The organism is Acetobacter aceti NBRC 14818, from assembly GCF_000193495.2.
GTDB lineage: Bacteria > Pseudomonadota > Alphaproteobacteria > Acetobacterales > Acetobacteraceae > Acetobacter > Acetobacter aceti.
Genome location: NZ_AP023410.1, coordinates 3,338,716 through 3,454,058 on the forward strand (window position 1 = coordinate 3,338,716; position 115,343 = coordinate 3,454,058).

General features: G+C 57.0%; 102 protein-coding genes and 1 tRNA gene (2 of these 103 only partly in view). 55 read left to right on the forward strand and 48 right to left on the reverse strand.

All coding sequences use genetic code 11. From position 1 onward, the window contains the following. From EMQ_RS15320 to fghA, 12 genes are all read left to right on the forward strand, one after another. Positions 1-1,361 carry the end of a sarcosine oxidase subunit alpha family protein gene (locus tag EMQ_RS15320; protein WP_018307742.1) on the forward strand. It extends 1,660 nt beyond the left edge of the window, so 1,361 of the gene's 3,021 nt are visible here — the last part of the coding sequence; its start codon lies beyond the left edge, outside the window; the stop codon is at positions 1,359-1,361. After that, positions 1,354-1,893 carry a sarcosine oxidase subunit gamma gene (locus EMQ_RS15325; RefSeq protein WP_010668256.1) on the forward strand — a complete coding sequence of 180 codons (540 nt, stop codon included), beginning with the start codon at positions 1,354-1,356 and terminating at the stop codon, positions 1,891-1,893. The genes EMQ_RS15320 and EMQ_RS15325 overlap by 8 nt, the downstream gene beginning before the upstream one ends. 216 nt (positions 1,894-2,109) lie before the next feature. Continuing rightward, the gene (locus EMQ_RS15330; RefSeq protein WP_010668257.1) at positions 2,110-3,480 is read left to right on the forward strand and encodes an L-serine ammonia-lyase; all 1,371 of its coding nucleotides are present in this window, start codon (positions 2,110-2,112) and stop codon (positions 3,478-3,480) included. 203 nt (positions 3,481-3,683) lie between these two features. After that, a complete protein-coding gene (locus EMQ_RS15335) occupies positions 3,684-4,940 on the forward strand; it encodes an aromatic ring-hydroxylating oxygenase subunit alpha (protein ID WP_010668258.1) in 1,257 nt (418 codons plus the stop codon). After that, positions 4,937-6,043 carry a hybrid-cluster NAD(P)-dependent oxidoreductase gene (locus EMQ_RS15340; RefSeq protein WP_010668259.1) on the forward strand — a complete coding sequence of 369 codons (1,107 nt, stop codon included), beginning with the start codon at positions 4,937-4,939 and terminating at the stop codon, positions 6,041-6,043. Before EMQ_RS15335 ends, EMQ_RS15340 begins: the two co-directional genes overlap by 4 nt. 2 nt (positions 6,044-6,045) lie before the next feature. Further along, positions 6,046-7,044 carry a GlxA family transcriptional regulator gene (locus EMQ_RS15345; RefSeq protein WP_010668260.1) on the forward strand — a complete coding sequence of 333 codons (999 nt, stop codon included), beginning with the start codon at positions 6,046-6,048 and terminating at the stop codon, positions 7,042-7,044. Next, positions 7,041-9,092: an FAD-dependent oxidoreductase gene (locus EMQ_RS15350; protein ID WP_018307743.1), complete on the forward strand. Its 2,052-nt coding sequence runs from the start codon at positions 7,041-7,043 to the stop codon at positions 9,090-9,092. The genes EMQ_RS15345 and EMQ_RS15350 overlap by 4 nt, the downstream gene beginning before the upstream one ends. 2 nt (positions 9,093-9,094) lie before the next feature. Further along, entirely contained in the window at positions 9,095-10,990 is a 1,896-nt protein-coding gene (locus EMQ_RS15355; RefSeq protein ID WP_010667030.1) for a DUF3483 domain-containing protein, read from the forward strand. Then, positions 10,987-12,207, forward strand: coding sequence for an electron transfer flavoprotein subunit alpha/FixB family protein (locus EMQ_RS15360; protein ID WP_010667029.1), 1,221 nt, complete (start codon positions 10,987-10,989; stop codon positions 12,205-12,207). The genes EMQ_RS15355 and EMQ_RS15360 overlap by 4 nt, the downstream gene beginning before the upstream one ends. Then, positions 12,204-12,968 carry an adenine nucleotide alpha hydrolase family protein gene (locus EMQ_RS15365; protein WP_010667028.1) on the forward strand — a complete coding sequence of 255 codons (765 nt, stop codon included), beginning with the start codon at positions 12,204-12,206 and terminating at the stop codon, positions 12,966-12,968. The genes EMQ_RS15360 and EMQ_RS15365 overlap by 4 nt, the downstream gene beginning before the upstream one ends. A 36-nt stretch (positions 12,969-13,004) precedes the next feature. After that, positions 13,005-14,117 (forward strand): S-(hydroxymethyl)glutathione dehydrogenase/class III alcohol dehydrogenase, encoded by a 1,113-nt coding sequence (locus EMQ_RS15370; RefSeq protein ID WP_010667027.1) that lies wholly within the window; start codon positions 13,005-13,007, stop codon positions 14,115-14,117. Positions 14,118-14,127: 10 nt separating this feature from the next. Then, positions 14,128-14,979 carry an S-formylglutathione hydrolase gene (gene fghA / locus EMQ_RS15375; RefSeq protein ID WP_010667026.1) on the forward strand — a complete coding sequence of 284 codons (852 nt, stop codon included), beginning with the start codon at positions 14,128-14,130 and terminating at the stop codon, positions 14,977-14,979. A gap of 3 nt (positions 14,980-14,982) precedes the next feature. On the opposite strand, the gene EMQ_RS15380 is transcribed toward fghA, so the two are convergent. Genes EMQ_RS15380 through EMQ_RS15395 form a run of 4 tightly spaced genes read right to left on the reverse strand, consistent with a single transcriptional unit; the run spans position 14,983 to position 19,988 of the window. Further along, on the reverse strand, positions 14,983-15,729 hold the full coding sequence (locus EMQ_RS15380) for a pirin family protein (RefSeq protein ID WP_010667025.1): 747 nt from the start codon (positions 15,727-15,729) through the stop codon (positions 14,983-14,985). Then, a complete protein-coding gene (locus tag EMQ_RS15385) occupies positions 15,726-17,270 on the reverse strand; it encodes an efflux transporter outer membrane subunit (RefSeq protein WP_010667024.1) in 1,545 nt (514 codons plus the stop codon). Before EMQ_RS15385 ends, EMQ_RS15380 begins: the two co-directional genes overlap by 4 nt. Further along, positions 17,257-18,333, reverse strand: a complete 1,077-nt coding sequence (locus EMQ_RS15390) for an HlyD family secretion protein (protein WP_010667023.1) — start codon at positions 18,331-18,333, stop codon at positions 17,257-17,259. Before EMQ_RS15390 ends, EMQ_RS15385 begins: the two co-directional genes overlap by 14 nt. 17 nt (positions 18,334-18,350) lie before the next feature. After that, positions 18,351-19,988 (reverse strand): MFS transporter, encoded by a 1,638-nt coding sequence (locus EMQ_RS15395; protein WP_026199972.1) that lies wholly within the window; start codon positions 19,986-19,988, stop codon positions 18,351-18,353. 118 nt (positions 19,989-20,106) lie between these two features. Between EMQ_RS15395 and EMQ_RS15400 the strand changes: the two genes are divergently transcribed. Then, entirely contained in the window at positions 20,107-21,045 is a 939-nt protein-coding gene (locus EMQ_RS15400) for a LysR family transcriptional regulator (RefSeq protein ID WP_010668413.1), read from the forward strand. Between the two features lie 140 nt (positions 21,046-21,185). Here EMQ_RS15400 and EMQ_RS15405 read toward each other — a convergent pair whose 3' ends face one another. After that, positions 21,186-21,755 (reverse strand): recombinase family protein, encoded by a 570-nt coding sequence (locus EMQ_RS15405; RefSeq protein WP_010669424.1) that lies wholly within the window; start codon positions 21,753-21,755, stop codon positions 21,186-21,188. 215 nt (positions 21,756-21,970) lie between these two features. Between EMQ_RS15405 and EMQ_RS15410 the strand changes: the two genes are divergently transcribed. The 3 genes from EMQ_RS15410 (at position 21,971) to sthA (ending at position 26,973) form a co-directional block, all read left to right on the forward strand. Continuing rightward, positions 21,971-23,887, forward strand: a complete 1,917-nt coding sequence (locus tag EMQ_RS15410; protein ID WP_018307728.1) for a Hint domain-containing protein — start codon at positions 21,971-21,973, stop codon at positions 23,885-23,887. Between the two features lie 255 nt (positions 23,888-24,142). Beyond that, positions 24,143-24,778, forward strand: coding sequence for a helix-turn-helix domain-containing protein (locus EMQ_RS15415; protein ID WP_180952774.1), 636 nt, complete (start codon positions 24,143-24,145; stop codon positions 24,776-24,778). A gap of 710 nt (positions 24,779-25,488) precedes the next feature. After that, entirely contained in the window at positions 25,489-26,973 is a 1,485-nt protein-coding gene (sthA, locus tag EMQ_RS15420) for a Si-specific NAD(P)(+) transhydrogenase (RefSeq protein WP_018307727.1), read from the forward strand. A gap of 147 nt (positions 26,974-27,120) precedes the next feature. Here the strand turns inward: sthA and EMQ_RS15425 are convergent, their stop codons facing one another. The 7 genes from EMQ_RS15425 to betB all read right to left on the reverse strand — a co-directional run bounded on the left by EMQ_RS15425 (position 27,121) and on the right by betB (position 35,623). Further along, positions 27,121-28,209: a GlxA family transcriptional regulator gene (locus EMQ_RS15425; RefSeq protein WP_010668334.1), complete on the reverse strand. Its 1,089-nt coding sequence runs from the start codon at positions 28,207-28,209 to the stop codon at positions 27,121-27,123. 203 nt (positions 28,210-28,412) lie between these two features. Continuing rightward, positions 28,413-28,823 (reverse strand): ketosteroid isomerase-related protein, encoded by a 411-nt coding sequence (locus EMQ_RS15430; RefSeq protein ID WP_010668333.1) that lies wholly within the window; start codon positions 28,821-28,823, stop codon positions 28,413-28,415. 37 nt (positions 28,824-28,860) lie between these two features. Continuing rightward, positions 28,861-30,150, reverse strand: coding sequence for a serine hydroxymethyltransferase (glyA, locus tag EMQ_RS15435; RefSeq protein ID WP_018307726.1), 1,290 nt, complete (start codon positions 30,148-30,150; stop codon positions 28,861-28,863). A gap of 150 nt (positions 30,151-30,300) precedes the next feature. Next, on the reverse strand, positions 30,301-31,182 hold the full coding sequence (locus EMQ_RS15440) for a carbon-nitrogen hydrolase family protein (protein ID WP_010668253.1): 882 nt from the start codon (positions 31,180-31,182) through the stop codon (positions 30,301-30,303). Further along, positions 31,182-31,823, reverse strand: a complete 642-nt coding sequence (locus EMQ_RS15445) for a GNAT family N-acetyltransferase (protein ID WP_010668252.1) — start codon at positions 31,821-31,823, stop codon at positions 31,182-31,184. Before EMQ_RS15445 ends, EMQ_RS15440 begins: the two co-directional genes overlap by 1 nt. A 33-nt stretch (positions 31,824-31,856) precedes the next feature. Further along, complete coding sequence (gene betA, locus EMQ_RS15450; RefSeq protein WP_010668251.1) at positions 31,857-33,515, reverse strand: choline dehydrogenase; 1,659 nt, start codon at positions 33,513-33,515, stop codon at positions 31,857-31,859. An 11-nt stretch (positions 33,516-33,526) separates the two neighbouring features. Further along, positions 33,527-35,623, reverse strand: a complete 2,097-nt coding sequence (gene betB / locus EMQ_RS15455; protein WP_010668250.1) for a betaine-aldehyde dehydrogenase — start codon at positions 35,621-35,623, stop codon at positions 33,527-33,529. Positions 35,624-36,126: 503 nt separating this feature from the next. Here betB and choW point away from each other — a divergent pair. From choW to EMQ_RS15470, 3 genes are all read left to right on the forward strand, one after another. Continuing rightward, positions 36,127-36,972 carry a choline ABC transporter permease subunit gene (gene choW / locus EMQ_RS15460; RefSeq protein ID WP_010669125.1) on the forward strand — a complete coding sequence of 282 codons (846 nt, stop codon included), beginning with the start codon at positions 36,127-36,129 and terminating at the stop codon, positions 36,970-36,972. 13 nt (positions 36,973-36,985) lie between these two features. Then, a complete protein-coding gene (gene choV / locus EMQ_RS15465) occupies positions 36,986-38,224 on the forward strand; it encodes a choline ABC transporter ATP-binding protein (protein WP_010669126.1) in 1,239 nt (412 codons plus the stop codon). 75 nt (positions 38,225-38,299) lie between these two features. Next, entirely contained in the window at positions 38,300-39,325 is a 1,026-nt protein-coding gene (locus EMQ_RS15470; RefSeq protein WP_132012044.1) for a glycine betaine ABC transporter substrate-binding protein, read from the forward strand. 83 nt (positions 39,326-39,408) lie between these two features. On the opposite strand, the gene EMQ_RS15475 is transcribed toward EMQ_RS15470, so the two are convergent. The 4 genes from EMQ_RS15475 to EMQ_RS17435 form a co-directional block, all read right to left on the reverse strand. Beyond that, the gene (locus EMQ_RS15475; protein WP_010666606.1) at positions 39,409-39,915 is read right to left on the reverse strand and encodes a transcriptional repressor; all 507 of its coding nucleotides are present in this window, start codon (positions 39,913-39,915) and stop codon (positions 39,409-39,411) included. Between the two features lie 57 nt (positions 39,916-39,972). Beyond that, entirely contained in the window at positions 39,973-40,740 is a 768-nt protein-coding gene (locus tag EMQ_RS15480; RefSeq protein ID WP_010666607.1) for a TIGR03915 family putative DNA repair protein, read from the reverse strand. Further along, a complete protein-coding gene (locus EMQ_RS15485) occupies positions 40,737-41,969 on the reverse strand; it encodes a putative DNA modification/repair radical SAM protein (protein ID WP_010666608.1) in 1,233 nt (410 codons plus the stop codon). The genes EMQ_RS15480 and EMQ_RS15485 overlap by 4 nt, the downstream gene beginning before the upstream one ends. 162 nt (positions 41,970-42,131) lie before the next feature. Next, positions 42,132-42,377 carry a transposase gene (locus EMQ_RS17435; RefSeq protein WP_373278072.1) on the reverse strand — a complete coding sequence of 82 codons (246 nt, stop codon included), beginning with the start codon at positions 42,375-42,377 and terminating at the stop codon, positions 42,132-42,134. On the opposite strand from EMQ_RS17435, the gene EMQ_RS17280 reads away from it, so the two are divergent. Then, on the forward strand, positions 42,279-42,512 hold the full coding sequence (locus tag EMQ_RS17280; protein ID WP_408740257.1) for a hypothetical protein: 234 nt from the start codon (positions 42,279-42,281) through the stop codon (positions 42,510-42,512). The two genes, EMQ_RS17435 and EMQ_RS17280, sit on opposite strands and share 99 nt — an antisense overlap. Before the next feature lie 274 nt (positions 42,513-42,786). Here the strand turns inward: EMQ_RS17280 and EMQ_RS15495 are convergent, their stop codons facing one another. Next, positions 42,787-44,043 carry a dicarboxylate/amino acid:cation symporter gene (locus EMQ_RS15495; RefSeq protein ID WP_018307723.1) on the reverse strand — a complete coding sequence of 419 codons (1,257 nt, stop codon included), beginning with the start codon at positions 44,041-44,043 and terminating at the stop codon, positions 42,787-42,789. A 240-nt stretch (positions 44,044-44,283) separates the two neighbouring features. Between EMQ_RS15495 and EMQ_RS15500 the strand changes: the two genes are divergently transcribed. The 7 genes from EMQ_RS15500 to EMQ_RS15530 all read left to right on the forward strand — a co-directional run bounded on the left by EMQ_RS15500 (position 44,284) and on the right by EMQ_RS15530 (position 53,053). Next, entirely contained in the window at positions 44,284-45,261 is a 978-nt protein-coding gene (locus EMQ_RS15500; protein ID WP_407919048.1) for a hypothetical protein, read from the forward strand. A 116-nt stretch (positions 45,262-45,377) separates the two neighbouring features. Then, on the forward strand, positions 45,378-46,841 hold the full coding sequence (locus tag EMQ_RS15505) for an amino acid permease (protein ID WP_018307722.1): 1,464 nt from the start codon (positions 45,378-45,380) through the stop codon (positions 46,839-46,841). 261 nt (positions 46,842-47,102) lie between these two features. Next, entirely contained in the window at positions 47,103-47,999 is an 897-nt protein-coding gene (locus EMQ_RS15510) for a fructose bisphosphate aldolase (RefSeq protein WP_018307721.1), read from the forward strand. 169 nt (positions 48,000-48,168) lie between these two features. After that, positions 48,169-49,851, forward strand: a complete 1,683-nt coding sequence (locus tag EMQ_RS15515; RefSeq protein ID WP_010667855.1) for an alpha-keto acid decarboxylase family protein — start codon at positions 48,169-48,171, stop codon at positions 49,849-49,851. Positions 49,852-50,157: 306 nt separating this feature from the next. Next, a complete protein-coding gene (locus tag EMQ_RS15520) occupies positions 50,158-50,901 on the forward strand; it encodes a (Fe-S)-binding protein (protein WP_010667856.1) in 744 nt (247 codons plus the stop codon). A 95-nt stretch (positions 50,902-50,996) separates the two neighbouring features. Further along, positions 50,997-52,436: a lactate utilization protein B gene (locus tag EMQ_RS15525; protein WP_231368035.1), complete on the forward strand. Its 1,440-nt coding sequence runs from the start codon at positions 50,997-50,999 to the stop codon at positions 52,434-52,436. Next, positions 52,436-53,053 carry a LutC/YkgG family protein gene (locus EMQ_RS15530; protein WP_010667858.1) on the forward strand — a complete coding sequence of 206 codons (618 nt, stop codon included), beginning with the start codon at positions 52,436-52,438 and terminating at the stop codon, positions 53,051-53,053. The genes EMQ_RS15525 and EMQ_RS15530 overlap by 1 nt, the downstream gene beginning before the upstream one ends. A 163-nt stretch (positions 53,054-53,216) precedes the next feature. Here EMQ_RS15530 and EMQ_RS15535 read toward each other — a convergent pair whose 3' ends face one another. Then, the gene (locus EMQ_RS15535) at positions 53,217-53,879 is read right to left on the reverse strand and encodes a YceI family protein (RefSeq protein ID WP_232092252.1); all 663 of its coding nucleotides are present in this window, start codon (positions 53,877-53,879) and stop codon (positions 53,217-53,219) included. Then, positions 53,846-54,571 carry a hypothetical protein gene (locus EMQ_RS15540; RefSeq protein WP_018307719.1) on the reverse strand — a complete coding sequence of 242 codons (726 nt, stop codon included), beginning with the start codon at positions 54,569-54,571 and terminating at the stop codon, positions 53,846-53,848. The genes EMQ_RS15535 and EMQ_RS15540 overlap by 34 nt, the downstream gene beginning before the upstream one ends. 132 nt (positions 54,572-54,703) lie before the next feature. Here EMQ_RS15540 and dnaE point away from each other — a divergent pair, with 132 nt between their 5' ends. The 6 genes from dnaE to recO all read left to right on the forward strand — a co-directional run bounded on the left by dnaE (position 54,704) and on the right by recO (position 62,712). Beyond that, positions 54,704-58,123: a DNA polymerase III subunit alpha gene (dnaE, locus tag EMQ_RS15545; RefSeq protein WP_010668093.1), complete on the forward strand. Its 3,420-nt coding sequence runs from the start codon at positions 54,704-54,706 to the stop codon at positions 58,121-58,123. An 80-nt stretch (positions 58,124-58,203) separates the two neighbouring features. Beyond that, positions 58,204-58,485 carry a hypothetical protein gene (locus tag EMQ_RS15550; RefSeq protein WP_010668094.1) on the forward strand — a complete coding sequence of 94 codons (282 nt, stop codon included), beginning with the start codon at positions 58,204-58,206 and terminating at the stop codon, positions 58,483-58,485. A gap of 208 nt (positions 58,486-58,693) precedes the next feature. Then, the gene (locus tag EMQ_RS15555) at positions 58,694-59,839 is read left to right on the forward strand and encodes an aromatic ring-hydroxylating oxygenase subunit alpha (protein WP_018307718.1); all 1,146 of its coding nucleotides are present in this window, start codon (positions 58,694-58,696) and stop codon (positions 59,837-59,839) included. Positions 59,840-60,110: 271 nt separating this feature from the next. Then, positions 60,111-60,911 (forward strand): 30S ribosomal protein S2, encoded by an 801-nt coding sequence (gene rpsB / locus EMQ_RS15560; RefSeq protein WP_010669057.1) that lies wholly within the window; start codon positions 60,111-60,113, stop codon positions 60,909-60,911. A 106-nt stretch (positions 60,912-61,017) separates the two neighbouring features. Next, positions 61,018-61,923 (forward strand): translation elongation factor Ts, encoded by a 906-nt coding sequence (gene tsf, locus EMQ_RS15565; RefSeq protein WP_018307717.1) that lies wholly within the window; start codon positions 61,018-61,020, stop codon positions 61,921-61,923. Positions 61,924-61,941: 18 nt separating this feature from the next. Beyond that, positions 61,942-62,712 (forward strand): DNA repair protein RecO, encoded by a 771-nt coding sequence (gene recO / locus EMQ_RS15570; RefSeq protein WP_018307716.1) that lies wholly within the window; start codon positions 61,942-61,944, stop codon positions 62,710-62,712. 167 nt (positions 62,713-62,879) lie between these two features. Here the strand turns inward: recO and EMQ_RS15575 are convergent, their stop codons facing one another. Both EMQ_RS15575 and EMQ_RS15580 read right to left on the reverse strand, forming a co-directional pair. Beyond that, positions 62,880-63,647, reverse strand: coding sequence for a 2-keto-4-pentenoate hydratase (locus tag EMQ_RS15575; RefSeq protein WP_010665693.1), 768 nt, complete (start codon positions 63,645-63,647; stop codon positions 62,880-62,882). 184 nt (positions 63,648-63,831) lie between these two features. After that, on the reverse strand, positions 63,832-64,284 hold the full coding sequence (locus EMQ_RS15580) for a hypothetical protein (protein ID WP_010665692.1): 453 nt from the start codon (positions 64,282-64,284) through the stop codon (positions 63,832-63,834). Between the two features lie 45 nt (positions 64,285-64,329). Here EMQ_RS15580 and parC point away from each other — a divergent pair, with 45 nt between their 5' ends. The 7 genes from parC (at position 64,330) to EMQ_RS15615 (ending at position 73,411) form a co-directional block, all read left to right on the forward strand. Then, positions 64,330-66,549 (forward strand): DNA topoisomerase IV subunit A, encoded by a 2,220-nt coding sequence (parC, locus tag EMQ_RS15585; protein WP_010665691.1) that lies wholly within the window; start codon positions 64,330-64,332, stop codon positions 66,547-66,549. Positions 66,550-66,637: 88 nt separating this feature from the next. Next, positions 66,638-68,413 (forward strand): hypothetical protein, encoded by a 1,776-nt coding sequence (locus EMQ_RS15590; RefSeq protein WP_010665690.1) that lies wholly within the window; start codon positions 66,638-66,640, stop codon positions 68,411-68,413. Further along, positions 68,410-69,444 (forward strand): hypothetical protein, encoded by a 1,035-nt coding sequence (locus EMQ_RS15595; RefSeq protein WP_010665689.1) that lies wholly within the window; start codon positions 68,410-68,412, stop codon positions 69,442-69,444. The genes EMQ_RS15590 and EMQ_RS15595 overlap by 4 nt, the downstream gene beginning before the upstream one ends. After that, the gene (locus EMQ_RS15600) at positions 69,441-70,055 is read left to right on the forward strand and encodes a hypothetical protein (RefSeq protein WP_010665688.1); all 615 of its coding nucleotides are present in this window, start codon (positions 69,441-69,443) and stop codon (positions 70,053-70,055) included. The genes EMQ_RS15595 and EMQ_RS15600 overlap by 4 nt, the downstream gene beginning before the upstream one ends. Further along, entirely contained in the window at positions 70,055-71,239 is a 1,185-nt protein-coding gene (locus EMQ_RS15605; protein ID WP_010665687.1) for a hypothetical protein, read from the forward strand. Before EMQ_RS15600 ends, EMQ_RS15605 begins: the two co-directional genes overlap by 1 nt. Further along, positions 71,236-72,867 carry an NADH-quinone oxidoreductase subunit D-related protein gene (locus EMQ_RS15610; protein ID WP_010665686.1) on the forward strand — a complete coding sequence of 544 codons (1,632 nt, stop codon included), beginning with the start codon at positions 71,236-71,238 and terminating at the stop codon, positions 72,865-72,867. Before EMQ_RS15605 ends, EMQ_RS15610 begins: the two co-directional genes overlap by 4 nt. 55 nt (positions 72,868-72,922) lie before the next feature. After that, complete coding sequence (locus EMQ_RS15615) at positions 72,923-73,411, forward strand: NADH-quinone oxidoreductase subunit B family protein (protein ID WP_010665685.1); 489 nt, start codon at positions 72,923-72,925, stop codon at positions 73,409-73,411. Positions 73,412-73,464: 53 nt separating this feature from the next. On the opposite strand, the gene EMQ_RS15620 is transcribed toward EMQ_RS15615, so the two are convergent. Both EMQ_RS15620 and EMQ_RS15625 read right to left on the reverse strand, forming a co-directional pair. Next, on the reverse strand, positions 73,465-74,355 hold the full coding sequence (locus tag EMQ_RS15620; protein WP_010665684.1) for a CDP-alcohol phosphatidyltransferase family protein: 891 nt from the start codon (positions 74,353-74,355) through the stop codon (positions 73,465-73,467). Between the two features lie 47 nt (positions 74,356-74,402). Continuing rightward, positions 74,403-75,098: a phosphatidylserine decarboxylase gene (locus EMQ_RS15625; protein WP_010665683.1), complete on the reverse strand. Its 696-nt coding sequence runs from the start codon at positions 75,096-75,098 to the stop codon at positions 74,403-74,405. Between the two features lie 172 nt (positions 75,099-75,270). On the opposite strand from EMQ_RS15625, the gene EMQ_RS15630 reads away from it, so the two are divergent. Then, complete coding sequence (locus EMQ_RS15630) at positions 75,271-75,975, forward strand: lysophospholipid acyltransferase family protein (RefSeq protein ID WP_010665681.1); 705 nt, start codon at positions 75,271-75,273, stop codon at positions 75,973-75,975. A 419-nt stretch (positions 75,976-76,394) separates the two neighbouring features. Further along, positions 76,395-77,462 (forward strand): DUF2125 domain-containing protein, encoded by a 1,068-nt coding sequence (locus EMQ_RS15635; protein ID WP_010665679.1) that lies wholly within the window; start codon positions 76,395-76,397, stop codon positions 77,460-77,462. 20 nt (positions 77,463-77,482) lie between these two features. On the opposite strand, the gene EMQ_RS15640 is transcribed toward EMQ_RS15635, so the two are convergent. After that, positions 77,483-78,601, reverse strand: a complete 1,119-nt coding sequence (locus EMQ_RS15640) for a lipase (protein WP_010665678.1) — start codon at positions 78,599-78,601, stop codon at positions 77,483-77,485. Positions 78,602-79,071: 470 nt separating this feature from the next. Beyond that, on the reverse strand, positions 79,072-79,797 hold the full coding sequence (gloB, locus tag EMQ_RS15645) for a hydroxyacylglutathione hydrolase (protein ID WP_010669194.1): 726 nt from the start codon (positions 79,795-79,797) through the stop codon (positions 79,072-79,074). Between gloB and EMQ_RS15650 the strand changes: the two genes are divergently transcribed. Next, entirely contained in the window at positions 79,796-80,563 is a 768-nt protein-coding gene (locus EMQ_RS15650) for a methyltransferase domain-containing protein (protein WP_010669193.1), read from the forward strand. The genes gloB and EMQ_RS15650 overlap by 2 nt on opposite strands. Beyond that, positions 80,560-81,072 (forward strand): hypothetical protein, encoded by a 513-nt coding sequence (locus EMQ_RS15655; RefSeq protein WP_018307715.1) that lies wholly within the window; start codon positions 80,560-80,562, stop codon positions 81,070-81,072. Before EMQ_RS15650 ends, EMQ_RS15655 begins: the two co-directional genes overlap by 4 nt. 28 nt (positions 81,073-81,100) lie before the next feature. Here EMQ_RS15655 and EMQ_RS15660 read toward each other — a convergent pair whose 3' ends face one another. The 3 genes from EMQ_RS15660 to EMQ_RS15670 are packed head-to-tail and all read right to left on the reverse strand — an operon-like array spanning position 81,101 to position 83,329. After that, positions 81,101-81,721 (reverse strand): YdcF family protein, encoded by a 621-nt coding sequence (locus EMQ_RS15660; protein WP_010667537.1) that lies wholly within the window; start codon positions 81,719-81,721, stop codon positions 81,101-81,103. Further along, positions 81,700-82,662 (reverse strand): cell division protein FtsX, encoded by a 963-nt coding sequence (locus tag EMQ_RS15665; protein ID WP_010667536.1) that lies wholly within the window; start codon positions 82,660-82,662, stop codon positions 81,700-81,702. Before EMQ_RS15665 ends, EMQ_RS15660 begins: the two co-directional genes overlap by 22 nt. After that, positions 82,655-83,329: a cell division ATP-binding protein FtsE gene (locus EMQ_RS15670; RefSeq protein WP_010667535.1), complete on the reverse strand. Its 675-nt coding sequence runs from the start codon at positions 83,327-83,329 to the stop codon at positions 82,655-82,657. The genes EMQ_RS15665 and EMQ_RS15670 overlap by 8 nt, the downstream gene beginning before the upstream one ends. 177 nt (positions 83,330-83,506) lie before the next feature. Between EMQ_RS15670 and EMQ_RS15675 the strand changes: the two genes are divergently transcribed. After that, positions 83,507-85,456 (forward strand): zinc ribbon domain-containing protein, encoded by a 1,950-nt coding sequence (locus EMQ_RS15675; protein WP_231367899.1) that lies wholly within the window; start codon positions 83,507-83,509, stop codon positions 85,454-85,456. A gap of 103 nt (positions 85,457-85,559) precedes the next feature. On the opposite strand, the gene EMQ_RS15680 is transcribed toward EMQ_RS15675, so the two are convergent. From EMQ_RS15680 to rplM, 5 genes are all read right to left on the reverse strand, one after another. Further along, positions 85,560-85,967, reverse strand: a complete 408-nt coding sequence (locus EMQ_RS15680) for a hypothetical protein (protein ID WP_010667533.1) — start codon at positions 85,965-85,967, stop codon at positions 85,560-85,562. Between the two features lie 156 nt (positions 85,968-86,123). Beyond that, positions 86,124-86,387, reverse strand: a complete 264-nt coding sequence (locus tag EMQ_RS15685) for a hypothetical protein (RefSeq protein ID WP_010667532.1) — start codon at positions 86,385-86,387, stop codon at positions 86,124-86,126. 101 nt (positions 86,388-86,488) lie between these two features. Beyond that, a complete protein-coding gene (locus EMQ_RS15690; RefSeq protein ID WP_010667531.1) occupies positions 86,489-87,685 on the reverse strand; it encodes a BaiN/RdsA family NAD(P)/FAD-dependent oxidoreductase in 1,197 nt (398 codons plus the stop codon). 93 nt (positions 87,686-87,778) lie between these two features. Then, positions 87,779-88,270, reverse strand: coding sequence for a 30S ribosomal protein S9 (rpsI, locus tag EMQ_RS15695; protein ID WP_010667530.1), 492 nt, complete (start codon positions 88,268-88,270; stop codon positions 87,779-87,781). 5 nt (positions 88,271-88,275) lie between these two features. Continuing rightward, a complete protein-coding gene (rplM, locus tag EMQ_RS15700) occupies positions 88,276-88,755 on the reverse strand; it encodes a 50S ribosomal protein L13 (RefSeq protein WP_010667529.1) in 480 nt (159 codons plus the stop codon). Between the two features lie 270 nt (positions 88,756-89,025). Here rplM and EMQ_RS17470 point away from each other — a divergent pair, with 270 nt between their 5' ends. Together EMQ_RS17470 and EMQ_RS15710 are read left to right on the forward strand one after the other, a co-directional pair. After that, positions 89,026-90,558 carry a hypothetical protein gene (locus EMQ_RS17470; protein ID WP_010667528.1) on the forward strand — a complete coding sequence of 511 codons (1,533 nt, stop codon included), beginning with the start codon at positions 89,026-89,028 and terminating at the stop codon, positions 90,556-90,558. 317 nt (positions 90,559-90,875) lie between these two features. Beyond that, the gene (locus tag EMQ_RS15710; RefSeq protein ID WP_269208679.1) at positions 90,876-92,060 is read left to right on the forward strand and encodes an AI-2E family transporter; all 1,185 of its coding nucleotides are present in this window, start codon (positions 90,876-90,878) and stop codon (positions 92,058-92,060) included. Positions 92,061-92,218: 158 nt separating this feature from the next. Here EMQ_RS15710 and panC read toward each other — a convergent pair whose 3' ends face one another. From panC to EMQ_RS15730, 4 genes are all read right to left on the reverse strand, one after another. Next, positions 92,219-93,058: a pantoate--beta-alanine ligase gene (gene panC, locus EMQ_RS15715; protein WP_010666369.1), complete on the reverse strand. Its 840-nt coding sequence runs from the start codon at positions 93,056-93,058 to the stop codon at positions 92,219-92,221. 1 nt (position 93,059) lies between these two features. Further along, complete coding sequence (gene panB / locus EMQ_RS15720) at positions 93,060-93,905, reverse strand: 3-methyl-2-oxobutanoate hydroxymethyltransferase (protein ID WP_010666370.1); 846 nt, start codon at positions 93,903-93,905, stop codon at positions 93,060-93,062. 264 nt (positions 93,906-94,169) lie between these two features. After that, on the reverse strand, positions 94,170-94,679 hold the full coding sequence (locus tag EMQ_RS15725) for a hypothetical protein (protein ID WP_018307714.1): 510 nt from the start codon (positions 94,677-94,679) through the stop codon (positions 94,170-94,172). A gap of 336 nt (positions 94,680-95,015) precedes the next feature. After that, complete coding sequence (locus EMQ_RS15730; protein ID WP_010668861.1) at positions 95,016-95,732, reverse strand: YoaK family protein; 717 nt, start codon at positions 95,730-95,732, stop codon at positions 95,016-95,018. A 428-nt stretch (positions 95,733-96,160) separates the two neighbouring features. Here EMQ_RS15730 and EMQ_RS15735 point away from each other — a divergent pair, with 428 nt between their 5' ends. Beyond that, entirely contained in the window at positions 96,161-96,376 is a 216-nt protein-coding gene (locus EMQ_RS15735; RefSeq protein ID WP_132012046.1) for a hypothetical protein, read from the forward strand. 108 nt (positions 96,377-96,484) lie between these two features. Here EMQ_RS15735 and EMQ_RS15740 read toward each other — a convergent pair. The 4 genes from EMQ_RS15740 to EMQ_RS15755 form a co-directional block, all read right to left on the reverse strand. Continuing rightward, positions 96,485-96,559: transfer RNA gene (locus EMQ_RS15740), tRNA-Thr, on the reverse strand. A 36-nt stretch (positions 96,560-96,595) separates the two neighbouring features. Then, positions 96,596-97,723: an anhydro-N-acetylmuramic acid kinase gene (locus tag EMQ_RS15745; RefSeq protein ID WP_010668862.1), complete on the reverse strand. Its 1,128-nt coding sequence runs from the start codon at positions 97,721-97,723 to the stop codon at positions 96,596-96,598. Positions 97,724-97,755: 32 nt separating this feature from the next. After that, positions 97,756-98,568: an ABC transporter ATP-binding protein gene (locus tag EMQ_RS15750; protein WP_018307713.1), complete on the reverse strand. Its 813-nt coding sequence runs from the start codon at positions 98,566-98,568 to the stop codon at positions 97,756-97,758. Next, positions 98,565-99,350 carry an MlaE family ABC transporter permease gene (locus tag EMQ_RS15755; protein WP_010667359.1) on the reverse strand — a complete coding sequence of 262 codons (786 nt, stop codon included), beginning with the start codon at positions 99,348-99,350 and terminating at the stop codon, positions 98,565-98,567. The genes EMQ_RS15750 and EMQ_RS15755 overlap by 4 nt, the downstream gene beginning before the upstream one ends. 284 nt (positions 99,351-99,634) lie before the next feature. Between EMQ_RS15755 and EMQ_RS15760 the strand changes: the two genes are divergently transcribed. From EMQ_RS15760 to arfB, 5 genes are all read left to right on the forward strand, one after another. Beyond that, positions 99,635-100,948 (forward strand): UDP-glucose dehydrogenase family protein, encoded by a 1,314-nt coding sequence (locus tag EMQ_RS15760; protein ID WP_010667358.1) that lies wholly within the window; start codon positions 99,635-99,637, stop codon positions 100,946-100,948. Between the two features lie 137 nt (positions 100,949-101,085). Further along, positions 101,086-101,259, forward strand: coding sequence for a hypothetical protein (locus EMQ_RS15765; protein ID WP_155877608.1), 174 nt, complete (start codon positions 101,086-101,088; stop codon positions 101,257-101,259). A gap of 699 nt (positions 101,260-101,958) precedes the next feature. Next, the gene (locus EMQ_RS15770) at positions 101,959-103,038 is read left to right on the forward strand and encodes a glycosyltransferase family protein (protein ID WP_018307712.1); all 1,080 of its coding nucleotides are present in this window, start codon (positions 101,959-101,961) and stop codon (positions 103,036-103,038) included. A gap of 117 nt (positions 103,039-103,155) precedes the next feature. Beyond that, complete coding sequence (locus tag EMQ_RS15775) at positions 103,156-103,542, forward strand: hypothetical protein (RefSeq protein ID WP_010665666.1); 387 nt, start codon at positions 103,156-103,158, stop codon at positions 103,540-103,542. Positions 103,543-103,608: 66 nt separating this feature from the next. Next, the gene (gene arfB, locus EMQ_RS15780; RefSeq protein ID WP_010665665.1) at positions 103,609-104,031 is read left to right on the forward strand and encodes an alternative ribosome rescue aminoacyl-tRNA hydrolase ArfB; all 423 of its coding nucleotides are present in this window, start codon (positions 103,609-103,611) and stop codon (positions 104,029-104,031) included. Between the two features lie 28 nt (positions 104,032-104,059). On the opposite strand, the gene EMQ_RS15785 is transcribed toward arfB, so the two are convergent. Beyond that, entirely contained in the window at positions 104,060-105,562 is a 1,503-nt protein-coding gene (locus EMQ_RS15785; RefSeq protein ID WP_010665664.1) for a purine-cytosine permease family protein, read from the reverse strand. A gap of 127 nt (positions 105,563-105,689) precedes the next feature. On the opposite strand from EMQ_RS15785, the gene EMQ_RS15790 reads away from it, so the two are divergent. Next, positions 105,690-106,610 (forward strand): LysR family transcriptional regulator, encoded by a 921-nt coding sequence (locus EMQ_RS15790; protein WP_010665663.1) that lies wholly within the window; start codon positions 105,690-105,692, stop codon positions 106,608-106,610. A gap of 20 nt (positions 106,611-106,630) precedes the next feature. Here EMQ_RS15790 and EMQ_RS15795 read toward each other — a convergent pair whose 3' ends face one another. Beyond that, on the reverse strand, positions 106,631-108,682 hold the full coding sequence (locus EMQ_RS15795) for a TonB-dependent receptor plug domain-containing protein (protein ID WP_018307711.1): 2,052 nt from the start codon (positions 108,680-108,682) through the stop codon (positions 106,631-106,633). A gap of 173 nt (positions 108,683-108,855) precedes the next feature. Here EMQ_RS15795 and EMQ_RS15800 point away from each other — a divergent pair, with 173 nt between their 5' ends. After that, positions 108,856-109,173 (forward strand): hypothetical protein, encoded by a 318-nt coding sequence (locus EMQ_RS15800; protein WP_010667586.1) that lies wholly within the window; start codon positions 108,856-108,858, stop codon positions 109,171-109,173. Between the two features lie 30 nt (positions 109,174-109,203). Here the strand turns inward: EMQ_RS15800 and EMQ_RS15805 are convergent, their stop codons facing one another. From EMQ_RS15805 to EMQ_RS15825, 5 genes are all read right to left on the reverse strand, one after another. After that, entirely contained in the window at positions 109,204-109,950 is a 747-nt protein-coding gene (locus EMQ_RS15805) for a 2OG-Fe dioxygenase family protein (RefSeq protein ID WP_010667587.1), read from the reverse strand. Then, the gene (locus tag EMQ_RS15810) at positions 109,937-112,552 is read right to left on the reverse strand and encodes a mechanosensitive ion channel family protein (RefSeq protein ID WP_010667588.1); all 2,616 of its coding nucleotides are present in this window, start codon (positions 112,550-112,552) and stop codon (positions 109,937-109,939) included. Before EMQ_RS15810 ends, EMQ_RS15805 begins: the two co-directional genes overlap by 14 nt. A gap of 91 nt (positions 112,553-112,643) precedes the next feature. After that, positions 112,644-113,252 carry an RDD family protein gene (locus EMQ_RS15815; protein ID WP_010667589.1) on the reverse strand — a complete coding sequence of 203 codons (609 nt, stop codon included), beginning with the start codon at positions 113,250-113,252 and terminating at the stop codon, positions 112,644-112,646. 3 nt (positions 113,253-113,255) lie between these two features. After that, on the reverse strand, positions 113,256-114,491 hold the full coding sequence (gene argJ / locus EMQ_RS15820) for a bifunctional glutamate N-acetyltransferase/amino-acid acetyltransferase ArgJ (protein WP_010667590.1): 1,236 nt from the start codon (positions 114,489-114,491) through the stop codon (positions 113,256-113,258). A gap of 157 nt (positions 114,492-114,648) precedes the next feature. Continuing rightward, positions 114,649-115,343, reverse strand: partial view of a peptidylprolyl isomerase gene (locus EMQ_RS15825; RefSeq protein ID WP_010667591.1) — the 3' portion only. The gene runs 280 nt beyond the window's last position; the window shows 695 of its 975 coding nt (coding positions 281-975); the start codon falls outside the window, past its right edge; its stop codon occupies positions 114,649-114,651.

Sequence of the window (115,343 nt, forward strand, 5' to 3'; positions counted from 1 at the left end):
AGCGCTACACGACCACCGGCATGGCCACCGATCAGGGCAAGACCTCGAACCTGAATGCGCTCGGCATTGCGTCCAGCGCGCTGGGTCGTCCGAAGCAGCAGATCGGTCTCACCACGTTCCGTGCGCCTTACACGCCGGTGACGTTCGGCGCGTTCAGCGGTCATGAGCGGGGTAACCTGTTCGATCCGGATCGCCGCACACCGATCGACCCCTGGGCGCGCAGCAAGGGCGCGGTCTTCGAAGATGTCAGCCTGTGGCGTCGCGCCCGCTACTTCCCGCAGCCGGGTGAAGACATGGACGCCGCCGTGGCCCGTGAGTGCCTCGCTGTCCGCAAGAGCGTTGGCATCTTCGACGCCACCACGCTGGGCAAGATCGAGGTCGTCGGACCTGACGCCGCCGAGTTCATGAACCGGATGTATGTCAACGGCTGGACCAAGCTGGGTGTCGGCAAATGCCGTTACGGCCTGATGTGTCGCGAAAACGGCTTCGTTTATGATGACGGTGTTGTCGGTCGCATCGCGAAAGATCGTTTCCACGTCACCACCACGACAGGTGGCGCGGCAGGCGTTCTGACCATGATGGAGGACTACCTCCAGACCGAATGGCAGGATCTCGATGTCTGGCTGACTTCCACCTCGGAAGAGTGGGCGGTCATCGCGGTGCAGGGTCCGAAGGCACGCGAGGTTCTGGCGCCTTTGGTGGACGGGCTGGACATTTCGCACGCCACCATGCCGCATATGAGCGTCGTGGAAGGCACTATCGGTGGAATCCCGATGCGCCTGTTCCGGGTCAGCTTCTCCGGCGAGCTTGGCTTCGAAGTGAACGTGCCGCCGAGCCGTGCACTCGAAGTGTGGGAGCGTATCTGGGAGGCGGGCAAGCCTTACGACATGACGCCTTATGGCACGGAGACGATGCACGTCCTGCGTGCCGAGAAAGGCTACATCATCGTCGGGCAGGAAACCGATGGCACGGCGACGCCGGATGATGCGGGCTGTGGCTGGGCGGTCAGCAAGTTGAAGAAGGACTTCGTGGGTAAACGCTCACTGGCTCTCCCAGCGATGCAGGACCCGGACCGCTACCAACTTGTCGGCCTCTACACGCAAGCGCCGCAGGAAGTGCTGGAAGAAGGGGCGCAGCTTGTCGCCAGCCCGAACGAGGTCATTCCGATGGACAAAATTGGCCATGTCACCTCGTCCTACCACAGTGCGACGCTGGGCCGGTCCATCGCTCTCGCCATGGTGTCCGGTGGGCGCGCCCGCATGGGACAGACCCTCTACGTGCCGATGGAAGACAAGGTGATCCCGGTCACCGTCACCAGTCCGGTGTTCTATGACGCGGAAGGAGCCCGCCTCAATGTCTGACGTCTCTGTTTCCAACTCACTGGCTATCTCCCGCGCCGGGTTCACGGCCACGCCTCTCAAGGGAGGGCGTCGCTTCGCCCTTCAGGGTCGCAAGGACACGCTGGAAGGTGTGGCATGGGCCTTCGGTCTGTCCTGGGCTCCGGCCATGCTGGAAAGTGTGATCGTTGGTGACTGCACGCTGCTGCGTCTCGCGCCGCAGGAACTGTTCATCATCACAGGTGAGGCAGGGCTGCCTGAAGCCGTCACCACCTATCTCGGCACTGTGCCGAACAGTCTGGTGGAAGTTTCGGAGCGCCAGATCGGCTGGACACTGGAAGGTGAAAAGCTGCGTGACACGCTGGCGGCATTGAGTCCGCTGGACATGCGGGAGCGGTCCTTTCCGGTCGGGATGGTCACACGCACGCTGTTCGGCAAGGCTGACGGCATGGTCTGGCGCACGGGAGAAAACACGTTCCATCTGGAAGTGTGGCGTTCTTTTGGGCCCTATATGTCGTCCATGATGGATGCGGCGGCGCTCGACGCGGCCTGGTGAGGCGCTACCTTTAAGCGCTTTTCCGGTGCTTTCGGAAAAGCGCTTAATAATACGATATCTTTTGGTCTGAATGAGTGATCCGAAGCGCGTTTCGTCCCATGGGAAACGGGTTTCGGGTTCGCGTTTTATCGAAGCGGTTCTTTGCAAGGATGGTCCGCACGGCACTTTCGGCGTGAGTCCAGAGCGGCTGCGTAAAGGCATATCGGAAAGTTCGCCATGATCAGTGTTTTTGAAATCTTCAAGATCGGCATTGGTCCTTCTTCCTCCCATACGGTCGGTCCGATGAAAGCCGCCGCGGAGTTTGTCACCGAACTGGCGGCGCTTGCGGATGACGCGGTCCATCCCCTGCATGTCCGGGTCACGCTCTATGGTTCGCTGGCATGGACGGGAGTGGGCCACGCCACGGATCGCGCCGTCATTCTCGGCCTGGGTGGACTGCATCCTGATAGGGTTGACCCGGATGAGGCCGAGGCCGTTCTTGCACGTGTGCGTGAGACGCATGAGCTAGGTCCGCGTGGCTGCATTTTCACGTTCGATGCCGACAAGGACATCATCTTTGATAAGGAGACGATTCCGCCCGTCCATCCGAACACGCTTCAGTTTCTCGCCACGGATGGAAATGGAAAAGCTGTTCTGATCCGTCGTTACTGCTCGATCGGTGGCGGCTTTGTCGTGCCAGAAGACAGGAACGCGGAGGCCGTGCCGCAGAACGTCAATGTGCCATTCGATTTTCGCAGCGGCGCACAGCTTCTTGCCTGTGCGCGGCGTAGTGGCCTCAGTATTCCCGAGATCGTGCTGGCCAATGAGAGCGCCCTGCGTCCGGTGGAAGAGGTGCTGGCCTATGTGGATCGCATCATCGACGTGATGATGGCGTGCGTTGATCGGGGGATGAGAACGGAAGGCGTGTTGCCCGGTCGCCTCGGCGTGAAGCGGCGTGCACCCGCCATCCGCGACCGGCTGGAGGCGGATCGGTTTCGCAACGTCCGCACGGCTCACGAGATCATGGACTGGGTCAGTCTGTTCGCGATTGCTGTGAACGAGGAGAATGCAGCGGGGGGGCGCATCGTCACCGCGCCGACCAATGGCGCTGCGGGCGTTGTTCCTGCCGTGCTCCGGTATTATCGTGATTACAGCGCAGGCGCATCCCGCGCCGGTGAACGTGATTTTCTGCTGACAGCCGTTGCCATCGGTGGGCTGTTCAAGCGCAATGCGTCCATTTCTGGTGCGGAAGTAGGGTGTCAGGGAGAGGTCGGCGTCGCCTGTTCCATGGCGGCGGCTGGTCTGTCCGCGGCCTTGGGGGCAGGGGCAGCGCAGGTCGAGAACGCGGCGGAAATCGGGATGGAGCATCATCTCGGCATGACATGCGATCCGGTGGGTGGTCTGGTGCAGATCCCCTGCATCGAACGCAACGCGTTTGGGGCAATCAAGGCGATCAACGCGGCCTCTCTGGCCATGCGGGGCGATGGCTCCCATCACGTCTCTCTCGATGACGTGATCAAGACAATGTACGAGACCGGCAAGGATATGAGCAGTCGCTACAAGGAGACTTCTCTGGGTGGGCTGGCTGTCCGTTTCCCTGAGTGCTGATATATTTCAATTATCCTTTTGATATAAAAGTATAAAGTTTGGCTCTAATTCGCAACGAAAAGCCCATTAATTTTTTGGATTGGACAGTCGGGCATCAAAGTCGTTACGGTGTAAAAATATGTCGTAATTAGGAAATTAAAACTTTCTGAAAGTCGCATACTGAATGCGTCGAACCAGAGTCGGGTCGGGAAGGAAACACCCTCATGTCCGGTCAAACAGAAGAAATGCTCAAAACGCTCCTTGCCCGCCGCAAGCCGGGTTTCGCCCTTGAGGCACCGTTCTACACGGATGAGGGCATCTTCGATGAGGACATGAAGCACATCTTCGGTCAGCACTGGATTTATGTCGGTGTCGAACCGGATGTTGCCGAACCCGGCGATGCGATGGTCGTCAATATCGGGAAATCTTCCGTCATCATCACCCGTGACGATGATGATGCGATCCGGGCGTTCCATAATGTCTGCCGTCACCGTGGCGCCCGGATGATTCCCGAAGGCAAGACGATGATCGGCAACATCGTCTGTCCCTATCATTCATGGACCTATGGAATTGATGGCGCGCTGAAATTCGCCGAGCATATGGGGGAAGATTTTGACCCCAAATGTCGTGGTCTCAAGAAAGTGGCGGTGCGTTCGGTTGCGGGACTGATCTTTATCTGTCTGGCCGAAAATCCGCCGGAAGATATCGAGGACATGGCCCGTGTCATGGAACCGTATCTTGCGCCGCATGATCTGAAAAATACACGGGTGGCCTTTGAGTCCGATCTCATCGAGAAGGGAAACTGGAAGCTCACGCTGGAAAATAACCGCGAGTGCTATCACTGCGGCCCGAACCATCCTGAGCTGACCATTCCGCTTTTTGCCTATGGCTTCGGCTATGCGCCCGGAACGCTGGATGAGGAAAGCCAGCGTGACGCGCAGCGTTATGCGGAACTGGCCACCACATGCCATGCGCGCTGGGAAGAAGAGGGGCTTCCCTCCCGTGAGGTTGAGCATCTTGATGACAGAATCACGGGTTTCCGGACCGAACGGCTGCCGATCGACCGCTCTGGTGAAAGCCAGACGATGGACACCAAAGCTGCCTGCCGCGTTCCGTTGGGAGATCTGAAAGACAAGGCGATTGGTGGTTTGTCCTTCTGGACACAGCCCAACTCATGGCATCATTTTATGGGCGATCACATTGTCACCTTCGCCGTGTTCCCACTGGATGCTGGCACGACGTTGGTCCGCACAAAGTGGCTCGTGCACAAGGATGCGGTCGAGGGTGTCGATTATGATCTGCAACGTCTGACAGAAGTCTGGCGGGCCACGAACCAGCAGGATGCGGATCTGGTCGAGATTTCCCAACAGGGCGCGACCGATCCCGCATTTGAGGCCGGACCATACTCTCCTTACACGGAAGGTCTGGTTGAGAAATTCGCTGCCTGGTACATCGGTCGCATGAAGGCGGCTCTGGCATGACGGTGAACGGCGTGCTTGCAGAACTGAACGATCTGGCTTCCGCTCCTCTGTGGGACGCTGAGCGGGATGAGGTGCTTGTCTGCCGTCAGGTCATCGACGAAACACACGATGTGAAGACATTCGTGTTTTCCGCTCCACAGGCGCGCCGTTTTTGCTATCGGCCTGGCCAGTTCATGACATTTTCCCTTCCATGTGGACCATCGGGAGAGGAGATCAACCGAAGCTATACGCTATCTTCCGCACCCACCCGCCCGGATCGTGTGTCGATTACTGTGAAGCGGGTGGCGAAAGGGCCGGTTTCGAACTGGCTGCACGACACTCTGCAACCGGGGATGGAAGTAAAGGTTACGGGACCGGCTGGAGAGTTTACGTGCTCGGATAGTTCATCGAAAAAGTTTCTCTTTCTGTCAGGGGGAAGCGGCATCACACCGATGATGTCCATGTCCCGTACGCTGATGGATCTTGGGGGGGAGGCGGATGTGGTGTTTCTCCACAGCGCCCGTAGTCCTGACGATCTGATTTTTGCGCGAGAACTGGCGCTGATGGAGCAGCGCTGGCCCGATTTCCGTGCTTCCACGATCTGTGAGAGCGATACGCCCTCCGGTCGCTGGCAGGGATTGCGCGGACGGCTTGTCGCCTCAATGTTGCCTCTGGTCGCTCCTGATTTTCTGGAGCGCGAGGTCTATGTCTGTGGCCCGGAGCCTTATATGGCCGCAGTCCGCACGCTGCTTGCCGACAGTGGTTTCGACATGACCCGTCATCATGAGGAAAGTTTCGATTTCGCTACACTCATGCAAGGGGAACTTGAAGAAGCCTTCGCCGCACCGGAGCCGGGTGAGACGACTTACAAGGTCAACTTCACAAAAAGCCGTCGTGAGATCGAATGTGGCACGGACACCAACATTCTTTCCGCCGCCCGTGCCGAGGGAATGCGCGTTCCGGCATCCTGCGGAAAGGGACTGTGTGGAACCTGCAAGTGCAAGCTCGTATCAGGGACTGTGGAAATGAAGCACGAAGGAGGTATCCGCCAGCGTGAAGTCGATATGGGCATGATCCTGATCTGCTGTTCAAAGCCCACCAGCGACGTGGTGATCGAACGCTGACGATGTCTGCTTCGCCCGATCTCAGCAGCTTCCGGCGCTTTGGTTTCCTGACACTGTCAGGCTATTCGATGATCGCCGTGAGTAACGCCATCGAAGCGCTGCGGATGGCCAACAGGCTGGCGAGTGAGGAGGCCTATATCTGGTCGGTGTTGTCACTGGATGGGGGAGCCGCCTTATCCAGTAATGGTCTTTCACTTGCACCCACACATTCTGTCAGAACAGCGCCTCGCTTTGACGTTGTCTTTGTCTGCGGTGGCGTCGATGTGCGTGCAGCGACCGGGGCCGCATTGCTGACATGGCTGCGGCAGCAGGCTCGCCAGGGTGTCGTGCTCGGAGCGTTGTGCACTGGCACTTTCGCACTTGCGGAAGCGGGTCTCCTTCGGGGCTATCGCTGCGCCATACACTGGGAAAACCTGCCTTCAATCCGCGAGGAGTTTCCCGAAATTGACATCACGGACGACTTCTTCGTCATCGATCGCAATCGTCTGACCTGCACGGGAGGTCTCGCGCCGCTCGACATGATGCTGAAGATCATTGCCTCCCGTTACGGCACGTCGCGTGTCAATGAAATCTCCACGCAGTTTCTTCTGGAACGTGATCGTCCGGGAGACGAACGGCAGCCGGTGCCCGTTCCGCCGGGAACGCCGGAAGCGATGGCACGCGCTCTGAGCCTGATCGAGCGGGAGAGCGACCGGCCGTTACGGATCGAGGAAATCGCTGGAGCCGCTCATCTTTCCGTAAGGCAATTGGAGCGGATCTTTCGCCGACATGCAGGCGTCACACCGGCAGCCTATCTCGTCGGAGTGCGTCTGGAACGCGCCCGCCGTCTGCTTCGTCAGACCACGATGTCGGTCACCGATATCGGAACGGCCTGCGGCTTTGTTTCCAGCTCACATTTCAGTTCAGCCTATCGCAGCCGTTTCGGCTGTCCGCCCCGTGATGAACGGCGGCGGAAAGAAGGTTCTCCCAGACAGACTTCAACCATGGATGTGTCCGCATGAGCTCCAATATCGAAGCCCTGTTCAAGCCTCTGCGGATCAGAAACATGGTGATCCGCAATCGTGTCATGAGCACGAGCCATGCGCCGGGCTATGGCAAGGACGGCAAGCCGCAGGAACGGTATCAGCTCTATCACGCCGAGAAGGCCAAGGGCGGCATCGGTCTGACCATGTTCGGCGGCTCGTCCTCGGTCGATCATGATAGCCCGGCAACACCGTGGAATCAGGTTTCCGTTGTTGATGACAGCGTGATTCCCTATTTCCAGCAGTTCGCGGATCGTGTGCATGGCCACGGTGCGAAACTGATGATCCAGATCACCCACATGGGACGGCGCACGCGCTGGGATACTGATGCGTGGCTACCGGTCATCGGTCCGTCGCCACGTCGTGAACCGGCCTCCCGTTCCATGCCAAAGGAAATGGAGATCGAGGATATCCGTCGTGTGGTCAGGGCTTTTGCTGATGCGGCGGTGCGCTGCAAGAAAGGTGGCCTGGACGGGCTGGAAATTTCCGGTGCGCATGGTCATCTGCTCGACCAGTTCTGGAGCCCGTCTGCAAATGATCGTGTCGATGAGTATGGCGGCTCGCTTGAAAACCGTATGCGCTTCGGCATTGAGGTTCTGACAGCCATTCGCGAAGCAGTGGGCGAGGATTTTGTTGTTGGCATGCGGATGTCCGGCAACGAAATGCTGCAAAACGGTCTGTCACAGGAAGACTGCCTGACAATCGCCAGCGATTACGCGTCACGCGGACTGGTGGATTTTGTCAACGTCATTGGTGGGCAGGCTCGTGACGAGATGTCGCACGCCGTCAGCCTGCCGAACATGTCTTTTCCCGTCGCGCCGTTTCTGCATCTCGCCAGCGCTATCAAGCGTGAAACCGATGTTCCGGTGTTCCACGCCCAGCGCATCATGGATGTGGCGACCGCCGCGCGCGCCATTGCGGAAGGTCATATCGATATGGTCGCCATGACCCGCGCCCATATTGCGGACCCGCATATCGTGAACAAGCTCGCGGCGGGGCGTGCGGACGATATCCGCCAGTGCGTCGGTGCTGGATACTGCATCGACCGCATCTATGTCGGCGGCGATGCGCTCTGCCTGCAAAACGCCGCGACGGGTCGTGAACAGACCATGCCGCACGACGTTCAGCCGACAACGGGCACGAAGCACAGGGTTGTCATCATCGGTGGTGGTGTGGCCGGGCTGGAAGCCGCCCGTGTCTGTGCGCTGCGTGGTCATAGCGTCGTGCTGTTCGAGCGCGAGAACGAGACCGGCGGACAGGTCAATCTTGCCGCAAAGGCGACATGGCGCGAGGCGCTGACCGGGATCGTACGCTGGCTGGACGGGCAGGTGCGCAAACTGGGTGTCGATGTGCGCACGGGCACGGAAGCCACTGCCGAAATGGTGCGCCTGGAGAAGCCGGATATCGTCATTGTCGCTACCGGCGGGAGTGCTTGGCGCGGTGAGTTTGAAGGCGCTGACCTCATTCACACCACGGCGGATGTGCTGTCCGGCGCAGTCAATCCTTCGGGCAGTGTTCTGCTGTTTGACGAAATGGGCCAGCACAATGCCGCGTCCGTTGCCGAGGTCATGGCGACGCGCGGATGTCTTGTGGAAATGGCGACGCATGACCGGCTCATCGCGCAGGAAGTCGGCACCACCAACCAGCCGATCCATCTGCGGGAGATGTATAAACTTGGCGTTGTCATGTCGCCAAACATGGAACTGCGTGAGGTTTCGCGTGAGGGAAACCGGTTGGTCGCCGTTCTGCGTAACACCATGACGGACACGGAAGAAGAGCGTCTCGTCGATCATGTCATTGTCGAATGCGGCACTCTTCCGCGCGACGCGCTCTACATGGAACTGAAGGAAGGCTCTGCCAATCACGGGCAGACCGATCTTCCGACACTTCTGCAGGGCCGGACGCAGCCCGCTGTAGAAGGGCTGAAAAGCGGGGAATACGCGCTGTTCCGCATTGGTGACGCGGTAGCCGGACGCAACATTCATGCGGCGCTCTACGACGCGCTCCGTCTCTGCAAGGATTTCTGAGCGTGGCCGGGAGGACAGGTCTCCTCGCATCCGGGCTGGTCTGGGGGATGGCAGGCGCGCTCGCGGTCTCCGCCGTGCCGATGGTCCGGCGCTGGCGTAAAGGAAAAGCCAGCCCGAGGGACATGATCCGTGGGCTCGCCGCCGTGCCGCAGCGCTATCTCGTGGATGTCCACCATGCTGTCGAGCGTCGCAAGGGCGCGGCTCCAATGCATGCGCTGGTTGCAGGGGGGACACTAGCCGGTTCTGCGGTTCTCGCGGCTGGCGTGATTCCTGCGCTCCGTGAAAGCCGCCTCTACTGGGGCGGTGTTGGCGTGTTCTTCGTCACGGCCATTGGCGGCACGTATCTCGTGTGGAAACGCCGTAACCCGAAGAAGCCCTCCTGGCTCTCGGGAGGTAAATTCCTCTGGCTGCCGAATGCGCTGCTGGCGTGGAATCTTGGCGGCGCGCTTGTCGCGCTGGTGCATGTCGCCATGCCGGGAAGGACAGGCGTCGCACTCGTGCCGCTCGCCATGATGGCTGCCGGTGGCGCGGGACTGGTCGTGCAGGTAGCGCGTGGCCCGATGCGGCATGCGTTTTCCGGTGTGACATGGCTGGCGGCCCATTCGCGGCCGGAAAGGTTCGGCGGCGGTCGCAGCACCGATCTGCGCCCGCTGGATCTCGCGGCTCCCACGCTTGGCACGCTCGTTCCCGGTGATTTTGCGTGGAATATCCTTGCATCTTTCGATGCATGCATCGAATGCGGGCGGTGTGAGCAGCATTGCCCCGCTTTCGCTGCCGGACAGAGACTGAACCCGAAGGCGCTCATTCAGGGACTGGCGCTGTCCGCCCGCGGTGAGAACGCCAGCGTCTATACCGGCTCACCCGCGCCGCACGTACCCCCGACGGCGGGCAAGGGGAGCATGACCAGCGCGATCATCGGTGCGGATGCGATGATCCACCCCGATACGCTATGGGCCTGCACCACCTGCCGTTCATGCGTCGAGCAATGCCCGATGATGATCGAGCATGTGGACGCCATCGTCGATCTCCGGCGCGGCCAGACACTCATGTTAGGTGAAGTGCGCCCCGGAGCCGCGGATGCGCTGCGCCGCCTGCGTGACACCGGTGAGTCCGGGGGGCGTCCGCTGTCTGCCCGTGCGGATGGGCTGGCGGGCGAGAATGTTCCAGTTCTTACCGAAGCGGATGAGACAGACGTGCTGCTGTGGCTGGGCGATGGCGCGTATGAACTGCGCTACGCCCGCACGCTGCGCGCGCTCGTGAAGCTGCTACATCTGGCGGACGTGAAGTTCGCCATTCTGGGCGAGGCTGAACTGGATTGCGGCGATCTGGCGCGGCGTCTGGGGGATGAAGCGACCTTTCATGGACTGGCCACGGAAGTAATCAGCACCCTGAACAGCCGCCGTTTCCAGCGGATTGTCACCGCCGATCCGCACGCTCTGAACGTGCTGAAGAACGAATATCCGGCACTCGGCGGCAAGTGGGAAGTGGTGCATCACACCACGTTCCTCGACGAACTGGTCAGTGCGGGGCGTCTGAAACTCGATGCGCGCGATCTGCCATCCGTCGCTTATCACGATCCCTGTTATCTCGGACGCTACAATGGCGAATTCGATGCGCCGCGTCGTCTGCTGGCGGCGGCCTGCAAGACAACGGTCGAGATGGAGAGACACGGGAAGCAGTCCATGTGCTGTGGCGGCGGCGGTGGTAATCCGGTCAGCGATGTCGATGCCGAGCAGCGTATTCCTGACATCCGCATGGGACAGGCTGCCGAAGTCGGTGCTGCGATTGTCGCGGTGGGATGCCCCGGCTGCACGGCCATGTTGGAGGGCGTGCCGGAGCCGCGTCCCGAGGTGAAGGACATCGCCGAACTCGTGCTGGAAGCGGTGGTGCCCGCATGAATGCGCTCCGTCTCCGTCGAGATCCACGAGCCGAACGGGCGGCCCGTCTTGTGCCGGGAAACGGACGGCTGCGTTACGACATGAGCGCCACGCCGGATGGGCCGATGACGTCGCCTTCCGGTCGTTTGCGGCGTGATCCGCGCACGGAGCGGCAACGGCTTCTGACGACGGGACGGGATGGTCGGGCGCGTCTGGTGCGCTCTGGTCTTATCGGGCAGATGGCGGGAAGTGCTGCTTCCACTGCGTCTGTCGTAAAGAAAATTCGCGTCGAACAGCCGGAGTTTTTCATCATCGTTGTGCCCGACTTGCCTGAGGGACGGCTCGATCGGGCAGATCGTCAGGTGCTGGGCGCGGCCCGTAAGCTGGCGGATGCCGGAGGCGGGGCGGTCGTGGTCGTCGGTGAGACTGTCGATGAAGCATCGCTCGGTCAGGCAGGAGCAGATCGCTTTGTGCTGCTTTCCAGTGGTTCTGATCCTGACGGGCGCGTGGCGGAACTTGTCGCCGTGATGGATGCGCTGTCGCCACGTCATGTTCTCCTGCCGGAAAGCGAGGAAGGTGCTGACACGGCGCGGCGTCTTGCGGCTCGTACGGGTCTGGGGCTGTTGCCGGGGATTGAGGTACTGGGGCCGAAACAGGTCATTCGCCCTTGTGGCGCAGGGCGTCAGGAATGGGTAGGCGGCCTTGCCCCTCTGATGACGCTTGCGCCGGATCGTGTGCCGACATGGGAAGGGGACGCGCACGAAATCCTGTCTCTGGAAGAAACAATTGAAGGGCCGGTTCCGGCGTCTGCGCGCATGACGGTCGGCGCAGTCATTCCTGCCGATCCGGCCACCATGAATCTCGGAGATGCACCATTTGTCGTGTCGGCAGGACGGGGTGTGACGGATTTTGCCAGTTTTCGTGCCACCGTGCGCGCCCTGCACGCAACCCCGGGCGCGAGCCGTGTGGTGTGCGACAATGGCGACATGCCGCGTTCGACGCAGGTGGGTGCGTCCGGCACGATTCTCGACGCGCTGTGTTATGTCGCGCTGGGCATTGCCGGAGCACCACAGCATCTTCAGGGGCTCGGGCGGGTGGAGCATGTCGTGGCGGTCAACACCGACCTTCACGCGGCGATGGTGGCGCGCGCTGGTCTCGCCATCATTGCTGATGCACAGGCTGTCATGCCTGCGCTGTGCGAGATTCTCGCCGCTGAATATGGGGAGAAGGGCGCATGAAGGCTGTCATCCTTCTTTCCATCGGGATTGATCCCGTATCGGGTCGTCCTGCACCTGTGCCGGGGGAAATCCGCGCCATTGGACTCGCGCGCGAACTTGGCGTCACGCAGATGATCGGCCTGCATGTCGGACCGGCCAGCCCGGCTCTGGCGGAATATGGTGGTTATGGCCTTACGCACATTATCTGTCTGAAAGGTGGGGAAGCCGATCCTGTGCAGGCTCTGGCCGAGGCAGTGAAAACCCACGCCCTATTCGCGGATGGTGGGCCAGATCTGGTGCTGGCCGCTTCGCGCGGTCGCGGCGGCAGTGATACAGGCCTGTTGCCATATCAGCTTGCGCAGGCGCTCGGCTGGCCCATCGCCACCGATATTGGCGCGCTCATGGAACAGACCGCTGCCGGTCAACTGACCCTTGCTCAGTTTCGGGCAAGAGGAGCGGTCAAACCTGTTTCGGTGACATTCCCCTGTGTCGTCACCGTTCCGGAGACAGCCCGTTGTGTTCCCGCTTTTGTATTTGCCCGTCAGCGGGAAACGCGGGTGGACGAAGAGGTCGTTACGGTTCACCCTGCTTCTGCTGATGAAGAGGCAGGAACGCTTCGTCCTTATCGCAGACGTCCGAAACTGATTTCGGGCGCATCGAAGGACAGCGGAGGCGGCCAGCTTATGGTCGATCCCGATCCGCACGAGGCTGCGCGCGCGATTGTCGCGCATCTTCGTGCTCTGGGTGTTCTGCCCAATGCCGGTCAGGCTCCCGAAGCCTGATCATGGAAGTAACAGAGAAAGAAAGAGAAAAGCGCAATGGACGTAAGAGCTGCGGTAGCGTTTGAAGCCGGCAAGCCACTGGAGATCGAGACGGTCCAGCTCGAAGGCCCGCGCGAGGGTGAAGTGCTGGTCGAGATCAAGGCGACCGGCCTGTGTCACACGGACAAGTTCACCCTGTCCGGCGCTGATCCGGAAGGTCTGTTTCCCGCCATTCTCGGCCATGAAGGCGCGGGCATCGTTCGCGAAGTTGGCGCAGGCGTGAAACACCTGAAGCCGGGCGATCATGTCATCCCGCTCTACACGCCGGAATGTCGTGAGTGTAAATCCTGCCTTTCGCAGAAGACCAATCTCTGCACGTCCATCCGCGCAACTCAGGGCAAGGGCCTGATGCCGGACGGCACCTCGCGCTTCTCTTTCAAGGGACAGCCGATCCATCATTACATGGGCTGCTCGACCTTCGCGAACTTCACGGTTCTGCCGGAAATCGCGCTGGCGAAGGTCCGTGAGGACGCGCCGTTCGACAAGATCTGCTACATCGGCTGCGGTGTGACGACGGGTATTGGCGCGGTCATTTTTACGGCCAAGGTTGAGCCGAATTCCACGGTCGCCGTGTTCGGCCTTGGTGGCATCGGTTTGAACGTGATTCAGGGCGCGAAGCTGGTGGGCGCCGAGAAGATCATCGGCGTGGACATCAACCCGGCTCGTGAGGAAATGGCCCGCAAGTTCGGCATGACGCACTTCGTCAACCCGAAGGATCTGCCGGATGGTGACGTCGTTGGTCGTATCATCGAACTGACGGGTGGCGGCGCTGACTACACTTTCGAGTGCGTCGGCAATACGACCCTGATGCGTCAGGCTCTTGAGTGCGCCCATCGTGGCTGGGGTGTGTCCACGGTCATCGGTGTTGCTGGTGCCGGACAGGAAATCAGCACCCGTCCGTTCCAGCTTGTCACGGGCCGTCGCTGGATCGGCTCGGCGTTCGGTGGTGCGCGCGGCCGGACCGATGTGCCGAAAATTGTTGACTGGTACATGGAAAACCGCATCAATATCGACGATCTCATCACGCACAAGCTCCCACTTGAGAAAATCAATGAGGGCTTCGACATGATGACGCGTGGCGAGAGCATCCGCACTGTCGTCGAATTCTGAGGAGCAGGACATGACCCTGACAACAGCATCCAAACACGTCTGCTGCGGGGGCGAACTCGGCTTCTACACGGTCCAGTCGGAGGCTCTCGGGCTTCCGACCACCTTCGGTGTTTTCATCCCCGAAGGCGCGAGCAAGGACAAGCCAGTTCCCGTGCTGTATCTGCTGGCGGGACTGACCTGCACGCAGGATACGTTCCTGATCAAGTCGAACATCGTTCGTTTTGCGGCAAAGCATGGCATCGCTCTGGTGGCGTGCGATACATCCCCTCGTGGCGCGAATGTGCCGGGTGAGACGGATAGCTGGGATCTGGGAGTGGGCGCCGGTTTCTATCTGGATGCCACGCAGACACCCTGGCGGGCGCATTATCGCATGGGCACGTTCATCAGCGAGGAACTGCCGAAACTGGTCGCAAGCCAGTTCCCGGTTGATCTGACGCGACAGGGTATCTGCGGCCATTCGATGGGTGGTCACGGAGCGCTGGTCCATGCGCTCCGCTCGCCCGAGAAGTGGAAGTCCGTGTCGGCCTTCGCGCCGATCGTGCATCCGGCCGCTGTGCCGTGGGGCGAAAAGGCCTTTACGGCCTATCTTGGTCCGGACAAGGCAGCGTGGGCACAGCATGACGCCACTCTGCTTCTAAAAGCCGGTCATACGCACCCGACCACGATCCTTGTGGATCAGGGCGACGGCGATCAGTTCCTTGAGCGCGAACTCCAGCCCTGGCATCTGGAAGAGGCGGCAAAGGCGGTGGGCCAGAAGCTCACGCTACGTCGCCATGCAGGATATGATCACTCTTACTGGTTCATTCAGACCTTTATCGAAGATCACATGAACCACCATGCGAAGATCCTGAAAGGGGTCTGACGCTCAGATCGCAGGAACATCTGTCAGCAACAGGACGGATTTTTCCTGCGCGATGACTGTGAAGGTTTCGCAGTTTTCAAAAGCGGCGGCATCACCCTGAAAGAGAACGGCGTCTTTGATCGTGACATGCCCCGAGATGACAATCAGATAAAGATCACGTCCGGGCGTTGTCTGATAAACAGCGCCTTCATTGGCCGGAAGAGTTGCTCTCAGAAGACGGGCGCGGGTTTGCAGGGCTATCGGCGAACCGTCCGCGACGGTCTCTCCTTCTTCGGGATCATCTTCCGGAAAACCGGAGGCCAGGATACGGAAAGCGCCATCCTGCGTTTCAGGAAAAGCCTGTCGGACCTCCTGCGTCGGCTCACAGTTGGTCTGATCCGGAAGCAGCCAGAATTGCAGACAGTCCGTAGCACCTTGTTCAGCGCTCCAGTTGAGAGAGGTGCATCCCTGTCCGGCGCTGACAAGGTGCAGATCACCCGGTTTCAGATTTTCACACGAAAAATCATCAGTTTTCGTAGTCAGTGATCCACGCTCGACCCATGTGAGGATTTCCACGTTGGATTCAGGCCCGATCCGGTAACGATCACCCGAAGGTAGCGAAAGGATGTTCACGGCTCGCAGGCTGCCTTCATGAACATGCGTCGGATCCTGCCAATCCGCGAAGGCGAAGTGGCATCGAAGCGTCACGCCGTCGGAAAGCGCCGTGCCAAGTGATTCAGACCGACGGATGATCATTCTGGCTGCGTTCATGCGGGCATGTTCCTGTTGCTGGCGGCCGCCGGATAAAGAGTTTCCCAGCCTCCTCCGAGCGCACGGTAAAGGTGCGTGACAGAGAGTGCCACGCGTGCTGTCGCATCAACAAGCGCGCTCTGGGAAGCCAGAAGCGCATTCTGCACGGTCAGGACGTTCAGGAAGTCCGATGATCCTTCAACATACTGTGCTTTTGCTGTTTCCACGGCGATCTCGTTTTCATGCACCGCTTCCGCCAGTCGGTCCCGCTGGTTCTGCGCGGCGGTGAAGGTGGCCATGGCGTCGTCGATTTCCTGCCACGCCTTCAGGGTGGTGCGCTGGAAGAGTGTTGCAGCTTCCTGCTGTTGCGCCTTTCTCAGACGAAGCTGGCCGGTCAGACGACCACCCTCAAAGATCGGCAGCGTTGCGGTCGGACCAAACCCATATTGCCGGGAGGCCCATGAGCCCAATCCGCTAAACTGAAGCGCCTGCACATCCAGACTGCCGGACAGGGTGACGCGCGGAAAGAAGTCGGCGATGGCCACGCCGATATTCGCGGTCGCGGCGTGCAGACGTTCCGAGGCCATACGGATGTCAGGGCGTCGTTCGGCCAGTTCGGAGGGCAGACCGGCTGGCACTTCCTCCGGGACGGGCGGGACAACGGCAGGCTTGCCCAGTTCCGCATTCAGCGCGCCCGGTTCACGCGCCACAAGGAAACTCAGCGCATTGAGAAGATGGATTTCCTGACTTTTCAGCGGAGACAGGCGGGATTCAAAACTGTGAAGTTGTCCGGTCGCCTCGGCCACATCCAGTCGTGTCGCCGCACCCTGATCGAACCGCAGCGTCGTCAGTTGCACACTGTGACGGGCGATGTCGATATTGTGGTTCAGGATATCGATCTGCGATTGTGTGGCGCGTAGATCGATATAGTTCTGCGCCGTTTCCGCCATCAGCGAAACCAGCACGTCGCGTTGCATCTCCTGAGTGCCATGCATGGCAGCCGTCGCGGCTTCGACCTGCCTGCGGACATGACCCCAGAGATCGACTTCCCACGATGCGTTCAGACCATATTGCGGCAGATTGAAGGATGGATTACCGACTCCGCCGGGGAGCGCCACAGGCCCGAAACCCTGTGTGCCACTCGCGATGCTACCGGCTTCCGCCCGCTCCATCGTGCCCATCAGGCCGAGGATGCCGTTTGTGCTGGCGCGTTCGCGGGCATAGGAGCCGTTGGCTTCCATGTGAGGAAACTGTGCGGCGCTGGCGATACGCCGTTCCGCCGTGCTTTCCGCCAGACGGAAGGACGCGGCTTTCAGGTCGAGGTTCGACGCCGCGACGTCGTTTTCCAGACGGGTTAGAATGGGGTCGTTGAACAGCTTCCACCAGGCCGGATCGGTGGACGCGGTAGTGACCCGGCTTTCGGCGACAGGCAATGGATCGCGCCATTTTTCCGGCGTGGCCACCTGCGGCTTGTGAAAGTCGGGTCCGACCGTGCAGCCCGCCAGAGCCAGCACTGCCAGTCCTGAAAGGAGAGCCTGCCGCAACGGATTAGTGCCAGACATAGCGGTTATCTCCGGCATGTGGGCCTTCCGGCTTCGAGCTGGTATCGATGTTCACTTCCACCGACATGCCGACACGCACCTTTGCGGCAAGAGGCTGGTCGGCGTCGAAGGTCAGCTTGACCGGGATACGCTGCACGACCTTGGTGAAGTTGCCGGTGGCGTTGTCTGGCTGGATTGGCGCGAAGGCCACGCCCGTTGCGGGAGCGAGGGAGTCGACATGCGCTTTCAGCGGATGATTGGGAAACGTATCGACCCAGATGGTAGCGCGTTGTCCGGTCTGCACCTTCGTCAGCTGCGTTTCCTGAAAGTTCGCCAGCACATAGGCTGCCTGTGTTGGCACCACGGCAAGGATGCCGGTGCCCGGATGAACGTAAGCACCCACGCGCACGCCACGCTCGCCGACCACGCCGTCAACCGGGGCGGGGATGGTGCAGTAGGAGAGGTTCAGTTCGGCCTGTTTCGTATCGCCCTGTGCCCGAAGCAGAACGCCGCGCGCGCGCTCAAGCTGTCCCTTGAGGACGGCGATCTGCCGGACAGCGGCGTCAACACCGGCCTGATCGCGGGCGATGGCGGCCTGTTCTTCCTTCTCATGCGCTTCGGAAGACTGCTTCTGCTCAATGGTGCCTGCGCCACCCGCTGACAGATTGCGGTAACGAGTGGTGTTCTGGCGTGCGAACAGCAGGTTAGCCTGATCGGCGAGAACGGCTGCGCGGACCTCGGCGATCACTGAATCCTGCCGGGCCAGTTCCGCTTCCAGATTGGTCACGTCACCCTGTGCCGCCAGCACGTTGCCCTTCGCCACGTCGAGGGCGGCGCGGTAATCGTCGTCCTCGATATGAGCGAGTTCCTCACCCGCGCGGACCTGTTCGTTGTCCTGTGCGATCACGCGGTCAATACGCCCGGCGACCTTGGGTGCGACGGTCGTGAAGTCGGCGGTGACATAGGCGTCGTTGGTGTACTGGTTGATCCCGTCGCCGTTGACGAAGCGTGCGCCGCCCCATGCGACGCAGGCCAGCACCACAGCCGCGCATCCGGCATAGAGAAGAGGTTTTTTATAGATCATGACGGCTGTTTCCGGATTCAGCGGGCTGGAGCATTGGGTGAGGGCGCACGGGGCGGATAGACCCGGTGCGGCAGGATGAGATTCATGACGGCGTAACCAAGGCAGACCCAGATCAGCACGTAGTAGATGTCGTTCAACGCCAGTACGAGCGCCTGCTCATGCACATAGGTGTGGAAGACCTGAAGCGAATTGCGGGCGACATGGGCGCTGTCCGGCGACGTGACCGAAAGCTGCTGGTTGATCGGGTCGCCCATGCCCTGAAGGGCAAGGCCGTGCGTGCCGTGGTGATCGAGCAGCATGGTCGAGTGATACTGCTCGCGACGGCGTGTGGAGGCGGAGAACAGCGCAAAGGCGACGGCGTTGGCCAGTCCCTTGAGCATGTTCACCATGCCGGAGATGAAGGGGCCGTCCGCCGGTCCCATCGCCATCGTCGCCAGCATGAGGGTGGGGATGACGGTCATGGGCTGGCCAAAAACCTGAAGGATCTGGAGCAGATAGAAATTGTCCCGTACCCAGTCGACCGTCAGCCATGTGCCGAGATAGGCCGAGCCTGCGAGGCAGAGCATCCCGCCCGCCAGCACGAAGCGGCAATCCACCTTGCGGCTGTTACAGATGGCGGCGATCAACGGCAGCATAATGAGCTGCGGCAGGGCCACGACCAGTGAGACGGGAGCAGCCTGAATAGGGCGATAGCCACGCACCGCTTCAAGATAGGTCGCCGGAATGCCGCCCATGATGGAACAGATGGCGAGGATGCCCACCAGCGACAGCAGCGACGCCTGAATGTTGCGGGATTTCCAGTACTGGATACGGAAATACGGGCTGGGGTGATACGCCTCGTTGATCACGAAGACGATAAAGGCAGCCAGCCCCCAGAAGGTCAGGTTAGTGATGATCGGAGAGCGATACCAGTCCAGCCGGTCGCCCTGATACAGCACGATGACCAGCGAGCAGATGGCGGGCAGGCCGACCAGAATGCCGAACCAGTTGAACTTCTCGAACCGCTCGAAATGCATCGGGTCTTTTGGCAGCCCGTAGGCCATCATGGCGATGGCGAGCGCCGCAGTGGGGATGATCTCCCAGTACAGCCAGTGCCAGCCGACATGCTCAAACCAGAACGCCTCTAGTGGCAGGCCAAGATTCGGGCCGAAGGTCGCGCTCATGGCGTAGCCGCCGATGCCAAACACGCGGATCGGTGGCGGCAGGTATTTCAGCATGACGGTCATCAGCACTGGCGGCAGGCAGCCGCCCGCGAGACCCTGAAAGGCGCGCAGGATGCAGAGCGATGTGACGTCCGGCATGAAGGGGGCCGGGATGGAGAGCAGCGCCAGCATCGCCGTCATGAAGATGGAGAAGCGGTAGATCGAGAACGTCATGTAGAACCACGGCGTGAAGGCCATGGCGGCGATGTTGAACGCCTCGTAGATGGCGATGACCCACGTGCCTTCATCGTGACCGATGTGCATCGCGCCGCGAATGTCGGACAGGCCGATCTCGGTAACATGCTCGTTGAAACCCGCCACATGCACCGCGAGCAGCATGCCGAGGCAGCCGATCACGGTCCGCAGGCCGAACGGCGGGATGTAGGACGGCATCGGCGGTGCGGCATGAATGACGGGCGCGCCGGTTGCCGGTGCGGGGGCTGCGATGGTCATGCGCGCATAATCATCAGGAAACCGGCAGTGAAAACCCTCACTTCGGATAGGCAATGATTCCACTTTCCGGAACGGTTAGTGCTGGTCCCTGCGCTGGGCGAAGTCTATAGCTGGAAGGATGCGAGGCTATGATCTTGATTTGCTACGCTACCTTCAGGTGCTGATCGAGGAGGAAAGCGTCTCGGTCGCTGCGCGTCGCCTCAAGGTGAGCGAGCCAGCGATGAGCCGTCATCTGGCCAAGTTGCGGACGGTCTTTTCCGATCCCATTCTTGTTCAGTCTGGTCGTCGGATGACAGCGTCATCCTTTGCCGCCGGTATTCTGGATCGTGTGCAGGAAGTCGTACGGGCGGCGGACAGTCTGATCGAGACACAGGTTATGGCCGATCTGGCCAACATGGAGCCGACCTTCACCATCCGCGCCAATGATCTGATCGTCGCCGCACTTGGTTTGCCCCTGTTGCGCGCTCTGCGTCAGGAATGCCCCAAATGCGAGATCGTCTTCGCGCCGGAAGTGGATGATCCGGCGTCCGATCCTCTGCGTCACAACAGCATCGATCTCTACATCGGCGCGACCGACAGCATGAAGCCGGAAATCCGAAGGCAGACACTGTTCCGTCACCAGATGTATGGGCTGGTCCGGAAAGGCCACCCCATTCTGGCCGAGCCGATTACGCCGCAGAGTATGGTGCTGTACGATTATATCAGCGTGTCCCGGCGGGGCAGGGCGCGGGGACCGATCGACTGGGCCTTGCGGGATCATTATGGGCTGACCCGCCGTATTGTGATGGTCGTGCCGAATTATCACGCCATGGTCGAGAGCATGAAGGATACGGACCTCATTCTGGCGGTCCCGGATCTTGTGTTGCAGCATATCTCCATGGACGCGCTTGGTCTGGCGGCCTTCGCATTTCCGTTGTCCCTGCCTTATGTCGAAGCGTTTCAGGCATGGCATCCACGGCGCGACACGGACCCGGTGCATCGATGGCTACGCGAGACGCTGTTCCGGGTTTCTCGCGGTATTTTCACCAGTGAACCTGACAAGGACATCAAAGTGTAAGGTGTCATTATTGCAGATTAGACAATATTTCGGTTTCTATTAAATGGCTATATATTTATTATGATTATCTGAATATTTAAAAATATTATTATTTATGAAATTATGTAATTACCATAATATGGGTTAATAAAAACAAAATATCACTGTTTCGTGATTTTTTCTGTTGCTATACGTGATACGGTGCTGAGGCTGATTCCAAAGTCAGTAGCAATTTCTTTCAATGGCTGACCAGCCAAACGTCGGATCTTGATTTCCTGACGCTGAATATTGGTAATGCGTGTTGGACGTCCCATCTTGACGCCTGCGTTTCGTGCGCGGGCACGTCCTTCCGCAGTGCGTGTGCGGATCAAATCACGTTCAACATCAGCCAACCCGCCCAGAACGGCAAGCATCAGGCGACCCGTGCTTGTTGCCGTGTCTGCCCACGGCTCCGCAAGTGAGTAGAACTGTGCTCCTTTTTGCGTGATTTTTCTTACGATGGCAAAGAGGTCAAAGGTGCTTCGGGCTAGACGGTCAATCCTGGTGACAATCACCGTATCACCCTCCGAAATAGACCGTATGAGTCTTTTCAGTTCACTTCGTTCTGAATCAGCCCCACTCGCTTTTTCTTTGAATATCTTGTTGCAACCGCAGGACCTGAGTGTCTGCACCTGCATATCCAGTGTCTGTCCAATCGTGCTTACGCGTGCATACCCAACCCTGTTGCTCATTCGAAATCCTATCATTGAAGATTTTTCACTTATGGTAGGATGAGGGTTTGCGCAAATCGTGATTTTTGAGAGAGGCTTTTTGTGTGTTTTGTTTTTTCTATCTTTAAATTGCTTGCAAAACAGTAGTCGGCGAGATAGGGTTAGATTAGGAAGTCACGAAACGCAAATGTTCGGTTTTTACGTTTGCAAAATTCACAATTTGTGAGAGGTCGGCTATGAGTAGCGTAGGGACGTATTACACATACGAAACGGATTCTCAGGGTAATTACGTTCTTGACGCCAGCGGCAACAAGATCGTTGAAACGACGTGGACTATCTCTGACGCGGGTCTGGGTGCTTCCAACGTAACAATTGCAGATTCAAGTGGAAATACGGTTGAAACATTAACGGGGGTTCCTGACTCTCTTTTGCGTGGATATCATATCCAGACCGGAACTAGTGCGGTCAACGGCAGTCTTGTTTCTGTAATCGGTGGAGACTGGGTGTCGGTCCCTGGATCTACGGGTACTATTGATATTGTTCTATCTGCTCTTTCTGCGCCTGTTTTTACGATTGGTGGAACCACGGATATTAATTTTCTGGTCAATGCCGCTACAGCAATTACGGTGGATGTATATGGCGGCACGGCTTCATTTTCGGGTGGTCTAGTAGCCGGTGCCTTGAGCGGCTCAACTATCAATATTGGTTATGGCGGAACTTATAACGGCAACACTCAGTTGGTTAGCCTGCTTCAAGGAACGACGGTTAATTTTACGACAGGTGGCGGCACACTTGTTCTGAATGGCGGTGGTGTGTTCCTCAATCTGTCAGGCACGACAATTGCCGGATATGACCCGTCTAAAGATACGATCGAAATACAGAATACAGTTGCGCCTGTTTCCGGATATATTATCTCCGGCAGCGGTGATACACGCACTATTACTCTGATTGGAAGTGACGGGACGCAGTCAGCCGAATACACGGTCACGGTTGCGTCAGGGGCAAATGTTCCTGTGGGCACTTACAATAACTCAGTCAATTCGGCTGATTTGGAGACAAACCCGCTGCGGATCACTTATGCTAATGGCAATACCTACATTGGTGCTTGTTTCCTTGTTGGCAGCATGATCCGAACATCTAAAGGTGAAGTTGCTGTTGAGGATGTGCAGATTGGTGATGTGTTGTCAGTATTTGACTGGCGGAATAACGCGGAGATCAGTAGGGCGGTTACGTGGGTTGGTAATCAGAAAGTTGTTGTCCGTGGGGGGCTTCCTGACGATGAGGCGGGTTATCCTGTTCGTGTGCTGAAGGACGCAATCGCAGACGGTGTGCCTTATAAGGATATGTTGATCACGTCGGAACATTGCTTGTTCTTTGAAGAAAGCTTTGTTCCGGTTCGGATGCTAGTGAACGGAAGGTCAATTTTCTACGATAAAACAATCACTAGCTATACCTATTACCATGTCGAGACAGAGTCGCACTCAGTCATCTGGGCGGATGGGGTGCTAACGGAAAGTTACCTTGATACAGGTAACAGGTCATCGTTCAAACAGCATGGAAACCTTGCAGTTTTGGGTGGCGGAAGAGAAAAATCTTGGGAGAAAGACGGTGGAGCGTCGTTAACTGTCGCGCGGAATTTTGTGGAACCGCTATTTCGGGCGATTGACCAACGTGCTGAGGTTGCTCGGGTGGAATGGAAGAAAGGGCAGCCAGTTCTTACGGAAGATGCGGATATGCACCTTGTGACGGAAGCTGGAGCTACTATACGTCAGGTGCGTGAGCATGACGGGTATATTATGTTTATGATCCCAGCATCCGTTGAGAAGGTGCGTATTATTTCCAAAGCCAGTCGTCCAACTGATGTGATTGGTCCTTTTGTCGATGATCGTCGCCAGTTGGGTGTGGCTATTGGTGAAATTACTCTCTTCGAAAGTGGTCGGAGGGTGTCCGTAACCAGTCATCTGGCGGATACTGAGGTTGAAGGATGGCACGGGCTGGAAGGAACAGAAGCGCGCTGGACTACAGGTAATGCTGTTCTCCCGCTCGGCAAGCGTCCTTCCGCCGGAGTGGCTATGTTGATTATGCGGGTTATGGCCGCTGGGCCATATCTAATGGCAGGTCAGGACACAGAACTCATGCGAGTGTCAGTCTAGATTTGCGCGCTCCGTTCCCTGTCGGAGAACGGAGCATTTTTCAGAAGAAACCCCATATTGTTGTCCGGAAATATATTGAACGGCAGACACGAAGGTTTTGTCGACTATGAAAAATATTGAGGGTCTGAGGGGATTATCTCCTAGATGGGAGGTCGATGATCCTCTCAGACCATTCAGAGGAATTTTTTTCGCAATCATTCTCAGCTCAATTCTATGGGGAGCATTGATGTTTCTCGTATTCAGGAGGACCTGACCATGACGAGTATTCGTCTACAAGCAGGGCAGCTCTGGGGTAAGAACTCAGATCATGTTGTGAATCGTCGTGTTATACTTGTGGAAGGACATTCAGTTGCTTTCCGTGAAGAAAAGCGGACGGACAGATGCTTCCTTCAGGCTGTAGCAATCGCGGATTTTGTTGGCTGGATTCGAGTGCAGCAAGCGATTCTCTTTGAATGCGACATGCATCAGTCATGGTCAAGAGCTTCTGATGAGGAAATTGGAAAGCGTCTGCTGATACAACGGGTGCAGGCTGGTCTTTCACAGGGAGATGTAGCGCAAAAAACGGGTCTATCTCGTGCTGCTATCGCGTTGTGGGAAGGCGGAAAACGCGGTTGCTCAATAAGGAATCTTTCACGAGTTGCTGTTGCTATTGGAGTGGATTTTGATACATTGATCAGGAGTGCATCGTCAAAAAATGGAGAGACGTTTGAAGAACTTTCTTTAGAAGACAGGCGTCTACTCGGTTTGTTTCGAGTGGTGGATATAACGTCTCGGGCGGAGGTGATGCGTTGGCTTGAAATAAGGGCATCAGCGCAGTCAGTCCTTCGCCGGAGAGGCGACCCTTTCACAAACCAATTGTGGCATCTCTACAGTTCCTTGGCTCAGTCATGAACAGCGATTGTTCTTATGCGACAGCTTCGATTGTAGCTGAATTATTTGTTGGTCCGGAATGTCTTGCTCCTTGATGTTGGCAGGAGTCTTTTAGTAAGACGTCTGCTGGGACTTGTAGATAGCTAAATGTTATTCACGGCTTACATGGTATTTTATGATGGAACGACGTATCCAGTGTTTGCTCTTGGGAAAAGTGAGGATATACGAAGGCACAGCTAGCGCCTGTGTTATGGATTTTTGATTGAGGCGTCTTATACTTTCGTGTCGGATGAGGGGCAGCGCCACCGCTGTTAAGCCAAGAAGTGTGTGAGGCGATGCAGCGAATCAGACGGGAAAGCACGGATAAAACATTCAAAAGTTCGACGTCATTTGAGTAGGCGGTAGATCAAGTAAAAGATCAACTGTCAGCCTTTATTGCTCTGTCAGTCGTTGAAGGTAGATTGGAACTTAAGGCTGCAAAAGAAGCCGCAGTCTAGGCGCTTCTCGCAGCCGTGCAAAAACTTGTAAGCCAAACAAACCTTGATCACTAGAATATCATCCATTGAATGAGAGTTAGTTATATCGCAATGCAAGTTAGAGACTTGTCACAAGCCTTGAGGCTTGCCTATTGGTGAGCAAAAGCGGTCAGTAACATCTGTTGGCTTACAAAGCGGAACCCTTCATGCGGCTATGCGTCATGATTGCAGATGGAAACAGGCGGGCAAGAGCGTATGGCTGAATCGTTTGATTATGACCTGATTGTCATCGGGAGTGGACCTTCAGGTCGGCGGGCAGCCGTTCAGGCTTCCAAATTCGGACGCTCCGTGCTGATCATCGACAGACGCGGACAACTGGGCGGCGTTTCCGTCCACACCGGAACCATTCCGTCGAAAACCCTGCGGGAAACGGTGCTCAACCTGACCGGTTGGCGTGAGCGCGGAATTTACGGGATCAACTATCGGGTCAAGCAGGATATCGGGGCGCAGGATCTCGACATGCGTCTTGGTAAAACCCTGCAGGACGAGGTTGATATTCTGGAACACCAGTTCCTCCGCAACGGCATTACCGTGGAATATGGCAGCGCCAGATTCATGGGGCCGCATACGGTCGAAATCGAGGATGACGAAAAAAACCGTCGTATCGTCAGCGGCAAGGCGATTGTCGTGGCGGTGGGGTCCGTACCGCATCGACCAAGAAATATTCCGTTTGACGGAAAACGCGTCATCGACAGTGACGGTATGGTCAGTCTGGAACGTATTCCCCGCTCACTGACCGTTGTTGGCGCGGGTGTGATCGGCATCGAATATGCGACCATCTTCAGTGCGCTGGATGTGCGTGTCACCATCATTGATCAGCGTGACCATATTCTCGATTTCATCGATCGTGAGGTGGTGGATGAGTTCGTTCACCAGCTGCGTGACCAGAGCGTCAATTTCCGCCTCGGCAGCGCCTTGGAATCCATTGTGATCGAGGCCGAACAGCCCGTCGCTATTTTGGAAGGTGGACGACGGGTTCGTGCTGACGTCCTGCTTTATACAGGCGGCAGACAGGGGGCGACGGCGGGCCTCAATCTGGCTGCTGCGGGGCTGGAAGCGGATAATCGCGGACGTCTCACAGTTGATCCGGTGACGTTCCAGACCAGCGTGCCCAGCATCTACGCGACGGGCGATGTGATCGGTTTTCCGGCTCTGGCTTCCACATCCATGGAGCAGGGCCGCATTGCCGCCTGTCACGCCTGCGGCCAGCCTGTGCCCCCGGCTCCGAAATTTTTCCCTTATGGAATCTACTCGGTTCCCGAAATCTCCATGGTCGGGATGACAGAGGAGGAAGTCCGGAAAAAGAAAATCCCTTACGAAACAGGGATTGCCCGTTTTCGCGAAACCTCCCGTGGTCAGATCATGGGCGAGCGCGGTGGTTTTCTGAAGATCATCGTTTGTCTGGAGACGCACAGACTTCTCGGTGTGCATATTGTCGGAGAAGCGGCGACCGAACTGATCCACATCGGTCAGGCTGTTCTGAACTTTGATGGCAGCTTCGAGTATTTCATTGAAGCAACCTTCAATTATCCAACCTTTGCCGAAGCCTACAAAAGTGCGGCTCTGGATGTATGGAACAGGATTACACCCCGTCATGAAGGAGAGGGGGAACCCCCGGCTGTTTCGCCTGAGGATTCAGCTCCCCGTCGAGCAAAGAAAGTTTCGGCAGAAAAAGGGTGAGATGTAGTTTGTTAGGAGAGTTTTTGAGGCTGTGTGAGAAAATTTCTGTAAATCATGCAGAAGTTTTTGGTAAAGCTTTTTCCAAAAAGCCTTGGAATGTGCCAGTCATGAGAAAATTTTAGCATTTTCTCATGACTGGCCGCGCAATCAGGTAGATTCAAACAACCTAACGCCCGCTCGTTCCCGGGACTTCAGGCTGGCAAGAAGCGGGGAAAGGGAAAGTGGTGTCTGCTCACTCCGTCCTTTTACCGAGCTCGGCGAATGACCGAACATGGTCTTGAACTGGCGTGAAAAATGCGCGCAATCGGAAAAACCGGTTTCGATCGCGACCTGAGTGATCGACATTTCTCCTTGAGAGAGAAGAGACCGGGCATAGCGCAGCCGGATCATCCGGTAGAACACCGCAGGACGGATGCCCAGAACCGACTGAAACAGTCTTTCCAGCTGGCGCGAAGAAATACCGAGCCGTTTGGCAACGGAGCTGATCGGGAGCGGGTCGATCATGTTCTGCTCCATTTCCATCATTGCCCGCCTGACCCGCTGATCGACCACATGCTCAATATCTTCACTAATCGGCGGGTGAGGCTGAAGAGAGGGGGTATCCCCACGACGGGGGCGATCCAGAAGCAGAATATGACTGGCTTTGCGCGCCAGCGGACGGCTTAGATGCTTTTCGATGAGATGCAAGGCCAGTTCCGCCGTTCCGCCGCCACCTGAACAGGTGATGCGGTCGCCATCAACCAGATACATCTGCTCGCTGGTGACCTGCTGATCCGGGAATTCTTCCAGAAAATCCTGACGATGATACCAACTGACGCAGCAAGTGCGACCGCTCATCACACCAGCCCGCGCCAGCACGAAAGCGCCTGTGCAGATGCCGATCAGCGGTATGCCGAGACTGGCAGCCTTCTGAAGATAGCGTATGGCCGCTTCATCCACCTGCCTGCGCCCATGCAGCAGACCACCCACGACGGCGATATAGTCAAACTCGGCGGGATTGATCAGGTCAGATGTCCGGCTGACGGAAATGCCGCAACTGGCGCGGATGGATTCCGGCCGACTGTTCATGATCTGCCAGCTGCACAGGATGGGGCGGCTCTTGTCCTCCTTGTCGGCGGCAAGGCGGAGATGGTCGATGAACAGGGAGAAGGCGGACAGAGTAAAATTCTCCGCCAGAATGATTCCGACACGCAGGCTCGGTGTCTCGGTGGGTAGCGACTGTTTCCGTTGCAACATACTGCACCTCCAGCCGTTCAGAGTCCGCGCGACTGACTATCGCCGGTTTGTTCGTTCTGACTGTAGGACGAACGAAGAGCCGCCAACAAATGCTTTTTCAAACTGCAAGCTATGTGAGGACGGACTTTCGTAAAAGCGACAGGGTGCAATCGAACGGCGACACGCATGATTCCTGGCAGAGTGCGTGTCGCCTTCATGCTGTGTCAGGCTGTAACCTGACGCTCCCATTCCGGGAGATTGTAATAGTTGGAGATTCTCGACACCTTGCCGTCACGCACGGAAAAGAACGCTCCGGCAGGTAGAAGATAGGTCTGGCCCTTCGCTTCAGGCAGTCCGTCATCTGTGGAGAGGTATTCTCCATGCACCATGAACTCGGCAGCAGCACGAGTGCCGTCCTCGTTCACCATCACCGCGATGTCGGCAATGGTTTCCTTGTAGCAGCGGTCCATGCGCCCCAGAAAAGCGCGGAACGCTTCCTTCCCGATCTCTCTGCCACCCTGATTGATGTCGTGGATGACGTCGTCGGCGAGCAGGGCAAGGAAGTCATCGCGGTTTCCTGCGTTGAAGGTTGCGTAATAGGACTCGATCAGAATCCGGGTCGTAGCCTGTGTCATGAAATTTCCTGAAATCTTGTGAGAAAACCGATGAGAATCAATGTTTATAGATCGGGAACTTTGCACACAGCGCCTTGACCCGCTCATGGACAGCGTTCTCGACGGCGGCATCACCCTCGCCACCAGCGGCGGCCAGCGCGGTCAGAACCTCGTCGATCATCTCGCCGACCTGACGGAACTCGGCCTCGCGGAAACCGCGCGCCGTCGCCGCCGGACTGCCCAGACGGATGCCGGATGTGATCGCAGGCTTTTCCGGATCAAACGGCACGGCGTTCTTGTTCGCCGTGATGCCCGCACGCTCCAGAGCCTTTTCCGCGATCTTGCCCGTCACCTTCTTCGGACGCAGATCAACCAGCAGCAGATGGCTGTCCGTGCCGCCGGTCACGAGGTCGAAACCACGCGCCACAAGTGTCTCGCCCAGAACCTTCGCGTTGGCGGCGACGGCTTTCTGATACTCCTTGAACTCCGGCTTCAGCGCCTCGCCGAACGCGACAGCCTTGGCGGCGATCACATGCATCAGCGGGCCGCCTTGCAGGCCGGGGAAGACGGCGGAATTGATCTTCTTCGCCAGCGCCTCGTTGTTTGTCAGGATCAGGCCGCCGCGAGGACCGCGCAGCGTCTTGTGCGTCGTGGTCGTGACGATGTCGGCGTGCGGGATCGGGCTCGGATAGAGACCAGCCGCCACCAGACCGGCGAAGTGCGCCATGTCCACCATCAGGAAAGCGCCGACCTCGTCAGCGATCTTGCGGAAGCGGGCGAAGTCGATGATGCGCGGATAGGCGGAGCTGCCGGCGACGATCAGCTTCGGCTTGTGCTCACGGGCCAGTGATTCCATCTCTTCGTAGTCGAGATAGCCATCTTCCTTGCGCACGCCATACTGCACGGCGTTGAACCACTTGCCGGAATAGTTCGGGGCTGCACCGTGTGTAAGGTGACCACCGGCGGCGAGGCTCATGCCCAGCACCGTATCGCCCGGCGCCACGACCGACATGAACGCCGCCTGGTTGGCGTTCGCGCCCGAATGCGGCTGCACGTTGGCGAAGCCCGCGCCGAACATCTGCTTGGCCCGCTCGATGGCGAGGACCTCGACCTTGTCGACCTCGGAGCAGCCGCCATAGTAGCGACGACCCGGATAGCCCTCGGCATATTTGTTGGTCAGAACGCTGCCCTGAGCCTGCAGGACAGCCTCCGACACCATGTTCTCCGACGCAATCAGCTCGATCCCGTCGCGCTGACGCTCGAACTCGCTCGCAATCGCTGCCGCAACCTCAGCGTCAACCTCCGCTAACGAAGACTGGAAAAAACTCTTCAACGTGTCCGTGCTCATGATTTTTGCCGTGCCCTGAACTGATGTTCGGCAGTGGAAGAATGGAAGGCCATTCTTCGGTCTGCCGCTATTACATGAAAATATAGGAACAAGGAGCCGTTCGAGACTTTCATATTTGCGACGTCTCCTTGCCCGGAAACGCTGAAATTTTTATGCGTCCGAAAAAGCATTCTTCCCGGCGGACGGCACGATGGTCGGCCAGTCCCGACAGTTACGAACGGCACCATTCTCCCGCACTTCTTCCAGTGTGTCGGGAGAAAGGGTGGCAAAGATCCAGCCACCTTGATCAAGTTTTCCTTCGACGATCACGCCGTCATCAGGAAAGCCCCGGTCAACCGGGCCATACACACCAGCGCACCCATGATTTTCGTCCAGTGTGGCCAGCCATGGCGCATCACCGACAGTGGGTGAAACCGCCACGAAGCACTGGTTTTCCAGCGCCCGCGCCTGTGCGGAAATCTTCACGCGGTTGAAGCCGTGCATGGAATCCGTGCAGGTCGGCACAAGGATCAGCCATGCGCCGGCCTCGACCTGCGCCCGTGCCAGCATGGGAAATTCCGAGTCATAACAGACAGAGGTTCCGATCAGTCCCCAGGGTGTTTCGAACACGCCGGGTGGATTGCCTGCTTTTACACCCCATGATTCGGTTTCGAACCGGGTCATGACATGCTTGTCCTGAAACGCGACGGAACCGTCCGGTGCGATCAGTGGTGCACGATTGCGCACGCCTGTTGCTTCCGAACGGGGGAGTGTGCCCGGCATCAGCCAGACCGCATGCTTTTTCGCGGCTTCCCGCATGATGGCCAGAATGGCGTCACTGTGCGTGCAGATTGCTTCCAGTTCAGCGGAGGGATCTGGTTCTTTCGTGACGGCCGCTGCCGCTTCCATGCAGGCATATTCCGGCATCAGCAGCAGATCGGATTTTGCAGCGCCCTCGGCCACCAGTCTGTCGAGATGGAGAGCATAGTCTTCCAGAGAGTCGATTTTCGCGACTTCCCAGGCCAGAACACCTAGTCGGAGGGGTTTGTTCATCAATCCTCGTCCTGATCTTTTTGCAGGAGCGCCTCGGGGATCGGGTCGCCTCTGAGTGGTTTGATATGAAAATCGAGAAGGTGGTCCCGTTGACCGGGGACGCCGGGTTCTTTCCAGTCCAGATGGCAGAAGACGCCGGGCAGAGGCATAAAGCCGCGTTTCATCCAGAAATCTGCAAGAGACTGAGCATTCTCCGGTCGACGTGGATCGGTTTTCCAGCGACGGACGGCACAGAATACAGCGAACGGCGCATCGCTTGCGGAGCGTGCGTGACGCTCGCGCTCCTCAAAAAAACGCACGCCGATACCCTGCCCACGATAGGATTCCAGCAGGACGGATTCTCCGAAATAGAAAAAATCCTTTGGGGATAGACCACGTTCTTCAAAAGGCGCACGGATGCACGCCATTTCATCCTTCAGCGGGAGGCAGGTCGAAGCCCCAACGACCCTGTCGCCATCCTTTGCCACGACAACCGCTGTGCCGGGACTCTGCATGTAGGCGTGCAGATATTTTTCTTCGTAGGCAAGGTTCCCATCATAGAGATAAGGCCATTCCCGGAAGATCGTGATCCGCAGTCGCGCGAGATCAGGGACAACCGAAAGAAGGCTTTCGCCGGTAAGGGTTTCAATCGTCACTGACATGACATTGGATTTCCCGTTTTCGTGCCCGACAGGTCAGCGCTGCCGGGTCTCCCAGTGTGGTGCGACGTAATACGGCGCATGCGACGGCGGCAGCATAGGTCGGTTACGGATGTGATCGGCTGCCTTTTCCGCGATCATTGTCGTCGGCGCGTTGAGATTGCCATTGGTGACACGCGGCATGATGGAAGAATCCACCACGCGCAGTCCTTCCACGCCAATCACACGTGTTTCCGGATCGACGACCGCCATCGGGTCGTCGAGTGCGCCCATCTTGCAGGTGCAGGAGGGATGGAGTGCGCTTTCAACTTTCTGACGGATGAACTCGTCAATCTGTTCGTCAGATGTGCAATCCTCACCGGGTTGCAGTTCATGACCGTGGAAGGGCTGGAACGCTTCCTGATTGAACAGTTCGCGGGTCAGGCGGACGCAGGCGCGCATCTCTTCCCAGTCATCCAGATGGCTCAGGTAGTTGAAGAGTATCTTAGGCTTGTCCTCAGGATTTGCCGATTTCAGGCGCACATGACCCCGGCTTTTCGAACGCATCGGGCCGACATGAGCCTGATAGCCGTGACCGGAGGCCAGCCCCTTGCCGTCATAGGTGACAGCCAGCGGCAGGAAATGGAACTGGATGTCCGGATAGGAAATGCCAGCCTTACTGCGGATAAAACCACAGCTTTCGAAATGGTTCGTAGCGCCAAGGCCATCTTTCCGAAGAATCCAGCGCAGGCCGATCTTCAGTTTCGCCAGCGGGCTCATGGCGGAATAGAGAGTGATCGGTTTCTTGCAGGCGATCTGGAAATAGAACTCCAGATGATCCTGCAAATTCTCGCCCACACCCGGACGATCCGCGATCACTGGAATCCCGAGAGCTTTCAGTTGTTCAGCTGGTCCGATTCCGGAAAGAAGTAGAAGCTGTGGCGAATTGATTGAACCGCCGGAGAGAATCACTTCCTTTCGAGCCCGTGCGATACATTCCTTACCTGCGCGGGTATAGGCAATGCCGACAGCGCGTTTGCCTTCAAACAGGATCTTCGTCGCGCGGGCCTGCTGGTGCACCTCAAGATTTTTTCGATGCATGACTGGACGCAGATAGGCATTCGCCGTGTTCCAGCGCCGACCGTCCTTGACGGTCATGCTCATCTTGTCGAAGCCTTCCTGCTGGTAACCGTTATAATCATGCGTGACCGGATATCCGGCCTGATAACCAGCTTTCAGCCATGCTGAATGGAGTGGATTATCCACCGTGCCATACTGGGTGTGCAACGGACCTGTCCGACCACGATAGGTGTCATCACCTTCCGTGCAGGACTCGGCTTTTTTGAAATAGGGCAGAACATCGGCATACGACCAGCCGGTTGCGCCTTCCTTCACCCAGTCTTCGAAATCGAACGCATTGCCGCGCACATACACCATGCCGTTGATGGAGGATGAGCCACCAAGCCCCTTGCCGCGCGGCGTGAACATGCGCCTGCCACCAAGATAAGGTTCCGGCTCGCTTTCGTAAAACCAGTTGAAGCGCTTGGAGTGCATCGGCATCGCCAGTGCGGTGGGCATCTGCACGATGATCGACTTGTCGCTGCCGCCGAATTCCAGCAGCAGCACAGTGTCCTTGCCGTCTTCCGTCAGGCGATTGGCCAGCACGCATCCGGCAGACCCGGCCCCGACGACGATATAATCAAATTCCTGTTTCATGGCCTGTCTCCTCAGTAGGGGGATTCGACATTGCCGAGCGCCACATAGACGCTCTTGATCTGTGTGTAATGGTCCAGTGCTGCCTGACTGTTTTCACGACCCAGCCCGGACTGCTTGTAGCCACCGAACGGCATTTCGATCGGTGTGATGTTGTACTGGTTGATCCAGCAGGTACCCGCTTCCAGCGCCGCGACGACGCGATGGCCACGTGCGAGATCGTTTGTGAACACGCCAGCCGCCAGGCCGAACTCTGTCGCATTGGCGCGGGTAACGACTTCATCCTCGTCATGGAAATCGAGAACGGTCATGACTGGGCCGAAGATTTCCTCTCGGGCGATTTTCATGTCATCATTGCAGCCGGTAAAGATGGTCGGCTGCATAAACGCGCCCTTGCCGAATGCACCTTCTGTAAGGCGATGGCCGCCGGTTAGAAGTTGCGCGCCTTGTGCAATGCCGCTTTCCACGTAGGCCATGACCTTTTCCAGATGCGGCACGCTGATGAGCGCACCGACATCCGTATCTGCCGCCAGCGGGTCACCGATCTTCATCGCTTCGACGCGCCGCTTCAGTTCAGCAAGGAAGCGATCCCGGATTCCGGACTGCACGAAAACGCGTGTTCCATTCGAGCAGATTTCGCCACCCGAGTAGAAGTTGCCAAGCAGTGCGGCGGAGACGGCATTGTCCACGTCGGCATCGTCAAAGATGATGAGCGGAGATTTTCCACCCAGTTCCAGTGTAACATATTTCAGTGTGTTGGACGCCTCACGCATCACAGCCTTGCCTGTGGGAACAGAACCCGTGAGGCTGACCTTGCGAATATCGGGATCGGCACACAGGCGTCGACCCACATCACCCGCGCCGTGCAGCACGTTGAAAACACCATCGGGCAAGCCGGCCTCACGGTAGATCTCGGCCAGGCGCACCGACGTCAGCGGCGTCATCTCGGAGCTTTTGAAGATCATCGCATTGCCGCAGGCCAGCGCTGGTGCGGATTTCCAGCAGGCGATCTGGATCGGGTAATTCCATGCGCCGATACCGGCTGTCACGCCAAGCGGTTCGCGGCGCGTATAAGCGAAGGCCTGCTCGCCAAGATCCATCGCCTCGCCATTGATCGCGCAGGCGACAGAGCCAAAATATTCGAGAGCGTCCGCGCCCGAGAGAATGTCCACTGCCGCCGTCTCAGCGATCGGCTTGCCCGTGTCGAGCGTTTCAATGCGGGCGAGCATGTCATTGTCGCGGCGGAGAAGATCAGCGGCCTTGCGCAGGACACGGCCCCGTTCTGTGCCGGTCATCCGTGCCCAGATCTTCTGTCCGCGTTTGGCGCTTTCTACCGCAGCCGCGTGTTCTTGCTCGCCAGCGATTTCCACCTCCGCGAGCACTTCGTCGGTGGCCGGATTATGTGTCTCGAACCGTGCGCCCTTCGTCGGCATGGAGCGCCCGTTGATCCAGTTGCTGCAGACGTCCTCCCGTCTGACCTGAAGCGATGGTGCGGGGAGGTTCGTCTGATGCAGGGCGATCTGACTGTTCAGAAAAGCCGTAACCTGCGCACGGGCGGCTGTGCTGTCCGCTTCTTCCCAGTCCGAAAGCGCTGCCCGAAGCCATGTGCCGTCAATCAGCGCAGCGATCGAGGTGGCGAGAGAATGTACGTCCCGGCCAGGCAAAAGCGTTTTCAGATCGTGCGAAAGATTGGACAGAATCCGCTTCTGATAGATTCTCTGGATACGTTTGAGCGTCGGTACATAAGGGACCTGCCCCCAGAAAGACAGCCATGTCGCGCCTTCTTCCTGCTGAAACTGGTCCCGGGCCAACAGGGAATCAATGACGGCCTGCAGGCGCTCGCGTGGAGTGCGGGCAGTCAGAAAGCGGTTCAGGATCTCATGGCGTAGCGATTCGGACTGATACCAGAAGGCTGTGCCAAGCAGGGTATCCTTGTCGCCGAAATAATGAACCAGCAGGCTGGGAGAGACATCAGCGCGCTCGGCGATCCGGGCGAGCGTCGTTCCGACATACCCGTTGTCGGCGAGAACAGAGAGTGTTGCGGCAACAAAATTGCGGCGACGCTCATCATCCAGTCGTGCCATGGCGGAAGGAGCGGGGGGCTGCATCATGGAATCCGAATGCCTTTGAATGATCGTTCAATACTGTCTTTATGTCGAAACGAAAAAATAATGTCCACAGGAAATCAGTGAATGGAAAGATGAATTTAATCGCTAATTTTCTGGCGTTTTTGTTCAAAAAAGAGCTGTTTTTACGACGGTGGGTCGTCTTTGATCATTGATTCAATGGGGCGAATGGCAGGCTAATCGAAAAGGATGACGGAAGGCGACTTTATCCAATGCGACGTCGGAATAAATCAATACCTTTCTGTTTCTTGAACGCAATGATGGGGCTGTGAATAAACTGTAGTCAGCCTGAACGGTTTCAGATCAGGCGGCATAGGATGTGTTCTCTGACGTGATACACGAAAGAACTTTATATCCCTCGCCTTTCGGTTACGATGTCGAACTGAAGAAAGGGTGGGTCCATATGACACGGCTCACGGGAATGCCAGCTCGCGGCTTTCCGCCTGCCCTGGCCAGACCTGAAATCTCCAGACTGTGAAGCGAGATCAATGAACGGGCTCGAAGACTGGATTACATCGCATAAAATACCTGTCGGTGAAGTGGCATCGAATGCCGTTGACTGGATAAGGGATCATTGTCAGGGTGGTTTCGACGTCATCAGTGAGGCGATCGGTTCCTGTGCCGATGGTTTCACCAATCTGCTGACGTCTGTCCCGCCTGTCCTGTTTGTGGCAGCTCTGACAATCGGCGTGTGGTTCTGGAAACGTGCCATCGGCACCTGCGTGCTGGTTGCGCTCGGTCTGCTGTTCATCATCAATCAGGGATACTGGCAGGAAACGATGGCGACCCTGTCGCTCATCTTTTTTGCGACGTTCACATGCATGCTGATTGGCGTGCCGATCGGGATCGCCTCCGCGCATCGACCATGGCTGGCGCGCATCCTGCACCCGGTTCTGGATCTCATGCAGACCCTGCCGACCTTTGTTTATCTGATCCCGACCCTGATCCTGTTTGGTCTGGGCACCGTGCCCGGCACGATTTCCACGGTTGTCTTTGCTATCCCGGCACCCATCCGCATGACGCAACTCGGGATTTTGTCTGTTCCCAAGGCTTTGCTTGAGGCGGGCGATGCTTTTGGTGCCACGCCAAGACAACGTTTATGGAAGGTTGAGGTGCCGGCAGCGCTTCCCATGATCCGCGAGGGACTGAGCCAATGCATCATGCTCAGCCTTTCCATGGTGGTGATTGCCGCCCTGGTGGGTGCCGGTGGACTGGGTGTGCCGGTCGTGCGGGCCCTGAATACGGTCCAGATCGACACCGGGTTTGAATCCGGTCTGGCGATTGTTCTGGTCGCCATCATTCTGGACCGGCTCTGCCGCAAGAAAACGCACTGAGGAGACGATCAGGATGGAAGCCGTGCGGACAGAACCACAAGCTAAAACAGCTGCTCTTTCCTTCAAGAATGTCGATATTCTTTTTCATCGAAACAATTCGGCAAGTGCGATTTCCCAAGCTGTCAAACGTCTCGATGAGGGTGGTACACGGGAGCAGATCGCTGCTGAACTGGGGGTAACTGTCGGTGTGGCAAACGCCAATCTTGAGATCCGTCGCGGCGAGATCAGTGTGCTGATGGGACTGTCCGGTTCCGGTAAATCGACATTGCTGCGGGCTGCCAACCGCCTCAACAAGGTGACACGGGGCAGTGTCGAGATCGGGAATGGCACGGCCTTTGTCGATATTGCCAGCTGTGATGATGAAACATTGCGCGATATGCGGCGTACCCGTGTCACCATGGTCTTCCAGCAGTTTGGTCTGCTGCCGTGGAGAACTGTGCGGGAGAATGTCTCGTTTGGTCTGGAGCTTCGCGGGTTCACTCCCAATGCGCGCCGTAAAATCGCCGAGGAAAAACTGGAGCTGGTTGGCCTGACACGCTGGGCCAATTCCTATGTTTCGGAACTCTCGGGCGGTATGCAGCAGCGTGTGGGTCTGGCACGGGCTTTTGCAACGGATGCTGACATTCTCCTGATGGATGAGCCTTTTTCGGCGCTTGATCCGTTGATCCGTCGCAAGCTTCAGGACGAGCTTCTGGATCTTCAGACACGGCTCAAGAAAACCATTGTATTCGTAAGCCACGATATTGATGAGGCTCTCCGGATTGGCAGCAATATCGCCATCATGCGGGAAGGCCGGATCATTCAGGCGGGACCTCCACAGGAAATCATTTCCTCGCCCGTCGATGATTATGTCCGTGATTTTGTAAGACACATGAATCCGCTGCCATTACTGAATGCAGCAAGTGTCATGCGTCTTCTGGAAGTTTGTCCCCGGTGGGATGAGAACACCATTCAGCTTGATGCAACCGGTTATTATGGCTTCAATCCCGTGACGGCTACCGTGACGGACAGGACGGGGACAGAAGTTGCCCTGCAATATCACGACACTGACGATATTTCAGAACTGCAGGTGATTTCAGGGTGTGTTTATTGTGTGCCGGTTACGGCTTCACTCAACACAGTCGCGCTTCTGCGCCAGAAAAGCGGGATGCCCGTTCTGATTTCTGATGGCAGTCAGATTATCGGATTATGTGATGACGCTGACATGATCGGCGCGATTACGGGAGTTGCCCGCGCATCGAAAGTCAATTGATCGTGTTTTGATCATGGATAATGCAAGTTCTGATAGGGGAGAGAAAGCTTGCGGCGCGGAAGTCGCGCCATAGTCATGCAGGATTTAATTGTTTCTGTTGCGGAATGTATTGAGGTGCGCCCATACTTCGGCAACGGGCAGACAGGAAAAGGACGTGTCACTGGTATGAAGAAGAAACTTCTCGCTTCCATGGTTTTTCTTGGCGTCGGGCTGCGCATTCTGCCAGCTCAGGCTGCCGAACCAGAAGCCTGTCAGATGGTGCGTATCGGAGATGCAGGATGGTCGGATAGCGCTGTTATTAATGGGGTTGCAACAAATCTCCTTACAGGACTGGGTTATAAAAATAAGATAACTATGGTGACACTTGCTGTTGCTTACCTTTCACTTGAAAATCATCAGCTTGATGTGTTTTTAAGTGACTGGGAGCCTTCGGGAGCTTCTTTTATTGATCCTTATTTAAAAAGAGGGAAGGTTGAACGAATTAATAAAAATCTTGTCGATGCACATTATAGCCTTGCTGTCCCAGATTATGTCGGTAAAGAAGGTCTGAAAAAATTTGAAGATATTGCAGGTTGGGCAGAAAAATTAAACAATACTATTTATGGAATTGAATCAGGTAATGATGGTAACAAGATAATTCTTAATATAATTAAGAACGATGATTTTGGTCTGGGGAAATTTCATCTTAATGAAAGCAGTGAGCAGGGTATGTTGTCGCAAGTTGGGCGTGCTATTTCTGCTCATAAACCTATAGTGTTTCTTGCGTGGGAGCCGCATCCCATGAACATGAATTTTCATCTTACTTATTTGACGGGTGCCGAGAAACAGTTTGGTGCATCAGCTGAGGTCGATACGGTTGTCAGTAGTGGTTATGTGGAAAAGTGCCCTAATATTGGACATATGCTAAAACAATTAACTTTGTCGGTCCCATCTGAAAGTGAGATGATGAAAACTGTTTCTGACAGCCATACAAAACCAGAAAATGTAACAAAAGACTGGATGAAGACGCATCCTGATGCTGTAGCGAAGTGGCTGGAAGGCGTTACTACAGTGGACGGCAAGCCGGGTCTGCCAGCGGTTCAGGCATATCTCGGACAGTGAGGAGTCAGTGCGGAAGCCGGGGCGTATATTATGCTCCGGCTTCACTGTCAGTCTTGAACGCGGACTGATTTTACCTCGTCATATTATGCGAGAGCCGCGCATTTCGCGCACAGGCCTTCAACTTCGACGGTTGTATGCTGAAGCCGGAACCCGGATTTTTGGGACGCAGCGACAATCGAGGCCAGAATCGTGGAATCTTCAAGTTCGGTGACGCTGGAGCAGTTGCGGCAGATCAGGAACTGGCTGGCGTGGACACAATCGGCGTCGTGCTCGTGACAGGGCGCACGACCGAGTGTGTGCGTGCAGGGCATGAAGGCTGACAGTCGTTCGATCTTGTGGATCAGTCCGAACTCCATGAGGAATTCGAGCGTCCGATAGACCGTTGGCGGAGCGGCGTTGCCCTGAATGGCCTGCAGGCGTTGCAGAAGGTCATACGCGCCCAGCGGAGCATTGGCCTCAAGCATCAGACCGAGAATCTGACGTCGCAGGGCGGTCAGCCGGACATGCCGTTGGGCGCACAACTCGTCCGCACGGGCAAGAAGCGCCTCGACGGAAGCAGAAAACAGGTGAGGGGCGGCGTCAGTCGTCATTGTGGGCGGAATGGTAGGCCAGAACGGGTCGATTGCCCAGCCATCCTGAACGCAGCTTCACCATGTCTGGCGGGCGGCTTGAGCGAGCATCTCGGGGATCAACTCAGTTTCCGGGAGGTTTTTCCAGTATTTGGGAGACATTTCCGATCGCATCGCCTTCACTTTGACGCGGGCGGGATTGAAGATGGAGCGGTAATAGGTCTTCCATAAGGCCTCCGCCTCGTCTTCAAAGATCGTCCGTGTGCAGGCTTCTCTTGTAACGACGCAGGTTTCTCCATCCCAGCCGATAGACCCTTTTGGTGTGAGAACCATCCAGTTCATGTCGGAGAACCGGCGTGCGAAGAAAGGCGCTGCCTTCTCAAGAATGTGGTGTTCCGGTTCAAACCACGCGACAAAATGACGCATGTTGCTGCCTTGGGGCGTTTTCTCCCTGAAACGCACAAAGGCTTTCATCTTATGCACTTCACGACCGATCTGATGGGCCATTCTGTTGGCCATGACGACATCGGGGTCGGTGCCTGTCTTCAAAAGAGCGCGTTCTCTCCTGCTTCGCCAGAGAATGCGGTAGGCGAGGGAGAATCTTTCAGGACTGGCGTGACAAAGAAGGGTTTCGAGAAACCGCAGGCAGTCCTTGCTGATTGTCTGTGACGTGGCTGTCTTGGTTTCTGGCGGCGGCTCAGGCTGTGAAAACAGATCATCTTGTTCGGACGTGCTGCGCCAGATGATATGTTCAGGTGCGATCCCTGCGGCCAGAAGCGGGCGGACATGAAGCCGCCACAGGGAAAAGGGAGCCGCGTCCGGCAGTGAAACGAGATGCTCTTTCATAGAAGTGACAGTTGCTGAGGCGGCGGTGCAAAAAGGGATTTGAGATCCATCCGGTCGATCAGTTTGACAGGTCGCCAGTCCGGCGTGGTGATGAACGGACGTATTTTTCTTATACTGACGCGCAGTCGCTCCAGATCATCCAGTCGGATGGTTTTATGGCGACGCGTTGCCAGCAGAACCTTGACGGACCGCGGTCCCAGACCGGGCACGCGCAGCAGGAGTTCGCGGGGAGCCTGATTGATGTCCACCGGGAAGACGGCACGGTTGTCCAGAGCCCAGCTCAGTTTTGGATCGACTTCCAGATCAAGCATGCCGTCGGGACGGTTTTCGGTGATTTCCTGAAACTGGAAACCATAAAAACGGAACAGCCAGTCTGCCTGATACAGACGATGCTCGCGCAGAAGCGGTGGTTTCTGCGCGGGGAGAGCCTGCGAGGCGTGGGGAATGGGGCTGAAAGCGGAATAATAGACCCGCTTTAGCCGGTAGTCGGAATAAAGCGCGGAACTGCTTGAAAGAATATCCTGATCAGTCGCAGCGTCCGCACCGACAATCATCTGTGTGCTTTGACCGCCGGGCGCAAAGCGGGGCGGGCGGCGTCCGGCGAGGGTTTTCTCCTTCGTCGCATCCATCTTTTTGCGGATGTGCCCCATGGCGGATCGGATGCCAATGGAATCCTTCTCCGGCGCATATTGAGTCAGTCCGGTTTCGGTGGGCATCTCCACATTGATGGAAAGACGATCAGCATACAGTCCGGCTTCCGCCAACAGATCGGGCGAGGCGTCAGGGATGGCTTTCAGGTGAATGTAACCGCGAAAACCTCGGTCCAGACGCAGGACCTTGGCGACACGCACAAGCTCTTCCATTGTGTAGTCGGACGAGCGGATGATACCGGAGGACAGGAATAGTCCCTCGATATAGTTGCGGCGATAAAACTCCATCGTCAGCCAGACGATTTCCTCGACCGAAAAGCGAGCGCGTTCCACGCCGGATGACACCCTGTTGATGCAGTAGGCGCAGTCGTAAATGCAGAAATTGGTCATCAGGATCTTGAGCAGCGAGACGCAGCGCCCATCAGGTGTCCATGAATGACAGATGCCGCTTCGTTCGGTTGACCCCAGTCCCGGCTCCTTCTTTGACCCACGCCGATCCGAGCCGCTCGATGCACAGGAGGCATCGTATTTTGCAGCGTCTGACAGAAGGGCTAGTCTTTCCGAGAAGGTGCGTTTCATAGCTTGTTCATGTTATGTTCCTTTTGGGGGTGCGTCAAACATTTCTGGCGGACTATGGGGGAGAGTTTTGGCTTGCAAATACGTATATTTTTAGGGGCTGGCATAGGTGAGCATTATTTGTGACGGTTCAGGCGGGCAGTTTAGTCCATTGAGAGAGGATTTTCATGAGTTTTGCAGGCGAGCGGATGTTGATGCGCCTCTCGCACTCGGCCAGGAAGCGCTGTAAACAATTGAATCTGGCTGCACCTTCTTTCGAATGATCGACATCAGTGTCTGATGTCCGGCATTGAGGATCATGACGGCATGGACATGCCGTTTCAGCAGGCCGAAGACGGCTACTTTCCCGGTAGCGCCCCGGCCTCGTTTTCCTTTGTGATATCTACCGGAATAGCTCTCATCGACTTCAATTTTACCCGGGGCCGGTGCCTCATGAGCAATCTGTTCTACGATGACTTCTCGCAGTTTCTGGTAATACAGAGTCGCTGTATTACGATTGACGCCTACAATTTTAGTGGCGCTCCGGAAGGCGTTTTTGAATGCTGACAGGCAGTCGGCTACGACGACATGTTTTCATCCGACATATCGAACCTTTCTCGGCTTACTTATGCCAGCCCCTTAATTAATTATATAGTGATCTATTTCCTTGCTATGTTGTGAACATATTTCCACAAAATCTCCTGTAAATCTCAGTGGGAGTTCTTGGTAAAATTTGTTGAAGAAGCTTTAGAGAACGTCATCTTTTGAAAAGATGACGTTCTGAAAATTGTGTTGTGTTGGCATTCTATTACTGGAAAAGAACTTTTTATGTCAGGCTGTTTTACATGACATCCTTGGTCGGCCCATCTGAAAGCTCGCCTTCCCATTTTGCGGAAATGGCGGCCGCATAGCCGTTGCCAAGCACATTGGTGGCGGTCCGGGCCATGTCGAGAAAATGGTCGATCCCTAGTATGAGAGCGATCCCGGCCTCCGGAAGTCCGAACTGCGGCAATACGGCAACGAGCGTTACAAGGGAGGCGCGAGGCACGCCTGCAATGCCTTTGCTGCTCAGCATCATGACCAGCACCATAAGGGCCTGCTGGGACCAGGGCAGGGTGATCCCGTAAGCCTGAGCGATAAAGATTGCTCCAAAAGACTGGAACAGGATCGAACCATCCAGATTGAAGCTGTAACCGAGGGGTAGAACGAACCCACCGATGCGGGTCGGCACGCCGAAGTTTTCAAGTTTCTCAAGCAGTAGCGGATAGACGGATTCACTGCTCGCCGTGGCGTAACCGAGGATAATGGGCTGAAAAAGTTCCTTGAGAAGCCCCTTGATGCGCGGACCAAGCACCAGGAAAGCCAGTCCTGTCAGAACGCACCACAGAATGAGGATGGTGCTGTAGAATTCGACAAGAAAACGCCCGTAATGCAGCAGCATTGCACCGCCGCCGCTGGCGAGACTGCCCATCACGGAACCGAAGACAGCCATGGGAGCCAGAAGCATGACCATGTCCGTCATCCGGAGCATGATGTGACCGAGTTCTTCGGTCCAGTTGAGCATGATTTTACCCGCCTTGCCTGCGGCGGGGAGAGCTAATCCGAACAGCACCGAGAATACGACAATTTGAAGGATGTCGTTTCGGGCCATGGCATCCAGAATGCTCGTCGGCGCAATGTGCAGGATGAAGTCGATCGGCTGGAAAGGATGCTTGAGAGACGCAATGTCCGTGATTGGTGGCGGTGAAAAGCCGATGCCGGGCTGCAGGATGTTGGCCGCCAGAAGGCCTATCGTGAGCGACACGAAGGACATGGCGATAAACCAGAGCAGGATGCGCCCTCCGACACGCAGGACCAGCGTATCGTCACCCAGCTTCCCGATGCCGCTGACGAGCGTGGCGAAGACAAGCGGTGCGATGACCATCTTGATCAGACGCAGGAACAGCCCGGTCATCAGCTTTCCTGCCTGTTCCGCTCCGTAGATGGCGCTATCACCCAGCGTGTGAAGAAGAAGCCCGCTCACAACACCGAGACCCAGTGCGATGAGAATGGCGTAAGTGCGTCTTTTTGTATCGACCTGAGGTGCGGCTGCGGCCATCGAGTTTTTCTTCTCCGTTGAGTGGTGTTAGACGCGTGGCCGGTTTTATAGAGGAAAAACTGTTGATACGTCAAAGTAATAAAATTCAATTTTTAGGAGTATTGTGGTTTTAGTAAATTTATACTCTTTACTTTAAGATGTATTTAAAGTATTTCTTTTTACTTTTGCAATATAAATACTTGACAATATAAATGATATGTAGTGTTGGTCGCCGCAAGTGGTGACTGATCTGGCAAAATGATGAAGATGACTGGCAGGATGTTGGTGCGGAACACAGGTGGTTGTGTTTGTGGTGTGTTTCTCCTGTTCTCGGTCGGCTTGTCGGATGCCAGAGCCGGGCAATGGTACACAGGATCACTGGTCTCGCCATCCGGAGCCAAGAATCATGCTGGAGACGCGGGCATCGAGCCCTATTTCTCCTATAGTCAGCCCGTCGGGACGTTCGCATCCAATGGGACGGGACATCCGCTGCACCCACGTCAGCAGACATTCTCCAACTCCACAATGTGGAAGTACGGCATTCTGGATGATCTCAGCATCCAGGCGCATACGGTGATCAGTTATGGCTGGAAACACGGGGCAGGGCATGCGCACGGACCCAAGTTCGGCGATTTTCCGGTCGACATGATCTGGCGTTTCATGCGGGCCAACCCAAAACGTTACATTCCTGATCTGAACCTTTTCGCGGGTGTCATTTTTCCGACTGGTGACTATTCCCGTCTGGGGGCGTCGCAGGACGGCTTCGGGACCGGGGCCTATGTGTTTCGTATGGCTCTGACGGAACAGTCCACTTATACATTGCCGGGGGGACACGAACTGCGCCTGCGTGTCTGGAGCTGGTTCAGGCATGCGCTGAATTCGGCGCGCTTGCGGGATGTCACCAGCTACGGAACGTCGGAAGGTTTCGTCGGGCGTGGAAGCCCTGGGATGAGCGGGCAGGTGGGCTTTTCGCTGGAATACGCCCTGAACCAGAAATGGGTGCTGGCCGCCGACGTGGCGCGGGACTGGTCAAATGGCTCCCGTTTGAAGGGACGTTACGCTTCGGGGCAGACCGTCAACAAAACCGGTTCCGCCTCGACAGACTGGCAGGTGGCGCCTGCCATAGAATATAACTGGAATGCACGTTGGGGCGTGATCGCGGGGTCGTCGGTTTACTATGCCGGGCATAATACCGGCATAAAAGTCTCTCCCCAGTTCGCCATCAATACGGTTTTCTGAGATCTTCCTTCTATCTGAAGTCCTGAAAAAATCTGCCGTTTTTCGATGGACAACATTTCGGGTTCGAACCAATCTGTTTCGTAAGGCTCCTGCAGGAGAGACGGGATCGGGATGGAATGACTGAGTCGACAATCAACCGGAACAGCACCAGCGAAGGCTATAAAAAGACCCTGGGTCGCAGGCAGATGCAGATGATCGCCATTGGCGGCTGTATCGGCACTGGCCTTTTCCTTGGTGCGGGAAGTCGTCTCCAGCAGGGCGGTCCCTCGCTGGCCATCGTTTATGCGGTGTGCGGACTTTTCAGCTTTTTCATCCTGCGGGCTCTTGGCGAACTGACCATGTACAGCCCGAGTAGCGGGAGTTACGTGTCCCATGCCCGTGAGTTTCTGGGAGACAAGGCGGCTTTTGTGGCGGGTTGGGTGTCATTCCTCAACTGGGTGATGACCGGAATCGCCGATATTACGGCCGTCGCTCTTTATATGCATTTCTGGAGCGCATTCTCTTCTTTTCCACAATGGCTGCTGGCGCTGATTGCCCTGTGCATCGTGACGGGCATGAATCTCATCGGCGTAAAATATTTTGGAGAAATGGAATTCTGGTTCTCCATGATCAAGGTTGTCGCTCTGGTTGTTTTTCTGATTGCCGGTTCGATCATACTGGGCACCGGTATGCCTGTGGCGGGGCATGAAACAGGGTTCCACCTCATCGCAGATAATGGTGGTTTCTTCCCGCACGGTATGCTGGCGGCGCTCGCGCTGACGCAGGGAGTGGTTTTCGCCTACTCCGGGATCGAACTGATCGGCACGGCGGCTGGTGAGTGTGACAATCCGCATGAGATCCTGCCCCGGGCCGTCAACAGTGTGATCTGGCGGATTGCCGTTTTCTATGTCGGGTCCGTTGTGCTGCTGGTCTGTCTGCTGCCGTGGACGGCCTATCAGGCAAGCGAAAGTCCGTTCGTGACCTTCTTCAATGCGCTGGGCGTGCCTTATGCGGATAGCGTGATGAATTTCATCGTGCTGACGGCGGCCCTGTCCAGCCTGAACTCCGGCGTTTATTCCACCAGTCGCGTGCTGCGCGCGCTGGCTCTCGGTGGCTCTGCTCCCCGATTCCTGAGCGCCATGAACAGCCACTCCGTGCCTTATGCAGGTATTCTGCTGATCGCTGCGTTTTATCTTGTCGGTGTCGTTCTCAATTACATTGTGCCGCAGAGTGTTTTTGAGATTGTGCTCAGTTTTGCGGCGATCGGCATTATCTGCACATGGGGTATCATCATCCTGAGCCAGATCGCCTTCCGCAGGGCCGTCGTCCGCGGGGAAATAGCCGCACCATCCTCATTCCGCATGCCGGGCGCGCCGTTCACATCCTGGCTGACGCTGGCTTTTCTGGCTGCTGTGGTCGTGCTGATGGCGTGCGATTATCCGGCCGGAGCCATCACTGTCGGCGCGACGCCGCTGCTGGTGATCGTCTTTGTGATCGGCTGGTATCTGACGCCCAGAAAGCCGCCTATGCTGATGCCGGAAACCTCGTCTTCTCCGATACTGACCAATATGGTGATGAAAGAGCAGCCGGAAACGCCCTGATAACGCCGCTTTTAGGATTTTTAATATTATCTTCCCTACGGAGGAGGTGGCACAGTCCGCCACTCCGTGTAAATGTCACGCGGTCTGGATTGGGCCACTCGGATTTCAGTCCTTTTGGGTTTCGTTGGTGTGCAGGTAGGGACCGGAAGGGTGTGGGGTCGATGTTTCTTCTGTCGCGGCATGGGCCGAAGTCAGAAGTGGCATTGGCTGTTCGGGCGTTCCCAGGCACGCACCATACGTTAAGAATAAAGGGTAATAAGAATGTCCAACGACCGTATGAAGAGCCAGATTTCGGAAAAGGGTGGCTTTATCGCGGCACTCGACCAGAGCGGCGGTTCAACGCCGGGCGCTCTGAAGGCTTATGGCATTCCTGAGACGGCCTATTCTTCTGAAGAGGATATGTTCCGTCTTATCCACGACATGCGTGTGCGGATTATCACCGCTCCGAGCTTTTCCGGCGACAAGGTGATTGGTGCGATCCTGTTCGAGCGCACCATGGATGGTCTTGCAAACGGCAAGCCGGTTCCGACCTATCTGTGGGAAGAGCGTGGCGTTGTTCCGTTCCTGAAGATCGACAAGGGTCTTGAGGACGAAGCCAATGGCGTGCGTCTGATGAAGCCGAATCCCGGTCTTGATGCGCTGCTGGAGCGCGCTGCGAAGCTGGGCATTTACGGCACCAAGGAGCGTTCGGTCATCAACCTGCCGGATCAGGAAGGCATTGCCGCTGTTGTGAAGCAGCAGTTCGAGATTGCCCATCAGGTCGCGTCTCACGGTCTGGTTGCGATCATCGAGCCGGAAGTGCTGGTGAAGAGCCCGGACAAGAAGGGCGCCGAAGCCATTCTGCATGATGAGCTGCTCAAGGCGCTCAATGCGATGCCGGGCGATTACAAGGTCATGCTGAAGGTCACGATCCCAGAGATTGCCGACCTGTATGAAGACCTCGTCAAGCATCCGCGCGTCGAGCGTGTGGTGGCTCTTTCGGGCGGTTATTCACTCGATGAGTCCTGTGAGCGTCTGAAGAAGAATCACGGCATGATCGCCAGCTTCTCCCGCGCTCTACTCGGTGGGTTGCAGGACGGCATGTCCGACGCCGAATTCGACGCTACACTTGGTAAAACAATTGACAAGATTTATGACGCTTCAGTGAACAAGGTCTGAGTCTTCCGCCAGATCTGGCGTTTTTCTGCGAACAGCGCGATCCATATTTTTTATATATGGATCGCGCTGTTTCCATATAGTGGTCATGAGGCGACTCTCTCGTCACAGTGCTTGCCAAATTGGGGTGTCGGGCAGGAAAACCCGGCAAATCCTCTAGAGGAGGCATTTCATGACCAAGCCATATACTGTCGGCCATTATCTTTCCGAGCGTCTGGGCCAGATCGGCCTGAAGGACCATTTTGCGGTTGCTGGCGACTTCAACCTCGTCCTGCTCGACCAGCTTCTGGAAGAAGGCTCAACCAAGCAGCTTTACAGCTGTAACGAGCTGAACTGCGGTTACACCGCTGAGGGTTATGCCCGCGCCAATGGCGCCGCGGCCTTGGTTGTCACCTTCAATGTCGGCGCCCTGTCAGCCATCAATGCCATCGGTTCCGCCTATGCCGAGAGCCTGCCGGTGATCTTCGTGTCCGGTGGACCGAACACCAATGATCAGGGTTCAGGTCATATCCTGCATCACACGATCGGCAATTCGAACTACGGCTATCAGGCCGAGATGTTCCGTCAGGTCACCTGCGCCACGGAAGTCATTCTCTCTGCCGAGAACGCTCCGGCCCAGATCGACCACGCGATCCGTACGGCCCTGCGTATGCGCAAGCCCTGCTATATCGAGATCCCCTGCAACCTGGCGTCTGCCGAGTGCGTCCGCCCGGGTCCGGTTGGTGCGCTGCTGGCGGAAACAACGCCTGACAAGGTCAGCCTTGACGCTGCCGTAAAAGCCGCCTGCACGTTTATCGAAACGCGCAAGAACATCGTTATCCTCGTCGGTAGCCGCGTGCGCACGCTGGGCTCGCTTGAGCCGATCGTGGCGCTTGCGGATCGCATTGGTTGCGCCGTGACGGTGATGGCCGCCGCGAAGAGCTTCTTCCCTGAAGGGCACAAGGCGTTCCGTGGCGTTTACTGGGGTGAAGTCAGCTCTCCTGGCGCGCAGGAACTGGTCGAAAAGGCCGATGGCGTAATCTGCCTTGCTCCGATCTTCAACGACTACGCAACGGTCGGCTGGCAGTCCAAGCCGCCTGCCTCACAGGCCCTGATTGCTGATCTCGTAGAAGTGACGGTGGACGGCAAGAGCTTCGCCGGCTTCCACCTTGGTGCCTTCATCGCCGCCCTGAGCGAGAAGGCTCCGAGCCGTCCGGCTACGGTAGAAAACACGACCTACACACCGGTCAAGATTCCGGAAACTGCTCCGACTGTGCCGCTGACCAACGATGAAATGGCGCGTCAGATCAACGCCATGATTGATGGAAACACCACAATCACGGCCGAGACGGGTGACAGCTGGTTCAACGCTGTTCGCATGCATCTGCCGAGCGGCGCTCGCGTCGAGACGGAAATGCAGTGGGGTTCCATCGGCTGGTCGGTGCCAGCAGCTCTCGGTAACGCCATCGGTTCGCCTGACCGTCAGCACCTCCTGATGGTTGGTGATGGTTCCTTCCAGCTCACTGCGCAGGAAGTGGCGCAGATGATCCGCTACGAAGTGCCGGTCACCGTGTTCCTTGTGAACAACCGTGGTTACGTCATCGAGATCAAGATCCATGACGGCCCATACAACTACATCAAGAACTGGGACTATGCCGGTCTCATCAAGGCGTTCAACGCCGAGGACGGTCATGGTCTGGGTCTGCATGCCCGCACCGGCGCAGAACTGGCTGACGCCATTGCGAAGGCCAAGGCTAACAAGAAGGGTCCGACCTTCATCGAGTGCCATATCGCGACTGAAGACTGCACCGATACACTGGTCCAGTGGGGCAAGAAGGTTGCCAAGGCCAACAGTCGTCCGCCTCAGAAAAACTGAAGGCATACGGTTTTAAAAGATCGTTGATTTCATCGCCCCGGCAGTTTCGTCGGGGCGATGTCGTCTGGGGACCTGAGTATCGAACTGTTGATCTGTATCGGTTTACTTGTGGCGCTCCGGACGTAATAGTCAGGACCGAATCAAAATGCCGGTTTCATTTCCGGGTCTGGCGGGAATGTCTGTCTGAAGCGGGCGGATCTGAACTCGACAGGAGTGTGCGAAAAGAGCATTTCCGGCACCTGTAATAGCTATAAGGTGGCACCCCCTTTCGAGAATGGCGGGGTCATCTCTTTGAGGAAGCGTTCCATGCGAGTTGGGTTGTTTGTTCCGTGTTACGTTGATGCGTTTCACCCCGAGGTGGGGCAGGCGACGCTCGAGTTGCTGGAGCGCTTCGGCTGCGAAGTTGAATATCCGTTTGACCAGACCTGCTGCGGTCAGCCGATGACCAACACGGGCTGTCACAAGGAATCAAAAGCGACGGAGGAACTCTTCGTTCGTAACTTCAAGGATTATGATTATATCGTTGCGCCGTCCGGCAGCTGCGTGAACCACATCCGCAATAACTTCGACGCCGTTGCACAGACCGATGATGTGAAGCACGTTCGCGAGCACACATACGAACTGGTCGAGTTTCTGCATGACGTGCTGAAAGTGGACGGTTTTCCGTGGGCTGAATTTCCGCACAAGGTGGCGCTGCACAATAACTGCAACGCCCTGCGCGGCCTCAATATCGCCAGCATGACGGAACTCCGCGAGAAGACATTCTCCAAGCCACGTGATCTGCTCGGCATGGTGAAGGGGCTCGAACTGGTCGATATTACCCGTCCGGATGAATGCTGTGGTTTTGGCGGCACTTTCTCCGTGTTCGAGGAAGCGACATCCGCCCGTATGGGGCAGGACAAGGCGCGGGATCAGGCGAAGTCCGGCGCGGAATATGTAACTTCTTCAGACAGTTCTTGCATGATGCACCAGGAAGGGTGCGCCAAGCGGCTCGGTCTGCCGACGAAATACATCCACATTTCGCAGATCCTGAACGGGGAACGGGTATGAGCATCGAGAATCAGACGGCGCCGACCACACCGGCCGGTCGCACTAACGATGGCGCACCTGCCAATCTGACGCATGGTGCTGGCGCGTCCGTCACCATGCCGGCCCGTGGTCCTGAGCCGCAGCCTCGTGGCGCGGTCATTCGGGGCAATCATCCGATCGATCAGCAGGAAGCAGCGCGCCGTTTCATGGCAGCTCCCCAGCATCTGGCCATGCATGACCAGCGTCTGTGGGATCTGCGCAAAAAGCGCGATGGTCAGAAAGAGATCATCGAAGAGTGGGAAGATCTCCGCCAGCTTGCGTCCGACATCAAGACGCACACGCTGACGCATCTGGACACTTATCTCGAGCAGTTCGAGAAGAACGCCATTGCGAATGGCGTCAAGGTTCACTGGGCGAAGGATGCTGCCGAGCATAACAGCATCGTTGCGGAAATTCTGCGCTCCAAGAATGCCAAAAGCCTCATCAAGAGCAAATCCATGCTCACCGAGGAATGCGGCTTCCGTGAAGCGATGGCGCATGAAGGGGTCACGGTTGTCGAGACCGACCTTGGCGAGCGGATCCAGCAGCTTGATAATGAAAACCCCAGCCACGTCGTGGTGCCTGCGGTTCACAAGCTGCGGACGGACGTGGCAGAAGTGTTTGCAAAAACACTCGGCTCTGACCCGGACAATTCTGACGTCAGCTATCTGACCGAGCAGCAGCGCGAACATACGCGTCCGCTGATCCTGAAAGCAGATGCGGGTATGACGGGCTGCAACTTCGCGGTTGCGGAAACCGGTTCGGTTGTGGTCTGCACCAACGAAGGCAACGCGGATCTGTCAGCCAACACGACGGGCCTGCACATTGTCTCGATGGGCATCGAGAAGATCATCCCGAACCTGAACTCGCTGGCGGTGTTCGTCCGGATGCTGTCCCGCAGTGCTCTGGGCTCACCGATCACGCAGTACACGTCGCATTTCCGTGGCCCACGCCGCGGGGCTGAAATGCATATCGTGATCGTCGATAACGGCCGGACGGATCGTCTCGGGCTGGAGAAGTTCTGGACCTCCCTGAAATGTATCCGTTGCGGTGCGTGCATGAACACCTGTCCGGTGTTCCGTCGTTCCGGCGGTCTTAGCTATGGCGCGACTTATGCCGGTCCAATCGGGCTAATTATCGATCCGACCTTCAACCGCCATAAATATTCGACGCTGCCGTTCTCCTCGACCATGAACGGAAGCTGCACGAACGTCTGTCCGGTGAAGATCAACATTCACGAGCAGATTGCCGACTGGCGTCAGGTTCTGGCCGAGAATCACGAAATTCCGGCTTTCAAGAAGAGCATGATGAAAGCGGCAGGGGCCCTGCTGGCGTCACCGAAGCTGTATCGTGCGAGCCTGCCGATGGCCGACAGCGCCCTGCGTCATTTGCCGCGCTTCGTTCTGTATAACAAGCTGAACACCTGGACGCGTGGTCGTGAAATGCCGCATGTGCCAAAGGAAACATTCCATCAGTGGTATAAGCGTACCCGTGGCGTGGATGGGAAGAAGAAGTGATGAGCAGCACAGACAGCCGCGCGGCGATTTTCGCCGCTATCCGGGCCAATCGTCCGAAAATTCAGCCTCCGCTGCCGGACGTGCCACTGTTCGATGAGAAAGCTCCATCCGATCTGGTGACGGCCTTTTCCGAAATGCTCGTGAAGATGGGCGGAAAAGTGCTTGATTCTCAGGGGCAGGATCCGATTTCCGCCCTTCGCGCCGCAGTGGCGGACAAGGGCATTATCGCTACCTGTGTGCCGGAACTGCATGGGGATGCATCTCTCCAGATCCGTCAGATTCTGCCGGACATGGACCCGCATTCTCTTGCCGATGTGGAAATCGGTGTTGTGCGTGCGGCTTTTGGCGTGGCCGAGACAGGTTCGCTCTGCCTCACGGATGACGAACTGATCGTCAATACGAGCGGTTATCTCCCGCAGCATCTGATTGTTCTGCTTGATCCTTCGCAGATCGTGGCCAACCTGCATAACGCTTACCGGCGTCCGGAATTGCGCGAACATAAATATGCGGTTTTCCAGACGGGGCCGTCTGCAACTGCGGACATTGAAGGTGTGCTGATCCACGGCGCGCAGGGTGTGCGGTCGCTGCGTGTTCTGTTCTGCCCAAAGCAGGGCTGACATAAATGTGCGGCTGTATGGGAGAAGTGTTCTTCCATATACCCGTAGAGAAAATAAATTTTCGGCCATTGTTATACCGAAGATGAATTCATCTTCGGTATTTTTATTTTATTGAGTTCCCTGATTTACGATTGGCAGCAAGTTATTCATCTGTTTTTTTATATTACTTCAGTATGATGCTCGTTTCGGCCTGAACGAGTGGCTGCACCGTACCCAGCATTGTGCTCAAGCCCCATTGGCGCTGGTCGAAAGTCGCGGAACTGCTGATTTCAGTCAGTGTGTTACGCGAAAAATGCATCTTGACCTTGAATGTAAGGGGATGCGTCTGTCCACGCATGGTGAGTTTGCCCACGAGCAAGGTTTCCAGCTTGTTATTGGTGATTTTTGGCTGGCAGTCACCAGCGAAGCGCATGGAGGGATGGTCATCACTATCCAGCATAAGCCCGGATAGCATCGCTGTGCGTAGAAGCGCGCTGCCAACCTTCAGGGAGCTGACCTCCATTCTGAGATCGATGTGACAAACCTGCGTTTCGGGATCGTAGGAAAGGGCTCCAACGACTTTCTCGAAGGTGCCATCGACAGGCATGAAAAGGGTCTTTGCATGCAGTCGGGAGGTAGTGTTGCCAGCGCTCAGTATTACGTTCTGGGTCGCTGCGTGAGCGAGCATTGGCACGAAAAGCAGTAAGACAAAAAGTAAGCGCTTCATAAAGAGGAACCTTGATTCGTGTATGACAGAATGGATATTTTTTATGGCAATCGAGAAGCCTTTAATTAATGGTGTGGAGGGCAAGTTTACTGTTGAGGTTTCAGAAGTGGCTGTTTCCATAATCTGATCTCGGACTGGCATTTTTCAGCTTTACCAACATCGCCGGGCGTGACATCCGAAAAACAGTGTGGGTATTGTTTGTGTGCCTGCTCGATCCACCCTGCTGAAAAAGCGGCGACGGCAATCGTGAGTCCCTGAATAATTGTGCAAAAACGGGCAAACCAGAAAACGATCTGGATATGTTTCTGATATTTGCAAGCGTTTTCAAAGTTGAGTAATGTGATTTTTGTCTGGATTTTGCGTGTTGCTTCTGCTGGTATTTCTTTATTACTTTCTATTTCTTCCCATAATTTCAGAAAGGATGTCAGATCATTATTGATGTTCAACTGTTTGAGTGTATCTGACGTTATGAAGATTTTTGTAATTTCAACTGCGAAGAATACAATGACAGAAGCGGTGAATAGCCATGAGATAAGCACAAACTCGCTTATGTTTTTTGCAATCGAATAAAAAGGAGGGAAGAAGATTGATGGGGCCGTCGTATAAAATAATGTACCCATGCCTGCCACCAGAATGCCGGACGTGATCAGTTCGGGAGTTTTCAGGTTGCTGCTCAGTATATTTCTGTTCATATCCGGCAATGTCTGTATGTAGGCATCAGTAAGCGCGCAGGCTTCTGGGTAGTCTTCACGGTAGTTTTTTAGTATCTTTACGAGGCTTTCAGAAACGGAATTAATCTTATTTTTTGTCATTTTGGGTAATCTTCTTCAATGCTAAGTAGTTGATATTGTCGCATCAACTTAATATCAATATTTTTATTATGTTTCTTTGCAAGAAATGAGATGTCTCCCCAGCGCCTGTCATGCTGTGCTATGATACATTCCATGCCTCACGCCGATTTCGTCCATCTCCGCGTTCATTCCGCCTATTCCCTCAGCCAGGGTGCCATCCGCATTCCCGAACTGGTTGCGCTGGCACGAGGCATGGAGATGCCCGCCGTCGCTATTACCGACACAGGCAATCTTTTCGGTGGGCTGGAATTCTCGCAATACTGCTCGGGAAAAGGCGTTCAGCCGATCATTGGTTGCCAGATTGGCTTGCCACCGCGTGATGATCGGCCCGGCACACCATCGGAACCGATAGTCTTGCTGGCGCGTAACGAGGAGGGGCTATCGAACCTTCAGTTCCTGTCCTCCGCAGGGTTTCTTGAAGGCGACACGGCGGATCCCACCGTTACGCTCGATATGCTGTGTGAGCGGAGTAAGGGACTTTTCCTGCTGACAGGCGGCACGCGCGGTCCGCTCTATCAGATGCTGGCGGAAGGACAGCAGGAGCAGGCTGAAGCATGGCTGGCGCGACTGCATGAAGCGTTTGGCGACAATCTCGTTGTGGAGCTCAATCGGCTCGGTCTTCCGATAGAGGAAGCCGTCGAGCCCGGTGTGCTGGCGCTTGCTGACCGAATGCGCTTGCCGATTGTGGCGACCAATGAGTGCTTCTTCCCGCAGCCGAAGATGCATGAGGCGCATGATGCGTTGATCTGCATCGCGCAGGGGCGAACCATGGCGGAGAAAGATCGCTGGAAAGTCTCGCCGGAATGCTGGTTCAAGCCGCCGGCTGACATGCGTAAGCTGTTCGCTGATCTGCCGGACGCCTGTGACAACACGCTGGCGATTGCGAAAAGCTGTGCCATCAAGGTCGAAACCCGCAAGCCGCTGCTGCCGATGTGTCCGAAGGTGCGCGAGGGCCAGACCGAAGACGAAACCGTTCGCGCCATGGCACGAGAAGGGCTGGAGCTTCGTCTGGCCGCCATCAGTGCCGATGAGAAAACGCGTGAGGTTTACAAGGAACGGCTTGAGTTTGAGCTCGACATCATCTCCCGTATGGGATTTCCGGGCTACTTCCTGATCGTTGCTGACTTCATCCAGTGGGCGAAAGCCCATGATATTCCGGTGGGGCCGGGGCGTGGTTCCGGCGCAGGCTCGCTGGTGGCCTATGCCCTTACCATCACCGACATCGACCCGCTTCCGTTCAACCTGCTGTTCGAGCGCTTCCTGAACCCGGAACGTGTCTCGATGCCTGACTTCGATATCGATTTCTGTCAGGACCGCCGCGATGAAGTGATTTCCTACGTTCGCCGTGAATATGGTGGCGATCGCGTGGCACAGATCATCACCTTCGGAAAGTTGCAGGCCCGCGCTGCGGTTCGTGACGTTGGGCGTGTGCTTGGTCTCCCATACGGCATGGTCAACCGTGTCGCGGAACTGATCCCCAACAATCCCGCCAAGCCGACTACCCTGAAGGACGCCATCGCCGGCGAGCCGAAACTTCAGGAAATGCGTGATACTGACGAGGCTTTGCGTCGTCTGATGGAAATCGGGCAGCAGCTGGAAGGGCTGTACCGTCACGCCTCGACCCATGCTGCCGGCGTGGTGATCGGTGATCGTAAACTTGTCGATCTTGTCCCGCTTTATCGCGATCCGAAGAGCGACATGCTCGTCACGCAGTTCAACATGAAATATGTCGAGCAGGCAGGACTGGTGAAGTTCGACTTCCTCGGCCTGACCACGCTCACCATTCTCCAGCGTGGTGTGCGGTTCCTGAAAGGCCTCGGCATCGAGGTCGATCTTGCGAAAATCCCGCTCGACGACAAGCTGACTTACGAAATGCTGTCACGCGGCGATACCGCCGGCGTGTTCCAGTTCGAAGGCGCGGGCATGAGGGATGTCCTCAAGCAGATGCGCCCGACCCGACTGGAAGACCTGATCGCCGCCGTGGCGCTTTATCGTCCGGGTCCGATGGCCAATATCCCCGATTACTGTCGGCGTAAGCACGGCGAGGCATGGGAGCCGCCGCACGAGGAAATCCGCGATATCCTGGAAGAGACCTATGGCATCATGGTCTATCAGGAACAGGTCATGCAGATCGCCCAGAAAATGGCGGGTTACAGTCTCGGCGCCGCTGACCTTCTGCGTCGTGCGATGGGTAAGAAGATCCGCGCCGAAATGGACAAGCAGCGCGAGATCTTCACCGAAGGTGCTACGGGGCGCGGTATTCCGAAGGACAAGGCCGTCGAAGTCTTCGACCTGATGGCGAAGTTCGCTGACTATGGCTTCAATAAATCCCATGCCGCTGCCTACGCTCTGGTGTCGTATCAGACAGCATGGATGAAGGCGAACTACCCCGTGTCGTTCCTCGCCGCCTGTATGTCGCTGGCGCGGGAGCGGACGGAAAAACTGGCCGCTTTGCGTCAGGAAGCGGAGCGTCTCGGCATCCGTGTGTTGCCGCCCGATATCAACAAATCCGATGCCGACTTCAAGGTTGAGAAGCAGGAGGACGGTACCCTCGCCATTCGTTATGCGCTGGCGGCGGTGAAGAAGGTCGGCTTTGTCGCCATGCAAGGTTTGATGGAAGCGCGTGGCAGCAAGCCGTTCCGTGATCTGGCTGATTTTTCTGCCCGCGTGGACCCGAAGAACCTGAACAAGATGCAGCTCGAAAACCTCGCACGCGCTGGGGCTTTCGACTCAATGGAGCCAAATCGGGCGCGCGTGTTCAGCGCTATCGAAATGATCCTCAAACGTGCTCATGCCCGCGTGCAGGAAATGAACAGCGGGCAGGGGGGATTGTTTGGCGGTCCTGCCGAACCGGAACCCTTGCATCTGTCGAAGGAGCAGGACTGGCCCGAGTTTGAGAAGCTGTCGTACGAAGCAGATGCGATCGGCTTTCATATGACCGGTCATCCGCTCGATTCCTATAAACCGGTCATGCGGCGGCTGGGTGTTGTGCCCATGTCCCAGCTCCTGCCAACAGCAGAAGGTGGCATCACACGGGTCAAGATTGCGGGGTGTGTTGTGGACCGCAAGGAGCGCCCAACCCGGAGCGGTAGCAAGATGGCCTGGTTGCGGCTTTCAGACGCAACCGGAAGTTGTGAGGTGACACTGTTCTCAGAGGTGCTTGGACGCGTCAGGGATATTCTGGTGGCAGGCCGCGCCGTGCTTGTGACGGCTGATCTGAAGCTGGAAGGCGAGGCGATGCGCATTACGGCTTCCGATCTTGTGGAACTGGAGGATGTTGCCTCCCAGACCGGTGGAGAAATGCGAATCTGGCTTGAGGATGCTGAGGCTGTCAGTGATATCCAGGCGGTCCTGTCCCGACAGCAGGGTGGCAAAGGCCGGGTTGTGCTGCTTCCCCGTATTTCGGATACGCAGGAACTGGAAGTTCGTCTGCGCACCGGTTACCGGCTGAGCCCGGTTGTGGGACAGGCTCTGAAGATGATTTCTGGTATAACGGCAATCGAGATAAGGTGATGCAACTTTTGGTTGTATTTTTGTCTATAAAATGACATAGGTTGAATCCTGAATAACTGAACTGTCCTCGGAGAAGCAGGATGGATATCTCGACAACAGCTACTGCCACTGTGCAGAATCCCATCGCGTCTTCAGTGAGTGACGATACGCGAAATGGTTCGTCAGCAAATAAAACCACGACTGCCGCCACGACAGCGTCGAGGCTGAACGCCCTGCCGGTGATCAATCCGGCGTCCCATATCGACCCGGCGCTCGGTATTGTGGTGGTTGAAACCTATAATACGACCGGAGAGGTTGTTGATCAGTATCCGACCAGCCACATGATGCAGCAATATTCACTCTACGGTCTGTCCCAGAGCTGACCGGTCTTGCTTCCGGGTCGACAGGATATTGATTGATATCAAGGCCAAAGCACAATCCGGTTGTGCTGGTATGCAGATCGGCGGCTTGTATTCGTTGTGAGGGAGGTTGATCCTTTCACGCTGTCATTGCACGGTGCCAAAAAGAGTGAATTGGCATTGCCGCACTTTGGAACGGCAGTCGTGCGGGTGAGGCGGGAGAATACAGGATATGTTGACGCAGCAGGAAAGCCGGGAAAATCAGGCGGCCGAGGTGCAGGGTGACGCGGAGCAGAGAGCTGCTACAGTCACGAGTGAGCTTTACCACCGCACCGGTCCTGATCTGCGTCGTGTCGGCCTCAACCCTGACTTCTGGTATCCGGTGGCCTGGTCCAAAAAGGTCAAGTCCGGCAAAGCGTTTGCAACACGCTTCGCTGGTGATCCGATTGTGATCGTCCGTCCTGACGACGGCTCTCCCATCTATGCGCTTGAGGATCGTTGCGCCCATCGGCAGGTTCCTCTCAGCAAGGGAACAGTGGATGGCGATGTCGTGCGCTGCTGTTATCATGGCTGGTCATTTGACCGGAAAGGCTCCTGTGTCACGGTGCCTTATCTTAACAAGCCGGGCGTTGGACGGGGCGTAAAGACGTATCCCTGTCAGGAACGCAGCGGTCTGATCTTTATTTTCCCCGGTGATCCTGAGTTGGCCAAGACCGTTCCGGTTCCGGTGCCCTGTCAGGCTGACAATCCTGAATTCAAGACGCGGCACTTCGATCCACTGGTGAACTGCCATTATTCCTTCATGCATGAGAACCTGATGGATATGAATCATCAGTTCCTGCATCGGAAACAGATGGGGCAGATCACGGCCCGCTTTATGGGGCAGAGCAAAGGCGAGAACTTTGTCGAGGCCAGCTACAGCTTCGCCCGGAAGGGTGGAGATCAGCCGCTGGCCGAGCGCCTCATCTTCGGCAAGCATGACAGGAATATTGATGTCAAAGACCAGCCGGTCGATGAAATCGTCACCATCCGCACAACCTATCCTTACCAGACGTTGCAGATCAGGGATAAGGACGGCGACCTCGTCATGGATCTCTGGGTTGCGTACGTCCCGCTCGGCAAGGACGAGACGGCAACGCAAAGTTACGGTCTGCTCTCGGTGAAACGTCCGAAATGGAAGTTCCTGCTCGATCTGGCGTGGCCGGTTCTGGGCATCTTCACCAACCGAATCTTCATGGAAGACAAGGAGATTGTGGAGATGGAGCAGCAGGCCTGGAAAGAACTCGGCGGCGACCACAATGTGGAAGTCTTCCCGGTCGTGCGCAACCTGAGAGAGCTGCTGATCCGTTCTGGCGTCCCGCTGCAGGCAGAAAGCTGATACGGGAATCAGGTTTCTGCGCTTGGTAGGTCTGAGTTATTCGCCGGTCGGACGCTGCATCTATCATGCGGCAGTTTCCGTCTGGTTGGGCGGGAGATGACCGTTCCATTGCGGTCTGACCTTCAGGGTTGCTTTTTTCGCAGAAAATGGTCATACCGCGCCTGCCTGTGTCCAGTGACACGGGACTTCACACGCAGCGTCCGCACTGGTGTCCGTTCTTTCGGATTTGGTGCGCTGCGGAGGAACAACCGGAACGCAAGGATTCTGAATCATGGCGATGCCTGATTTCACACTGCGTCAGCTCCTTGAGGCTGGCGTCCACTTTGGTCACCACACCCGCCGCTGGAACCCGCGCATGGCGCCGTACCTGTTCGGTGTGCGTAACCAGGTTCACATCATCGACCTGCAGCAGACGGTTGTTCTGCTTGACCGCGCGCTGAAGGTCATCCGTGACACAGTCGCAAGCGGTGGCCGTGTTCTGTTCGTCGGCACCAAGCGCGCAGCGTCCGATCAGGTTGCTGAAGCCGCTCAGCGTTGCGGTCAGTACTACGTCAACCATCGCTGGCTCGGCGGCATGCTGACCAACTGGAAGACCATCACGGGCTCCATCAAGCGTCTGCGCCAGATCGAAGACATGCTGGGCGGTGAGACGCAGGGTCTGACGAAAAAGGAAATCCTCGACATCACCCGTGACAAGGAGAAGCTTGAGCGCTCCCTCGGTGGTATCAAGGAAATGGGCGGCCTGCCTGACATCCTGTTCGTCATCGACACAACGAAAGAGAAGCTGGCGATCGAAGAAGCCAACAAGCTTGGCATTCCTGTCGTCGCCGTTCTCGACAGCAACTCGAACCCAGAGGGCGTGACCTACCCGATCCCGGGTAACGATGACGCCATCCGTGCAATCGAGCTGTATTGCAACCTCGTTTCCAGCGCTGTTCTCGACGGTATCTCCGCCGAGATGACCGCTTCGGGTCGCGACTTTGGCGCAGCTGAAGAGCTGCCTGTTGCCGAGGCTGTCGCTGTTGAGGAAACAGCTGAAGCTCCGGCTGCGGCCCCTGCTGAAGCAGGTTGATTGAAGGGCGGGAGTTCGTGGAGCATCTCCACAGACTCCGCCACTGAAAGATTGCAAGCACGTCCCGCAGGGTGACGTGCTTGCTGCTATTGTGGAGATATGAATCATGGCGGAAATCACTGCTGCCCTCGTGAAGGAACTGCGCGAGAAGACCGGTGCAGGCATGATGGACTGCAAAAAGGCGCTCAAGGAAGCTGCCGGTGAGATCGAAGGCGCCATTGACTGGCTGCGCACGAAGGGCCTCGCCGCTGCTGCGAAGAAGTCCGGCCGCGTAACCGCTGAAGGTCTGATCGGCGTTGTTTCCGAAGGCAAGCGCGCAGCGATGGTTGAGGTGAATGCCGAGACCGACTTCGTTGCCCGTAACGAAGCGTTCCAGGGTTTTGTCGAGGAAGTGGCCAAGGCTGCTCTGACGGTTGGCGAAGACCTTGAGAAGATCAAGAATGCTACGGTTGCATCCGGCCGCACGGTTGCTGACGAGCTGACGCACCTCATCGCCACGATCGGTGAGAACATGTCGATCCGTCGCGCACGTGTTCTGGAAGTGCCGTCGGGTGTTGTCGCTACCTACATCCACGGTGCCCTGAAGCCGGGCCTCGGCAAGATTGGCGTTCTGGCTGCTATCGAGGCGCCGTCCGAGAGCGACGCCATCATGGCTCTGGGTCGTCAGGTCGGCATGCATGTCGCAGCGACCCGTCCGGCTGCTCTGGATGTGAGCAGCATTGATCCGGAAGCTGTCGAGCGTGAGCGCGCCGTGCTGAAGGAGCAGGCTCTGGCCTCTGGTAAGCCGGAAGCGATTGTCGAGAAAATGATCGACGGTCGTATCCGCAAGTTCTACGAAGAAGTTGTTCTTCTTGAGCAGGTCTGGGTGCATGACGGCGAGAGCCGCGTGAAGGACGTTCTTTCCAAGGCCGGTGTGAAGCTGGTCGGATTTGATCGTTATCAGCTCGGTGAAGGCATCGAGAAAGAAGAGAATGACTTCGCTGCTGAAGTGGCCAAGGCTGCTGGCAGCTAAGATCGGGTCGTTCTGATTATGAATGGGGGCGGGGCATCTCTTGAATGGGAAGCACCCGCCCTTGTTTTATCTGTTGCTCCCTTTGGGGAGGCAGATGCACTTGTGCATCTCTTTTCACCGGCTCAGGGCGTATCGCACGGGCTGGTCAAAGGCGGCCTTGGGCGTCGGAATGCTGCGACGTGGCAGAATGGCAATCTCGTGCAGGCCCAGTGGCGGACGCGTATTCCGGGGCAGCTCGGGACAGTCACGGGCGAAATGGCCGGCCCTAATGCCGCCCGTGCGCTATCATCGCGCTCCAGTCTTGCCTGTTTGACTTCTCTTTGTGCTGTTGCAGACAGCGCGCTGGCGGAAGGCGAGTCTTATCCCGGTCTGTGTCAGGACAGTGCTCAGGTACTGGCAATGCTTGGCACGCAGGATATTGGCACTGAAATCTCAACGCTGATCCGATGGGAAACGATCCTGCTGCGGGACCTTGGTTTCGCGCTGGACTTGTCCTGTTGCGCCGTTACAGGACAGACGGACGACCTGATTTACGTTTCTCCCCGTACCGGACGTGCCGTGTCTCAGGAGGGGGCTGGAAAGTGGGCTTCACGCCTCTTGCCGTTGCCCGGTTTTCTGCTTGATGATTCGGATTATGGTAAACCAGAGGACTGGCGAGATGGCCTGCGCCTGACAGGACATTTCCTGTCGCGTGACGTTTTTGGCCCTCTTCATCGCCCTTTACCCGCAGCACGAATCAGACTGGCGGATATTGTGCAGTCTTTTGTGACGGTGCCGGAAGGCAACTGATCTCAATCGCGGTCTACTGCTTCCATGGAAGCACACGGTTTCAAAGATAAGCCTTTGGCTGAGTATGGGGAGGGACTTCACAAATCCCTGTCAGTCATGATGCCAGATGGCATGAGGGGGCACAGTCAGGTTTTGCCGTGTAAAAAATAACCGGCGGAAATTGAATATTATTCCAGAAAGGCAGTGACGGTGCCGAGCGTACCGAACTGTACGCTTACATGCGTCCGGTGAGGCACAAAAAATGCACCCGAGAGTGAGCCTGTCGTCACAACCGTTCCCGCTTCGATAGGAAAGCCACGTCGGACTGCATGACCGGCCAGCCAGACCAGTAACCGTGTCAGATCACCCGCTGCATTGCCGCCGACCTGTTCGGAGACACGGCGGTGATCGACCCTCATCACAAATTTTTCCTGAGCAGGATCGAAATGGCGCCAGTCGGAGAAAGCCGGACCCAGAATAAGGGCGCCGTGGTTCTGCTGATCGGCCATATGCACCAGTCGGGACTGCGAGCCGGGCTTGATAAAGCGTGTGTCCACCACTTCGATAGCCGGATGCACGCTGCCAACAGCAGCCAGAATGGCATCCGGACTCAGATCCGATCCTACGGCTCTGTCGAAACGGTAGGCAATTTCCGCTTCCACGCCACGATGATGAAAGAAATCCGCCGGGATAACGGCACCATCCGCAAATAATGTTTCAGCGTGAAGCGGAGCGGCGGAAGGCTCTGCATCCGGTCCTGCCGCTCCGACCTTCCAGCCACGCACGGGGCCATTCAGGGCGGCGACGTGATTCTGCACCTCGTAGGCAGCTTCTTCCGAGTCCGGGATACAATGAGGAGGCAACGAGATAATGGGGGGTGCGTCACCTTTGCGAACGACATGCAGGGTGCGCGCCAGTGTCAGGGAATTGCTCGGATTGCTGTGGTTTTCTGGCATGAACCTGCCTGTGTTCAGATGTAAAATTTTGTCATGATTTATAAAACCTGAATCCGGTCAAACAAAAGGCAATCTGAGCGGAAATCCCTCAGTTTCTTATTTTAATGGTTCTTTTGCCCGAAAAAGGACAAGGATTTGCCAGCCAGCAGTCTGAAATGGCTGGTTCTCTCCGTGTGGGAAGCGCTTACCACTCAGCGCCAATGACATGTTTAGGCTGATTGGGACCGGGATCAGCGCTTTCTGACCAGACGGTCCAGTCCCAGCCGGGATGCTGATTGATTTCCGCGGTCATGGCGGCCTGACTCGGTATCCCCTTCATGGTTTTGTGCGAATAATCGACGAAAGCAGCCTGACTGCCCATATAGACGCAGCCACAACCGATGCGGTCAGCGTAGAGATAAACAGGACCAGTGCTGGTGGGCCGATAGGTCAGCATGCCTGCGGGCAGAATGTTCATGAGTTCATAGCGGGCTGTGGTGTCCGCTGGATGAGCAGTAAAGCCGCTGTAAGCGAGTTGTTCACCGGTCCGGAGGTAGCGATCAGCCGGTGAACAGGCGGCGAGGCCGCCCAGAGCGGCAAAAAGAGAGGCAAATCGAAATGCCGGACTGCGTGAAAAACCGGTCAGGACGTTGGCCAAAGCGTATCTCTCCGTTATGGGTGCGCACGACGGAGGACACAGGACATGAGTGACACGTTCGCAGGCCATATCGAGGACACCCGACTTACCGACGCCCTGAGCGAGCGGTATCTGGCTTACGCGCTGTCGACAATCATGTCCCGCTCGTTGCCGGACGTGCGGGACGGTCTCAAGCCAGTGCATCGCCGTCTCATCTTCGCCATGCACCAGCTTCGCCTTGATCCCGCATCCGGGTTTAAAAAGTGTGCACGTGTCGTCGGTGACGTGATCGGTAAATACCATCCCCACGGCGACGCCTCGGTCTACGAAGCGCTCGTGCGGCTCGCGCAGGATTTCGCCGTCCGATTCCCGCTTGTCGAAGGGCAGGGCAATTTCGGTTCCGTGGACGGTGATAACGCCGCCGCCATGCGATATACCGAAGCCCGTCTGACCAAGGTCGCGCAGGCGCTGCTCGAAGGCATCAATGACGACGCCGTCGATTTCCGCCCCACCTATGACGGTGAAGACGCCGAGCCGGTTGTTCTGCCCGCCGCCTTCCCAAATCTGCTCGCCAATGGTGCTGCGGGAATCGCTGTCGGCATGGCCACCAGCATTCCGCCGCACAACGCCGGTGAAATCTGCGCCGCCGCCGGCCTGCTGATCCGCAAGCCCGATGCGACTGTGGCCGAACTCCTCCAGCACATGCCCGGCCCGGACTTCCCGACAGGCGGCATTATCGTCGAGGATTCGGACGCTATCCTGAAGGCCTACGAGACCGGCCGTGGCGGCTTCCGTATCCGTTCCCGCTGGCAAACCGAGCAGGGCCGCTTCGGCACATGGCAGGTGGTCGTCACCGAAATCCCCTATCAGGTGCAGAAATCCCGCCTGATCGAGCAGATCGCCGACCTGCTGGTGCAGAAGAAGCTGCCGCTGCTGGCTGATATCCGCGATGAAAGCTCGTCCGATATCCGCCTCGTGCTGGAACCGAGAAACCGCACCATCGAGCCGGAAGTGCTGATGGAGACGCTGTTCAAGGCGACCCAGCTCGAAAGCCGCTTCTCGCTCAACATGAACGTCATCGGCCCGGACCGCGCGCCCGGCGTGCTGGATATGCGTTCCGTGTTGCAGGCATGGCTCGACCACCGCCACGAAGTACTGGAACGCCGCAGCGCCCATCGCCTCGCCGCCGTCGAGAAGCGTCTCGAAATCCTCGAAGGCTTCCTCGCCGTCTATCTCAACCTCGACGAGGTGATCCGTATCATCCGCGAGGAAGATGACGCCAAGTCCAGCCTGATGACGACCTTCAGCCTCACCGAAATGCAGGCCGAAGCCGTCCTCAACATGCGCTTGCGCAGCCTGCGCAAGCTGGAAGAGATCGAGATCCGCAAGGAGCACACCGCTCTCTCCGCCGAACGTGACGAACTCCGCGCTCTGCTGGGCGACGAGAAACTCCGCTGGTCCCGCATCGCCGCCGAAGTGAAGGAGATCGGCAAGAACTTCGGCTCCGGAGCACTGGGCGCACGTCGCAGCACGCTCGGCGCACCGCCACCGCAGATCGATCTGTCCGCCGCCACGCTGGTCGAGCGCGAACCGCTGACCATGATCCTGTCCGAGAAGGGCTGGGTTCGTGCCGTGAAAGGTCACGGCATCGACGCCAGTACCCAGAAGTTCAAGGAGGGCGACGATCTCCGCCTTGCGCTGCCCTGCCAGAGCACCGACCGTATCTGCTTCTTCGCTACGGACGGTCGCGCCTATACAGTCAATGCTGGTGACCTTCCGCGTGGCCGCGGCGACGGCCAGCCGGTGCGCCTGCTGATGGATCTGTCGAATGACGAGGACATCCTTTCCGTGTTCGTCATCGAGGACGGCAAGAAGCGCCTCGTCGCCTCCAGCGTCGGACGCGGCATGATTGTGGCCGACACCGACTTCGCCGCCGAAAAACGCAGCGGTAAGCAGGTGCTCAATCTCAAGGGCGAGGAAAGCGCACGTCTCTGCATCCCGGCGCAGGGCGATCAGGTCGCGGTCTATGGCGGCGACAAGCGACTGCTCGTCTTCCCTGTCGATCAGCTTCCCGTCATGACGAAGGGTCTGGGCGTCACGCTCCAGAAATATCCGGATGTCGGCGCGAAACTTGGTCTGCGTCAGGCTGTCGTGTTCAGCGCGGAGGAAGGGCTGCTCTGGCCGGGGGCTGTGCGGGTGCGTAGCTTTGCCGAACTTGAACCGTGGGTCGGCAAGCGTGCAGCGACCGGCAAGGCGGCACCCCCGTGGGCGACGAAGAAAGCCTGAGACTTTCCCAGCGGGCTGACTGCCCGCACAGCATCGCGTCGGTTCGCATCATGCAGGACATTTCCCCATCCTGACGATCCTCATCCTGTTGCCGGTCATCCTCGCCAGCCTGCTTTCGGCCACGGCAGAGCGATGGATCGGGCTGCCTTCGGGACAGCAGCGGCTGGCCTGTCAGGGAATGTGGCTGGTCGCGGCATTGGGCGCGCTGATCGTGCTGCCATGGAGCGCGGGCGATGCGCGTTCCGTTCTGCCGTTCTTCACACTGGACCCGCTTGGCTGCCTGTTTCTGGTGGTGTTCGCCATTCTCGGTTGCTGTTCGGAGCGATGGATCAGACCCGGTGGCCGCCTTCCGCTCGCCTGTTCGGTCGCGTGTCTGGCCACCTTCGCCAATGATGCCGCTACTCTAATGGTAACGGGCTGTCTGGCGCTGATGCTGGCACTTCCAGAACGTCAGAAAGCATCCGCCGGGTGCCTGCGGCTCCTACTTTTCGCGGCCGCCTGCGCGCCTGGTGTGCCTCACGGTGCCGAGTGGATGGCTATAGCCGCCGCTCTGGCTTGCGCGGCAGGAGCGGGACGTCGGCAGCCGGACTTTGCGGTGGCCCCGATGCTGGAATCCGGGTGTGGTCTGCTGCTGCTTTGTCGTGTGCTTCTCAGGCCCGACACCGTGATCACGCCCGCCATGACCGCGACGCTGATTGCCGGTGGGATGCTGCTGGCGTTCGTGCGCGTGACCTCTGCTCTCACCACACGAAAAGGGTGCGTTGCAAATGCGGGGCTGGCTGGGTTGCCTGCCGCGCTGAGCATCACCTCGATTGGGTTGCTGATGCTCGCGGGTGCTTCCGGTTCTGCGCTGACAGCGCATGCCGCAGCCTGCACGCTGGTGCTGGGGCTGGTGACGCTCTGGCCCGTCGCCATTGCGTTTCTGCGCACCGGCGGGCTGGTCGCAGAGGGCGCGGGGTCAGATCATCTCGGTCGTCTGGGCGGTCTGATTCTGTTTGCGCCACGACTGGCAGGCTTGTTCGCCATAACACTACTGATTCTTACCTTTCTGCCGCCAGCCAGTGGTTTCACCATCCTGTGGCTGCTGGTTGAAACGGCTCTTGGTCTGCTGCCGGATGGCTTCGCCGCGGCCCTGCCGTCACTGGCTTTCCTGCTGGCTCTTGGAGTGCTTGTTGCGCTGACCGGACTGGCTGCGCTGAGACTGGCGGCGCTTCTTTTGCTGGGCAGCGCACGCAGTCCCCGCATGGCGGCCTGTCCCGACGCGATATGGCCGGCTCTGGTGCCGGTTTCCGGTGCGCTCCTGTTCGCCGTTGTGGCCGGGTTTGTGCCGGGCGGTGTGCTGCGTCTGGCTGAACCTGTCCTGCAACAATTGACGGGCGCGCCGCGTGCGACACCACAGCCTTTCTTTACTCTGGTTGCACCGGATGGGCTGTCATCATGGATGCCTCTTGGGGTGACGACGCTTCTGTTGCTGATCGTGCTGATCATCCGGCTGGCGCAGCAGCAGGCTCTTCGTTCGCGGACTCATGTTCCCGTGCTGAAACGCGAGATTCTGCCTGACACTCACGTCGGTGAGACGACCCCGTGGCTGGGTGGACTGACAACGCGAGCGCCTTGGCTCCCATTTGGTGAACCGCTGATCTGGTCGGGTGTCGATATGGCGCCGTCCTCACTGAGGTCAGTGCTGTTCCTGCGGGGACGACGCAGGATCATGTCCCGCTTCCGGATGCTGCGCCTTGGTGCGCGCGGCTTGCACCGCCTCCGACAGGCGCTCCGGAAAGCTGCTCCTTTTGCGGATCATGCGACTGCTGTCGTGCTTGTTATGGTGGCGCTTGGCATTTCCATCTCGGCCCTGCTGTCATGACCCTTCTCCAGATCGTTCTTTCCGTTCTGCTGATAGGGCTGCAACTGGCGCTGATAGTATTCTTCGGGCCGCTCCTGAGCGGTTTTCGTCGTTTCATCTCGGCACGGATGACGGGTGTTCCAGCGCCGCCTGTGCTGCGCCGATGGTTCGTCATTGGTCGTGAATGGGGACAGGTTCCTCCGGTTCAGCATAGCGATGCGCCTCCGCTGGTCGCGGGGATGATCACCGGGATTGTCGCGCCGTTTTCTCTGGCCGCCGCCGTATGCGCAGCCCTGTTTGTGCCTGCCTTCACTCAGGGGCTTTTGACCCGTTCGTGGTCTGATCTGCTACTCGTGGGGCTGCTGTTGGTGCTGGCCCGTTTCACCGCCTTGCTGCCGGGACTGGCCCAGCCTGCGGAACGCGCCACGCTCGCATTCGGACGGGCTGTCGCTCTGGCGCTGGTGCTGCCTTGTCTGTTTCTGCTGGTAGCGCTGCTGTTCAGCGCCGGAGCGACGACCGATCTCGCTTCCGTGCTGGCGGGCATGGGTCATGAAAATCCGTTTGTGGAAGGCGCGCCCTTCGTGCTGGCTGGCGCGGCCATGCTGGCGGCTGTCGATCCGGTGGAAAAGTCCGATTCCGAAGAACCGGGAAGCGATGGGGCGCTTCTGATGATGTCGCGGGACATTGCGGCTCTGACATGGCTCACTCTGGCCGGGGACCTCATGTGGCCCGGTTCGTTGGCCTCGGTGCTTGATAGCCCTTCCTTTCTGAGTGGCTGCGGTGCGCTGGCGCTCGGCGTGCTGTGCTGGTTGTTACGCAGTTTTCTTCTGGCGATCATTCTTGCGACTGGTCGGGCCTTTGCGCTTGGTGATCTGGCTGCGGTGCGTCTGCGGGCGGCCTCCGCGCTGCTGCTGGCGGTGCTGGCGCTTCAGTTAATGACCGCTGCCCGTCTGATGCCGCCTGTTGGCGTGATGCCTGAAGAAAGCCGGGTTTCAGAAAAAACACCTTCGGTGCACCCTGCCACCCGTCGAACGGATATCGAAAAACGATGACGCTCGCGCTTGCCCTTCTGCCGCTGCTGGCTCTGCTGACGCTCCTCGCCGGTCTGATGGTGACGCCGGTGACGGGACTTCTGACGGCCCTTTCCATCCTGCTTCTGCGTCATGTGACGCCGGAACCCCTTCCCGCCGTCATCCTGTTTGCGGCAGTGAGCGCGCTGATCCTCCCGATCGGTCCGGCATGGTGGTTGGGACGCTATACGGATGAAGCGGGTCCGTCGCGTGTGGCCGGGGCAGTCATTCTCTCGCTGGCGCTGCTGATTGCCGGCAGCCTCAGTCTTCCGTCCGAGGACATGCTTCAGAACCCGGCGCTTCTCGCTGCTCCGTTTATTCCAATCGACGCGGCAGTCGTAACGGTGGCGCTTGGTGTGACCTTTATTGGTCTGGCCACACTGTCTCTGCGGTCTGGCGCACGCTATCAGTTGGCCGGGCTTCTGACGGCCTGTGACGGATTGCTGCTGACAGCGGCCAACATTCGCAATCCCTATGCGGGCTGGCTCATCGGTGTGTGCGTTTTACTGCTTGCCGGAGCCGGAACCTGGCTGGTGCGTCGTCTTTCCCTTCTGCGACTGAAATCCACAGAGCGCAGGGAGGGCGGGTTCTGATGCTCATTGCAGCGGATATCATCCTGTTCCTCAGCCTTGTCTGGCCGTTTCTTGCCGGCGCGATCATTGCCGCTTTCGGTCCTGAAAGTCGAACGGGCGATGAGGAGACGCAAAGCCGGTTCTCCCAGCTTGCCGCGAATTTCTCCCTTGTCGCGGTAGCGCTGGCAGCACTCAATGTGCCGCTCTCGCTCTATCTGGCGGCAACCGGCCAGGGCGTTGAACTGGGATGGATGGTCGAAGCGCCTCTGGCGACGGTTGGGTGTCTGCTCCTGCATGTCAGTCTGGTGTCGCAGTGCTTTGCGCCACCGTTGCCCGAGGAGGAGCGTGCTCTGGTGGCGCGGGACGCCGTTCCATTCTGGACCACCGGACTGCTGGCTCTCGCGATGATGCTTTCAGAGCCCGTTGCTCGCGCGGCCATGCTGCTGTCGGCTCCTGTTCTGAGTGTCATTCTACTTAATACTGGTGCCGGTCGTGCGCTTGCGGGCTGGAACACGCTCCGTCGGGCTGCCACGGGAGCCCTTTTGGTCTGTAGCGGATTTCTGCATCCTGATCCGATCATTGAAGGGATGCTAGCAGGATGTGGATTCTGCCTGCTCGCCAGCCTGTTTCCCTGCACGCTGTCTCTGAGCGCGACACGGACAGACCGGGCAGGCGACGCATCGGAAATCCTGAGAGCCAATGCCGCAACGCTGGCCGTGGTGGCATTGCTGGTGACATTCCCTCTGCCGCCGGTGACTGCCTTGGGTCTCCGAGGACTGTTCTTTGCATCCGGTCTTGCGACACTCGCGCTCGCAGCTGTGCGTCTCAGACTGAGATCAGCGCCGGCGACTTCCCTGCTGACACAGGCTTCGATGGGGCTTGCCGCCGTTTCAGCTGGTCTTGCCCATCCGCTGGTGGCTGATCTGGCTGTATTTGGTCCGCTTGTCGCAACGCCCTGGCTTTCATTGTCCGGAAAGCCGAATTCCCGCGTAACGCTGTTGGCGGATCAAGCGTTTCTTCTGCCAGGATTCGCAGCGCTTCTTCTGGCTGTGATGCTGGTGGCGGGGACATCCCTGCCACTCGCCCTGCTGCTGATAGCGGCGGTATGGCCAGCGTTGCGCCCCGGTGTCCGGCTGTTTCCGTCCAGAGTAACGCTTCCCAAAGTCAGTGGCGCAAAGCCCGTCAACAGGGAGGGACGGTCATGAGTATTCCGCCCATTCTGTTCGGTGGTGGGGCTCTTGTGACGCAGGAACCGTCCAAACCCACAGTGCGGACCCTCATTCGCAACGGTCAGAAGACCGAAACGGCGTGGCGCTTTGAACTGACCGAAGACACTTGGTTTGATCTGGTGGAATGTCTGCGTGACGATCCGGCGGTTCTGCTGGGTCTTTGGTGTGACGGCAAGGCAGTGCACGCTTTTTTCAATGATGGCGTACCGGGAGGCGAGGTCGGACTCCGGCCGCTTATGGCGTCTCTGGTGCTGGACGGTCCGCGCTATCGTGGTTTTTCAGCTATCCGTCACCGGGCTGCGCCATTCGAACGCATGATCCGCGATCTCTGGGGCGTTGAGGCCATGGATGCGGCGGATACGCGGCCATTGGTCGATCGTGGCGCATGGGCGGTAACAGCGCCTTTGTCGGAACGCCCGGTTCCCGCTTCAGGGATGACCGATATGCTGGAGTTTTCCACGCCGGACCCGGTGGTTGCCGCGCAGGGGATGGTCTTTTCCCGTGGACCGGCATCCGGTGGGTCAGAAGGGGCCGTGCATTTTCGCCTCGGTGTCGCCAATGGACGTGTCCGCACTGTCGAGGCGCTGACTGGCTTTGCGCATCGGGGGATGGAAGCGCGGATGGCGGGTGTCTCGCTTGCCGATGCGGCGGCCCTGAGTGGGCGAATCCATGTGGGCGCGACGCTGGCGCATCAATGGGTCTTCAGCGCTGCGGTCGAGCAGGCGATGGGTGTGACGGTCGCGCCGATGATCGGGCATATCCGGGCGATGCTGTGTGAGATCGAGAGGATTTACACGCATCTCACCAGTCTGGCGCGAACGGCGGATGCTGCGGGTGCGGAAATGCTGGCGACCCGGCTTTATAAAGCGCGCGATATTCTCTCCCGTGTCTGTCAGGCGGCCATAGGACGGCGTCTGTTGCTTGACTGCGTGGTGCCGGGTGGCGTCACACTCGCCATTTCCGGGCATGAGCAACTGCATGAAGATGTCGTTCTGGAAGGGCTTCGAACCCTATGTGAGGAAATCGCCGTCTTCGGAACGGGGGATTTTCTCGATATCCAGACGCTCTGGCAGGCAACCGGTGTCGTGACGTCGGGTCTGGTCGGAGAGGGTGTGGTTCCTAGGGATCAGGCCGATGCTCTTGTGCTGGGAGGAGCAATTGGTCGGAGCTGCGGGAGGGGAGCCGATCTGCGCCAGTCCATGGAAGCGTATTCGGGTGTCCGAATCCGCACACCTGTCGCGATTGAAGGCGATGCTGCTGCCCGCTGTCGGATCCGTTTCGAGGATATTGCCGAAAGCCTGCGGATGATCGCTGCTTTCGGGGCCATGTTCACGCCTGATGACGAAGCTGAGCGCCCTTCATTTCTTGGTCCGCTGAAGATCCCTCAAGAGCGAAGTGAGGGGTATGCCGCCGTTGAAGGGCCTGACGGACTGATCTGTCATGTCGTGATTTTACAGGCAGGACGGGTTGAGCGCACTTTTATCGCGGAGCCTGCCGGTGTGTTGCAGGGCGTGCAGGAAACAGCGCTTCAGGGGTCTAGCCCCTCTAAATTTGATGCAGTGCGTTGTTCGTTCGGTGTTTCTGTCGCGGCCGTTGATCTGTAAGAATAGTCCGGCTACCGCCACATTTCTGTGACAGGCCAAGAGGGAGGGGGTTACCGTGTCGACTGTTCTGATCCGCGCGTTGTTTACATCCCTGCTTGCGCCTGCCGGTCCTGCGCTGCCACCGGTCGTGTCACGTTCTCCGCTGGTTTTCTTTCATGTGGATAGTGGCGGCTGTGAAGCCTGTAGTCTTGAGGTCGAGGCGCTCAGAAAGGGCGACTATGGCTTGGCCGAAGCAGGAATTGTGTTCACCGATGCGCCGCGGCTTGCGGATATACTGCTTGTGACCGGCACCTGCACCCGGATGATGGCTCCCGTGGTCAAGGCGGCGTGGGAAGCGATGCCGCAGCCCAAGGGCCTGCTCGCTGTAGGAGCCTGCGCGATTGACGGAGGGCCATTTGCCGAGAATTACGCTGTGCTCGGCGGGCTGGAGAAGCGGGCGTCCGTGGATTGCGCCATTCCCGGTTGTCCGCCGACCCCTGACGCTATCCTGCAAGGGATCGTAAACCTGCTCTCCCCAACACCTGCACCCATCATGGAAGCGTAGGTCCGACCAGCATGCGTCAGTAAGCTGGTCGTATTGAGAGCAGGGCTCTGCCCTTAGTGGTGAGCAGTGTGCTCTGGAAGAGTTGTATGCTCAGCCAACTGGGTTTCGTCCTCGTCTTCCTGAAGGGCTTCAGCGGCTCTTCTGAGGCGCTGGAAGCTCATTCGGCTGACCGGAAGAATGGCGACGTAAACCACGCCCATGCCCGCAAGAACGCCCCAGGGATCCGCCACAAGTGCTACAAGGTATGCCCCTATACCCAGCATCATGGGCAGGACATATTTGGCCGGAACCTTGAAATTCTTGAATGACCAGACCGGCAGGGTCGACACCAGAAGAAACGCGGTTCCAATCAGACTCAGGATCGGCAACCAGGGCAGCCGAGTCATTTCGTAAAGGCTGGTATAACCGAGTTTTTCTGCTTCAAGACCCAGAAAAAGCGGGAACAGAGCCAGCCCTGCACCTGCTGGAGCCGGGACGCCGGTGAAGAAGTTGCTCGCATATTTCGGGCGTTCTTCCTCGCCGTCGAGACTGGCGTTGAAGCGTGCCAGACGCAGCGCCATGCAGACTGTGAACAGAATGCCGGGAAGGAACGAGTAGCGACCAGCGTCTTTCAGGGCCCAGATATACAGCACGAAAGAGGGCGCCACGCCAAAGCAGAGGAAATCCGAGAGACTGTCAAACTCTGCGCCAAAGCGGGTGGAGCCGCGCAGAAGACGCGCAATCCGACCGTCGAGCCCATCGATAATCGCCGAAGCCAGAAGGGCGAGAGCAGCATGATGGAACCGGCCATCCAGCGCGAAACGCATCCCCATCAGACCGCTGCAAAGGCCCAGCATGGTGAGCAAATTGGGGATAAGCCGGTTGAAGGACGGGCCGCGGACACGTGCCCGAACCGGACGGCTGCCGCGCAGACGACGACGTCTGCGCCTTGTTGTTTCAGCCATGAACGAAAGGCTCCCGTGTCACGGGAAAGAGACGGGTCAGCACTGGATCAGGCGTCAAGCTCGGCCACGACCGTCTCGCCGCCGATCATGGTCTGACCGACTTCCACCAGCGGCTCGACGCCGGGGGGAAGATAAACATCGGTCCGTGAACCGAAGCGGATCAGACCGAAGCGCTCTCCGGCCTCCAGACGCTCGCCTTCCTTGACGGAACAGACGATCCGGCGGGCGATCAGCCCGGCAATCTGCACAACGGCGACCATCCGGCCATCGGGCAGCGTGATGCTCATGGCGTTGCGCTCGTTATCAGTTGAAGCCTTGTCGAGACTGGCGTTCAGGAATTTGCCTTCATGGTAGGCAATGCGCGTCACGGTTCCGGCGACGGGCATGCAGTTCACATGCACGTCCAGAACGGACAGGAAGGTCGCCACACGCCAGACCGGGGTTTCGCCCATGCCGAGTTCGACGGGAGGAGCGATCTTTTCGATCGACACGATCCGCCCGTCAGCCGGAGCCAGAACCAGACCTTCCCGCGCGGGAGCAATCCGTTCCGGGTCACGGAAGAAATACAGGCAGAATCCGAAGAACAGACCACTGGCCGTGCCAATGCCCCGGAAAATCGGGCAATTACGACGCCAGCCCAGATAGCGGGCGGCGACCGTCACAGCGCCGGAGACGCCAAGGAACGGGTAGGCCTCGCGATGCGGGCGGGAAAGGACGAACTTGAGAGAGCCTAGAAGTGACATGCTACCGTTCTTGGCCGTTCATCGCTGCGGAATCAAGAGAAACTCGTGACATTCGGGCTCTGCCTTGCGTCATTCCGTCTTTTCTGGTCTCCATCCGCACCTGTTCGGCCCGCAGGACGCGTGTCGGAAAAGCCCGTTCATCCAGCCGTGAGGCCCAGCTGGGAGCCCTGATATGCGCGTGATCCGTTCTGCTCTGTTCCGGATCTATATCGTCGTCATTTCTGTTCTGATGGGGTGGGCGGCCATGCCGGTCCGGCTTTTCTGGCCGCGTTATGCAATGCCTTACGCCAAACTCTGGGCGCGATTCTATCTGGCGGGTGGACGTTTCTGGTGCGGTATCCATACGCATATTGAAGGGCTGGAAAAGCTCCCGAAGGACAAGCCGTTCATCATTGCCTCGCAACACCAGTCGGCTTTTGACACGCTGGTCTGGATGAATCTTGTGTCCAAACCGACCTATGTCATGAAGGAAGAGTTGCTGAAAGTGCCCTTCGTCGGGCCGATGCTGAAGCTTACGGGCATGATCCCCGTTCAGCGTGCGGGCGGAAGCAAGGCGATGCGGGGGCTGTTGAAGGAAACGGAACGGGCGGCTGCCGATGGTCGGCAGATGATCATTTTCCCCGAGGGCACGCGCATGGCTTACGGAGAGACCGTTCCTCTCAAGCCGGGAATCGTCGCCATGGCGCGCCATACTGGCCTGCCGGTTTATCCCGTTGCCACCAATTCCGGTCTGTGCTGGCCGAACCGGGGTTTCCTCAAGCGGGCCGGAACCATCTCGGTCGTCATTGGAGATCCGGTTCAGGCCAAGGGGCGCGGAGAGATGCTTCAGGCCATTGAACGGGCCTGGCAGAACGCGCAGCCGCGTCTGAACGCTTGACAGGCTGTCTTTAATCGTCAGGGGATACCCTTGTGGATAACTCTGTGGGATAAAATGGCGTCTTACATGGTTCTGGACCTGATCCGTGAAATCTCCTGCTTTTTCCACGCTTCAATGAAGTCAAGCCGGTTTGTTGCATAAAAATGATACTCTGCGATTTTTTCGCAGAAGACAGCGGTTTTCTGTGAAAATCCGTTATCCAATTGGATGTTTCTTTTCTGATGTTTCAAGGAAAACAACTTTTCAGAAAACGTGGATGCTTTGACTGATGAATTGTGGATAAGTTTTGTCAACCTACGCTGCCCTTGACTATTTCGGGGGATTTTATTGAACGAGTTCCGACATCTGGCCCCTGAAACTGAGGTGGGGTACAAACTGGATAACGGGCGAGGAAGCAGGAGCGTCACCTGAAAAATCGCATGCGCTTCTTTATGGCCATTGGACTGGGTCTGGTGCTGGTCGTGTCAGGCTGTGCCGGAATGATGGTCGCCAGACAGAGTCTCATCAAAAAAATTGATGCGGAGCGTGAAACTCTTCTCAAGCAGGGTTGGAGTGTTTCCTGGCGAGTATCGGGGGGCAGTCTGTTCGCATTTCCGTGGCAGGTGACGCTGCGTGATGTACGTCTGGATGGCCCTTTGAAAGACACGCGTCTCGTCTACGGAGGTGACGCCGTGACCGTATCGCCCGCTGCGCCGTTTTCCTCATTAGTGCGACTGTATTTTGCGGGACAGCAGGCATTTTTGCTGGGACACGATTCTGCCCATCCGGATGCTGCATTCAGACTGACGGGAAGCGGGCTTCATGCGGCTGTTGGTGCCACTAACAGTGGCGGGGAAATTCATGCTGCCTTTACGGCGGATGATGACCGGCTTGAAGTGTATGCTATGCCTTTCCCTCTGGGACAGTCGGCTCTTCCGTTCAGTGTCGGTTTGAGAAAACTCCAAGGCAGAACGGAATGGTATCTGAAACAGAACCATCTGGAGGGTGCGGCGGCCGATGTGACCGTCGAGACTGTCACATTACCTGTTACATGGCCCAGTATTGGCAATCTGACGGAGAAAGTGCATGTCGCGCTCTCTTCCAGTGAGACGGAAGATGGCGACCGAGGTTTGGTGCTACATATTGGCGAGGCGCGCTTTGGACCGTCCTCTGTCGCTGTCACGGGAAAACTCGTCTGGCAGCGCGACGCGACGGGTGATTTCGACCTGACCTTACGTGGTCTGGAAAAAGTCGTTGATGCGATGATGGTGGGGCATGTGGTCACGCCGGAAGTGCATCACATGACAATGCTGATCGAGCGTTTCAGGGCGCAGGGAAATCTTCAGTCACCACCGAAAACAGAAAAAGCCGGAGAGGCAACAGCTCCGGACACGATCATTGCCCTGCCGCTGAGATTGAGAAAAGGCGAGTGGACGATAGGGTCTTTGCCTGCGGCCACGTTACTGGAAGCGTGGCGATCAGGGAAAGGCAAGGTAGTCTCTCCCTGATCGCTATGCCTCGCAGTTAATCAGCTTGCAAGGCTGGACGTGCGGTCGGCATTGTCTGTCAGGAGCTGTGCAATGCTGTCATTGCCTACATTGAACACTGCACCGCTCTGGTAATGTGTCGTATCGCCAAGAGACACATAGGGGGTCATCGTGATGCCCATATCGGCTGCCTGTGTGCCCGGCAGATGGTATCCTGCGAACGAGGCGGCGCTGAGCAGTTCACCGACATTTCCGATTGAGCTGGCATTCCAGTTGCTGACGGCTGCGGCCAGTGGGGCATTGTCCGCCGGATTGCCCAGCATGACGACCTGACCGTAATGATTGAAATCGCCTGCAGCACCAACGGGCATGGATGTCACGAAAGATGAGCCCGGCATGGTGTCGTTGGCATACTCTCCGACAGGATCGCCATAAGTCACAACGCTGGCGAAATTTGAACCATCGCCTTTTGCTGTTGTGGAAGAAGGGATACCGGTCGGTTCAAACGCGATGCCGCCGAGACCCGTCTGCTGGGCAACATAGGAAGCCTCGATCCCGCCCAGCGAGTGACCGGTGACAAAGATGTTGTTGGTGTCGATGCCCTGCTTCTGGGCCATGTCCACGACATAATGCGTGAAGGACAAGGCATCTTTCTGCGCCTGCGAAACGCTCTGGTTCCAGATCTGGACGTCTGAAAGAAAACCTGTCGCGACAGCTGCCGGATTGGTGATGGCATTGAAGCCGCCGCCCGTCCCCTGAAACGCGATAATCACCTGATCGTTGTCAGTGACCCAGACCTTGGCTGACATACCGCTGGCTTCATCAATCACGGCCAGTTGCTGACCATTAACGAGAAACGGAGACATGCCGTTGGGTGTGCCTGTCAGGGCATATTCAGTATTGGCTGCGTTCAGGAACTGGGAAACTGTAGGGGTCTGGTTGAGATTCTGATGGGTAGGAACCGGGATTGCCGTATCGTCATTAAGGAATGTCAGCAGGTTATTTGGGGTCGTGTTGTCGAGGATGTTGCTTGGCAACGCCGCCAGAGAGCTCCAGATCTGATTGATGCCGGTGTCATTCAGAAAATCATCTGCCGACTGAATGAGACTGGTTTCGATATTACGTCCTATGTTCCAGATGTCGGCAATCAGATTGCTCATGGTGTCCCCATTGATATTGATAAAAGTTTTGATTCTGAAAGATTAGTTTCCAGTCCGGACGCGCACGAACAGTCCGCAGGTTTACGCCTGCAGACACCGGATAAACGACTGATCGGCACTGGAAAGATAAGGAAAAGCCAGAAACAGCTTTCATAAATATCCTGTCTGTAATGGACGTTTTGAACCGCAGCACAGAATGGGAAACTGGCTTCTCGTTATTATTTCATCATGCAATCCGGAAGCTTTGGTTCGAAAAAGAAACTTATCTCCATAAAATGTATCATATTTTATTATTTTGTCAGTAAGTAATTTGAAGTATAAAATATGTAATACATTTACATGAAAATGGATTTTTCTATAACGATAATATTACATTTCCTTTGAGCCGCAGCGTTTGCGCTGTTCCTGGAAAAATCAGGCATGTAATGAAATTTCTTGTGGCTGATAAAAGAATATTTCTGACGTGGAATTCACGCCAGATCTTTCTGTCGACGCAGCTTACCCAATTCGGCTGAGGAAGAAGCGCGTAGAAAAGGATTGCATGCCCGTTCCGATCCAAGAGTGGAGGGAACAGTCGGGCGACCTTCCGCTCTTAAGCGGGAGACTTCCTCTGCACGTTGCTGAAGCGCCTTGTTGTCAGGTGACACGGAAAGGGCGAAGCGCGCATTGGAAGCCGTGTATTCATGACCGCAGTACACCAGCGTTTCGTCTGGCAGGGCGTCGAACTCATGCAGGCTGGCATACATCTGTTCCGGCGTGCCTTCGAAAAGACGGCCGCATCCCAGACTGAACAGGGTGTCGCCACAGAAAAGCGAGGCGGGATCATCAAAATAATAGGCAATATGTCCCAGCGTGTGTCCCGGCGTTTCCAGCACCAGAGCCTGACTGTCCCCGAATGCAACCCGATCCCCGGCACGGACGGCCTGATCAAGGGCAGGGAGACGGGCCGCGTCTGCTGCCGCGCCGACAATCCGGGCACCATACCGGTCACGCAGCGTTTCAGCACCGCCTGTATGATCCGCATGGTGATGGGTCAGAAAAATGGTGTCCAGCCGTCCACCATGCGCCTCAATGGCCGCCCGGACCGGCGCGCTTTCGCCGGGATCGACCACGCCGACCATGCCGGTCTCCGTATCCGTCAGCATCCAGACGTAATTATCGGAAAGAGCCGGAATGGGCAGAACGGTAATCGACATGGCGAAACTCCGGTGGTGCTGCGTCTGGATGACTTATGATACTGTACGCATCATGCTGGATGAAGTTCGTTCTGCTGACGTATTCTATGACACATCGGCGGGTGCCGGAGTGGTGCGTCTTCTTGCCCGGCGTCTGACAGCCCGCTGGCCTGATCTTCGGGGACTTAACCTCCTCGGGTTGGGCTATACAGCGCCTTTTTTGTCGGAATGGCGCGATCAGTCGGCGTTGACGGTAGCCGCTCATCTCGGAACGGTTCCCGACACGATGCTGCACCGTCATGAGGCTGATTGCGTTGTCAGTTGCAGTCATTTGCCTTTTCCCGATCTGTCATTTGACCGGATCCTTATGGTGCACGCGCTGGAAACCGCACCGTCAGGACGCGAGCTTCTGCGTTCAGTGTGGAAAGTCCTGCGTGATAACGGGAAACTCATTCTCATAGTCCCCAACCGGCGCGGTCTGTGGGCGCTGAGCGATACGACGCCGTATGGGCAGGGAACGCCTTACTCCCAGCGTCAGGTGCGTCGGCTATTGCAGGAAGGCATGTTCCACGTCGAGACATGCGAAACGGCCCTTTATCCGCCGCTGTTTCCCCTTCTGCGTAGTCCGCGTCTCAGCACGGCCATTGAACGGGCCGGAGAGACGGTCTTGCCTGCCTGTGGCGGTGTGGTCATTCTTGAGGCGGTTAAAAATCTGTGGGGAGGCGTTCCGCTGACTGTAGGAAAACGAACGTTCAGTCTGAGGCGTCGTCTGGTGGAAGCTGAATGACGGAAACTGTTCTTGATCGGATCAGCAGGCTGGATATGGCTCTGCTCAAGGCCTCCAGCGCCACGATTGCTCTGGAGATATGGTGTGAAGAAAACGGTCTGGGCGCACCGCCTGTCCGGTTGAGGGTGCAGGTTGAGCAAAAAGATGAGGCTCCACTTCCTGTCATCGCTGCGGGTATTTTCAAGGCGAATGAACCTCTGCGCTACCGGCATGTCACCATGTTCTGCGGAGATCTGGCTGTGGCGCATGCTGGAAACTGGTATTCCCCGGAAAGGCTGACCCCGGAAATGACCCGGAAACTGGATACGACAACAGTGCCGTTCGGGCGTGTCGTGGGGCCTTTTTCCATCAGCCGCGAAACGCTCGAAAACATTCGCCTGTGGAATGAAAACACCTTGCCGCCGCCATCCGCTTCCGTGATTCGCAATACGGCGATTGTAAAACGGGCGGACTGCACACCTGTGAGTGTGGTGGAAGAAACATTCACGGGCGTGCTGCTGAATTTCTGAAATCACTGAAGGTGGGCCGATGGCCTGCTCAGGTCGCATCCACCGTATGCCGGAACGCCTTGACCGGACCGATGCAGGCCAGCAGGAACTTGCCATACTCCCGCAACAGCAAATTCCATGTGCCGCGTGTGAAAGGACGCTTCATGGCAGGGGGCTGCACAGTATAGGGACTGAGACGAACGCCGGGCAGCATCCGTCCAATTTCCACTTCTGCCCGCCACATATGATAGCCGGCAGTGACAATGATCAGGCTGTGCAGCTTGTTCGCCTTCACCCAGTGCTTCGTTTCCGTGGCGTTGCCAGCTGTAGAAGTAGCTTCGCGACCGAGAGTGATCCGCTCGCTCAGTCCCGCGGGAAGATCGGGTGCCAGTTCCTGCAACGTGACCTTGGGGTCGACACCTGAGACGAGCAGCAGGCGGCCCCGGCCTTGTTTCAGCAGCGAAAGAGATGTTTCCACCCGTCCGTTGCCGCCGGTCAGGGCGACGATTCCGTCTGAAATAGGTGGCAGGTCGGGGGCACGCAGGGCGCTGCGGAGAAAGAGCCCAAAGCCGATAACAAACAACGAGATGCAAGCTGTGAGGAACAGACCCACTGCACGCCACCAGCCCCATTTGGCCTGCCTTGTTTTCATGGAAGTCGTCGCAGCCATACCCGCACGATGACCTGCGCCGTGATCCACCCAATCAGCGTGACGACAAAAGGAATGCAGCCCAGTCCGATCATAAGGGACTGTGGCGCGGCTCCATGCCAGAAGGCCAGCAGAGAGTCTTTCAGGATGGGAAACCAGTTCTCCCCACTTTGCGTGGTGGTCGAAACGGCTCCCGAAAAAGGCGCCATGAGGTGGCTAAGGATGGCGATCGGGGGGAGGGAGACCAGCGTTCCGGCCAGACCGCCCAGAAAAGACAGGCCAGCCACGCGGGAGGCGAAACGTCGGGCGACGTAGCCGTCGGATGCGCCCAACTCGTGGAGAATGGTCACGCTTTCACGCCGCGAGCCCAGCCCCAGACGGGTCGCCATTCCAATGACCGCTGCGCCGATCGTGCCGACAAGCGCTATAGCCAGCCCGGCGCAGAACAACAGGCTGCGGGCGACGGTGTGAAGCTGGGAGCGCCAGTCATCGTTCTTCTCAATGAGCGTGCCTGGCGCGATGGTGGTGAGGGTCGACACAAGATCGTCTGACAAGATGCCGCCTGAAGTAAGATCGACCTCAATCACGGCTGGCAGAGGAAGCGCCGCCGTTCCTGTATTGCCAAGCCAGGGTTTCAGGAGAGCATCGAGTTCCTGCTCATCCAGTCTGTGCAGTTGCACGATATCCGGCGCTGTTTTCAGTGTACCGAGCACCGCTTCAATGCGAGAACCACCTGTGGTGTGACTGTCTGTCACCGGTGCCTTGTCCGGATCAGGCACCTGCACGGTGATCAGATTGGCAGCTCCTCTCGCCCATCGTTCGGACAGGCTCTGGGCGCCGACGGCAGCTGTGAAGGTCAGCGCGATGAGCAGACTCATGGCGGCGACCATGGTGAGCAGGCTACGGTCGGGGAGCGCCCGGGACAGCGCAAGGCCGTCACGGACCCGTTTGTGCTTATTCATCGGAGAACAACCGCCCCTGCCTGAGTTGCAGCGCAGGTGCGGGAAAGCGCTGGACGAGCGTATCGTTATGCGTTGCGACGATGACGGTGGTTCCCAGATCCGACAGTTCTCTCAGCATGCCGATAACACGTGCCGCCTGACTGTCCTCCAGGGCATTCGTCGGTTCATCCGCCAGCAGAAGGCTTGGACGCATGATCACGGCGCGGGCAATGGCCGTCCGCTGCTGCTCGCCGCCCGAGAGTTCGACAGGGCGCGCTTTCTTGCGTTCAACAAGTCCCAGCCAGTCCAGCAGAGCATCCACTTCCTGTGCGATTTCACCTTCCATGCGCTTCTGCAGCCGCAGGGGCAGGGCGATGTTATCGGCGACGGAAAGGGTTGGCATCAGGCGGAAATCCTGATGGATCATTCCGATTCGCTGTCTCAGGCGGGCGAGGGTGGAACGTTTGCTGCGCGATCCGATTTCGGTGCCAAGAATTTCCATGTCGCCTGAGCGGGGCAGCGCCTCCATATGCAGAAGACGCAGCAGCGTTGACTTGCCTGCGCCGGAAGGGCCGAGCAGCCAGCGGAAGCCGCCCTGCGGAATCGCAAGGCTGATATTTCTGAGTGTGGCCTGACCTTCATGCGGCAGAGTGCCGTGATGCCAGGAGACGTCACGGAGCCGGATCATGCAAGGCATACTCCCTGAAGAATGAGATCAGTCATGAGAAACACGCGATAGCATAACGTGTTGCCGGAGAAACTGTCGATTTTCACCTGAGGGCTTTTCTTCCTCTTTCACCGTTGTCGGATCATGTTTAGAAATTGGGAACCGATTACAAGGCATACTGTTTAACGAGGATTGTGCGTGTCTGCGGCCAGAGCGATTGCGCAGCACGAGAGAGGAACCCGGATGCTGATTGTCTGCCCGTCCTGTGGCATCAAATATAATGTGCCTGTGTCTTACCTGATGAAGGACAGGACATTGAAATGTGCAGGATGCGGCGCCAGCTGGTTTGTCAAGGCAGTCCCGCCATCCGCTGCTGAAACCGCAGATCCGCCATCTGTTGTTCCAGCGCTGCCCCCGGTGCAGAAGCCGGTCGTTCCTCAGCCGGACGAACAGGTGGCGACGTCTGTGCCTGCGGAACCAGCCAAGCCGGCTCTTCCCGATACTGCCGCGGTGTCAGAGGAAACTCCGGCTTCATCTGCGGCCTCGGAACAGCCGAAAGCACCTGAAGAGACAGTTTCTCAGCCGGATCATCAGTTCGTCGCAGCGGCCTCCGAACCAACTGAAGCTCAGGCAGAAGCGCCGGCCACCAGTGTGGCTCCTGAGGCTCATCCTGCCCCATCAGTTGCTGAATCACAGTCTCAGAAACCGGAAGCGCCACTGCCCGATGAACACTCTGCAGCCAGGCAGGTTGAGCCGGTAAAAGCTCAGGAAGAGCAGACTGCCACGCCACCAGCCACTGCAGCTGAGACGGTGGAAGCTGAACCGTCGCCTGTTGCCGGGGAAAACTCGACATCGGTTCCTCGCGAAGAACCGCTTCAATCCGAACCGCCCGTTCAGAATGAAGAGCAGGAAATCCGTCAGGAACAGGCCGCTGAGCCAGCAGAGGTCCCTGAGCCTGTTGCAGCAGTGCCGGATGTCCCGGCGGCCGAAGAAGCAGGCCAGCCTGATCGGACGGAAGAGCAGAAGTCAGACAGTGAGTCGCACAGCGAAGCGCCGCCAGCCGAAGTGCAGGAGCCTGTTGCGCCACAGCCCGCTGTCGAGCCGGACGAGGAGAAATTTTCCACTCTTTCTGAATCGCCGACTAACCAGCATTTCTCTACGCGCATCACGCCCCTTCAGGACAAGACACATTCAAATTCCCAAGGCTCTGAAGCCTCGGAAGACGGATACGAAAAGCCCTTCAGTTTTCTCGATCTCCCTATTGAGTCTTCCCCGGTAGCACCGCGGCTTGCTGAACCGGCTGCGCCAGAGAAGAAAGTCGTTTATCGCAGTATCTGGGATGATGAGCCTGAATCATCGGCGTCGCAGCCGACCGGTTTTGGGACCAAGCCGGAGGAAGATCCTCATGAATGGCGGGAAAAGGATCTCGACGAACATTTCAGTGTGGAGAATACTCGTTTCGCCGGTACGGGTTATCAGGATGAAAACCTGGTTGAGAGCTCCGACAATCGGGATCACCTGAAAGACATCTCCGGGCAGCCGCATGCAGAGCATGAAGCCGAAGCGTTCCGGGATCATGTGGAAAAGAGTGACGAACAGTCAGCTGATGACCTGCCGTCACCAGTGCCGCAGGATGGTGCGTTCGATGACGTCATCACGCGTCTGCGGGCTGCCAGAAATAATCCTGGCGGACAGGAAAGCGCCCAACCTCACATTTCGGAAGATACGGAACAGACGACGGCTGCTCCCTGGGTGCCGGTGTGGGATCGTGTCTCTGAATCAGATGAAGGAGCAACACCTGCTTCTGCTGAGGAACATCATGAAGCGGTCTGGGATCATGCTGAGGCAGCAGAAGAGAAAGCGCCCTCCGAGCATGTTGAAACAGTAGAAGAGGCCAAGACAGAGGAAGAACCTGCCGCTGCTCCGCGGTATGTCACGCCGGCGATTGATATATCCAGCCGCCTGAGAAGTGATGTTCTCAAGCGTGTCGAACATGCTGACGATGGGCCTGGTTCTTTTCTTGAGAGCCCCGCTTTCTGGCGCAAGGCATGGATTGCCAGTGGCGTAGGAGCCGTTGTTGTGCTGGCCGCATGCACGCACTGGTTCGGGGCATTGCGTCACCTCTGGCCAGCGCTGAATCTGCTCTGAAATTAAAGAGAAAAGGCTCTCTGGTCAGGAGAGCCTTTTCTCTTTGGCGGCAGGTTTTGCCCTGTCGTGTTTCTGCCTGTCGGTGAAACGTCAGATAAAGATTTTACATGGAGCGGGCGGCAATGGCGGACAGGGTCGCGCCAAAAGCGGCAACCGCCATAAGCAGGATGCCGTCAAAGATCAGGCCTGACGGGGTCAGGAGATGTGACCCCATCATGACTTCATGCGGAATAGCCTCTGAGACGTGCGACATCACGTCATGAGCCTGTGCATCGACATGGCTCGCGCTTGAGGACACGGCGTTTACGACGTGCGGCAGAGCGGCCCAGCCGACACCGGCGATCAGGAGCAGGGGAGCCAGCAGTTCAGCGATTTGCTGCGCCATGTAGAACAGAAAATACAGGACAGACCAGATTCCCAGTCTGAGGATGGACGACAAGCCATTCGAGCTTCCGTTCTGACGTCCCGCCGAGGCGCGGGAAGGGGAATAACGGTCGTCACTGAAGCTCATGCGTTACGGTCTCTCTCTGTTGTCCGGCAGAAGACCGGCAACGATCTTCGCGTCTCTATACCAGACCGGCTGCCCGCAGAACATGCTGAGGGATGGTCCTCCGGCGTGGCAAAAAGCCCTCAGGCCATGCCATGCCGGAAGCCCTTCTGCAATTTATTATTTGAGATAGACCTGCCCATAGGAGGCTGCACCCAGTCCGGGGCAGCTGCATGGCGCGCCAACTGGTGAGGCCAGCGGAAGCTGACAGGTATAGAGACCGGCCTTGCACGTGCCGCCGAGCGGCGTGCCGGGGGGATAGGTGCCCGGTGCGATGGGCGTTCCTGCCTGACCAGTGCAGGCGGCCAGCGCAGCAGCGGTGAGGCTGAGCAGCAGAGCCCGTGAACCACGGCGTTTTACAGACTGGAAAACAGACATATCCATCGGGATACTCTCCTCAGGGATCAAAAGGTTAAGGTCAGATTAGCCGGATTTCTCAGGGAAGTCAGTAAAAGCAAAGCGTTGTTTGTCCGGGAGACATAACATCATTCGGACAAAGCGGTTCCTGCCGCGTGACCACTCGCCCAGGCCCACTGGAAATTATAGCCTCCAAGCCATCCTGTGACGTCCACCGCCTCTCCGACGAAATAAAGCTGCGGCAGGGCGGTGCTGGCCATGGTGCGGGACGAAAGCGCCTTGGTATCCACGCCGCCCGTGGTGACTTCGGCCTTGGCATAGCCTTCGGTTCCAGAGGGAGTGAATTGCCAGTTTTTCAGGGTTTCCGCTGCCGCGCGAAGCAGCTTGTCAGGCCATTCGGCAGCGGCCTTCTCTCCCAACAGACGCGGCCCAAGCACTTCAGCAAGTCGCCGCGGCATCTGTTCCGACAGGATGGCCACGGCATGGGCGCGTGATCGTCCCGTGCGGGCAGCTCGCAGGGTTTCAAAGGCATTTTTGTCTGGCAGCAGGTCAATCCTGATGGACTGACCGGGTTTCCAGAAAGACGAAATCTGGAGAATGGCCGGACCCGAAAGTCCCTTATGAGTAAACAGCATGGCCTCTTCGAAAGCCGTCTTGCCGTTCTGCACGCGGACAGGAAGAGACACGCCAGAAAGGGCAGGCATCCAGCCCAGATCGTCGATATTGGCTTGCAAGGGCACAAGGCCGGGTGAGGGAGAGACCAGCGGAACATCAAACTGACGGGCCAGACGATGCGCCAGTCCCGTTGCGCCAAGCTTGGGAATGGAAAGGCCGCCGGTTGCCAGAACGAGTGAGCGGGCTTCTATGGTAAGGGTGCCGGTTTCCACCGTAAAGCGGTCCGAGAACCGCACATCCCTGATGGTTTCACTGAGGCGGATCGTAACGTCGCCTTTGGCGCATTCATCCAGCAACATGGCGAGGATCTGTTGGGCGGAGTCATCGCAGAAGAGCTGCCCGAGCGTCTTTTCATGCCATGCGATGTCATGCTTTTCGACCAGAGCCAGAAAATCGGCAGGTTTGTAACGCGCCAATGCTGAACGGGCGAAATGTCGGTTCTGGGAGAGGAAACGGTCCGGCACGGTTTGCAGGTTGGTGAAATTACACCGCCCACCACCGGAGATCAGGATCTTTCGTCCCGGTTCATCATTGTGGTCCAGAACCAGCACCCGCTTGCCGCGCTGTCCGGCCGTGAGAGCCGTCATCAGCCCCGCAGCGCCCGCACCGATGACGACCGCGTCGAATGTTTCCTGCCGTTTGCCGCTCACGCTGTATTCTCCAGACAAAGAAAAAGCCGCCAACCCGAAGGCCAGCGGCTTCCCAAAACCCCCTTCCGCACAGGGCGGAAGGCGTGTTCCAGATCAGCGCTTGCTGAACTGGAAGGAACGACGGGCCTTGGCCTTACCGTATTTCTTACGCTCAACCTGACGGGAGTCACGGGTTAGGAACCCGGCTGCCTTCAGAACGCCGCGCAGTTCCGGCTCGTAGTGCGTCAGCGCACGGCTGATGCCGTGACGGACAGCGCCAGCCTGACCGGACAGACCACCACCAACGACGGTGCAGACAACGTCGAACTGGTTGTAACGGTCGGTCACAAGGAACGGCTGTGTGAGCAGCATGCGCAGGACCGGACGGGCGAAGTAAGTGCCGATGGGGCGACCGTTCACCGTGACATCACCCTTGCCGGGCTTGATCCAGACGCGAGCGACGGACTCTTTACGACGGCCTGTGGCGTAGGAACGGCCCTGAGCGTCACGCTTTACTTCGTAGACAGGTGCTTCTGAAGCTACAACCTGAGGAGCAACGTCCTTGAGGTCGGCGAGCGTGCCTGTGCGTTCAATCGTTTCAGACATGGCGATCAGACCCCACTCTTCGCAATGGCGGTGTTCTTGCGGTTCATCGCGGCGACATCCAGCTTCACTGGCTGCTGGCCGTCATGCGGATGCTCGGAACCGGCATAGACATGCAGGTTGCGCATCTGGGCGCGCTGCAGCGGGCCACGTGTGATCATGCGCTCGACAGCCTTCTCGACGACTTCGCCGGGGTGCTTGCCGTTCAGACGCTGCGTGATCGTGCGCTGCTTGATGCCACCCGGATAACCGGTGTGGTAATGGAAAAGCTTCTGGTCAACCTTGTTGCCGGTGAGCTTCACCTTCTCGGCGTTGATGATGACGACATGGTCGCCGCAATCAACGTGCGGGGTGAACTGCGGCTTGTGCTTGCCGCGCAGACGCGCAGCAACAAGAGTGGCGAGACGACCAAGAACGAGCCCTTCGGCGTCGATCAGGATCCAGTTCTTCGTCACTTCCGCGGGCTTAAGCGAGCGGGTGGTTTTCATTGTTTATATGTCCGTCCAGGAATCTTGAGCGGTTCGGGTGCCGCCTTATGCGTAAGCCGAGACGGGGCGTCAAGGGAAAAGCGGGTATAAAAATAGTCATTTTGATTTGTTCTTTTATTTATAAGTGTTATTTTTATGTGGTAACATAATACCGTTAAGTTGAGTGTTCGAAAAACCGCAGAAACCCGTGCTGTGGTTTTTCCTGATGCTCTTGAGACAACGCCCTGATATGTAAGAGGAACCAAGGCTGAACACAGGGTGCCGTCTTTCATGAACCGAGAAACCACACGCCGCGCCATCTTCACCCTTTCCGCTCTTGCGGTCATTGGACTCGGCTCTGCGGGGTGGATCTGGGTTCACAGGGAGGCCAATCACGAACTGATCGAGGCGCTCGAAGATGCGAAGGCCCATCTGCCGTCGGGCGTGGATTTTACGTGGGGTAAAGCGATCGCCTTGCCTACCAGTCACGGGGCGCGGCTGACCGACGTTGTGCTGAAAGACCCCAGCGGGACCATTTCCGCAGCCACGATCGAACTGATCGGAGCGGTTGTAGGCTCCCCGACCGAGGCGAAAAGCACGCCAGATCACAGTTCCCTGCATTTTGACCACGTCATCGCCTACACACTCCAGATTACGGGTGCAGGCGGCACCATGCAGGCCAAACGGTTGTCGCTGGATGGTCTCCTGCTGCCGCCACCTACAGAAGATCAGGTCAGCAGTCTGATGATGGATCATGGCGAGGCGACGCAGGCCGTCATGACCTCGGCTGATGGTCTGGAGAGCGCGAGGGCTGCGCACGTCATTCTTGATCAGTATGGCACGGGCCGGGTTTCCCGTCTCACTGTGAGCAAGTTCCAGCTTCATTATGGCGATCACCCCGTGAGAGATGTCAGCATGGGCGAATTGGTCTCGGATGGCTCTGATCTGGCGGGTCTATTGCAGTCCTATCTGAAAGGCGATGGCCTGCTATTTCATGATGGCAATCAGTCCATCACTGTGGAGGATTTCCTTCTCAAAGGAGAGGTCGATGGTCCGGGAAGCGCCGAAGACCGTCTGGCCGGGTTTGAAAAGGCCCATCTGCACATCGATACGGATGGTCAGAAAAGCCGTGTGACGGAGAGTCTTACGCATTTCAAACTCTGGCCGACCGGCCCGCGCACCATGATCATCAAGTCGCTCGGATATGAGAAATTTGATGCAGCAATTGTGCTGAATGCAATTGTGGATCGGGAAGCAGATATCGCGCATGTCACGGAGTTTGACGTGAATGCGCGTGAGTTTGGTCACTTGAACATAGCGGGCGACTTCACCCAACTGACTGCGCAGCAGGGCGCGTTGCCTCAGCCCCAGATCGTGCATCTCGACTTTTCCTGGCGTGATGCGGGACTTGTTCCCCGGCTGCTCAATAACGCCGCAGTCAATCAGGGGATGGACCCGGACGCTTACGTTACCTTGTTGCGGCGCACATGGGCTCCTGTCGGAAGTCCGCCAGACAGCATGGGCGCGCAGCTTGCCGGGTATATAGCCAACCCGGCAGCAGGTCCTCTGACCGCCATGCTTGCGCCAGAGAAGCCTGTGCCAGTTTTGGCTCTCGCGGCAATTCCCGAGGCAGTGACTCACAAACATCTCGCTGAGTCTCTTGGCCTGACCGTGAGGGCTCCGACACCCGCAACGGGTGACGACGCGCAAGCGCCTGATCCGAACACGACAACCGACGAACCCGTTGACCCTGAAGTTCTGGCGCCGGGTCCCTCGGTGGCGCCAAAAGAAGGCGTTTCGGCCTCACCTACAGGAAAACACTGAACCGACAGAACTGGTAATTCCCGGAGTTGCTGACACGCTAACGCTCCAAGAGACCTTTAATGGCAGGATTTCCGTGAAAACCGTGATGACTGTCTGGAGGAGAGGTTCACCTTCAGGCAGTCTGCCTTGGTGTGAACTTTTTTCTCCGGAATATGTTCATGTCGCAACAGTTCCCGAAGTGAATGACTGAATGAAAGGTGCGGGAAATCAGGAGTGATCTGTTTCCGAAGTCATGCGGTCAGGATAAGGCGCCTGAATGTGTATTGAAGCGAAACTGACCACTATTTTTGTGTTTGAGAAACAGGTCACTGGTGAAAATGTTTTCTAGAATATCGTCATGGTGCAAGTCGGAAAGCACCGTTCCTTCTGTATCTCGCGATAAAGAGGATGGTGCGGCGTTATCGTCAATAGAGCAGCAGCCTGTATCGCGGCCATCATTTCAATATTGGGCTCAGGGCGTTTTCGCGGTTTCTGTCGCAGGGCTGGCGCTTTTTACTTTGGGGAGATTTCGGCTCTCGCTGGTCTGGGGAGGCATCCTCGCCATTGTCTGCTGGCCGATCATGCAGAGGCTTGGCCGTAAATGGTCCCCTCGACATGCGCAAACAGTTCTGCCTCTCGTTGTTGTCTCCGCCATAGCGCTGGTGTTTGTCATCCCGGTGTCTTTTCTTATTGGCTCGGCCGCAGGAGAAGCGCAGGAAGGCGCAAAGTGGATCAAGGAAGCTGGAGAGACTGGTATTCCGGAACCGGTCTGGCTTTCGAAGCTACCGTGGGGCAGGACGCAGATTGAGCATTGGTGGCAAAGCAATCTTTCCAATCCGGAGGGTATGCGTGCGCTGGTGCATAAGCTCAACCCGGAGCAGGCTCTGGCCACAGTTGAGCATATTGGTCACGGCGTGGCCGATACTGTTGTGATCCTCTGTTTTGCCCTGCTGATCCTGTTCTTTTTACTGCACGGCGGCAAGCAGTTGATTGAGCATATCAATCTGTTCATTCTGCGTCTGCTCGGCGCCCGGGGGCAGATGGCCCAGAAGCAGCTTGTTGGCGCCGTGCGGGGAGCAATGGCAGGGTTGGTTCTTGTCGGGCTTGGTGAAGGTGTCATTATCGGCGTGTCTTACATTATTGCTGGAGCGCCCCAGCCTCTGCTTCTCGGAATCTTCACAGCTCTTGCTTCAATGATTCCGATGGTGGGCGGATTTGCTGTCGCCATCAGTGCGTTGCTGATCGCTATCAAGGGATCGCTTGGAGCCGGAATTGCAGTTGGAGTGTTCGGTTTTGTGATCCTGTTTCTTGCGGATCACTTTATCCGACCCGTTCTGATTGGCGGATCAATTCGTCTGCCGTTTGTGTGGGTGCTGCTGGGTATTCTGGGCGGGATCGAAACGTGGGGACTGAGTGGTCTGTTTATTGGGCCGGTTTTGATGGCGCTTGCACATCTGATCTGGCGTTTTGGCTCCATGCGGGCCAATGGCGCTGGCATGATGGTGGGTCGTCTGCCTGAGTAATGAGGCTTGAAGCTTTTGAGAGGGTAGCTTTGCAATAAAATGATTTTGCAAAGCTACCTCTCAAAAATCTACTGAGATTTTGGTCAGGTTTTATTGAGTGCCTGCTTTATCGAAATCAGGCACTCACGCGCATTTCTTCCTTGGAATAACTTCTGAAATTACTTTTTTCTGACGAGAATGTTGTCGAGCAGGCGTGTGTTGCCAACTTTGACCGCCAGCGAGATGAGGGCTTCGTCATCCACGCTATCAAGCTCAGTCAGAGAGTAGGGATCAGCGACGCTGATATAGTCCACGGAAAAATCAGGGTCTTTCGACAGAATGGCGGCAATCAGTGTTTTGATTGTCTCAGCATTGCGCTCGCCGGATGCAATACGTTCCTGTGCTTTTCCAAGACTCTCATGCAGCAGGAGTGCACGTTCCTGTTCACTGTCTGTCAGATAGGAATTTCGGCTGGAGAGCGCGAGACCTTTTTCGTTTCGGACAATGTCGCAGATAACGACATCGACGGGAATATTCAGATCCGTCACCAGCCTTCTGATCACGGCACATTGCTGCGCATCTTTCTGACCGAAAAAGGCTTTTGTCGGCTGGATGATATTGAAGAGCTTGGTGACAACAGTCGCGACACCAGAAAAATGACCCGGTCGGACAGCGCCTTCCAGCGGCTTCGCGACATCACCCACATCTATGCTTGTCGCAAAGCCCGGAGGATAAATCTCACCTGCATCAGGTGTAAAAACGAAGGAAACACCAGCCTCTTTAAGAAGAGACAGGTCGCGTTCAAGGGCTCTCGGATAACGGTTGAGGTCTTCATTCGGGGAAAACTGTGTCGGGTTCACAAAGATGCTGACTGCCACAGCATCACATTCTTCCCGTGCGCGACGGACGAGACTCAGATGACCCTCATGCAGAAAGCCCATTGTTGGAACAAAACCCAGTGTTCCATTCAGGCTAGCCCGTATCTTGCGGGCGTCGGCAATGGTGGAAACAATCTGCATGTCAGTGATCTTTATGGTCGAGAGAAGCAAGAGCGGCGGCCAGTTCGTTAGGGTTCATCGTGGAACTCTGTGCATCCGTCGGAAAAGAGCCTGAGCGGACATCGTCGGCATAGGCGCGAACGGCTTGTTCCATGGCGGCTCCGATATCGGCAAAACGCTTGGCGTGCCGGGGCGGACGGCCTTCGAACAGACCAAGCAGGTCATGCCAGACCTGAACCTGTCCATCGCAACCAGCACCCGCTCCAATGCCGATGACAGGAATGCTGACCTTTTCAGACACAGCGGCGGCCAATGGGGCTGGCACGACTTCCAGCACGAGCGCAAAAGCTCCGGCGGCTTCAAGGGCGAGGGCGTCCTCAATCAACTGACGCGCTTCTTCCGCACGACGAGCCTGCACACGTAGACCGATCTGGTGCTGTGACTGAGGCGTGAGCCCCAGATGCCCCATGACCGGCACGCCGCAGTCAACCAGACGACGGATCTGCGGAGTGATACTCTTGCCGCCTTCCAGTTTGACCGCCTGCACACCGGACGACTGCATCAGGCGACGGGCAGAAGAGACCGCGTCCTCAATGGTGGCGTAGCTCAGAAAGGGAAGGTCAGCGACGACAAGCGCCTTCTGGCTGACGCGCATGACGGCGGCGGCATGACGTTCCATATCGTCAAGCGTGACGGGCAGGGTGGTGCTGTGTCCCAGCATGACCATGCCGAGTGAATCACCGACCAGCAGAACAGGAACACCGGCGCGTTCGGCAATAAGGGCGGAGGAGCAGTCATAAGCCGTTATCATGGCGATGCGCTCGCCATCCTGCTTCATCTTCTGCACATCAGCGACTGTAACCCGCATATCCGTCTCCGTTGTTCGGCACGTTGGGGCGCTGTTGTGCCTTACTCCGGCGGGAAGACCAAGGGGGAGGTTACTGCGATCTCTCGCTTGGGACGTTTGGATAGACAAGAGTTCGAGAGTGTGGACATACTAGCGTATGTCCACACTAATATTTGTACACGATAAAAATTATTCAGACACATGAAAATATATATTTATAATAAAGTGATTACACATAATAAGTTAGTGTGTAACCACTAGATAAATTTCTTATTGATCGAAGCGTTATAACATAACACTTAATCCTGAATTTGCACCATTAGGGACACCTAAGATTTTTTCTTTTCCTTGAATTATTCTGAGATCTTCAAGAAGTTCCTTAGCATCGACGTGTTTGCCTATTTTTTCTTCTGATTCTGGGCGCGGATTGGAAGAATTTCTTGCGCGATAGACAGTCATGGTTTCTTGGCCGTTTGCAATTGCATGTAGGCAAACGCCGCGAGCATAAAAACGGTTAAACTCCCCCTCAGCCAAGAGATCTGCTGCATTGGATGGCATTTTCTTTGTGCCAGATTTAGTCGCTTCGGTTTCGTTCAGTAGATGCTCACTGCGGATCTTGGATGATAATGTCTTGTCATTCCCTGAAGTAGCTGCTTCCTTCAATAGAGAAGGCCAAAGAATCTTGCCCTGTTCATTGAGCTGATTTGAAATATAGATTTTTCTACTTTCTATATATTTTTCAATTTCTTCCACCATGAATTTACGCGTTGTTTCATCTAAGTTTTTATATTCCATGACATGACTCCATATTTTGGAGTTGTATTATAAAAATAAAGAATCGTTTCCTGTCTCTGACTTAAATGTGAATATCATTTTTGTAATTGTTTTTATACGGTTAATTTTATGATTATTGATAATTAACAAGAGCAAACATCAGAAATTAATACCCTTTGAACTTGCGTATCCTTTTTCGTCCCAACCTATCATGTCAAGAACTATTGAAGATTGCTCAATAGTTCGAACCTGTAAGAAATCCTGATGAGTTGAGCAGTCAAGGAATTCTTGACGACTTACCATTTTGCTAACGCCAGCAAAAAGGTGAGGGGCTTCCACCCTCTGTCGTTGTTGGGTTCAACCCACAGGCTCATGTGACAGCGCGCCGGGCAGGGCAAGACAGGCCAGAAGCCCCGCCAGCGCCAGAAGAAACAGAGCGGACCACCAGCCATACAGAAAGGCGCCGGCCACGCCGCCCAGCGTGAAAGACAGCACAATGGCGGCATGCAGACCCAAGCGTTCGCGCGTACCGGTCCGTCGGACCGGGTCAACTGGATGGAAAAAGCTCTCCAGCCAGTCCGCCAGTTCCAGCCCCACATCGGTGAGCATTCCCGTCATATGGGTGGTACGGACACGCGCCCCGGAAATGCGTGTGACCGTGGCGTTCTGGAGTCCCATGAGGAAACTCAGCCCGTAGACCAGCACCGGATCCCGTGGCTGGGCCGAAAACAGAAGATCCACAGCCCCCAGAAGCCCGAGCAGGCAGGCTTCCAGAAGGATGCTTCGTGCGTAGATCGAGGGCAGGTTGTGGCGACGGCCTGCATTGACCAGCAGCGCCGATAGCACGGCTCCTGCGACAAAGGCCAGTATTAGACCGCAGCAGGACAGGACAAGTTCCAGATGGCCCTCATGCAGGCCGCTCGCCAGCGCGGAGACATTCCCCGTCATGTTGGCCGAGTAATAGCCAACGGCCAGAAAACCGGCGGCGTTCACAGCACCGGCAATGGCCGCCAGCGAGCAGCCCAGACGCCTGTCGATGCTGGCGTTACGCTCCGCCCCCTCGTGAACAAGCACCTGTGCCTCCCATCCTGACTTAGCGCATGAGGAGACTCCGTGTTCATCGGCTTCCCCGGACAGCGATCTTTTTTATGAGCAGGATAGTAACAGCCCGTCCCCTTCCGACAAAATTGCCTGCTTTCGCATCCTTGTCCTTCCCTCTCTCTCGCGCAAAGGGCGAACCTCCAAGAGGACAAGCGTGTCCTCCCACGCCCCCGCAGCGCGCACAGAATCCCACATTGCCCCGACAGAGTACAGAGAAAAATGTCAGTTTGCCGTGACATCGGCTTGCGCAAGTTTGCAAGTTTAGTCGCTTTAACTATGGTTTAGCGCCTGCACCACAATCCCCACCCGCGCCTGCCACCACATGCTCGGCCTATCCCGCGCCGACGTGGTAGCTTGCGCCGGGGTGCCGGACATGGGACGAGGCGCGCGACGGGCAGGAGGTGCTGACTTATCGGCAGGACGCTCTGGTGCAGGGGCCACTCGACATCAAGACGCCGCTCACCTTCGAGTTGAACATCGGCGGACATGGGACGTGCCGGACAGGCGTCGCCACCCGTGAGGGGCGCGTCGTTCGAGTGACGTATTCTGGGCCGAGCGCGGCGTTGGAGGGGAGAGATGGGGCCTGTGCCGGGGTGGTGAGGGGATGTTTGCGTTAGGGAGTGAGGCCAGAAGCTGTGGCTCGACAGTATCCGGCATTTTATCCGGGATCATGTGCGGAATGGGCGCTTCATGCGCCAACAAAGACCGGCTATTTTCAGGAAAAATGGTGCCGGCGGAGAGATTCGAACTCCCGGCCTTCGGTTTACAAAACCGCTGCACTACCACTGTGCTACGCCGGCAACGTGGCGGGGTATATAGCGTCTCCACTCACAGCGTCAAGAGTCTTCGTCGGAGAGAGAAAGCCACTGCGGAAGAGTAGTCAGACCGGCGCAGGTAAGACGTCCGCCGGGCAGAAAATCAGGGGCTCCGGTGATGTCGGGAGCGGAGAGGGGAAGCCAGCGTAAAACCCGCACGGCGAGAAAGCCGAAACACTCGGCTTCCAGAGCGTCTCCATTCCAGCCAAGACTGTCTCCCGATCTGACGGGAGCATTCAGGGCCTTTTGCAGCTCTTCCATCAGCACGGGATTGTGACGTCCACCGCCGCAGACGTACCAGACGGCGGGCTTTTCCGGAAAGCGTGTCTGCGCCACGGCGGCAACAGTAAAAGCGGCGAGTGTGGCGGCTCCATCGGCAGGAGAGCAGCCTGAAACTGCATCCAGAGCCGCGATGAAACTCTGGCGATCAAGGGATTTCGGGGCAGGGCGGCTGAAATAGGGATCGGCCAGAAGCGCATCGAGAATAGTCTGATCGACCTGTCCCTTCCGGGCCAGCGCGCCGTCCATGTCACAGGCCACACCTGTGTGCCGGAACGCCCAGTCATCCATCAGCGCATTGCCGGGACCAGTGTCACAGGCAATGATCTCGCCATTTCGTCCGAGGAAGGTGACATTGGCCACGCCGCCGATGTTGAGTATCGCGACGGGGCGTTGAGCGTCCTGCAACAGCGCCGCATGATACCAGGGGGCGAGCGGCGCGCCTTCGCCACCGGCCGCAACGTCGGCACTGCGGAAATCATGCACCACTGGAAGCTGCGTTTCGCGTGACAGCAGCGCCGCGTCGCCGATCTGCCAGGTGCGATGCAGTGCCGGGGCGTGATAGATCGTCTGTCCGTGAAAACCGATCACATCGACGGGGCCTGTCTGAAGCCGCAAGGCCTGAACGGCTTCGATGTGGCGTTCTGTCAGGCGTCTTTCGACGTCCAGCATTTCAGGCGCATCGGGAGAAAGATGTGCTGCACGATCCAGAAGCGCGCGGGCACACTGACGAAGGTCGGCGTCATAGGGCAGGGACAGGGAAGGGCCGCGCTCGAAAACCGTGACGCCATCCGTGCGGATGACAGCGGCGTCCACCCCGTCCAGCGAAGTGCCGCTCATCAGGCCAATCACGTTGAGCGGGCGACTCATGACGACAAACTCCGGCTGGACATAAACAAGCTCTAACGGCGAAGTTCCATGGAAATCGGACCCTCACGCCGACCGTGCGTGAACTGATCCACCATGGCGTTACCTGAATGCATGAGCGAGGTCGCCGGTCCCTGCCACACCAGCTTTCCCTGATACAGCATGGCGGCCTCGTCGCCGATCCTCTGGGCGGAAGCCATGTCGTGCGTGATGGCGATGGCGGTCGATCCCATCCTTTTCACGCAGTCGACAATCAGCCCGTCAATGACCGCGCCCATGATCGGATCAAGGCCGGTCGTCGGTTCGTCGAAGAACAGAATCTCGGGTCGGTCGGCGATGGCGCGGGCCAGTCCGACACGCTTCTGCATGCCGCCTGACAGTTCGGATGGGGAGAGATCGCCAACCGATGGGTCGAGGCCGACCTGTTCCAGAACAGCATTTGCCCGCGCCCGCGCTTCCGTACGCGAGAGACGCGGATGCTTTTCAGAATGTCTTGTCGGTTCAGGAGCCAGCAGACCGAAAGCGACGTTTTCCCAGACGGACAGGCTGTCGAACAGGGCGGCGTTCTGGAACAGCATGCCGATTTCGCCGATCCGTTCTTCACGCTCACGGCGAGGTGCACGTAGTACGTCCACACCGTCAATCTCGATCAGCCCTTCGTCCGGCTGGATGAGACCGAGAATGCAGCGGAGCAGAACAGATTTCCCCGATCCAGACCCACCGATGATCACGAAAGAGGTTCCTGTCGGCACGTCGAGATCAACGCCATCGAGCACGACTTTCGACCCGAAAGCCTTGCGCAGCCCACGGATACGGATTTTCGGTGCGGAGGATGAGGTGTCTGTCATTGTGCGAAGAACAGGTCTGTCAGGAGGTAATCGAATGCGAGCACAAGGATCGACGCGGAGACAACAGCAGCGGTTGTAGCGCTGCCGACTCCCTCGGCGCCCCCGCGGCTTGTGTAGCCGTAATAACAGCCCATCAGGGTGATGAGAAAACCGAACACGGTGGCCTTCACCAGCCCGACCATGACGTCTTCTGTCTTCAGGGCGTTCATGGTGGCGGCGATATAATTATCCGGCGCGAAGCCAAGCTTCACCGTCGCTACCGTAAAGCCGCCTGCGACACCCAGAATATCGGCCACCACCACCAGCAGCGGCAGAGCGATCACACCGGCGGCAAGACGAGGGGCCACAAGATATTTCATCGGATGGGTACGCAGTGTCGTCAGGGCGTCGATCTGGTCCGTCACCCGCATGGTGCCGATCTGCGCCGCCATGGCGGCACCCACGCGACCCGCGACCATAAGGCCCGCCATGACAGGGCCGAGTTCGCGCGTCACCGCGAGCACGACGATATTCGCGATGGCGCTCTGGGCGTGGTACTGCGCGAAGCCGGTGTAGGACTGGAGTGCGATCACGCCGCCTGAGAACAGGGCGGTGAGGGCGACAACCGGTAGGGACAGAAAGCCGGTATCGAGGAGCGACTGGAGAAAGACCCGCCAGTAAAAAGGCGGCCGGAAGAAGCAGGAAATTCCTTCCAGTGCAAAAAGGCCAATGGAACCGGCCCCGCGTGTCACGACAAACACCGTTCGGCCCAGCAGGGCGACAAGATCAAGCAGGGTGTTCATCCGGCGCAGTCGGTCCTTTGCAGTATGAGATGTGCAGCTTTTGCACTGCGGACAATCATTTAGAGCCATACAGCCGTAGCCCGCCAGTCGGATGACGTCAAAATTCTCTTTTATTCCGGGTCTGTGCTGACTTGCAGTGTCTGTGATTTCTTGTTGAAACTCTTTCGTTCTGGCCTTGACCGGAGGGGACCGGACGGGTTCAAGTCTGAGCGATTTCGGGCGGGCGCCCTGTTCGTCTGATGACAGGCCCGGAAAATCGGGAGGAGACTTCGGTGCGTATTGCAATGATCGGGGGAGGCTATGTTGGCCTCGTTTCGGCTGCGTGTTTCGCGGAATTCGGAATTGAAGTGGCCGTGGTTGAAAACAGCCCGGCGCGACTGGCGGCCCTGCGCAAAGGACAGATCCCTATCTATGAACCTGGCCTCGACAAGCTGGTCGAATCCAACATGCAGGCGGGGCGTCTGTCTTTCGGTGATGACATCGCCGCAGCGGTAAAAGACGCTGAAGCCGTGTTTATTGCTGTCGGCACGCCGCCGCGGAATGGCGATGGCGCAGCGGACATGCAGTATGTCCATGCGGCAGCACAGCAGATCGCTCGTTCGCTCACCAATTATGCGGTTGTCGTGACAAAATCGACGGTTCCGGCTGGCACCAGCCGCCGCATCGCCGAGATCATCCGGGCCACGCGTCCTGACGCCGATTTCGACGTCGCATCCAATCCAGAGTTTCTGCGCGAAGGCAGCGCGATCGGTGACTTCATGCGTCCGGATCGTGTGATCATTGGTCTCGACAAGACGGCTCCGGACGGCGGCGCTCGCGCTGAAGCTGTTATGCGGAAGGTCTATCGTCCGCTGTCCCTGATCGAAGCGCCGCTGCTCTTCACAACGCTGGAGACATCGGAACTCACGAAATACGCTTCCAACTCGTTCCTTGCGATGAAGATCTCCTTCATCAACGAGATGGCCAGTCTTTGTGAAAAGCTGGGCGCGGATGTGCATGATCTGGCCAAAGGTATGGGTCTTGATGGCCGTATCGGCCGCAAGTTCCTGCATCCGGGTCCGGGTTACGGCGGTTCCTGCTTCCCGAAGGACACTCTGGCTCTGTCGCGTATTGGTCAGGAGGCTGGAAGCCCTTGCCGTCTCGTCGAGACAACCGTCCAAGTCAATGATGCCCGCAAGATCGGTATGGCCGGTCGTATCATCGCAGCCTGTGGTGGTTCGGCGGAAGGCAAGACGATTGCTGTTCTCGGTCTGACCTTCAAGCCTGAGACCGACGATATGCGCGAGGCGCCGTCGATCCCCATTCTGCACCGCCTGGCGGAAGCAGGTGCGAAGCTGCGGGCGTTTGATCCTGTCGGCATGGAAGTGGCGGCTCCGATGATGCCGCCGACCACGACGTACTGCACCGATGCGCTGGATGCGGCCAAGGGCGCAGATGCGCTGGTTGTGCTGACGGAGTGGAATGTCTTCCGTGCGCTTGCTCCCAAGGCTCTTGTGGAGGCCATGAAAGGCAAGGTTGTCGTCGATCTGCGTAACATCTTCGATCCGGCGGCGATGCGGGCTGTTGGTCTGGACTATCAGTCGGTTGGCCGTCCCTGAGATGAAAGTGTCAGGGGAGACGCTTCATGCGCTCCCCTGATTTTTCTTTCAGGCAGGGCAAATAATCTTGATATGACAGGAGAGAGGATCTCCACTATTTTCGTGCGTTCATAGGCATACGTGCGAGGAGGAAAAGCGTGATGGAATGGCAGGGTCTGATTTCCATACTCATCGCTGTTTTCATGTTTTTCATTCTGCCGGTGATCATAGGTTTCGCCATTGTGATCAGGGATGCGCGCTGGCAGGCCGAGCAATCCTGTTGCCGTAAACCCCGGCGTATCATGCCGAAAGAAGTTACGGTTTCCCGATGAAGGGGAGGTTTTCGTGGTGGATATGCGAAAACCTATTACGAGAACGACGATACGGTCCTTGCTTTGGAAACACGGCACAGGCGTAATCAGTATAGTTTTCTGAAAATTCAGAGAGTAGAATTTTTCGCTCAATATAGCATTGCTCAAGCTGTTATTTTTGCTGGAGTTCAGAAGACAGCGTTTGATGGCTGCTTCCTGACTTTGTCTTTAATTTGTCAGTTGCCCGGTCGACGGCTCGACCAGCCTTCTCAAGCGGGCTTTTCGGTGGATCAACAGCATCCACTTTTTTAACAAAAGTCTGTTCGTGAGGCTCGTAGGCTGTCAGGCCGACGCGACGCAGACGACTGAAAGAGCGAAGAAGGCAGAGCGCATTGAAAAACCGCCTGTAAATTTTTGCAGAGCATGCGGGGCTGGCAGGAATTGTGACGTTCCATCACTTTTGAGAACATTCCAAAACAGGTTTCCTGTGCCAGTTATCGGCCAGTTTTAAAAACGGGAATGACTCGGTCCCTGTGTAAGGGACAGTTATAGAAAAGCGGGTAATTGAGCCGCCGGTTATATGCCTTGAAATTATTCCTAATAAATTTATTTCATTTTAATATAAAGAATATTGTTGATGATGAGTTTTATTTTTGGTCTCTGGACGGGTGGTTTTATTGGGATTTTTGTAAGTTTAATTTTTAACAAGTCATAATATACATGAAAAATCGTCTTCTATTTATTTTGAAGTCCCGTGAAGGTCATTGGGGCTACGGTTCGCGTGAATCTGGTCTTTCAAATTCTGTCCGTTTTGTCGTGGACATGCTCAATGCAAATGGCATTGAAGCCCAATCCGTTGAAGTCGCAGATAACAACGCGATTGATCGGGAGGTAACAGCCTACAGGCCAACGCATGTGATCATCGAGGCGTTCTGGGTTGTTCCGGAAAAATTCGATATCCTCCAAAAGCTGCATCCACAGGTTCAATGGATCGTCAGAGATCACTCGGAAACGCCGTTTCTTGCCAATGAAGGCATCGCCTTTGGCTGGACCGTTGATTATCTGCAGCGTGGTGTTGAGGTTATGTGCAACGCACCGCGCGCCGTGTCGGATATGGCGGTTGTAGCGATGGGCTGTGGGCTGGACCCGTCCGGCATTACCTACGGACCGAATGTTTATCCCGTCCCGCGTCTGTGTGACATCGCTCCTCATACCCGCCAGCAGGGTGTCGTTAATATCGGCTGTTTCGGGGCTGTGCGTCCACTGAAAAATCATATGACGCAGGCGATCGCCGCCATTGCGTTTGCTGAGTCCATTGGTTCGGTTCTGCGTTTCCACATTAACGCAACGCGTGTGGAAGGGCAGGGAAGTCCCGTCCTGAAAAACCTGCGTGAACTCTTCGCAAGATCAGATCATGAACTGGTCGAGCATGGCTGGATGCCACATGCAGAATTTCTGTCCGTGCTGTCCGGGATCGATATTCTTATGCAGGTTTCCTTTACGGAAACATTCAATATTGTCGCAGCCGATGCAATGGCCATGAGTGTTCCGGTGCTGGTATCATCCGAATTGCCGTGGATTGGTCATTACGCGCACCGAAATCCTACAGATGCCGCCGACATGGCGCAGGGCCTGTATGCGATCTGGAACGAAAATGAACACGAGCGTCTGAAGCGACTTCTGAAACAGCGACGTGACATGGAAGTCTATTGCGCCCGCTCTTCCGCGACGTGGCAGCGTCGTTTCGGTGGAAAAGCCCGATTGGTCGGCATGGAAACGCAGGGCATGGCGAATGCCTGACTGGGCCTTGTTCTGTGGTTTGGGGGCGATCAGTGCAACACTTGTCAACGCCGGACTGGTGACCTTTTTCGTCTGGATCAGGAAGAAACAGGACCAGACATACTGGGATAAAAGGAAATGAGAGCGTTCCTTTTACTCTGTATCCTGTGTCTTGGATGTGGGGGATGCACAACAATCCCCACAGAAGCGCAGCATGATCTGATCGGGGTTTCCCGTTCAGACCTTGTGGCATGTGCGGGCGTGCCCGACCAGGATGAAACAAGGGACAATCAGGAAGTCCTTGTCTGGAAAATTGAAAAATCAGGCAGCGGATCATTCTCCATTTCCGCTCCTTTCGATATTTCCATGACCATCAACACCAACGGCGCCTGCCATGTGATTGCCAGTGTGAGGGATGGCAAAGTCGCGCGAGTGGCTTATACCGGCCCTTCCTCAACATGGCAGGGGAAGGACGCGGCCTGTGCTCCGGTCTTGCGGGCCTGTGTCGCCTCTGCCGTAAAGTAGACGGCAATCATGCTGGGCGCGTTTCAAAGGGCCTGACCGGCTGGTGGAATTGGAAATGTTTACGGTATGAAACAGACTGTTCTGCCTGGCGTGGTCCTCGATGAGGACGATCTTGAAATCACCTACATTCTGGCTTCCGGCCCCGGTGGCCAGAACGTGAACAAGGTGGCGACGGCTGCCCAGTTACGTTTCAATCTGCTCAATGCTCAGGGAATACCGGAACGCATTCGTCTTAGAGCGCTGGAACTTGCGGGAACGCGGGCGACCCGTGATGGTGCAATTGTCATCACGGGACGGCGCTTTCGCAGTCAGCAGAGAAACCGTGAAGATGTCATTCAGCGTCTGATCGAGTTGATCAGACAGGCCGCTCATCGCCCTGCATTCCGTGTCGCAACAAGACCGGGACGCGCCGCCCGGCAGCGGCGTCTGGATGGCAAGGCCCATCGGGCCGGCATCAAGCAGAATCGCAGGGTCCGGTCTGACGACTGATAGTCCAATCAGTCGTCAGATCAGGAGTTTATTTCCACACATCATCCATGACGGGAACAGCCGAGGCTTCTGCCGGGACGGCAACCTGCATGGCCTTGAGATCAGCCTCGCTTTTCACAATGGCTGTCTCTTCCGCCTTCAGATCAAGAGATCGGCTCAGCAGCGCGTAGACACTACCGGACACGACCAGCCCGACCAGCCATCCGATGTCGACCCCGCCCAGCATCTGGGCGATTGGACCCGTGTAGATGTCAGGCAGAACGGCAAACGGAATGGTGACGATAAATCCGATTGCATAGGCCAGCAGACCGCGCGACTGCCACATGCCGTAGATACCACCACCGGGCATGAAGAGATTTGTGATGGCGTAACGGCCTTTGCGAACCAGAAAGTAATCGACCAGATTGACCGCCGTCCACGGCACCAGCAGATACAGCATGACCGTCAGGGTCGCGAAAAGCAGCCCGATCGCATCAGACGGGCATTTCAGGGACAGGCCCGTCCAGATTGCTGCAACGGCGATCACAGTTAGAATACGAGCGTTTTTGGTCGGATTGAGTGGCCGGAAGGAATCTATTCCGGTCAGAATGGTCAGCATGCAGCTATAGGCATTGAGACCCATCGTGGCGATCAGCGCGGTGACAGAGGCGAGGGATACAATCGAACCGAAACCCGGAAAGACAGCGTCACCAGCCTGATGCAGAGCGACCAGTCCGTCGGAGGCGCCAAGACGGGTTGCAAGCCATGCTCCAAGTGTAATGAGCCAGATCGCGGAGGATGAGGCTCCGAACATCACCGCCATGATGATGGAGGCCGGGCGGGTATTGCGCGGCAGGTAGCGGGAATAGTCGGAAACGTATGGCGCGTAAGTGATGTTGTAGCTGGCGCTGGCTGCGATCTGCCCGATGAAGGCCACCCAGCTGAAGCCGACGATGGTCGGTGCACTGCCTCCTGCATGTCCGGTCAGGATGGCTCCCGTCAGAATGACATAGAGAGGCAGGGAGACGTAGAAGCACAGTTTGAAGATCGTATGCAGACAGTCATGGCCGTAGATGGCGAACAGGGCGGCGATAATGGCCATGACAATCGTGACTGTGGTGATGTTCCAGCCGAAGATCCCGTTCAGACCGGCGGAAAGCAGCACGGTGTCAACAACATTGAAGCCTATGAACGTGACCAGCGTCCCGATTAGCACGAGAGACACGCCCCGATAGCCGAACTGCGCTCGCGACTGGATCATCTGTGGGAGGCCAAGCTCAGCACCTTGTGAAGCGTGAAACGCCATGAACAGTGTGCCAAACAGGATTCCAATGACTCCAGCCAGTGCCGTGTAGCCAAGCGAGAGACCCATGCTGGGTCCGACAAATCCGATGGCGATTGTAAAGAACTGGAAATTGCCCAGAAACCAGAATGGCCCCTGATCGGCTACGCGACCGTGGCGCTCGTTCTCGGGTACGTAATCGATGGAACGGGTTTCGATCCCTCCCTGACGGGAAGGTGTGTCCTGGGTGAGAGTCGGTGTGACTGACATCGAGTGCCCCTCTGAGGGATGTCTGGGGGTAGAACGATTTGTATTCGCAATGATATGGCACGCTTGTTGACAGGGCCAATTCAAAATCTAAGATTCAAACATTGATTGAAATCGATGTTTGGGTGTCATGCTTGGTAGTCTCAGTGATCTGGACCTGCGTCTGATCCGTGTTTTTCTGGCGATTGTGGATGCCGGAGGAATTTCCACAGCGCAAAGCATCCTGAATGTCGGACAGTCCACAATCAGCACTCAGTTGGCGACATTGGAGACACGACTGGGCTTTCGGTTGTGTGAGCGAGGCCGAAGTGGATTTCGGCTGACGGCCAAAGGCGAGCGCTTTACGGAGTTGGCCCGTCATCTGGTGGGAGCCATTGAAGATTTCAGCGTTCAGGCCCGTAACATGGATCGTCGGCTTGTCGGCACGCTCCGGATAGGGATTATCGGCCATACGCCGTTTAGTGAAAACATACGCATCAGTCAGGCCATTGCGCGCTTCAGGCAGCGTGACGAAGCCGTCAGGCTGGATATCCGCGTCTGTTCACCGGGCGAGCAGGAAGAGCGTTTGCTAAGCGGAACGCTCGATATAGCGATGGGATATTTCTGGCACAGGGTTCCAAGCCTCCAGTTCACGCCGCTTTTCATCGAAAGGCAGGTTGCTTACTGCGGCAGGGATCATCCGCTTTTCTCTCGGGCCGGACAGATCACTCAGGCCGAAGCATGGGAGTTTGACTGGGGCTGGAGAACGTATCCGCTTCCGCAGTCAGTTTTTCCGGCCAATCCTAGGTCTATCACGGCGACGGCAGACAACATGGAAGCTTTGGCAATGCTTGTTCTGTCGGGCCATCATCTGGCTTTTCTGCCGCAACATTTCTCAAAATCATATGAAGAGCAGGGGCTGATGGCCCCTCTGAACATGCAGGCCCTGCGATACGATGTGACTTTTCATGCCGTAACGCGGCAAAGACAGAGCCTTGGGGATATACCAAAAGCTTTTCTGGAAGATCTTGCCAGCGTTCATCTCTCGGCCATTCCGGAAATACTGTCGTAACTCCTGAGAGAAAGATCTGATCAGAAGTCGGCTGTCAGGCCAGCAATAATGCGACGGTCAATTCTTAGGCCGGACGTCTCTTGAAGCCGGGAATCACCAAGCTGCTGTCCGCTCAGTGACAGCAGGAAATGCTTGTCAATTTTCCAGCCGACACGTGCGTTTACCGTGACGAAATCCTTAACTTTAACATTTTTGAGCTGGAGTGTGGAAAAGTCCGCGGTAACATCCTGATAATGCGACTGCCATCTGGCGTGGGCGCTGAATTCTACCGGGCCCAGCATATATTCGAACCCGCCGATGACTGTATTGACGGGTGTCTGCCGCTGGAAATTGATCATTGAAGATTTATCAGGGTCGCGGACAGATGCCATCGCATAGCTCAGATCCCAGTGAAGGTTAAAGTCGGTTTTGCCTTCCAGACGAATTTCTCCTCCAGCATCATCGACCCTGTTATAGTTTTTGGGAAACATTGTGATGGATGAAGGCGGTACGAAAGTATAATTTGATGCGAAGGGTGTTCCAAGCATGTCGCTGGTGCGCTGGGCGAAAAGTGCAACGGAGAGGCTACCGTTCAGTGGCTTGATACTGTGCGAATAATTGAGCCCCACATTGATTGTTGTCGAAGGCGCAAGTGAAGGATTGTTGATAACTGCGACCGGCCCAAGCATTGTTGATGGGGCAAAATCAAAAAGGGCTGGTAACTGGATGCCTCGGGCTGCATTCAGACCAAATGTACCCAGATCGCCCGCATCATAACGAATACGACTGTTAAAGCTTGGCTCTATGTAATGCCGTGCGGCGGAAGCCGGAGCATCTGACAGAATGGGGCTTCTGACGGAGGGAACAAGCAGGGAATCCACCCGGACGGCATTCGTCAAGGTGAGCTTCGGCAAGATCCGATAATCCCAGACAGCCGATCCTGCTGCCAGCATGTCGCTTTCGCTGCCAATTTTCGTGCCTGCCTGCGCACCGGAAAGAGTGGAATAACGATACTCTACTCCCAGACGCAGATCATTCTGATTGTTGATTGAAATTGTATCAGAGAGCTGCGCCACAGTTGTTTCCAGATCATACCCGAAGTCGATTGGAATAACGGTGCCAAAAGCAGCGATATTGTCAGTCGTTTTATTTGTAAATGAATTCTGATAGGCCCTGAATTCAACCAGACCCCAGTCAGTATCAGCAGCAAGTCGTCCTTCAAGACTTTTCGATAAAGGGCGTGATGTAAAATAGCTGCCGATATCGAGCCAGAAAGGGCTGCGTTCCTGATCGATAGTGCCGGTCAGACCCCATTCGACGCGGGGGGAGATCTGTCCTCGCAGTTCCAGAGCAGCGTTGATGTTGCTGGTCTGGGCGGGAACATCCCGACGACTGCCGCGGTCATATTCGTCTGACCTCATCCCGTTGAGTGAAAGTTTTGCCGCAAAGGCGTCCGAGAACTTATGGGAAGCGACCAGCTCTCCGCCAAACCCGTTAAGACTGCCGCCTTCTACATGCACGTAATTTTTGTTTTCATGTTGAGGATCACGCGTGACGATGTTGATCACACCGCCGGAAGCATTAAAGCCGTAAACAGCTGAGTTTGGTCCCCGGATGACTTCAATCTGTCGAATGTCCCGAATGGAAACGGGAAGAGCGCCCCAGTCCGTATAGTTATAACCATCGAGATAAACCTGCCGCCCGTCGATAAGCACCAGCGTGCGGGAGCCGCCTGCGGCGTCATTTCCCCGGATCGAAACATTGGCGCCCAGAACGGAATAGCGTCTGACGTCTACGCCGGGCACCATACGCAAGACTTCAGGCAAAGTCTGAGCGCCGGAGGTTCTGATCTGTTCGGCTGTGACGACCTGTATGTCGGTGGGGAGTTCGCTGGCCCGCTGCGGCTTGCCGGTAGCGGAACTGGTTATGGGTTCATTGAAAAGTTTTTCAAACGTACTGTAATCGAGATTCTGGGCATGCGCGTAACGATCCGGAAAAACCAGAAGACCGACCGCCAGTGTCGTGCTGAAGGATAGCACGGACGAAAAACGTAGACACTGCCGGTTATGGCGCTTGATGGCACGCAACAACATTTAACCCACATTCAGACAATCGGCTGACTATGCCGGCGGCCTGATTACGGCTTGGTTAAAATGTTTCCTGAAAAACAGAGGAAAAACTGTTTGCAGGATGTGAATGGAAAACCGGATGCAATACAGTTACGTTTCAGGGCATTATACAGTGACGACACCAGAGAGGTAACCATATGGAAACGCAGCCGCCAGTGGCCCCATCGGATTCGGAAGTAGTTCAGAACGAGACGGCCCGCGACGCGGCAGGCATTTCAACAACTGATACCGCCGCTCCCTCAACAGTCCCGCCAAGTGATCCCATTCTGGTGGTAAAGCCGGGTGCTCCTGCTCCTGTAACACCATCAGCAGCCGATGATGCCGCGAACAATGACAGGATGGACGCACCGGCTTTCAGGGAACTGGCCCAGATGGTCGGCGCGATGGTGTTTGTCGGACTTCTGACCGCAGCCGGATGGCATGCCGCCCATTACTCTGGAGCGTGGCCCTACTGATCACCTCATTTCTGACGTTTCAGAAACGTGTCACTGGTGACGTAGCGTGACCACCAGTACATCGCGGAAAGCAGGCCGGTTCGGGTCGATCGGCTGAATCGGTGTTACGCCGTGATAGACCATGTGGTCATTCACGAAAGCCGCGTCCATAGGGCCGGTGAGGGTGAAACTGCCAACCTCTGCTCCCTGAAGGTCGTGGATGCTGGTCGTCCCGTTCGCCACGTTCTCACGTTGCACCATCATCACAAGCACCCAGTCGACACCGTCCCGATGAAGACCTTCAGGGGTCGGCTGGCCGATCATTTCCCGTGCGGCTTCGATCCTGAACTGATGCACTTCCGCATGCCATGTTTCGGGCTGCTCGGTCTCAGGAGTCAGATCGGTCGCCAGTCGGTTGACCAGTGACAGCACCGCTTTCATGACCGGATGCTCGCCGATACGTTTTTCAATTGGATCAAACCAGCGTTCAATGCCGCCATTCAGCGTATTGTAGTCGCGGCTCTGATAATGAGGCTGGTGCTTTTTCCGGATAATGCTGTTTTCTGACAGGGCAAACGTGGCATGGCGGCGCCTGCGATAACGCCCCCCGTCAGCCATGTAGACATCCACACCCAGCCGCTGCCAGCTGGCGGCAAAGCTCTCCCAGTCTGTCATGCCGTAATATTCCAGCAGAGCATGCATCTGCTCTACCGGAATATGCGCAAAAAACCTCTCCTGCGTGGTCGTCTCAATCCCCTTGAGGACGGCTTTAGTCAGGTCTGCGTCAGGTTTTGTCATGGTCAGGTTTTTCCGCGGAGTCCGCGACAGGCTTGTCTGACTCTGTCGCTGGCGAGGGAGGAGGATTCACGTTCGTAGGATGCTCCTCAGCCGGTGTCAGGAGTTCTCCTGAAATTGCGAGAGATGTGCCCGGTGCGGACGCCGTGTAGGCGGTTGGAGTGTAGAACTTGATGCTCGCAGCTGCCATGCGGTTGGCAATCCGCTTGTAGAATTCGCGCTGGACTTTCCACTTCATCATGGCGGCGGTTCTGATGGTGCCAATAATAACCGCGCCGTTTCCATCGCTGTTATTGACGCCAAGATCATTATAGTCGGAATAGATGATTGTCTTGAAAGCATCTTCCTTGCGCATTTCTGCAATCGTATCCCACATGATCTTCACGACACGGGAAACGTCTTCTGACAGATCAACAGTCTGATAGATGATGAGCTGATTGAAGTCGCGGCCCGTGTTCGCAATCGAGGTCACGGAAGAGAATGGAATAATGTGCAGATCGCCGTTAAAGGCGCGGACACGGACTGTTCTGATCGAAAGATGCTCCACCGATCCTTCGACACCTGCGGCCGTGACCCAGTCGCCCACCTGAATGGCATCTTCAACCAGCATGAAGAAGCCGGTGATGAAGTCTTTCACCAGACTTTGTGAACCGAAGGCGACAGCTGCACCCATGATGCCTGCGCCTGTCAGCAGCGGCGCCACGTTGATGCCAATCTGCGAGAGACTGGTGACCAGCACAATGATGATGATGAGCGCCAGCATGACGGTGCGAATGATCGGCAGCACTGTCTTCAGACGGGTCGCGCGCATTCCCTGACCTGTCTTGCTGAATTTTTCCATCTGACGGTTCAGGAGGGCATTGACCACTTCCCAGATTATCGCAGCGACCGAGAGCGCGACCGCGAGCGTCACGACCGCACCAAGCAGGCGGGAACCGAGCGGGCTGGAGAAGAAGAAGTGAACGCTGTTGATGCCCCATGATTCAGTCAGGCCAACAAAACCGACGAACACGATCACGGCTGTCAGTGCACCGCGCACGAAGGGATAGTACCGGTCGGCACGTTCCTGAATTTCAGGGTGCTTCTGGGCCAGTTGTGGGTCGATACGGAACAGACGATCCTGCCAGCCATAAGCCAGTACAGCGAGAAGCCGGGTCACGGCGACGATGAGAACCGTCAGGAACGTCGTGCGCAGAATCCAGTCATATCCGCCGCGAAGATGGGCGGCCCAGACAAGCCACAGCGCCGCATCCAGAAAGAGCGCCGGGATCCACCAGAAATGCGCCAGCGTGAGCATGAACGACCAGAAGCCGTTCTTGATCTTCGCCTGTTTGGGCGTGATGGTTTTCGCAACGATGGGACGAAGTCGCCAGATGAAGATGGCGATGAGAATGTGCTCGATCAGAATGACCGCGCGGATCATCGCTTCGGTGCCGCGGTTGGAAAGGTCGAATTCTCCGCCCAGCACGGACAGGCAGACGACGATGGACGGCGCGGCGACAAGGAAGTTCCACCAGCGTGTCAGCATGCGTGCCGTGCTGTCGGACACCGGTGCCAGACGGATCATCGGAGAACGCGGAGCCAGCGCGGATTCCAGAAGCACGAACAGGAAGCGGGCAACCGCGTAGGCTTCCGCCAAGGTTTCCGTGACGGTTTCCGCCTGCGCCGTGTCGGTGGCGAGGGCTGAACCCGCCATGGCTACGCCCAGAAACAGAAGAACAGGCAACAGCTTGAGCCCGAAATGTCCCAGCGCGTATGGCACACGGGACAGAAATTTCAGTGTCTCGATCTGACGACGCTGGTCATCCGCACGGGTTTTGAGGGTATCGATTTCCTCCTTCTGGTCGCCGTTCGCTTTCGCCAGAGCCGCCGCCTTTATCTCGGCGTTCTGATCGGCCTCATCTTTTGCAATGTCAGCGTCGGACGTGTCTTGCGGCGAGGCGGGGCCGTTTTCCCGTTTCTCACGCTGTTCCGCACGAAGGGTGACAGTACGCAGTGGCTTGCGAAGCGCCAGCGATGTTCCCCATTCAACCAGCATGGCGACGATAATCACCAGTCCAGCGCGCCAGAATGTGCCGAGAAGCAGGGCGCGGGTCTGCGGATTGGAAATTTCCGCGTCGAACCATGTGCCGACTGTCTTCAGGTCGGAGAACAGTCCCAGAAAGTTACCGAGATAGCTGCGGAGCGTCAGCTTCAGGGAGGAAACGCTGGACATCAGATCGCTGTGAAGGACCACGGCGTTCTGGGACACCACGGCATCGCCTGTTGCCGCCGGAGCGGCTGCCTTCGCAGCTTGTGGTGTCGCGGAAACCCCCTTCGCCATGAGGGAGAGGGTGTGAGTAAAGTCGTCTCTCTGTTTTGGATCGTTCAGCACATTCAGCAGCTGCTGTGCTTCCTTGGGAGAAAGTGCGGCATTATTGCTGGAGGGAGCCGGTGCCGTAGCTGCCTTACTGTCCGCCGCCAGAGCGCTGTGCGTGGCGGGAAATATCAGTAGAGCAGCGGCAAAAAGCCAGCAGATCAGGGTGTTCAGGGAGAGGTTTCGTCGCGATGATGATCGCTCAATGACCGGGGTGATGGAACGATGATCCGCGTTATTCACCTGCATCCTGTGTTCACCTCATCTGGGTTTTGTTGTCTGTTTTTTGGTACGATTCTTGCTGATCCGGATCAAGGGACGGCCGGATCAGGAATAAATGTCAGCCAGCGCCGTCAAAGCGCACGATCCGTTCCCGGCGCAGAACCAGCGTGCGGGCGACCATATCGTGCAGCCCCTGTTTACGCGGGGTGAAGGCGACCATGATCACGCCAATGAACAGGACAGGAAAAGACACGAACATTTTGACCAGATTGCGGACGAGAGACCGCAACAGCGAAATGCGATTTCCCATCAGGTCACTGACACGCAGTCCCAGAACCAGCTTCCCGAGTGTGCCGCGAAGCGGCGAGGCTTCGAGCAGAACGAAGTAAAGCAACTGGAACAGCAGAAAATGCGTGCCCGTGTCGTGGACCTCCACATGCGGCCACGGCATGTGAAAACTGGAGGAGAAATCAGTATCCCGGAAGGCCACCTGATAGGACGGGGTGTCACCCTGCCACTCTTCCAGCCGAACGGTCGGCAGCGTGAAAATGCCGACGACAAGACTGACAACACTCAGCAGAAAGTAATCCAGCACGGCGGCGGCTGTGCGCACCCAGAAACCGGCATAGGCCAGCATCCGGCCATCGGGCGTCAGACTGCCTGCTCCGTCGACAATGCCTGTCTGTGCAGGCGGCGCACCCCAGCCGGGAGGAAGAGAATCAGACATGAATCAGCTCCTGTAAGAGCCATTGATATCGATGTAGCCATGCGTCAGATCGCAGGTCCAAACGGTCGATTTGCCGTCGCCAAGCCCCAGATCCACGTCGATATCGATGTCCTGCCCCTTCATGTGGGCAACGACCGGCGTTTCATCATAGCCTTCGACAACCGTGCCCTCACGCGCGATGGTGACACCACCGATCGCAACAGCCAGCAGGTCGCGGTCCGCTGGCTCGCCGCATTTGCCGACAGCCATGACGACGCGTCCCCAGTTGGCGTCTTCCCCTGCAATGGCGGTCTTGACCAGCGGGGAGTCAGCGATAGCTTTCGCAACAACGCGGGCGGACTGATCGGATACAGCGCCGGTCACGCGGACACGGATCTGCTTGGTAGCGCCTTCACCGTCGCGGACCACCATCAGCGCCAGTTCGAGCAGCAGGTCGTTGAGGACTTTCCGGAAAGCGGCAAGACGCGGATCATCAGCGCTGTTCACGGCCTGATTGCCGGCTTTTCCTGTTGCGAAAAGCAGCACCATGTCAGAGGTCGAGGTGTCCGAGTCGACCGTAATGGCATTGAAACTGTGGACCGTGCCCGAGGACAGCATGGCCTGCACGACAGGAGCGGGCAGTGCCGCATCAGTCGCGACGAAAGACAGCATCGTCGCCATATCAGGGGCGATCATACCGCTTCCCTTTGCGATGCCCTGAATGGTCACGGGAACACCGTCGATCTCTGTTTTCCGGACTGCCGCCTTGGGGAAGGTGTCGGTCGTCATGATGCCGCGTGCCGCCGCTTCCCAACCGTCTTCGGTCAGGGCTCCATGCAGGGCGGGAAGGGCCGCTGTGATACGATCGGCAGGAAGCACCTCGCCGATGACGCCGGTCGAGGCAAGAAAGACTTCCGTGGCAGGGCAGCCAGCCAGCCTGGCTTCAGCTTCCGCTGTGGCTCGGCAAGTTTCAACACCGGCCTTTCCTGTGAAGACATTGGCGTTACCGGCGTTGACTACGAGCGCTCGGGCCAGACCGCCCTTGAGCGCCGTGCGTGACCAGTCCACCGGCGCGCCGGGACATTTCGACTTGGTGAACACGCCGCCAACCGTCGTTCCGGCATCGAATTCGGCGACGACCAGATCCGTGCGTCCCTTGTAGCGGATGCCCGCAGCCACAGCGCCAAGGCGCACGCCCGGAACGGTGCCGAGAGCAGGCAAAGGCGAGGCGAGGGGAGAGACGGGCAGAGGCTGGGCCATCGGGACGAACCTTGATGCAGGAATGGGACGGCAGGACCAAATAGTCCTGAAATCTGGAAAAGCAGGATGTAAACGAAAAAAGGAAGAACGCCGAGGAGACGTTCTTCCTTTGTCTTTACCGCAAGCTGTCAGGGGAGGCCATAAGGCCCCCGACTGATTATTTCGCGGGAGAGGCTGTCGGGTTGCCAGCGATAGCAGGCTGCGCACCTTCCGGAACCGGCTTGCCGTCGGGACCGAAGCGGACGATCTTCACAGTGGAAGTCGCCTTATCAACCGCAGCGCGGACGTCCTGCTGGATCAGCTGCTGACGGATCTTGTCCTTGACCTCGTCTTCCTTCGGCACCGGCACCGTGCGGTCGGCCAGAACCTGAATGACGTGGTAGCCGAACTGGCTCTTCACCGGTGTCTGGCTGTAGGTGCCCGGCTTCATGGCGAAAGCGGCGTCAGAGAAGGCCGGAACCATGTCACCTTTCTTGAACCAGCCAAGGTCGCCGCCATTGTTCTTGGCGCTGCCCTTGTCGGTCGAGAGGCTCTCAGCCAGCGTGCCGAAGTTGGCGCCGCCCTTGAGCTTCTTGATGACGTCCTGAGCTTCAGCCTCGGTCTTTACGAGGATATGGCGCGCATGCACCTCTTTCTCGGGTGTCTTGTTGGCGTAGTTCTTCTGGTAATAGTCGTGAATTGCCGCGTCCGTCAGCTGGGGCACAACCTGACGGGACAGCCATGCATTCTGGAGAGCCGTGTTGGCGGCGGCTTCCATGGCGGTTTTCACTTCAGCATCGTTCTGAAGGTTATCCTTGCGCGCCGCAATCTGGATCGCCTTCTGATCGACGGCCTGATTGACCAGCATCGGGA

Excerpts from the sequence above, each read along its gene's own strand:
- panB (WP_010666370.1), bottom strand. The coding sequence starts at position 93,905 with ATGCGGGTTACAGTCGCTGATGTGCAGAAGATGAAGCAGGATGGCGAG.
- EMQ_RS15540 (WP_018307719.1), bottom strand. The coding sequence starts at position 54,571 with ATGACAAAAAATAAGATTAATTCCGTTTCTGAAAGCCTCGTAAAGATA.
- EMQ_RS15635 (WP_010665679.1), top strand. The coding sequence starts at position 76,395 with ATGCGCTTCTTTATGGCCATTGGACTGGGTCTGGTGCTGGTCGTGTCA.
- EMQ_RS15600 (WP_010665688.1), top strand. The coding sequence starts at position 69,441 with ATGACGCTCGCGCTTGCCCTTCTGCCGCTGCTGGCTCTGCTGACGCTC.
- EMQ_RS15595 (WP_010665689.1), top strand. The coding sequence starts at position 68,410 with ATGACCCTTCTCCAGATCGTTCTTTCCGTTCTGCTGATAGGGCTGCAA.
- EMQ_RS15530 (WP_010667858.1), top strand. The coding sequence starts at position 52,436 with ATGAGCAGCACAGACAGCCGCGCGGCGATTTTCGCCGCTATCCGGGCC.
- EMQ_RS15790 (WP_010665663.1), top strand. The coding sequence starts at position 105,690 with ATGCTTGGTAGTCTCAGTGATCTGGACCTGCGTCTGATCCGTGTTTTT.
- EMQ_RS15535 (WP_232092252.1), bottom strand. The coding sequence starts at position 53,879 with ATGGAAACAGCCACTTCTGAAACCTCAACAGTAAACTTGCCCTCCACA.
- EMQ_RS15330 (WP_010668257.1), top strand. The coding sequence starts at position 2,110 with ATGATCAGTGTTTTTGAAATCTTCAAGATCGGCATTGGTCCTTCTTCC.
- EMQ_RS15345 (WP_010668260.1), top strand. The coding sequence starts at position 6,046 with ATGTCTGCTTCGCCCGATCTCAGCAGCTTCCGGCGCTTTGGTTTCCTG.
- EMQ_RS15485 (WP_010666608.1), bottom strand. The coding sequence starts at position 41,969 with ATGAAACGCACCTTCTCGGAAAGACTAGCCCTTCTGTCAGACGCTGCA.
- EMQ_RS15475 (WP_010666606.1), bottom strand. The coding sequence starts at position 39,915 with ATGACGACTGACGCCGCCCCTCACCTGTTTTCTGCTTCCGTCGAGGCG.
- EMQ_RS15495 (WP_018307723.1), bottom strand. The coding sequence starts at position 44,043 with ATGGCCGCAGCCGCACCTCAGGTCGATACAAAAAGACGCACTTACGCC.
- EMQ_RS15400 (WP_010668413.1), top strand. The coding sequence starts at position 20,107 with ATGCGAGGCTATGATCTTGATTTGCTACGCTACCTTCAGGTGCTGATC.
- EMQ_RS15575 (WP_010665693.1), bottom strand. The coding sequence starts at position 63,647 with ATGCCAGAAAACCACAGCAATCCGAGCAATTCCCTGACACTGGCGCGC.
- EMQ_RS15660 (WP_010667537.1), bottom strand. The coding sequence starts at position 81,721 with ATGGCTGCGACGACTTCCATGAAAACAAGGCAGGCCAAATGGGGCTGG.
- arfB (WP_010665665.1), top strand. The coding sequence starts at position 103,609 with ATGAAACAGACTGTTCTGCCTGGCGTGGTCCTCGATGAGGACGATCTT.
- EMQ_RS15620 (WP_010665684.1), bottom strand. The coding sequence starts at position 74,355 with ATGGCTGAAACAACAAGGCGCAGACGTCGTCGTCTGCGCGGCAGCCGT.
- EMQ_RS15385 (WP_010667024.1), bottom strand. The coding sequence starts at position 17,270 with ATGTCTGGCACTAATCCGTTGCGGCAGGCTCTCCTTTCAGGACTGGCA.
- EMQ_RS15520 (WP_010667856.1), top strand. The coding sequence starts at position 50,158 with ATGCGAGTTGGGTTGTTTGTTCCGTGTTACGTTGATGCGTTTCACCCC.
- EMQ_RS17280 (WP_408740257.1), top strand. The coding sequence starts at position 42,279 with ATGCCGTTTCAGCAGGCCGAAGACGGCTACTTTCCCGGTAGCGCCCCG.
- EMQ_RS15800 (WP_010667586.1), top strand. The coding sequence starts at position 108,856 with ATGGAAACGCAGCCGCCAGTGGCCCCATCGGATTCGGAAGTAGTTCAG.
- EMQ_RS15410 (WP_018307728.1), top strand. The coding sequence starts at position 21,971 with ATGAGTAGCGTAGGGACGTATTACACATACGAAACGGATTCTCAGGGT.
- EMQ_RS15810 (WP_010667588.1), bottom strand. The coding sequence starts at position 112,552 with ATGCAGGTGAATAACGCGGATCATCGTTCCATCACCCCGGTCATTGAG.
- EMQ_RS15785 (WP_010665664.1), bottom strand. The coding sequence starts at position 105,562 with ATGTCAGTCACACCGACTCTCACCCAGGACACACCTTCCCGTCAGGGA.
- EMQ_RS15725 (WP_018307714.1), bottom strand. The coding sequence starts at position 94,679 with ATGGAATATAAAAACTTAGATGAAACAACGCGTAAATTCATGGTGGAA.
- EMQ_RS15630 (WP_010665681.1), top strand. The coding sequence starts at position 75,271 with ATGCGCGTGATCCGTTCTGCTCTGTTCCGGATCTATATCGTCGTCATT.
- rplM (WP_010667529.1), bottom strand. The coding sequence starts at position 88,755 with ATGAAAACCACCCGCTCGCTTAAGCCCGCGGAAGTGACGAAGAACTGG.
- EMQ_RS15760 (WP_010667358.1), top strand. The coding sequence starts at position 99,635 with ATGATCGGGGGAGGCTATGTTGGCCTCGTTTCGGCTGCGTGTTTCGCG.
- EMQ_RS15670 (WP_010667535.1), bottom strand. The coding sequence starts at position 83,329 with ATGATCCGGCTCCGTGACGTCTCCTGGCATCACGGCACTCTGCCGCAT.
- EMQ_RS15745 (WP_010668862.1), bottom strand. The coding sequence starts at position 97,723 with ATGAGTCGCCCGCTCAACGTGATTGGCCTGATGAGCGGCACTTCGCTG.
- EMQ_RS15655 (WP_018307715.1), top strand. The coding sequence starts at position 80,560 with ATGACGGAAACTGTTCTTGATCGGATCAGCAGGCTGGATATGGCTCTG.
- EMQ_RS15640 (WP_010665678.1), bottom strand. The coding sequence starts at position 78,601 with ATGAGCAATCTGATTGCCGACATCTGGAACATAGGACGTAATATCGAA.
- EMQ_RS15405 (WP_010669424.1), bottom strand. The coding sequence starts at position 21,755 with ATGAGCAACAGGGTTGGGTATGCACGCGTAAGCACGATTGGACAGACA.
- EMQ_RS15505 (WP_018307722.1), top strand. The coding sequence starts at position 45,378 with ATGACTGAGTCGACAATCAACCGGAACAGCACCAGCGAAGGCTATAAA.
- EMQ_RS15550 (WP_010668094.1), top strand. The coding sequence starts at position 58,204 with ATGGATATCTCGACAACAGCTACTGCCACTGTGCAGAATCCCATCGCG.
- dnaE (WP_010668093.1), top strand. The coding sequence starts at position 54,704 with ATGCCTCACGCCGATTTCGTCCATCTCCGCGTTCATTCCGCCTATTCC.
- EMQ_RS15795 (WP_018307711.1), bottom strand. The coding sequence starts at position 108,682 with ATGTTGTTGCGTGCCATCAAGCGCCATAACCGGCAGTGTCTACGTTTT.
- EMQ_RS15665 (WP_010667536.1), bottom strand. The coding sequence starts at position 82,662 with ATGAATAAGCACAAACGGGTCCGTGACGGCCTTGCGCTGTCCCGGGCG.
- EMQ_RS15425 (WP_010668334.1), bottom strand. The coding sequence starts at position 28,209 with ATGTTGCAACGGAAACAGTCGCTACCCACCGAGACACCGAGCCTGCGT.
- EMQ_RS15335 (WP_010668258.1), top strand. The coding sequence starts at position 3,684 with ATGTCCGGTCAAACAGAAGAAATGCTCAAAACGCTCCTTGCCCGCCGC.
- glyA (WP_018307726.1), bottom strand. The coding sequence starts at position 30,150 with ATGAGCACGGACACGTTGAAGAGTTTTTTCCAGTCTTCGTTAGCGGAG.
- EMQ_RS15750 (WP_018307713.1), bottom strand. The coding sequence starts at position 98,568 with ATGACAGACACCTCATCCTCCGCACCGAAAATCCGTATCCGTGGGCTG.
- EMQ_RS15650 (WP_010669193.1), top strand. The coding sequence starts at position 79,796 with ATGGCGAAACTCCGGTGGTGCTGCGTCTGGATGACTTATGATACTGTA.
- EMQ_RS15685 (WP_010667532.1), bottom strand. The coding sequence starts at position 86,387 with ATGGATATGTCTGTTTTCCAGTCTGTAAAACGCCGTGGTTCACGGGCT.
- EMQ_RS15610 (WP_010665686.1), top strand. The coding sequence starts at position 71,236 with ATGAGTATTCCGCCCATTCTGTTCGGTGGTGGGGCTCTTGTGACGCAG.
- tsf (WP_018307717.1), top strand. The coding sequence starts at position 61,018 with ATGGCGGAAATCACTGCTGCCCTCGTGAAGGAACTGCGCGAGAAGACC.
- EMQ_RS15510 (WP_018307721.1), top strand. The coding sequence starts at position 47,103 with ATGTCCAACGACCGTATGAAGAGCCAGATTTCGGAAAAGGGTGGCTTT.
- EMQ_RS15480 (WP_010666607.1), bottom strand. The coding sequence starts at position 40,740 with ATGAAAGAGCATCTCGTTTCACTGCCGGACGCGGCTCCCTTTTCCCTG.
- EMQ_RS15390 (WP_010667023.1), bottom strand. The coding sequence starts at position 18,333 with ATGATCTATAAAAAACCTCTTCTCTATGCCGGATGCGCGGCTGTGGTG.
- EMQ_RS15430 (WP_010668333.1), bottom strand. The coding sequence starts at position 28,823 with ATGACACAGGCTACGACCCGGATTCTGATCGAGTCCTATTACGCAACC.
- EMQ_RS15380 (WP_010667025.1), bottom strand. The coding sequence starts at position 15,729 with ATGAACGCAGCCAGAATGATCATCCGTCGGTCTGAATCACTTGGCACG.
- EMQ_RS15605 (WP_010665687.1), top strand. The coding sequence starts at position 70,055 with ATGCTCATTGCAGCGGATATCATCCTGTTCCTCAGCCTTGTCTGGCCG.
- EMQ_RS15365 (WP_010667028.1), top strand. The coding sequence starts at position 12,204 with ATGAAGGCTGTCATCCTTCTTTCCATCGGGATTGATCCCGTATCGGGT.
- EMQ_RS15770 (WP_018307712.1), top strand. The coding sequence starts at position 101,959 with ATGAAAAATCGTCTTCTATTTATTTTGAAGTCCCGTGAAGGTCATTGG.
- EMQ_RS15775 (WP_010665666.1), top strand. The coding sequence starts at position 103,156 with ATGAGAGCGTTCCTTTTACTCTGTATCCTGTGTCTTGGATGTGGGGGA.
- gloB (WP_010669194.1), bottom strand. The coding sequence starts at position 79,797 with ATGTCGATTACCGTTCTGCCCATTCCGGCTCTTTCCGATAATTACGTC.
- panC (WP_010666369.1), bottom strand. The coding sequence starts at position 93,058 with ATGCAGATTGTTTCCACCATTGCCGACGCCCGCAAGATACGGGCTAGC.
- EMQ_RS15755 (WP_010667359.1), bottom strand. The coding sequence starts at position 99,350 with ATGAACACCCTGCTTGATCTTGTCGCCCTGCTGGGCCGAACGGTGTTT.
- argJ (WP_010667590.1), bottom strand. The coding sequence starts at position 114,491 with ATGGCCCAGCCTCTGCCCGTCTCTCCCCTCGCCTCGCCTTTGCCTGCT.
- choV (WP_010669126.1), top strand. The coding sequence starts at position 36,986 with ATGGAAGCCGTGCGGACAGAACCACAAGCTAAAACAGCTGCTCTTTCC.
- EMQ_RS15340 (WP_010668259.1), top strand. The coding sequence starts at position 4,937 with ATGACGGTGAACGGCGTGCTTGCAGAACTGAACGATCTGGCTTCCGCT.
- EMQ_RS15625 (WP_010665683.1), bottom strand. The coding sequence starts at position 75,098 with ATGTCACTTCTAGGCTCTCTCAAGTTCGTCCTTTCCCGCCCGCATCGC.
- fghA (WP_010667026.1), top strand. The coding sequence starts at position 14,128 with ATGACCCTGACAACAGCATCCAAACACGTCTGCTGCGGGGGCGAACTC.
- EMQ_RS15515 (WP_010667855.1), top strand. The coding sequence starts at position 48,169 with ATGACCAAGCCATATACTGTCGGCCATTATCTTTCCGAGCGTCTGGGC.
- EMQ_RS15525 (WP_231368035.1), top strand. The coding sequence starts at position 50,997 with ATGCCGGCCCGTGGTCCTGAGCCGCAGCCTCGTGGCGCGGTCATTCGG.
- EMQ_RS15710 (WP_269208679.1), top strand. The coding sequence starts at position 90,876 with ATGTTTTCTAGAATATCGTCATGGTGCAAGTCGGAAAGCACCGTTCCT.
- betA (WP_010668251.1), bottom strand. The coding sequence starts at position 33,515 with ATGAAACAGGAATTTGATTATATCGTCGTCGGGGCCGGGTCTGCCGGA.
- EMQ_RS15350 (WP_018307743.1), top strand. The coding sequence starts at position 7,041 with ATGAGCTCCAATATCGAAGCCCTGTTCAAGCCTCTGCGGATCAGAAAC.
- EMQ_RS15805 (WP_010667587.1), bottom strand. The coding sequence starts at position 109,950 with ATGACAAAACCTGACGCAGACCTGACTAAAGCCGTCCTCAAGGGGATT.
- EMQ_RS15325 (WP_010668256.1), top strand. The coding sequence starts at position 1,354 with ATGTCTGACGTCTCTGTTTCCAACTCACTGGCTATCTCCCGCGCCGGG.
- parC (WP_010665691.1), top strand. The coding sequence starts at position 64,330 with ATGAGTGACACGTTCGCAGGCCATATCGAGGACACCCGACTTACCGAC.
- sthA (WP_018307727.1), top strand. The coding sequence starts at position 25,489 with ATGGCTGAATCGTTTGATTATGACCTGATTGTCATCGGGAGTGGACCT.
- EMQ_RS15395 (WP_026199972.1), bottom strand. The coding sequence starts at position 19,988 with ATGACCATCGCAGCCCCCGCACCGGCAACCGGCGCGCCCGTCATTCAT.
- choW (WP_010669125.1), top strand. The coding sequence starts at position 36,127 with ATGAACGGGCTCGAAGACTGGATTACATCGCATAAAATACCTGTCGGT.
- EMQ_RS15680 (WP_010667533.1), bottom strand. The coding sequence starts at position 85,967 with ATGAGCTTCAGTGACGACCGTTATTCCCCTTCCCGCGCCTCGGCGGGA.
- EMQ_RS15815 (WP_010667589.1), bottom strand. The coding sequence starts at position 113,252 with ATGTCTGATTCTCTTCCTCCCGGCTGGGGTGCGCCGCCTGCACAGACA.
- EMQ_RS15440 (WP_010668253.1), bottom strand. The coding sequence starts at position 31,182 with ATGAACAAACCCCTCCGACTAGGTGTTCTGGCCTGGGAAGTCGCGAAA.
- recO (WP_018307716.1), top strand. The coding sequence starts at position 61,942 with ATGAATGGGGGCGGGGCATCTCTTGAATGGGAAGCACCCGCCCTTGTT.
- EMQ_RS15445 (WP_010668252.1), bottom strand. The coding sequence starts at position 31,823 with ATGTCAGTGACGATTGAAACCCTTACCGGCGAAAGCCTTCTTTCGGTT.
- rpsI (WP_010667530.1), bottom strand. The coding sequence starts at position 88,270 with ATGTCTGAAACGATTGAACGCACAGGCACGCTCGCCGACCTCAAGGAC.
- EMQ_RS15415 (WP_180952774.1), top strand. The coding sequence starts at position 24,143 with ATGACGAGTATTCGTCTACAAGCAGGGCAGCTCTGGGGTAAGAACTCA.
- betB (WP_010668250.1), bottom strand. The coding sequence starts at position 35,623 with ATGATGCAGCCCCCCGCTCCTTCCGCCATGGCACGACTGGATGATGAG.
- rpsB (WP_010669057.1), top strand. The coding sequence starts at position 60,111 with ATGGCGATGCCTGATTTCACACTGCGTCAGCTCCTTGAGGCTGGCGTC.
- EMQ_RS15555 (WP_018307718.1), top strand. The coding sequence starts at position 58,694 with ATGTTGACGCAGCAGGAAAGCCGGGAAAATCAGGCGGCCGAGGTGCAG.
- EMQ_RS15370 (WP_010667027.1), top strand. The coding sequence starts at position 13,005 with ATGGACGTAAGAGCTGCGGTAGCGTTTGAAGCCGGCAAGCCACTGGAG.
- EMQ_RS15500 (WP_407919048.1), top strand. The coding sequence starts at position 44,284 with ATGAAGATGACTGGCAGGATGTTGGTGCGGAACACAGGTGGTTGTGTT.
- EMQ_RS15470 (WP_132012044.1), top strand. The coding sequence starts at position 38,300 with ATGCAGGATTTAATTGTTTCTGTTGCGGAATGTATTGAGGTGCGCCCA.
- EMQ_RS17470 (WP_010667528.1), top strand. The coding sequence starts at position 89,026 with ATGAACCGAGAAACCACACGCCGCGCCATCTTCACCCTTTCCGCTCTT.
- EMQ_RS15360 (WP_010667029.1), top strand. The coding sequence starts at position 10,987 with ATGAATGCGCTCCGTCTCCGTCGAGATCCACGAGCCGAACGGGCGGCC.